Source organism: Bacillus fungorum, assembly GCF_002746455.1.
In the GTDB taxonomy this organism is placed as follows: Bacteria; Bacillota; Bacilli; order Bacillales; family Bacillaceae_G; genus Bacillus_A; species Bacillus_A fungorum.
In genome coordinates this window covers 1-115,343 of sequence record NZ_NWUW01000002.1, presented here as the reverse complement: position 1 = coordinate 115,343, position 115,343 = coordinate 1, and the positions used below count along the sequence as shown (strand labels likewise).

The following is a 115,343-nucleotide window of genomic DNA, read 5'->3' as shown; positions in this document are numbered from 1 at the left end:
CACGAGCGTTACGATCTTTCATACGCATTAATTCAGATCCGTAAGAATACCAACGACCTGACTCTTGCCATAACTCTGCAGCTTGCATCGCTGGCATTAATAATTCTACAGCTCCCGCGCGCTCCATTTCTTCTCGAACAATTCGTTCTACTTTGTGTAGTACTTTTAAACCAAATGGTAAAAAACTATAAATACCAGAAGCATTTTGACGCATAAAACCTGCACGAAGTAATAACTGATGACTCTTAATCTCCGCATCAGCTGGAACTTCACGTAATGTAGGACTGAATACCATACTTTGTTTCATTTATTCGCACCTCTTCATTTTACTCTTACACGCAGTAAAACCCCTCACCTCGAGTTAGGTGAGGGATTTTATTCTACGAGCTCTATTTCATTATAAGTTTCACTTTATTTTACAAGAAAAACTTACGAATGTCATTCCAAGTTACAACTAACATAAGTAACATTAATAATGCAAAACCAATAAAGTGAACCATTCCTTCTTTTTGGCGATCAATTGGCTTCCCGCGTAACGCTTCAATTAAGAAGAAGAACAAACGTCCACCGTCTAAAGCAGGAACTGGTAGTAAATTAAATAAACCAAGGTTAATACTTAAAACTGCCGCTAAACTTAATACACGCGTAAATCCATAATCTACAACTTGATCTGTTAGATTATAAATCCCTACTGGACCTGATAATTCATTAATAGAGAATTGACCAGTTACTAATTTTACAAGAGACTCAAAAATTAGTTTCGTCCATTGATATGTTTGTTCAAAACCTGATTTAATAGAACCCATTACTGTTTTCTCTACAGGAGAGTAAACACCAATTCTACCAACTTCTTCTTTACCTTCTTTATCAAGCGTTGGCGTTACTTTTACATTAAACTGTTCATTATCACGCTTTACTTGTAACGTGATTTCTTTATTTGGGTTTTCACGTACAATGGTAACAACATCTTTCCATGTACTTGTGTTTTTACCATCAATTGCTTGAATTGTATCATTTTCTTTTAATCCAGCTTGCTGTGCTGCACTATTCTCCATCACTTTTCCGACCATTGGCTTGTCAACGGGAACACCTTGTACAAATCCAAGAATCACAAAAATAACAAATGCTAAAATGAAGTTCATTGCAGGACCTGCAAAGATCGTTAAAGCACGTTGACCCAATTTCTTAGAGCCAAACTGCCTATCATACGGAGCAATTTGAATTTCTTCACCAGCAGTAATAATACGAGCCTTTTCATTCACTCGGAATGTTTGAAGCTCTTCCTCGTACTCTTCATAGCCCGAAATTGTTAGATTGTGCTCTAAATCAGCTTGTTCGACTTCAATAACGCGAACATTTGGATATTTTTCATATCCATCAAAAACTAATTTTGCAACTTCGTCTTTTTCATTTAATACAAGGCCAACTTTTTTCCCAGGCTTTAACTCAACTGTATCTGCATCCTCGCCAGCCATTCTTACATAGCCACCAAGGGGCAGTAATCGAATCGTATACACCGTTTCATTCTTTTCAAAATAGAATATTTTCGGACCAAAACCAATCGCAAACTCACGGCATAAAATACCTGCTCTTTTTGCGAAATATAGATGCCCTAGCTCATGGAAAAATACGAGTGCACCGAAAATTAATATAAAGGCAATCGCTGTATTCAATTCCATAACCACCTTTGCTAAATTTGTTCCATCACAAACCGTCTTGTGGCTGCATCAATTTCCAAAATTTCCTCTAAGCTCGGACGTGCAATGACATTGTGATGGTTCATTGCTTTTTCAATGAGGTCTTCCACTGTTAAGAAACCAATTCTCTTTTGTAAAAAAGCTTCAACAGCTACTTCATTTGCTGCATTCATTACAGCTGGCATACTGCCACCTGCTTTTCCAGCTTCATACGCAAAACGCAAGCAGCGGAAACGTTCTTGGTTCATTTTCTCAAAATGCAATGTACCCATTTCCCATAAATTTAACTGCTTTGTGTCTGAAAGAGGTAATCGATCAGGATATGTAAGTGCGTATTGAATTGGTACTCGCATATCAGGTGAGCCAAGCTGTGCCATCACACTACGATCTTCAAATTCAACCATAGAATGAATAATACTTTCTTTATGTAAAACAACATCGATTTGCTCATAAGGGATACCAAAAAGCCAATGTGCTTCAATTACCTCTAGCCCCTTATTCATCATTGTAGCAGAATCAATTGTAATTTTCGAACCCATTGACCAGTTTGGATGTCGAAGCGCATCTTCTACGGTCACATGATGCAATTCATCTCTCGTTTTATCACGGAAACTTCCACCAGAAGCCGTAATAATTAATCGAGAAATTCTTTTTTCATTTTCACCATTCAAACATTGAAAAATAGCTGAATGTTCACTATCTACTGGAAGTAACGAAACATTATGTTTTCGCGCCGCTTCCATTACAAGATGCCCTGCAGTTACTAACGTTTCTTTGTTTGCAATTCCAATTGTTTTTTTCGCCTCAATTGCACGAAGTGTTGGTAACAACCCTACGCTACCTACAACAGCATTTACTACAATCTCCGCATCTGGATGTAATGCTACTTCTAAAAGCCCTTCACTACCATATACAATTTTTGTATTACCAGAAACAGCTTGTAGTTTTAAAACATCTTCCTCTCTTTGCACAGAGACGATTTGCGGAGAAAATTCTTGAATTACCTTTACTGCGTAGTCAATATTTTTCCCTACAGAAAAAGCAACGAGACGGAATTGGTCTGGGTGCGAGCGTAATACATCTAAAGTTTGTGTACCAATTGATCCGCTTGCACCTAATAAACTAATGTTTTTCATGACTCCAACCCCTCGTTCGTTCATTAATTATATTGTAATAAGAAGTAGAGAATTGGTAAAACGAATAACCAACTATCTGTTCGATCTAATATACCACCATGTCCAGGTAAAATTGTACCTGAATCTTTTACGCCATAATGACGCTTAAATGCAGACTGTACTAAATCACCAATTTGTCCAAAAACAGAAATGATAATTGTCAACACAATTAAAATTCCTACATTTGCTTCAACAGGGAAGAACATGTTGTAAACAAGCGCAACCACAACTCCACAAACGATGCCGCCTAATGAACCTTCAATCGTTTTATTTGGACTAATTTCTGGCCATAATTTTCTTTTTCCTAATGCTTTTCCTACGAAATATGCGCCTGAATCAGTAGCCCATATAACAAATAATGCGCAAAACACATATTTAATTCCTAATATTCTCGTTTCATTCAGGTATAAGAATCCCATTGCAACATATGTTGTTGCCATTAGTAAAAATGAAGCATTGTCAAATGTAAATGTATTCTTAGAAAGGACTGTATATGATAAAAGTAATAAAACAATCACAAATGTGATTTCTAATTTACCTAATCCAATCCGTGTAAACAGTTCCGATGCACTACTTGGAATTAAAATAACCCACAATAATACTATAGCTAAAACTGTTGGTACTGAAATAAGCGTAAGCTTATTCATACGAATTAATTCATATAAACCTATAGAAGCCAGTGCATACACTAAAACCGTAAAAGGCACGCCACCGTAAATTACGATGGGAATGAATAGCGCGGCAGCAACCACTCCAGTAATAATTCTCTGTTTCACTACCAAACCCTCTCTTTCTACACGCCTCCGAATCTGCGCCCTCTATGTTGAAAGTCTGTAATCGCATTTAGCAAATGTTCTTCAGTAAAGTCTGGCCAATACACATCTGTAAACCAAAATTCTGAATATGCAATTTGCCATAACATGAAATTACTAATACGTAACTCTCCACTTGTACGGATTAACAACTCAGGATCAGGTAAAGAACTCGTCATTAAGTAAGAAGAAAGCATTTCTTCACTTACATCTTCAACACGAACTTTTCCTTCCTCACTATCTTTCATCATATGTTGCACAGCAGAAACGATTTCATCTCGACTTCCATAGTTTAACGCGAAATTAAGAATTAATCCCGTATTCTCTTTCGTATCTTCCATGGCCTTCTCCATCGCTCTGCGTGTATGCGTAGGAAGACGATCTTGTTGCCCTATTACTCGGACTTGTACGTTCTCTTCAATCAATTCTGGTAAAAATGTACCTAAAAATTCTTCTGGAAGCTTCATTAAATAATCAACTTCCTTTTTCGGTCTTTTCCAGTTCTCAGTTGAAAAAGCATAGAGAGTTAACACTTTCACATTAAGTTTACTTGCAAATTTTGTAATTTTCTTTACAACTTGCATACCTTCATGATGTCCCGCAATACGAGGCATTGCTCTCCTCTTCGCCCATCTTCCATTACCATCCATAATAATAGCAATATGTTCTGGGATGTATCCTTTTTTCACTTCTTCAACGAGATGATCAAACGATGTGTCCTTTTTACCTTTAAAAAAAGGAAAGTTTTTAAACATCATTCATACCCTCCAGCAAGCAGACGTATGCCTAAAAGTGTAAAAAGACCCCCTTAAGAAGAGGGTCATATTTGCGAAAGTATCGCTATTACACTTCCATGATTTCTTTTTCTTTGTTTTTTGCGATTTCGTCAACTTTTGCAATATATTTATCTGTTTCTTTTTGGATATCTTCAGTATATCCTCTTAAATCATCTTCTGTAATCTCACCAGCTTTTTCAAGCTTCTTAAGATCATCGTTACCGTCACGACGTACGTTACGAACAGCAACTTTTGCTTCTTCAGCATATTTTTTCACAACTTTTACAAGATCACGACGACGCTCTTCTGTTAATGCAGGGAATGCAATACGAATTACAGTTCCATCATTAGAAGGGTTTAAGCCTAAATCTGCTTTTAAAATTGCTTTTTCGATATCACCGATAGAAGTTTTATCATAAGGTTGAATTACTAGTAAACGTGCTTCTGGAACTGTAATGTTCGCTAATTGCACAACAGGTGTTGGTGCACCATAGTAATCAACTTGTACTTTATCTAATACAGACGCGTTTGCACGGCCAGCACGAACTGTTGCTAATTCACGAGAATAAGCAGCAACTGCTTTTTCCATTTTTTCATTTGAAGACTTCAATACTTGTTGTCCCATATTTATTTCCCCCTTACAACTGTTCCAATATTTTCGCCTAAAACGGCACGTTTAATATTACCTTTTTCCATAACTGAGAATACAATTAATGGAATATCATTATCCATACATAAAGAAGAAGCCGTAGAATCCATTACACCTAAACCTTCTTTTAATACATCTAGGTAAGTAAGGGTTTCGTATTTCGTAGCTGTTGGGTCAATAGATGGATCTGCATTATATACGCCATCCACATTATTTTTCGCCATTAAGATAACATCAGCTTCGATTTCAGCTGCGCGTAATGCTGCCGTTGTATCTGTAGAGAAGTAAGGGTTACCTGTACCTGCTGCAAAGATAACAACACGCTTCTTCTCTAAGTGACGAACTGCTTTACGACGAATGTAAGGTTCTGCCACTTGACGCATTTCAATTGAAGTTTGTACGCGAGTTTGAATTCCAATATTCTCCAAGCTATCTTGAAGAGCTAAAGAATTCATAACTGTAGCTAACATGCCCATGTAATCTGCTCCTGCACGATCCATGCCCATTTCACTTCCAATTTTTCCACGCCAAATGTTACCGCCACCGACAACAACAGCAACCTCTACATCTAGTTCTGCAATTTCTTTCACTTGTTCCGCAACTGACTTAATAACAGCTGGGTTAATTCCAAATCCTTGCTCGCCAGCTAAAGCTTCTCCACTCAGCTTTAAAACGACACGATTATATTTCGGTTTACTCATAATGAACCTCCAATTGCTTACATCTTTATTTTAAAAAAGGGAACACAATGTGTTCCCTAATCTGTATTAGTTACTACCTTTTACTTGGTTCATTACTTCTTCAGCAAAGTTGTCTTCGCGTTTTTCGATACCTTCACCAACAGCGTAGCGAACGAATCCTTTTAATGTTCCGCCTTTAGACTCAACGAACTGACGAACTTTCATATCAGGGTTTTTAACGAATGCTTGGTCAAGTAAGCAAATTTCTTCGAAGAATTTGCCAAGACGGCCTTCAACCATTTTTGCAACGATTTTTTCAGGCTTGCCTTCGTTTAATGCTTGTTGTGTTAATACTTGACGCTCATGCTCAACTTCTTCAGCTGTTACAGCATCGCGGTCGATGTATTTAGGGTTAACTGCAGCGATGTGCATTGCAACATCTTTAGCAGCTGCTTCATCAGTAGAACCTTCAAGAACTGTTAGAACACCGATGCGTCCACCCATGTGTAGGTAAGCACCGAATGCGTCTGCATCAGTTTTTGATACGATTTCGAAACGACGAAGTGTAAGTTTTTCACCAATTTTAGCGATAGCTTCGTTGATGTGCTCTTCAACTTTTTTACCGTTTTCCATTGTTTGAGCCATAGCTTCTTCAACGTTAGCTGGTTTGTTAGTTAATAAGTGAGCAGCTAATTCTTTAATTAATGTTTGGAAACCTTCGTTTTTCGCAACGAAATCAGTTTCAGAGTTTAATTCTAAGATTAAACCGTCGTTACCGTTTGTTTCGATGAAAGTTAAACCTTCAGCAGCGATACGATCTGCTTTTTTAGCAGCTTTCGCGATACCTTTTTCACGTAAGAAGTCAATTGCCTTCTCCATGTCGCCGTTTGTTTCTGTTAAAGCTTTTTTGCAGTCCATCATACCTGCGCCAGTTTTTTCACGTAATTCTTTTACCATTTGTGCAGTGATTGCCATACTTTTCATCCTCCTAAAATATGTATTTATACCTTTTATAAAGGTGTTTATACCTTAAAAAAGGTGATAAAAGGCCGAACCCCTTATCACCTTTCCAACTTTGTTACGCAGTAACAGTTTCTTCACCTTGTTTTGCTTCAAGGATTGCGTCTGCCATTTTAGATGTAAGAAGTTTTACAGCACGAATTGCATCATCGTTTGCTGGGATAACGTGATCGATTTCGTCTGGATCACAGTTTGTATCAACGATACCGATGATTGGAATGTGTAATTTGCGTGCTTCCGCAACTGCAATACGCTCTTTACGAGGGTCTACTACGAATAATGCACTTGGAAGACCTTTCATATCTTTAATACCGCCTAAGAATTTCTCAAGACGCTCTAACTCTTTTTTAAGTTGAACAACTTCTTTCTTAGGTAGTACTTCGAAAGTACCGTCTTCTTGCATTCTTTCGATGTCTTTAAGGCGCTTGATACGCTTTTGGATTGTTTGGAAGTTTGTTAAAGTTCCACCTAACCAACGTTGGTTAACGAAGTACATACCAGCACGAGTTGCTTCTTCTTTAATAGCTTCTTGTGCTTGTTTTTTAGTACCTACGAATAAGATGTCTCCGCCTTCAGCAGCGATGTCGCGCATCGTTCTGTAAGCTTCCTCAACTTTTTTCACAGTTTTTTGTAAGTCGATGATGTAGATACCGTTACGCTCTGTGAAAATGTAACGCTTCATTTTTGGGTTCCAACGACGAGTTTGATGTCCGAAATGAACACCAGCTTCAAGCAATTGCTTCATAGAAATTACTGACATAATATAGTTCCTCCTAAATGGTTTTTGATATCCTCCGTTTACTTCATCTCTAAGCGAAACTACAAACGTAGCACCAACACTTAAATCAGTAAACGTGTGTACTTTGTACTGACACCACTGCTTACTATATCATACTGAAATATTACAAGCAAGTCGAAAATGCGAACAATGTAAAACTTTCTTTGTTCATACTCGAATTCTAGTATTACCAACCTGCATTTCTTTTAAGCAAAAAAGAGAAATTCAATTCATAGCTTTTCCAAAAACACGATTATGACGCTATTTACAAACAACATCAATCTTTTATATACAAAAAACTCTCCTCAAAAAATGAGGAGAGTTTTATAAATTAGTTTGTTTTTAATTTAGCAAGTTCATGTAAGAATTTGTCGTTTAATACTTTAATGTATGTTCCTTTCATACCTAAAGAACGCGACTCAATTACACCAGCACTCTCTAATTTACGAAGTGCATTTACGATTACAGAACGAGTGATTCCTACGCGGTCAGCGATTTTACTTGCAACAAGTAAACCTTCTGTTCCATTTAACTCTTCGAAGATGTGCTCGATTGCTTCTAACTCACTGTAAGATAATGAGCTGATTGCCATTTGAACAACAGCTTTACTACGTGCTTCTTCTTCGATTTCTTCTGCTTTTTCACGTAAAATTTCCATACCTACAACAGTCGAGCTGTACTCAGCAAGAATTAAATCATCATCTAAGAACTCTTGACCAAGACGAGCTAACACTAGTGTACCTAGACGCTCACCGCCACCAACGATCGGTACGATTGTTGTTAAACCTTGACCAAATAATTCTTTATTCTCTACTGGGAATGCTGTGTAAGCACTGTTTACATCTAAGTTTGAAGATGTTTCTGTAATGTTGAATAAGCTTTGTGTATACTCTTCTGGGAATTGACGCTCTGCAAGCATTTGTTTCATACGCTCGTTCTCAATTTGTTGGTGAATTGCATAACCTAGTAATTTACCACGACGGCTTACTACGAATACGTTCGCTTCGATTACTTCACACATTGTGTCAGACATTTCTCTAAAGTTTACAGGCTTTCCTGCTGCGCTCTGTAATAACGCATTTAATTTTCTTGTTTTTGCTAATAATTCCATTTCAAAAGTTCCTCCTACATGTTACTCACATATTTTTTCATCACTTGGAAACTAGGGCGAGTCACCTGATGACACTATTACAAAATAAACTGGCTCACATCTTTATTTTTAGCAATCGTTGCTAATTTCTCCTCAACGTATTGAGGTGTTATCGTTATTTTCTCTAACGTAATTTCAGATGCTTCAAACGATAAATCTTCAAGGAGCTTCTCCATAATCGTATGAAGTCTTCTTGCTCCAATATTATCTGTATCCTGATTAACTTGATAAGCAATCTCAGCAATCTTACGAATAGCTTCGTCTGAAAATTCAATTTCTATACCTTCAGTCGCTAATAAAGCCATATATTGTTTAATTAACGCATTGTCAGGCTCGATTAATATTTTAACAAAATCATCCGTCGATAATTTTGTTAATTCTACTCGAATTGGAAATCTCCCTTGCAATTCCGGAATTAAATCCGACGGTTTAGACATATGAAACGCTCCAGCTGCAACGAATAAAATATAATCCGTTTTTACTGATCCGTATTTTGTCGCAACATTCGATCCTTCTACAATTGGTAAAATGTCACGTTGCACACCTTCCCGTGATACATCTACGCTATTCGACTGCTTACCAGCAATTTTGTCAATTTCATCGATAAAAATAATCCCGAGCTGTTCAGCACGATAAACAGCCTCTTGTGTAACTTCATCCATATCAATTAAGCGCTGTGCTTCCTCATTTGTCAAGACTTTTCTTGCTTCTTTTACAGAAAGTTTACGTTTTTTTGTTTTTTTCGGCATAAAACTTCCTAATGCATCTTGGAAATTCATTCCCATTTGTTCCATGCCAGTTCCTTGTAACATATCGAACATGGAAGACTGTTGCTCAGTCACTTCAATCGATACAATTTCATCTTCAAGAAGTCCCGCAGCAAGCTTTCTTTCCACATCTTGGCGTTTCTTTTCAATTTCAACATCTTCCTGTGAATCAGTTGTTTGATTTGAATTTTGAGCGCCACCAAATAGCATTTCTAATGGGTTTTTAAATCCAGATTGTTTCTCTGGACTTGGTACTAAAATTTCAACAAGACGTTGATTCGCTTGTTCCTCTGCTTTGTCTTGCACTTTAACTACCATTTCTTCTTTAACGATACGAACTGACGTTTCTACAAGATCACGTACCATCGATTCTACATCTCTACCTACATATCCAACTTCTGTAAATTTGGTAGCTTCCACCTTAATAAAAGGTGCTCCAACGAGTTTCGCCATTCGTCGTGCTACCTCTGTTTTACCAACACCTGTCGGTCCAATCATTAAAATATTTTTAGGTGCAATTTCATCACGTAGATTTTCAGCTAATTTACTTCGGCGGTATCGATTTCTTAAAGCTACAGCAACCGCTTTCTTCGCATCTTTTTGACCGATAATGTATTGATCTAATTTTTCCACAATTTGACGCGGAGTAAAATGTAAATGCATATAAAATGCCTCCCTTACGATTCTACAATTCTTCCACAATTATGTTGTGGTTTGTATAAACACAAATATCGCCAGCAATTTCTAAACTCGCTTTCGCAATTTGCTTCGCCGTTAAATGTTCACTTGCATATTGTTTTAAAGCACGACCTGCTGAAAGCGCATAATTCCCGCCAGATCCAATTGCTAAAATGCCATCATCCGGTTCAATTACTTCTCCTGTACCTGAAACAAGGAGCATCGTTGTTTTATCCATGACAATGAGCATCGCTTCTAGCTGACGCAACATTTTGTCGCCACGCCATTGTTTCGCCATCTCAACAGCAGCACGTTGCAAGTTCCCATTGTACTCTTCTAATTTCCCTTCAAACATTTCAAAAAGAGTAAAAGCGTCAGCAACCGAACCTGCAAAACCAGCTAAAACTTTCCCTTGGAAAAGTCTACGAACTTTACGAGCTGTATGTTTCATTACAACAGCATTTCCCATTGTCACCTGGCCATCTCCAGCCATTGCACATTCTCCATTATGATGAACTGCAAATATCGTTGTAGCGTGGAAATTTCCCATAGAAAAAACTCCTTTATATGTTTTTATAGCTTTAAAAGCAATTTATGCCCGTGGGTGATGCTTCATGTAGACAGAACGCAATCTTTCTTTAGAAACATGCGTATAAATTTGTGTCGTCGACAAATTCTCATGACCGAGTAGCTCCTGTACAGTACGTAAATCTGCCCCTTCATCTAACATGTGTGTAGCAAATGTATGCCTTAACATATGGGGACTTATCCGCATTGTCAGTGAAGCCTTCTTAATGAGTTCATTCAATACATAACGTACTCCTCGACTTGTCAGCGGCGTGCCTTTCGCATTTAAAAATACCATATGAGAATGTTCTTCAGTTTTTTGAGCTAACTGTTTTCTCCCGTTCTCTATATAAGTAATTAAAGCATCTTGTGCATAGCTTCCGAACGGAATATACCTTTGCTTTTTTCCTTTTCCCATAACTAAAATTGTTCCCACCGCGAAGTCAATATCGGTAAGTTGTAAATTGACACATTCACTCACACGGATCCCAGTCGCATACATCAACTCTAATAAAGCTTGATTCCTTTGACCTAGCGGTGTTTCCGTGTCAGAAACTTCAAACAATTCCTCTAATTCTTCAGCATATAAAAACTTTGGGATTGACAATTCTTTTTTGGGGAGTGACGCAAGTGCAAACGGATTATCTTTCCGATAACCTTCACGCATCAAAAAACGATATAAACTTCGTAAGCTTGATACTTTTCTTGCGACAGATTTACGGGCTAACTTTTCATCGTGCAACGTAGTTAAGTACAAACGAACATCCGCGTATGTAATATCTAAAAAAGAGGATATGCCTTCTCGCTCCATAAATTGCACAAAATGTTCTAAATCATTTTGATAACTTGCAATTGTATATTTTGAATAATTTCTTTCAATTTGTAAATATCCAACGAATAATTGTAACAATTTCTTCACATTCACACAATTCACCTCAATAAAGGCTACTAAATCGTATCACAACTTAGTAGCCTTTGCAAGAAATTTAACTAAATATTTACAAAATTTTGAATCGTTTCTAAAGCGCGTGTTGCATAGGCTTCATTACGTTCTGCTTTTTTCTTAATTTTCTTCTCTAGCGGTGCAAACAATCCGAAGTTTGCATTCATTGGTTGGAAGTTCTTCGCGCTTGTCGCAGTAATATAATTCGCCATACTTCCCATTGCAGTTACAGGCGGTAATACAACCGGCTCTTCGCCTTTTACAAGTCGAGCAGCGTTAATACCTGCTAGCAATCCTGAAGCTGCCGATTCAACATATCCCTCTACTCCAGTCATTTGACCGGCAAAGAATAAATCATCACGTTGTTTATATTGATATGTTGGACGAAGTAAGTTAGGTGAATTAATAAACGTATTACGATGCATTACACCATAACGTACAATCTCTGCGTTTTCCAACCCTGGAATCAACTGTAACACTTCTTTTTGTGGTCCCCACTTTAAATGCGTTTGGAAACCTACGATATTGTATAGCGTTCCTGCTGCATCATCTTGACGTAACTGAACAACAGCATATGGCGTTTTCCCTGTTTTCGGATCTTCTAATCCAACAGGTTTCATCGGTCCAAATACTAGCGTCTGTCTTCCTCTGCTTGCCATAACTTCTACCGGCATACAACCTTCAAAGAAAATTTCTTTTTCAAATTCTTTTAAAGGTACTGTTTCAGCAGCGATTAAAGCCTCGTAAAAACGGTCAAATTCCTCTTCCGTCATTGGGCAGTTTAAATATGCCGCTTCACCTTTATCGTAACGAGATTTTAAATACACTTTATTCATATCAATGCTGTCTTTCTCAACAATCGGCGCTGCAGCATCATAGAAATAAAAATAGTCTTCACCCGTTAATTCTTTTAATTGTGCAGCAAGATCAGGAGATGTAAGTGGACCTGTCGCAATAACAGTCGGCCCTTCTGGAATTTCAGTGATTTCTTCATTCATCACAGTTACGTTCGGATGATTTTTCACATATTCCGTTACTTTTGCTGCAAATTCATGACGATCTACAGCTAAAGCCCCTCCTGCTGGTACAGAGCACTCATCAGCTGCACGAATAATAACAGAATCCATTAAGCGCATTTCTTCTTTAATAACACCAACAGCATTGGTTAATGTGTTTGCGCGAAGCGAGTTACTACATACTAACTCTGCAAATTTATCTGTGTGATGAGCTGGCGTTTGCCTTACCGGTCTCATTTCATATAATCTTACTTGGACACCACGTTTTGCAATTTGGTAAGCTGCTTCACTTCCTGCAAGACCTGCGCCAATGACGTTTACTACTTGTGTTGTCATATATATCACCTTTCCTTTTCTTCCCGAAAAAAATGTGAGCAGTTACGCTCACATTTGTTGTTCTTCTTCATAATCACACGAAATACATTGTACTTGCACGCCTTTTTTCAACTTCTTCTCTACAAGCATACCTTCGCACTTCGGACATTTACGGCCAATCGGCTTATCCCAAGATACAAAGTCACACTCTGGATACGTACCGCACCCATAGAAAAGACGTTTCTTTTTATTACTACGACGTTCAATAATTTGACCTTTATCACATTTCGGACAAGTAACACCGATTTCTTTCACAATCGGTTTTGTATTTCGACAATCTGGGAAATTTGAGCAAGCCATAAATTTCCCGTATTTACCCATTTTAAAGACCATTGGGTGATTACATAATTCACAGTCTTCCCCAGCTGGTTCATCTTTAATTTCCACTTCGCGCATTTCTTTTTCCGCTTTTTCTAAACGCGGTTCAAAGCCTACGTAGAAATCATCAACAATTTTTACCCAATTCGCATTTCCTTCTTCTACTTCATCAAGACTTTGCTCCATGTTAGCAGTAAATTCAATGTTAATAATTTCTGGGAAAAACTCTAAAATAAGTTCAATTACGATTTCACCAAGTTCAGTTGGAACGAAGCGTTTATTATCCAAACCTACGTATCCACGTTTTTGAATCGTTTCAAGTGTCGGTACGTAAGTCGACGGTCTTCCAATTCCAAGCTCTTCAAGTGTTCTTACTAGACGAGCCTCTGTATAGCGTGGCGGAGGTTGCGTAAAGTGTTGCTTCGGTTCTAAGTCCTTCGAAAATACTGTTTCCCCTACTTCTAAAGGTGGTAACATCTTATCCTTTTCTTCAGCCCCGTCATCTTTCGACTCTACATACACTTTCATAAATCCTGGGAACTTTACAACTGATCCACTTGCACGGAACTGAACATTGTTATTAATGAGTCTCGCTGTCACAGTATCCATTATAGCAGACGCCATTTGACTTGCAACAAATCGCTCCCAAATCAATTTATACAATCGAAGTTGATCACGACTTAAGAAACTCTTTAGTTCCTCTGGCTTTCTCATTACCGAAGTAGGACGAATCGCCTCATGCGCATCTTGTGCGTTTGACTTTTTCGTTTCTTTCTTCTTTTCTGTTCCTATGTATTCCGCACCAAACGCCTCAGTAATGTAAGTACGCGCTTCTGTTTGAGCTGTTTCTGAGATACGTGTTGAGTCAGTTCTCATATACGTAATAAGACCTACAGTTCCTTGTTTTCCAAGATCGATCCCTTCATACAATTGCTGCGCAAGCATCATTGTTTTCTTTGCTCGCATGTTTAACTTACGCGCTGCCTCTTGTTGCAAGGATGATGTTGTAAATGGTAATGCAGGATTACGTTTTCGCTCTTTTCGCGTTACATTTTCAACTGAAAACGCATTATCTTTCAGCTGTTCAATTATTTCATTCACTTGCGTTTCATTCGTTAATTGAACTTTTTCACCATCTACACCGTAAAAGCTTGCTTCAAATGTGTCTTTCCCTTTCACAAATTCTGTCTTAATTGTCCAGAATTCTTCAGGCTCAAAATTTTGAATTTCTCTTTCACGTTCGATAATTAAACGAACTGCTACAGATTGTACGCGTCCTGCACTTAATCCTTTTTTTACTTTCTTCCATAATAAAGGACTAATATTGTAACCAACAAGACGATCTAGTATACGTCTTGCTTGTTGTGCATCTACTAAATCCATATTAATCGCACGAGGATGTTTAAATGATTCTTTTATTGCATCTTTTGTAATCTCATTAAACACAACTCGGCAATCTGATTCAACGTCCACATTTAACGTATTTGCTAAATGCCAAGCAATTGCTTCCCCTTCGCGGTCTGGATCGGCCGCGAGATAGACTTTCTTTGCTTTTTTTGCCGCTGATTTTAAGTCTTTTAAGACGGGACCTTTACCACGAATGGTAATATACTTCGGGGTGAAGTTGTTCTTTACTTCTATCCCCATTTGGCTTTTAGGTAAATCGCGAACGTGCCCCATAGACGCGACAACTTTGTATTTTTTCCCTAAATATTTCTCAATGGTCTTCGCCTTAGAAGGCGACTCCACGATTACGAGGTAATCTGACATGCTAGTGCCTCCTTAAGAGGTGGATTCAAGTCTTCATTAATCTTATTGATTTCTCTTGTTTTTGTCAATCAAGAATGAATATACCATACAGTGCCTATCTACCATTTGTCAATAATTGTTTAATAAAAACATAAAAATATAAGGTTAATTTAAAATCTCTTCTAGGATATCTTCTGCATTTCTTACTAGTTTCGCCCCTTGTTGAATTAGATGATTTGTTCCTGATGCACTCTCTATAAATATCGGTCCAGGAAGTGCAAATACCTCTCTATTTTGCTCTAAAGCAAGGTCCGCAGTAATAAGTGTGCCACTTCTCGATTTCGCTTCTACAACTAAAACACCTTTACTTATACCACTAATAATTCGGTTCCTTTTTGGAAAATACCATTTTTTCGGTGCGTAGTGCGGAGGATACTCTGTTAATAACAATATATATTCATTCCACGCTTCGTATAAAAACCGATTCTCTTTTGGATATATATACGATAATCCATGTCCTAGTATCGCAATAGTCGGGCAATGCCGCCTTACTGTAATTTCATGAGACATCGTATCTATCCCTCTTGCAAATCCACTGACAATAAGCCATTCCTTTTCTAATAATGGATGTAAAATAAATTTTAAACTCTCCTGTCCATATAAAGTCGGTTCTCTCGTTCCAACAACCGCTAATTTGTTCGCTTTATTAAGAAAATCCTTCTCCCCTTTTCCATATAACACAAAGGGGGGATCTTGTATTTCACGTAATAATTGCGGATAATCTTCATCCCATATAGTCGTATAAAAGATTCGATTTTTCTCTAAGTAAGATATATATTGCGGGAGATTTGAATTTTGAAGAAAATTCACTAATTCTGAAGATTTCTTCGAGGATATTCCAGTGTAATATTCAATTTGTTTTGCATTAAACGTGTATATTCCCTTCAATTCCGGATCGACATATAATAGTCTTTCCATCGCCTTCCAATGATCTGCTAACAAGTAATGAAGATGTAATAATCGTTCTCTTTTCATCTCGATTCTCCTTACCCATAATTTTTATTATGTAAACAAGAAGTGTAAAAAGACACCTTCAAACAAGAAGGTGTCTTTCAAAAGATTAGTAGTTTTTACAAGTCTCAAATAGACCTTTTTCTTTTAAGACAGAGATTAGCGTTTCACCCATAACCGCTGGAGTTTCCGCTACTTTAATACCACAAGCTTCCATCGTTTTAATCTTTTCAGCAGCAGTTCCTTTGCCACCAGAAATGATTGCCCCAGCATGGCCCATACGTTTGCCAGCAGGCGCTGTTTGGCCACCAATGAAGCCTACAACAGGTTTTGTCATATTAGCTTTCACCCATTGAGCTGCCTCTTCTTCCGCTGTACCGCCGATTTCACCAATCATAATTACAGCATGTGTTTCTTCATCTTCATTAAATGCTTTTAACGCATCAATAAAGTCTGTACCATTAACAGGGTCCCCACCGATACCTACAGCAGTAGATTGGCCAATACCTTCTTGTGTTAACTGATGTACAGCCTCATACGTTAATGTACCAGAGCGAGATACAATACCTACATGCCCCTTTTTATGAATATACCCTGGCATAATACCAATTTTACATTCATCAGGCGTAATAACACCAGGACAGTTTGGTCCAAGTAAACGTGTATGTTTACCAGCCATATATCTCTTTACGTTAACCATATCTAATACAGGAATTCCTTCAGTAATACATACTACTAAATCAATTTCTGCATCCACTGCTTCCATAATTGCATCAGCCGCAAAAGCGGGTGGAACGTATACAACTGAAGCGTTTGCGCCTGTTGCCTTCACTGCATCTTCTACAGTATCAAATACTGGTACACCTTCAATATCAGTGCCACCTTTACCTGGCGTTACACCACCGACAATTTTCGTACCGTATTCAATCATTTGTTTTGTGTGGAATAATCCTTGAGAACCTGTAATACCCTGAACAATAACTTTTGTATCTTTATTAACTAATACGCTCATTTTTCTCCCCCGCTTTCTATTAGCCCACTAGTGAAACAATTTTTTGTGCACCGTCTGCCATAGATTCTGCTGCAACAATATTTAAGCCAGACTCATTTAAAATTTTCTTACCTAACTCTACGTTTGTACCTTCAAGACGTACAACTAAAGGCAATTCAAGACCTACTTGTTTCGTTGCTTCAATAACACCTTCTGCAATAACATCACACTTCATAATGCCACCAAAAATATTAACGAAGATACCTTTTACATTTTTGTCAGAAAGGATAATTTTGAATGCTTCTGTAACTTTTTCAGCTGTCGCACCGCCACCAACATCTAAGAAGTTAGCTGGATCGCCATGGTAATGTTTAATGATATCCATTGTAGCCATCGCTAAACCTGCACCATTAACCATACAACCGATATTTCCATCTAAAGGAATGTAGTTTAAGTCATATTTAGAAGCTTCAATTTCTTTTGCATCTTCTTCATCAAGGTCACGAAGTTCTAAAATGTCTTTATGGCGATATAAAGCATTAGAATCAAAGTTTAATTTCGCATCTAATGCCATAACTTTACCATCACCTGTTGTAACAAGTGGGTTAATCTCCGCGATAGAGCAATCTTTTTCAATAAATGCACGGTATAAGCCCATCATAAACTTCACAGCTTGTCCTACAAGCTCTTTTGGAATATTGATGTTAAATGCAATTCGACGCGCTTGGAATCCTTGTAAACCTACTGCTGGATCAATATATTCTTTAAAGATTTTTTCAGGTGTTTTTTCTGCTACTTCTTCAATTTCTGTTCCGCCTTCTTCAGACGCCATTAAAACAACTTGAGAAGTTGCACGATCTAAAACAAGACCTACATAATATTCTTTTTTAATATCGCAACCTTCTTCGATAAGTAAGCGTTTTACTTCCTTACCTTCAGGACCTGTTTGATGTGTCACAAGTGTAGTTCCTAAAATGCTCTCTGCATATGTACGAACTTCATCTAAATTTTTTGCAACTTTTACTCCGCCAGCTTTGCCGCGTCCACCAGCGTGAATTTGTGCTTTTACTACACATACATCCGTTCCTAATTCTTTCGCTGCTTCTACAGCTTCTTCTACTGTAAATGCAACCTTCCCGTTCGGAACGCTAACCCCATAGCTTCTAAGGACTGCCTTACCTTGGTACTCATGGATATTCATGGTCCCATCCTCCCCTGTTTTCCTGTTTTACTCGAAAAGTTTTTTAATGTTTAAAAAACATTACATTGCCATTGTATAAGATGATTGGCACGCTGTCTACAATAAAGTGTCAGAAAACTGAAATCGCTTTATTCTTTTTTGAAAATAGTAATGTTTATATGTCAAAATAAAAAATAAGCTGTGAAAACACAGCTTATTTTTGAATCATATCTTTAATTGGTGCAAACGATTTCCGATGTTCTTCTAATACTCCGTGCGCTTCAATCGCTTCTAAATGTTGTTTCGTTCCATATCCCATATGTTGTCCAAATCCATATGCAGGATACTTTTCTCCAAGCTCTTTCATCATACGATCTCTTGTTACTTTCGCAATAATGGATGCAGCTGAAATAGAAATACTTTTCGCATCACCTTTAATGATAGATGTTTGCGGAATTGGTGTAGGAAGTTTCATTGCATCAATTAATAAATATTGTGGTGTACAAGATAAATTCGCAACAGCATCTAACATCGCTTGTTTCGTCGCTTGATAAATATTTATCTCATCAATAACTTGTGGTGATACAATTCCAACTCCAATCGCAATTGCTTGTGCTTTAATTTCATCATAAAAACGCTCTCGCTTCGCCTCACTCAGCTTTTTCGAATCATTTAACCCTGGAATATAAAAATCTTCCGGAAGGACAACAGCTGCCGTCACGACAGGCCCAGCTAGCGGTCCACGACCTACTTCATCTATACCTGCAATATATGTGTGGCCTTTTTCACGTAACGCATTTTCATACTTGGACATTTCTAGAAATTTTTCTTTTTCCTTTTGTGCTAACTCTTTTTGTTTATACCACTTCAAAATGAGTTTTTGTACCCCTTTTCGCTCATCTTTCATTAATACTTGAAAGCGGTCGTCCTTTTCACTCATAATTTCTTGCAGCAAATTTTTCGCTTCTTGAATCGTCACTTTTTGCATTCACGTACACTCCCTTTATATACAAAAAAGAAAAGACGTACAAACGCACGTCTTATACTTCTTCTATTTTTTCTACATCTTCTGTCTGCTCTGCAAACTCTTCTGGTGTTTCAAACGTCATTTTCCCAAGTCTGCCACCACGAAGCTCACGAAGTACAAGCTCAGATGTTTTATCATAATCAATCATTCCGCCGCCCATTAAACAGCCTCTATTTTTTCCAATTGCATCGAATAACTCCACAATATCTTCTGGAATGTCATTTAAATTATAGCGCTCTTTCAAACGTTCTGGATAATGTTTCTCCATAAAGCGTAGTGCATAAACAGCTACATCTTGTAGATTTAAAATAGAGTCTTTAATTGCGCCAGTCGTAGCTAGACGTAAACCAACTAATTCATCTTCAAATTTAGGCCATAAAATACCAGGTGTATCTAACAGTTCCATTTCTTTCCCAACCTTAATCCACTGTTGAGCTGTTGTCACACCGGGACGATCTCCTGTTTTAGCAATATTTTTCTTCGCTAACTTATTAATTAACGTAGATTTACCAACATTCGGTATACCTACAATTAATGCACGAATCGCTCTTGGTCTAATACCTTTTGCAACCATTTTATCAAATTTTTCTTTCACCAACACTTTACAAGCCGCAGCAATTTCCTTCATACCTTGTCCAGCTTGTGCATTAATTGAAATTGCCATATGGCCTTTTTCTTTAAAATATGCGATCCATTGCTTCGTTAAACGATCATCTGCCATATCTGCTTTATTTAAAACAACAAGCCTCGGTTTATGTGTAATAATCTCATCGATCATTGGATTTCGAGAAGATAAAGGTAATCGAGCATCTACAAGCTCAATTACAACATCAATTAACTTTAATTTTTCTGTTACTTGGCGTCTAGCCTTTGCCATATGTCCCGGGAACCATTGAATTACCATGTTGCCACCTTCTTTTTCTTTTATTTCACAATACGTGCATCTTTTAACGGCCAATATAGGACATTTGCTTTTCCAATTACTTGGTCCATTGAAATTGTACCAATCGAACGACTATCTTTACTAAAACGACGATTATCGCCTAAAACAAATAATTGACCTTCTGGAACAGTTTTCTTCCCTGTCATTTCTTCAAGAGTAAAATCATATGTAAGCGGTCCGTCAGCAATTTGTTTTTTCTGCTTGTCTAAATACGGCTCCTCATAAGGCTTTCCGTTAACATATAGTTTGTCATTACGATACTCTATTTCATCGCCTGGCAGGCCGATAATACGTTTAATATAATCTTTATCTTCCGTTGCTCGAAATACAATAATATCAAATCGTTTTGGATCTCCTATGTGATAACCAATTTTATTGACAATCATTCGATCGCGATCATGTAAAGTAGACGCCATCGATACTCCATCTACGAGAATTGGCGCAAAGAAAAACTGTCTAATAACACCCGCTAATACAACAGCAATCAAAATTGCCTTGATCCATTCCCAAAGTGAACTCTTTTCTTTCTTCATGCATTTCCCCTCCACGATTATGTAAGCTGCTCGTATTATATCAAAATTTTATATAGATTGGAAAAAGGGAGCTTGTGCATTTACAAGCTCCCATACATGTCTTATCGAATTTCTTTAATACGTGCTTTTTTACCGCGAAGGTTACGTAAGTAGTATAACTTAGCACGACGTACTTTACCACGGCGAAGTACTTCGATTTTCGCGATTCTTGGCGTGTGAACTGGGAATGTACGCTCAACACCTACACCGTAAGAAATCTTACGAACTGTGAATGTTTCACTGATTCCGCCACCACGACGTTTGATTACAACACCTTCGAAAAGCTGAATTCTTTCACGAGTTCCCTCAACTACTTTTACGTGTACACGTAAAGTGTCTCCAGGACGGAATGAAGGAAGGTCAGTTTTTAATTGGCCTTTTGTAATTTCTGCGATTAATTGTTGCATATTAAATTCTCTCCTTTAAACAGATGCTCTTATAAAGTCTAAATAAATTACAGCGGAACATCGTTAATACGGCCACTGATTTCAGCAGCACAAGTGTTATAATAGCATATTGCTAGGCCTGTTGCAATAGAAAATATATCAAGCCCTTATTTGCCTTCTTTAATCTGTTCTAGCCATTTCTTTTCTTGCTTAGACAATTCTCGTTCTTCCAATAAATCAGGTCTACGCGTGTACGTACGACGTAGTGATTCTTTATGTCGCCATTCATCAATATTTTTATGATTTCCTGACATTAATACATCCGGCACTTTCATACCACGAAAATCAGCTGGACGTGTATAATGAGGATGCTCTAATAAACCTGTACTAAACGAATCCTCGACTTGTGAAGCATGATTTCCTAGTACTCCTGGCAAGAGACGTACGACACTATCAGTGATAACCATAGAGGCTAACTCTCCACCCGTTAATACGTAGTCACCAATAGAAATCTCATCTGTTACGAGATGTTCACGAATTCGTTCATCGTAACCTTCATAATGACCACACACAAAAATAACATGCTCTTCTTTTGCAAGCTCTTCTGCCTTCTTCTGCGTAAAACGCTCTCCTTGTGGACACATTAAGACAACTCTCGGTTTACGCTCTGTCTCTTTCGTTAAATCTTCTACAGCATCAAAAATAGGCTGAGGGGTTAATACCATCCCAGCGCCACCACCATACGGATAATCATCTACGCTATTATGCTTACTCGTTGTATAATCGCGGAAATTGACAACACGAAGCTCTACCGCTTCTTTTTCTTGTGCCTTCTTTAAAATTGAAGATCCAAACACACCCGTAAACATATCTGGAAACAATGTTAAAATGTCAATTTTCATTATAGCAACCCTTCCATTACATGAATGGTTACTAATTTATTCTCAATGTTAACTTGAAGTACAACATCATCAATATAAGGAATTAACAGATCTTGACCTTTTGGACGTTTAATTACCCAAACATCATTTGCACCAGGAGATAAAATTTCTTTTATTGTTCCTAACGCTTCTCCTTCCACCGTTACAACACTGCAACCAATAATTTCATGGTAGTAGTATTCACCTTCAGCTAGTTCTCCTAACTGCTCTTCTGGTACTTTTATTAAAGAACCTTTGAACTTCTCTACTTCATCTACATTGTTGTATCCTTCAAATGTTAATAAATCAAATGTCTTATGTTGACGATGAGAAGTTATCTTCACCGGAAGATAGTCTGTACTTTTCTCATTCGATATGTATAAAGTGTTTCCTACTTTATATCGCTCTTCTGGAAAATCAGTACGAGAAATAACACGAATTTCTCCTCTTACGCCATGAGTATTTACAATTTTCCCTACATTAAACCACTTTGTCATAAACAGTATGTCACCCCTGGTTTCTATATAATTTAAGCATCTCCATTTCACATATGGAACATGCAATTTCTCTTTAAATGTTAAAAAAGGGAGAGGAATTAACTCCTCGCCCTTTTTACGTTTATTGAATTTCCAGTGTTACTTTCTCATCATTATGATGTCCCACTGAATACAAGAGCATTCGAATTGCTTTCGCAACTTTCCCTTGCTTTCCAATGACTTTTCCAACATCCTCAGGATGTACAGTTAATCGATACTTTATCTCTCCGTTGTAAAGTTCCTGTGTAACTTTTACATCTTCAGGATGATCGACAAGAGGCTTGACAATCGTCTCGACTAACTTCTTCATAGTCATTGCCTCAATTACTTACCTTGTTTAGATAAGTGGAATTTCTCCATGATACCTTGGTTAGAGAATAAGTTACGAACTGTATCAGATGGTTTAGCACCATTTCCTAACCATTTTAATGCTGCTTCTTCGTTGATCTTAACTTCAGCTGGTTGAGCAACCGGATTGTAAGTACCGATTTCCTCAATGAAACGTCCGTCACGAGGAGAACGAGAATCTGCAACAACTACACGATAGAAAGGAGTTTTTTTAGCTCCCATACGTTTTAAACGAATTTTAACTGCCATTTATAAAGCACCTCCGAATTTATTTCACACAGATAATTATATTAGCAAAAAGACTATTGCTTTGTAAAGTATTTTTTCTTAACAGAGCCATCTTTTTTTCCTTACATGAATGGAAACTTCAATCCACCTAGTCCTTTTTTCTTACCTTTTTGCATTCCCGTCATCGTCTTCATCATCTTTTTCATATCATCAAATTGCTTGATTAGACGATTGATTTCTTGTACCGTTGTACCGCTACCTTTGGCAATGCGCTTTTTGCGACTAGCATTGATTATTTCCGGTTGTTCTCGCTCTAATTTAGTCATAGAACGAATAATTGCCTCAATATGCCCAATTTGTTTTTCATCAACTTGTGCATTTTTCAGCCCTTTAATTTTATTTGCACCAGGAAGCATTCCTAACAATTCGTCAAGCGGTCCAAGTTGACGCACTTGTCCAAGTTGTTCTAGGAAATCATCAAGCGTAAACGAAAGCGTACGCATTTTTTGCTCAAGTTCTTTTGCTTTCTCTTCATCGACTGTAGCTTGCGCTTTTTCAATTAATGTTAAGACGTCTCCCATCCCTAAAATACGGGATGCCATACGCTCTGGATGGAACGCTTCAATTGCATCTAGTTTTTCACCCATACCAGCAAATTTAATCGGTGTATTTGTTACCGCCTTAATAGATAATGCCGCACCACCGCGCGTATCACCATCTAATTTCGTTAATACAACACCTGTTAAACCTAACTGTTCATGGAAACTTTGTGCAACATTTACCGCGTCTTGTCCCGTCATCGCATCGACAACAAGGAAAATTTCATCCGGTTTCGCAACTTCTTTCACTTTCGCTAATTCATCCATTAGCTCTTCATCAATATGCAGGCGACCTGCTGTATCGATTAAAACATAATCGTGATGATCTTCTTTTGCTTTTGCAATCGCTTGTTTCGCAATTTCAACAGGACTTACTTGATCTCCTAAAGAGAATACAGGCATGTCCAATTGCTTCCCTAATGTTTCAAGCTGTTTAATAGCTGCTGGACGGTAAATATCCGCTGCAACAAGCATTGGTTTACGATTATGCTTTTTACGCAGTAAATTCGCAAGTTTACCTGTTGTCGTCGTTTTACCCGCACCTTGCAGACCAACCATCATTATAACAGTCGGTGGCTTATTAGCAACAGCAATTTTGCTTTGCTCTCCGCCCATAAGTTCTGTAAGTTCTTCCTGTACGACTTTAATTACTTGTTGTCCAGGTGTCAAACTTTTCATTACATCTTGTCCGACAGCACGTTCAGACACACGCTTTACAAAATCTTTTACTACTTTAAAGTTAACGTCCGCTTCTAAAAGAGCTAGACGAACTTCTCTCATCATTTCTTTCACATCGGCTTCAGAAACTTTTCCTTTGCCGCGGATTTTTTGCATTGTCTGTTGAAGTCGGTCGGCTAATCCTTCAAATGCCATATTGCCGCCCTCCTAATCTAATTTTTCGATAGCTTCAACAACTTGTTTCATTTCTTCATTCACATGCTCTTCTTCGCTGATTAGCTGTTTTAGCTTTGCAACAAGTCGCTGTCGCTCTTGAAACTTTTGAAGTAATACTAATTTATCTTCATATTCTTCAAGCATCGCTTCAGTCCGTTTAATGTTATCATACACGGCTTGGCGACTTACATCAAATTCTTCCGCAATTTCACCAAGAGATAAATCATCTAGATAATAAAGCGACATATAACTTCTCTGTTTTTGCGTTAACAACGATTGATAAAAATCAAATAAATAGTTCATTCTCGTTGTTTTTTCGAGCATGTTGGATCATCCTTTGTTAAGTGATTTCCCTTTACATGAATTAGTTTACATGGAGTACAAAAGAGTGTCAAGTTTTTTTCTTAACATCACATATTTTTATAGAAAAAGAAGCGGAAAATACCGCTTCTTTCACTTATACTTCTTCTGTTTCTACTAAGTTCGCGAATAAACCATACACATATTGTTCTGGATCAAACTGTTGCAGATCATCCATTTGCTCCCCTAATCCAACGAATTTCACCGGTACATCCATTTCGTTTCGAATCGCTAATACAATACCACCTTTAGCAGTACCATCTAACTTCGTTAAAACAATACCAGTAACATTCGTTGCTTCACGGAATGTTTTCGCTTGACTTAAACCGTTTTGTCCTGTTGTAGCATCAATTACAAGTAATACTTCATGAGGAGCTCCTGGTACTTCGCGCTCAATTACACGCTTTACTTTCTCTAACTCTTTCATTAAGTTCACTTTATTTTGTAAACGTCCTGCTGTATCACATAGTAATACGTCTACTTTACGTGCTTTTGCAGCTTGTACAGCGTCATACATAACCGCTGCTGGATCAGACCCTGATCCTTGTTTAATCACTTCTACACCAACACGATCGCCCCATACTTCTAATTGTTCAATCGCTCCAGCACGGAATGTATCTCCTGCCGCCAATAAGACAGACTTACCTTCTGATTTAAACTTATGAGCCATCTTACCAATTGTTGTCGTTTTACCTACACCATTAACACCAACAAATAAAACAACTGTCAAGCCATCCTTTTGCATATTAATTTCATTAGTAAAATCGCTGTCACCTTTATAAATTTCTATTAATTTTTCCGAAATAACAGCTTGTACTTCTCTTGGGTCTTGAATGTTACGACGTTGCACTTCTTCTTTCAATTGATCAATTAATTCCATTACTGTCGAAACACCAACATCTGCACCGATTAAAATTTCTTCTAATTCTTCGAAAAAATCTTCATCTACTTTACGGTAACGAAAGACCAAATCATTTACTTTATCTGCAAACGAATTTCTCGTTTTTTCTAATCCTTGTTTAAATTTCTCTGTTACCGTATCTGTTTGTTTTGAAATTTTTTCTTTTAATTTTTTAAAAAAGCTCATACTGTCCCATCCTTCCTATTTGCTTGCAACTAGTTCTTCTCCATCATCTAAACGAACCGAAACAAGTTTAGATACCCCTGACTCTTGCATTGTTACACCGTACAATACGTCAGACTCTTCCATTGTACCTTTTCTATGTGTAATTACAATAAACTGTGTCTCATCACTAAATTTCTTTAAATACTGGGCAAAACGGGCAACATTCGCCTCATCAAGAGCCGCCTCTACCTCATCTAGTACACAGAATGGGACTGGGCGCACTTTTAAAATACCAAACAACAGCGCAATTGCTGTTAAAGCACGCTCTCCACCTGACAGTAAACCTAAGTTTTGCAGTTTCTTCCCTGGTGGTTGCGCTACAATATCAATACCCGTATTTAATAAGTCTTCTGGATTCGTCATGACTAAATCCGCTCTACCGCCTCCAAATAATTCAGAGAATACCGATTGAAACTCCATTCGAATTCCTTCAAACGTAGTAGAAAAGCGTTTTTTCATTTCTTCATCCATTTCAGTAATTAGTTGGTGCAATGTCGTTTTCGCTTCTTCTAGGTCATCTTTTTGCTCTAGTAAGAATGTATGGCGCTCTGCTACACGCTCATACTCATCAATTGCTCCTAAGTTTACTGTTCCTAGCTCTTCGATGGATAGTTTAATTAGTTTCACCTTTTTACGTGCATCCTCGGCAGGCATCGTCATTGTATACTTCAGTTTTGCTGCTTCAAATGAAATCGTATATGTTTCACGTAAATGTTGTAATCTATTTTCTAACTCTACATCAAGTCGGTTTATTTTTACTTCTTGATCTTTCAACATCTCAAGAATGTATTTATGTTTACCTGTTGTTTCTTTCAGATTACGCTCTAAATGTTCTACTCTCTCTTGTAAAGATACACGTTGTTCACGACGAGAGCGAATTAACTCTGAAGTTTGATTACGATCATATGCTTTCTTCTCAATCATATTCGTAATTTGTTCTTCACCACTTGAATTCGATGTCATTTCTTGTTTTAAGAATGCTAAATCCTCTTTCGTTTTGACAAGCGTTGCATCCGTTTCTTCTTTTTCCTTTGTCAATCGTTCAACTTTTTCTTTCTGATTAGATAAGCGTTGTTGCTTTTCAGCCGCTAACACTTTTAATTCAGTCATTTCTTTTTGAACTTTTTCTTTCGAAGAATGCTGCTCACTTTTTTGTTTTGTTAAAGCTGCGATTTTGCTATCTAATTCTGTAATCTCTGCTTGAAGAGTCGCTAAAATCTTTTCTAGCTCTTCTGTACGCCCTTGTATTTTCACTTGATCTTGTAAGAAGCCTTCAATCTCTAAATCGTAAATAGATAAGCGATCATTAATACGGTGTTCTTCTAATTCTAGACGATTAATTTCTTCTCTTAATTTCTGTTCATCTACACGCTCTGCTTCTGCAGCTTGCCTTAGTTCGCGTATTTGTACTTCTTTTTCTTGAATCTCTTGTTTTACGGCTTTAACAAAGTTCTCTAACTTCGTTGTTTTTTCTTCCATATCAGTTAACTTGTTCGTCCACTCTTCTAATTCACGTTGACGTCCTAATAAAGAAGATTTCGCCTGTTTTACCGCTCCACCTGTCATAGAACCACCAGGGTTCACTACATCACCTTCGATTGTTACAATGCGATAACGATATTGCAGTTGTTTCGCCAACTCATTCGCTCCGCGTAAATCTTTTGCAACAATAACAGTACCTAATAAATTTGAAACTACATTTTCATATTTATTGTTATATTGCACAAGTTCTGCCGCCACACCTACAAACGATGGGTGTTGATTTACAATACGTAATTGCTCAAATGATAACGATCTACCTTTAATAACAGCTTGCGGTAAAAACGTTGCTCGTCCATGTTTATTTTGTTTTAAAAACGCAATTGCATCACGAGCATGTTCTTCTTTTTGTACGACAATATGCTGCATCGCTGCACCTAGAGCAATTTCTATTGCAATTTCATATTCTTTCGGTACCGTTAGCAGTTCTGCAACAGCACCCTCGATACCTTGCAACCTATTTTCTCTAGCTTTTAATACTTCACGTACCCCTTGATAGAAACCAGAGTAGTCTTCTTGCATCTCTTCTAGCATTTCTTTTCGAGAACGTGCCTGTTGTACAAATTGATACGCTTGATACAGTTTTGTTTCATTTTCACTATACTGCGCCTTGCATTTCCCAAGTGCCGCTTCTGTCTTTTGTATATTCGAAAGGATACCAGCTACTTTTTCTTTCACTTGTTCATAACTTTCCACAAGTTTCGTCTTTTTCGCTGTGATTTCCATACGCATTTCTACATATTTCGCATTTTCTTCATCAAGGCGTTCATTTTTAGAGTTTTGTTGTTTAGATTGTTCTTCAATCATAGATAACTCATTGCGATGACTAGCTTGTTGATTTAAAAGTTCAATATAGTCACCTTTTAAATTCTCAATTTGTTCCTCTAAATTGTCAGCAAAAGTTGCAAGCAATCGCTCATTATCATGCAATTTTGTCTCCAACTCTTTCACTTGATTTACAAATTGCATCAGCACTTCTGTACTTGATTCAATTTCACCATCATAACTTGTAGCTTTCTCTGTTAATTCAACAATTAACTGTTCGAGTTGCGCACAATGCGTCGTTGCATTTTGCTTTCTCTCTTTTAATAGCTCACGCTGTCCTTCTAGTTTTTCTAGTTCTTTACTAGAAAGAAGAAGTACTTCTTGTAAGGAATCTACAGACTCATCTACCGCTTGTAATTGTCCTCGTAATTCCTCAAGCTCTTCTTCACCTTTTTGTAAATTCGTTGACATTTTAGCTTCTTCGTTTTTATTATGCCCAAACTGATTTCGAAGCGCTTCCCATTTCTCATGTAATTCTTCAATTTCATGTACAATAAGTGCCGCTTCTACTTTCTCTAATTCTTCTTTTTTCTCGAGATAATCTTTCGCAATAGAAGCTTGTCTTTCTAAAGGTTCTACTTGACTACTTAATTCGTGAATTATATCTTGTACACGATTTAAGTTTTCTTGTGTGTCTGCTAGTTTCCCTTCAGCTTTCTTTTTACGAAGTTTGTATTTCAGTACTCCCGCAGCTTCTTCAAATACACCACGACGTTCTTCTGATTTACTACTTAAAATCTCTTCAACTTTCCCCTGGCTAATAATCGAAAAAGCTTCTCTTCCCATACCAGAGTCCATAAATAAATCAATAATATCTTTCAATCTACATGATTGTTTATTAATATAAAAATCACTATCACCAGAACGAGATACACGACGTGTTACACACACCTCATTATATTCAATCGGTAAACGTTGATCTTCATTATTTAAAGTTATTGTTACTTCAGCAACATTAACTGCTCTTCTCGTATCACTGCCTGCAAAAATAATATCTTCCATCTTTGCACCACGTAATGATTTTGCAGATTGTTCACCAAGTACCCAGCGAATGGCATCAGTAATATTACTTTTCCCGCTTCCATTAGGTCCTACTACAGACGTTACACCTGGGACAAAATCAACAGATACACGCTCAGCAAAAGACTTAAATCCTGCTATTTCTAATCTTTTTAAAAACACGAAAGGCCTTCCTCCTATTCTCCGTTGCTATAAATGTTGTTTATACAAAAATAAGCTATTATACGGATTCACCTTCCTTTTATTCACAATTAAAAGGAAAGTTTCATTCTATGCACAAGGAATCCCCCTCATTCAAAGGGGGATTCCTTATCGTTGCTCTTTTAACTTTTTCAAAGCTTCTGCAGCAGCTTGTTGCTCTGCTTCTTTTTTCGACTTGCCACTACCAAGACCTAAAGCCACGTTATTTAACGTAACACGTGACACAAATTCTCGATTGTGAGCCGGGCCTTTTTCTTGCAAAATTTGATACTCAACACTGCCACTACCATCACGCTGAATCAACTCTTGTAATTGACTCTTATAATCCATCACATGAGAAAAAGCACCTTCATTAATTTTAGGGTATACAATTTCTTTTAAGAATCCCCATACTGTTTCTAGCCCTTGATCAAGATAAAGAGCACCAATAAACGCTTCAAAGACATCCGCTAATAAAGCTGGTCGTTCACGTCCACCTGTCATTTCCTCACCTTTTCCTAATAAAACAAGGCTACCAAATGACAACTCGTTTGCAAAACGAACAAGAGATGGTTCACATACAATAGCTGCACGTAGTTTTGTTAACTCTCCTTCGCTCATTGTCGGATATTTTTGAAACAGATACTGCGATACAGTAAGTTCCAATACTGCATCTCCAAGAAACTCGAGACGCTCATTGTCTTCATGCGGTTTTTTTCGATGCTCATTCACATACGATGAATGCGTAAATGCTTGAATCAATAATTTTTCATCTGTAAACGTAATACCTATCTTTTCTTGAAATACTTTAAACGCTTCACGATATTTTGTTTCGTATTTTTTTTCTCTATATTTTCGGTACGGCATAGGTCCCTCCAGATATAAGCCGAGAAGCCCCGCTAAAAAACGGGACTTCATTCAAGCATTATAGATGACTCTCTATGTAAGTCACAGCATCGCCAACAGTAGCAATCTTTTCAGCATCTTCATCAGAAATTTCCATTTCGAATTCGTCTTCTAATTGCATTACAAGTTCTACTACATCTAGGGAGTCTGCTCCTAAATCTTCCTTGAAGCTTGCAGCTGGTACTACTTCAGTTTCTTCTACTCCTAAACGATCAACGATGATTTTTGTTACACGCTCTAAAACATCTGCCATTCCATTCACCTCCCCTCAAATATTATATTAAATATTATCCAAAAAAACTAGCTGAAATCGATTCTTTTATTACATTACCATACCGCCATCAACATTTAACGTTTGACCTGTAATATATTTGCTTTGATCAGAAGCAAAAAATGTTACAGCATTTGCGATATCTTGTGCTTCACCAAACTTAGCTGCAGGAATTAATTTTAACATTTCAGCTTTTATATTTTCATCTAATACATCTGTCATATCTGTCGCAATAAATCCAGGAGCAATTGCATTTACAGTAATATTGCGGCTCGCTAACTCTTTTGCCGATGTTTTTGTTAATCCAATTACACCCGCTTTAGCAGCAACATAGTTTGCTTGTCCTGGATTACCTGTTACACCAACAACGGAAGCGATATTAATAATACGTCCATTACGTTGACGCATCATATATCGAGATACTGCCTTCGTACATAAGAATACACCTTTTAGGTTTGTATTAATAACTGTATCCCATTCTTCTTCTTTCATACGCATTAATAAATTATCTTTTGTTACACCTGCATTATTTACAAGAATATCAACTTGTCCAAATGTGTCTACAGTTTGTTTCACCATATTTGTAACGTCTTCAGCATTTGCAACATCTGCTCTTACTGCAATTGCATTCGAACCTAATTTCTTTATTTCATCAACTACTTCATTTGCCTTTTGCTCATTACCAGCATAATTTACTACAACATTTGCTCCTTGTTTCGCTAAATCAATCGCAATCGCACAACCAATTCCACGTGAAGCACCAGTTACTAATGCTACTTTCCCTTTTAACATCAGTTTTCTCCTCTCAAATTTGAAATGGTATCTTTTAATGTCTCTTCATCGTATATCGCATATGCTTTCACTGATGAATCAATCGACTTCATAAGTCCAGCAAGTACTTTCCCAGGTCCAATCTCAATAAATGTATCTACTCCTTGATCCACCATGTATTCAATGGACGGGTACCATAAGACAGGCGAGTAGAGCTGTTCGATTAGCTTTTCTTGAATATCTGCACCACTTGTAATAATGTCTGCTGTTACATTTGCGATAACTGGAATATTCGTATCTTGAATTGTAATTTCATTTAAGACACTTTGGAATTTCTCCGCTGCTGGCTTCATAAGCGAAGAGTGGAATGGCCCACTTACCTTAAGTGGAATTGCTCTCTTTGCGCCATTTTCTTTCGCTCTTTGAGAAGCAATCTCTACTCCTTGTTTTGTTCCAGAAATCACAATTTGCTTCGTGCTATTCATATTAGCGATTTGCACTGCATATCCTTCACTTGTTACTTCTTCTGTAACTTGTTTCAGCATATGTGGATCAGCACCTAAAATAGCCGCCATTGCACCTCCTCCGCCAGGAACAGCTTCTTCCATATATTCCCCGCGCTTCCTTACAGCATATACAGCATCCTCAAAAGTTAATGCACCCGCTGCTACAAGAGCGCTATATTCACCTAAACTATGACCTGCGACAAAGTCTGGTGTAATATCATACTCTTTTAAAGCTGTCAAAATAGCAAAACTCGTTGTTAATAAAGCAGGCTGTGCATTTGTCGTTAACGTAAGCTTTTCCTGCGGCCCTTCAAAAATCACTTCTGAAAGTGAATCTTGCAACACCTCATCTGCTTTTGCAAACACATCTGCAACCTCTTTATTATTCTCTGCTAACTGTTTACCCATTCCAACTGCCTGTGAACCTTGGCCCGGAAAAAGAAATGCTAGTTTTCCCATCTCAAATCCTCCTCTTATTGGAGTGGCTCTTTCTCCATTACGCTTGAAATAGTAGAAATAACTTCTTTCGCTACCATTTCTCTCGTTTGACGAATCGCACTAAATATTGATTGATCATTTGAAGAACCGTGAGCCTTAATGACAGGAGCTTTCAATCCAAATAATGCCGCTCCTCCATACTCCGAATAATCCATTTTATCTTTTAATACCATAAGTTTTGGCTTTAATACCGCTGCTGCTAATTTGCTCGTAAATGAACTCATTAACTGCTCTTTTAACATAGAGAATAATGCAAGTGCTGTTCCTTCTAGTGATTTCAGCGCTACATTACCTGTAAAACCATCACATACAACAACATCTGCTACACCTTGCAATAAATCTCTTGATTCAACGTTCCCAACGAAATTAATTGGGGCATCCTTAAGCATTGTAAAGACTTGTTTTGAAAGCTCGTTCCCTTTGCCATCCTCTGTTCCAACGTTTAAAAGTCCAACGCGAGGATTTTTAATTCCTCTTACTTTCTCAGCGTATACAGATCCCATTACTGCATATTGATATAAATGAATTGGTTTCGCATCAACGTTCGCTCCAACATCTAACATAACAAAACCTTCTCCATCAACAGTTGGCATTGTAGGGGATAAAGCTGGTCGCTCAATTCCTTCCATACGACCTACAACAAACAACCCAGCTGCCATTAAAGCTCCTGTATTACCAGCTGATATACAAGCATCTGCTACGCCGTCTTTCACTTGCTGCGCTGCTAGTACCATTGAAGCTTGTTTTTTTCGACGAACCGCTCTTACTGGTTCATCTGTCGATTCGATTTTTTCATCTGTATGAAGTATAGTAATTCGTTCTTCACTCGTTAAGTATTGACGAATTTCCTCTTCTTTCCCTACTAACGTAATATGTAAATCAGAATATTCCTTAATAGCTTTCATTGCTCCTAATACGACAGCCTTTGGAGCATGATCGCCGCCCATTGCATCTATTGCGATTTTCATAAGTTGTTACCTTCCTCACTATAATTACTAGATCGATACATTTCAAAAGTGCCTGCGAAAACAAGTTCTTCCCCAACAAAGCTACGCACTTTGACAACCGTCCGTCCTTTATCATTCTCTACATCTTCAACGCGCGCTTTTGCAACAACACGCTCCCCTAATTTTACAGGTCGAATATATCGAATGGTAGACTTTGCAGTTAAAGCTAATTCTTCATCAATAACCGCAACAGCTAGTGAGTTTGCTTGTGCAAACAAATGATGCCCACGGGCAATTTGATTTCTTTTAAATACATGTTCTACCTTCACTTCAAAGATAGAAATCGCATGTCTATCTAATTCTATATCGATAATTTCTCCGACAACCTCTTCTAACGGTAAAGATTTCACATCTTCTTCATGTTGCTTTGTAGCTACATGTTTTATTCTTTCTCTTAATTCAGGAATAGATAATTCCATACGATCAAGACGTACGGTTTGTATACTCACTTGAAATTTTTCTGCTAAATCTTCATCCGTAATAAAAGGATTCGTTTCTATAGTTTGTTGTAATAATTTTTGTCTTTCTTTTTTACTTCTTCTTTTTTTCATACCGCACCATCCATTTTTATGACTAGGTACTAACAGTAGTATATAATCATTAAAAGTAGAATGCAACAAAAACTTTTGTTGCCCCCCTTTAATCGAGCTTCTCTCCCTGGAACACACCCGTCCCATCAAGATACGTACGCAGCGATGCATATTGATCATTGTGCCAAAATGCTTCTGAATCTACTAGTAACGCCGCATCTTGTCTAGCTGTTTCTAACGCTCGATAATCATGTACCATATCAGCAACCTTGAATTCTGGTAAACCACTTTGCTTACTTCCAAAGAAATCTCCAGGACCTCTTAACTCTAAATCTTTTTCTGACAATACAAATCCATCATTCGTTTCGGTCATAATACGCATTCGCTCTTTTCCCGTTTCCGATTTTGGATCCGCGATTAATAAACAATATGATTGTTCACTACCACGTCCAACACGCCCTCTGAGCTGATGGAGCTGTGATAAACCGAAACGCTCCGCGTCATAAATAACCATTACAGTCGCATTCGGTACGTTCACACCTACTTCAACAACTGTTGTCGACACAAGAATTTGCACTTTATTTTCACTAAATTGTCCCATTATCTCTTCTTTTTCTTGAGATGATAATCTTCCATGCATTAATCCGACTTGACATTTCCCTTGATAATGATGCGTCAGCATACTATGCAAGTCGATTGCATTTTGGACATCAAGTTTCTCAGATTCTTCAATAAGGGGACAAATTACATATGCTTGTCTTCCTTTTTTTATCTCTTTCTCTACAAAACCAAGAACACGGTCTAACATATCATGTTTTGCCCAGTATGTTTCAATTACCTTTCTACCAGCTGGCATCTCATCGATTATAGAAACATCCATCTCTCCAAATGCAGTAATTGCTAACGTACGCGGAATTGGGGTCGCCGTCATAAATAATACGTCTGGACTTTCACCTTTCTCCCTTAAAACTCGTCGCTGCGCTACACCAAATCGATGTTGTTCATCAGTAATAACGAGACCTAACCTATGAAAGATAACTTCATCTTGAATTAAAGCATGTGTTCCGACAAGGATATCTATTTCTCCTTGTTCTAATTTCGCCAAAATCTCTCGACGCCTTACACCCTTAACAGAACTTGTTAACAATTCAACCTTCATACCAAAGTACGAGAACGTCTCTGCGAGCGATTGATAATGTTGCTCTGCTAAAATTTCTGTAGGAACCATTAAAGCACCTTGATAATGTGCTAATTTCGCTGCATAAAGGCCAATTGCTGCAACAACTGTTTTCCCAGAACCTACATCACCTTGCAACAGACGATTCATCCGATAAGGAGATGTCATATCTTTCATAATTTCATCTACAACCCGGCGTTGCGCACCAGTTAATGGAAACGGAAGTGCATCGATAAACTCTTGCAATTCGGCTAAAGGAATTTCTTTTTTCGTCCCTTTCGAATTTTCCCTCTCCATTTTCCGTAATGTTTGCATTTTCAGCTGAAATAAGAAAAATTCCTCATATACAAAACGGCGACGTGCTTGTTTTAAATCTTCCTGCCCTGTTGGAAAATGCAACGCCCGAAGCGCTTCATAACGCGGCAATAATTTATACCGACTTAGCAATCCATCAGGTAACACTTCGACTATAGAGTCTCCATACTCCTTTAACGCTTGTGCAATAAAACGGCGCATCTGTTTTACTGTAAGTTTCCCTTTCACTGAGTATACAGGCTCTACTTCTTGTTGACGTACAACTGGTCCAAAATGAAGCTCTGATACCGCAATCGTTTGACGGTGCTGATCCCATTTACCAGTAATCGTTACCGTTTCATCTAAATTTAACTTCTGCTTATAGTACGGCCTATTAAAACATACCGCTGTAATTAAATAACGACCGACGAGGACACGAACCGTAAGACGCGACTTCTTCTTCCCATAATATTGCAGCAAAGGAGCACTATGAACTTTCCCCTCAACTGTTACACGTTCATCATGCTTTACTTCAGCAAGATCTTTCATCGCATAATCTTCATAACGGTACGGAAAATGTTCTAATAGATGAGAAACTGTATAAATTCCCATCTCGTGTAGTAATTCAGATGTTTCTCCTCCGATTCCCTTTACATCCGTAACAGGAACTTGTACAACTTCATTCAAGATTCTCACGCTCCGTCACATTATTTTTTTGATTCATTCTATTCATTACCCACTAACATGATTGACATCTGTAATCGCTCTCTTTCACCCTATATATTCTATCATAGGCATTCTAAGAGAAACTACTCAAACCCCTCATAAGCAACACGAAAGAAAAGAGCCTCACTTTTAGCAGCAAGGCTCTTTTCTTTCTTCAATATGCTAGCCTTTTGAATAAAAACTAGTAATAAACTTCATATTACTACTTCTTATCCATTAGCAAGTGAGTAATCCATTCATTTCCAAAATGAATTTTTTCTTATTCTACAGAGAAGATGAAAGAATACACTGGTTGGTTTCCAGCATGTACTTCTACTTCTGCATCTTCAAAATTCTCTTCTACAAATTCAACTAGCGCAGCTACTTCTTCGTCAGTTGCATCTTCACCTTGTAGAATCGTTACGATTTCAGAATCTTCATCAATAAGTGCTTCTAGTAATTGCTTCGCAGCTCCTACTTTTTCAGCATTTGTTGATACGATTTTCCCATCTGCGATACACATGAAATCATCTTTTTGAATTGCTACACCATCAATTTCCGTATCACGTACAGCATACGTAATTTGACCAGTTTTCACATGAGATAAAGCTTCTTTCATGTTTTCTTCATTCTCTTCTAACGTTCCAACTGGATTAAACGCTAACATTGCAGCCATACCTTGAGGAACTGTTTTTGAACGAACTACAATTACTTCTTGATCCACAACTGATGCTGCTTGTTCTGCTGCCATCACAATATTCCCGTTGTTCGGTAAAATAATGATTTTTTCGGCATTCGCTTCTTCAATCGCCTTCACAATATCCTCCGTACTTGGATTCATCGTTTGGCCACCTTCGATAACTTTCGTCGCGCCAATGCTCTCAAATAAAGTTTTGATACCAGATCCCATAGCTACAGTTACGATACCATACGGTTGTTTCTCTTTAGACTGGCTAGTTGGCTCAGGCATCATAGCAGGCTCATCTAATAAAGCAGTATGCTGTTCACGCATATTCTCTACTTTAATTTTGATTAGACTACCGTAACGCTGTCCATAGTTCATAGCGTCTCCAGGATGCTCTGCATGGATATGAACTTTTACAATTTCATCATCAGATACAACTAGTAGAGAATCACCATATACACTAATATCTTCACGGAATTTTTGTTCAGAGAAATTATGTTCTTTCACTTTTTCATCCTCTAATTTCACCATGAACTCCGTACAATATCCATACTTAATATCTTCTGTACTCAATTGGCTTTGTACACTACGGTGATGTTCTGCGCGCACCATTTCATTCATAGATGGTTGCATCGGCGCATCAGAAGAAATTGTTTCTCCTTTTAAGTCAGCTAAAAATCCTTCGTATACAACAACAAGACCTTTACCACCGCTATCTACAACGCCAACTTGTTTTAATACAGGTAATAAATCTGGCGTACGATTTAACGATGCATTTGCTTCTTTCACAACGTCTTCCATAAACAAAACAAAGTCGCGCTGTTTTTTCGCAACTGTTACTGCATATTTCCCCGTTTCTCTAGCAACCGTTAAAATCGTTCCTTCAATCGGTTTCATAACCGCTTTGTAAGCCGCCTCTACTCCAGCCTCTAAAGCTGCAGCAAAATCAACTGTTGTTAATTCTTCTTTTTGTTCAATGGATTTCGAGAAACCACGGAACAACTGAGATAAAATAACTCCAGAGTTACCACGAGCTCCCATTAATAATCCTTTGGCTAAACTTACGCCGACTTTACCAGCATGTTGTGAAGGATTTGCTTTCACTTCACGTGCGCCTGAAGTCATGGATAAGTTCATGTTTGTACCGGTATCGCCATCTGGAACTGGAAATACGTTTAATGCATCAACAAGCTGAACATTATTTGTTAAATTATTCGCTCCTTGAATGATCATTTGTGATAAACGTTTTCCATCAATTTTTTGAATTGACACAGATTTTCCTCCTTAATGCACATTACAAGTTTATTACTTTAACTCCTTGTACGTAGATGTTTACAGAATCTACTGCTAGTCCTACAGTTTGATCTAATGTATATTTCACTTTCGTCTGCACGTTATGTGCTACTTCTGAAATTTTCGTACCATAGCTCACAATAATATACATATCAATATGTACTTCATCTTCATCTTTACGAACAATAACACCTCTAGTGAAGTTTTCTTTTCGTAAAATGTCTGTTAATCCATCTTTTAACTGATTTTTTGATGCCATACCTACGATACCGTAGCAATCTACCGCGGCACCTCCAGCAATTGTTGCAATTACATCTGTACTAATATCAATTTGACCGTACTTCGTTTTAATTTCAATTGACATCTCGTTTTCCCCCTTCATAAATGGTGAAAGTGAGTTAGACTACTTTAGTTACTATCATATAATCTTTTTAAAGAAAATTCCATCGTTCTTTCTTTTCACTCTCATATTTTATGTTTTAAATCACATTTTTTATGATGAGCAAAATAGTCCATTGTTATTATACAACATGTACCACTATAATATGTCAAGCAATTTTTCTTGATTTCAACTTTTCTTCATTGGCATATAGTGTCAAGTAATTTTTCTTGATTTCTTTTTTCTACAGTGTTGCATTCTCTTTTTAGTTGTGTTAAATTATAGTAGTGTTTTTAGCATCGCATAAAAGACTAACATTGAAAAATTACGTATGGTAAGGTATCAAGGGAGGGAAATATAAATGGCTCGTGTTTGTGCTATTACTGGAAGAAAAGCTCGTTCTGGTAACTCTCGTTCTCACGCAATGAACGCTACAAAACGTAAGTGGGGCGCTAACCTTCAAAAAGTTCGCGTACGCATTGACGGAAAAGTTCAACGTGTTTACGTTTCTGCTAGAGCATTAAAATCTGGCAAAATCGAACGTGTTTAATAATAAAAAAAAGAGCCGCTAGGCTCTTTTTTTACTATACTAATGAAAAAAGCACCGGTAATAGGTGCTTTTTTTAATCTTTTTTGAAGGTATTTAACATGGCACGAACAATTCCACCAAGAAATTTAGGTAACTTAATTGTATAAAATCTCATGGTTTCCCTCCTAATCCCCATTACTCCACTTGTTCACTATATGATGTAAGGAGCAAAATTGTTTCTTCAATCAGTGCTTCTTATCACCATTAATATGCCAGAAGTAAATGAAAAAGTACCTTTTTCCTCAACGAGTTCATTACTAATACAAAGTGTTGATCCCCATTCTATTGTTTTATTAGTTAGAGGATACTTAAAACCAAGTAATGTAATCCCTTCCACTATTTCAGTAACCGGTACAAAAGATACATAAGGGAAATTTTTATTTTCTTCAATTATATGTGTACCCACTTTTTTCACGCTTATTTCATTTTTATTGTCTACAATACACATTTCTATTCCTACTTCTAACCCTTTTAAAAGCATCTGTATATTCGCTAAACCGTGATCCAACCTTCCGCCGGTAGCACCAAAAATACGAATTAATTTCGGATTTTGTTCTAACGCCCAGTTAATCGCAATTTCTAAATCTGTTTGATCTTTTTCACGAGGAACAATATGTAACTCATTTGTTTGTTGTCCCATCCATACTAATTCCTCTTCAGTAACCGAATCGTAATCTCCAAACGCAACAGCTGGAGTAATTCCTCTTTTTAATAAACGATATACTCCTCTATCAACTGCCGCCCACACTACGTTCTCATTTTCATATCGAGAAAAATCTACTAAATATTCCGCAGGTCCTCCCGCTAAAATATGAATAATCATGTTTTCTTCCCCTTCTATTGTAAAAAGGCAATCTGCCATTCGGTAGATTGCCTTTTTACATATTTTTTCTCTATCCTTTATACATAGTGAAAACTTACTACACTAGAAAATTCACTGGGATAAAGACTCGTTCATTCATTATCCACGAATGATACGAATTGCTTCACCGCGGTCTTTTTGATTGTATACTGCTGATCCAGCTACAAGTACATTTGCTCCTGCTTCTACACAAAGTCGTGCTGTTTCAGCGTTTACACCACCATCAACTTCAATTTCTACTTCTAGATTGCGCTCTTTAACCATTTCTGCAACTTGTTTAATTTTCGGTAATACAGAATGGATAAATTTCTGTCCACCAAATCCAGGATTTACTGTCATAAGTAATACCATATCGATATCTTCTAATACATGTTCAATCACTGAAACTGGCGTATGCGGATTTAATACAACTCCCGCTTTAATACCATGAGATTTAATTAACTGAATTGTACGATGTAAATGAGGGCACGCCTCTACATGAACAGTAATAATATCCGCTCCCGCTTTTGCGAAAGTTGGGATATAGTTATCAGGATTTTCAATCATTAAATGTACATCTAATGGTAACGATGTAATCGGACGGATCGCTTCTACAATTAATGGTCCAATCGTAATATTTGGCACGAAATGTCCATCCATTACATCGACGTGAATGTAATCCGCTCCGCCTTTTTCTACATCTTTAATTTCTTCCCCTAGTTTTGAAAAATCTGCTGATAAGATCGATGGTGCAATTTTAATCATAACTAATACCTCGGCTTTCTCTCTCTAATTTCTTCTACGAATTGTTTGTAATTCTTATAACGATATTCTGTAATCTTCCCCTCTTCAACCGCTGCCTTCACAGCACATTTCGGTTCAGAAAGATGTGTACACCCTCTAAATTTACAGTATTGGCTCGCTTCTTTCAACTCTGGAAAACAATATGTAAGATCTTCTACTTCTATATCTATGAAATCAAGTGAACTAAAACCAGGTGTATCTGCAACTAGTCCGCTTCCAATCGCAATTAATTCTACGTGTCTTGTCGTATGTTTCCCGCGCCCTAAATGCGAGGAAATATCATTCGTTTTCAGTTCTAACTCTGGACGTAAAACGTTAAGCATGGAAGATTTCCCAACACCAGATTGCCCTGCAACGACAGAAACACAACCTTCTAAGAATGGTTTTAAAATATCAATACTTTCCGATGTATTTATAGAAGTAAATAATACATCATATCCCATCTCACGATAGTCATTTGCATAAGATTCAACAGTCACTTTCATTTTTTCATCCACTAAATCCATCTTACTAATGCAAATAATCGGCTTAATGTTATGATATTCAATCAGCACTAAAAATCGATCTAACAGTCCTGGATTAAAATCTGGTTCTACTGCAGAGAAAACAAGAATTGCTTGATCAACATTAGCAATAGGAGGCCTAACAAGTTCATTTTTCCGATCAAATACTTCAAGCACATATCCTTCACTTGGATTATCAGCTTGAAAGACAACCTGATCTCCTACCAGTGGTGTAATTTTATTTTTTCTAAACACACCACGCCCACGACATTGTGTAATCCCTTCTTCATGCTGCACATAATAAAACCCACTTAGAGCTTTTACAATTTTTCCTTCTGGCATATAATTCTCCTTTATTTTGTATAAAGTGAAGCTGTAATTAATATTGAATTTTAAATAATGATTTCAAAACCCGTCATATATACAATTTAATATATTTAATCTACCATCAAATTTAAAATATTATTTATAACAGTATCACTTTTATAGCTTTTTGAATCATATATTTTTGCCTGTTATACAATCCACTATATGTAGACAGCATAACAGGCAAGAGTAATACATTCCATCCTCTCTGGAAGAAGATGGAATTCATTATTATTGAGTTGGATATGGTACTTCTTTATCGATAATCGTTACACCATCTCGTACAATTTTATAGTGTCCTTTTGTACCTTCTTGAATTACAAATTCTAATGAAATAGTTGCCGACTCTGAAATTGTTCTAGTTTCAATTGGTCTATCCATTTTTTGTTGCATATCTTCTTTATAAATTTCTATCGTTTGCGGTTTTTTCTCACCTATTATAGAAGATTCATACGGAATGGAAATATTATCCACTTTCACTGTTTTCGTTACTTTCGGCTTAGGACCCTCTGAGATGATAATCGTCACCTTATCACCTTCTTTTAACGGCGTTCCTGGTTTTGGAGATTGAGACATTACAAGTCCTTTATCAACAGTATCGGAATACTCTCTTTTTATATCTGGAGTTAGTTTTCTCTCATTCAAATAACCATTTACGCTATTTTCAGTCCATCCTGAAAAATCACCAGATCTAATTTGATAAGGACCTTTACTTACCCAAATTTTCAGTTCTTGTTCCGCCTCTACTACCATTTGATCAGGCGTCGGGATTTGCTCTACGATTTCACCTTTTGGTCTATCATTTTCAATATAATTTATTGTAACTTGTTTATATTTTTCTTCTAATTCAGTCCTTACACTCTCAAAATCTTTTCCTGTAAGATCACTCATCTTACTTTTCTTTTTTCCACCTGATTGATAGATAGTAATTTTAGAATTTTCTTTCACGACTCTTCCTGCCACAGGGTCTGTTTTTATCACATCACCGACTTCAACATCATCTGTATATACAATGTTAGGTTCCGTAATCTCAAAACCCTTTTCAACTAATGTATTTACTGCTGTCGTATACTTCATACCAGCCACATCAGGGACTTTTACATCTTTTGGAATAAAGAATCCCGGAATAACAGTAAGCGCTAACGTTATTCCAATCGCTAAAAGTAAAAATGTTGTAATTAAAATTTTGAGCCATTTATTACTTCGTTTTTTCTTCTTATTTAAATCCGTTTCTTCTTTTCTTGTCTGTTCATCCACTTTACTTCCTTTTAAAACAATTGTTTCATCAGTTACATTTTCGAATAATTGTTCTTGTTGAATAATCGGAATCGCTTTTGTCGCTTCCATATCTTCCGGTATGTAAAATGGCTGCTCATTTATCCTCTCTGGATATAGTGCAGTTTCAATATCGCGTTTCATCGCATTGGCAGATTGATACCGATGAAACGGATCTTTTGCAGTTGCCTTTAATATAATATTTTCGACACTTTGCGGAATATTTTCATTCCATCTTTTTGGAGACGGAATTTCACTTTGTAAATGTTTTAAAGCTATAGCAACAGCAGATTCGCCAGAAAACGGTTGTCTTCCTGTTAACAACTCAAACATAACAATCCCTAGGGAATAAATATCTGATTGTTTATTTGCTATCCCACCGCGCGCTTGTTCTGGTGATAAGTAATGCACCGAACCGAGTACTGAATTTGTATGTGTAATTGTTGTTGCACTTGTAGCTGTCGCAATTCCAAAATCTGTTACTTTTATTATTCCATCAGCTCGAATTAAAATATTGTGCGGTTTAATATCACGGTGCACAATTTCAAAATGATGGGCGTGTGCCATGGCGGATGTTAACTGCTCCATAATATCAAGAGCTTCTCCTATCGGTAACATCCCTCGCTCAATTATGTATTGCTTCAATGTTTGTCCTGGTACATACTCCATTACAAGATAATATATACCATCTTCTTCTCCGACATCATACATATTCACAATATTTGGATGCGACAACGTTGTAACAGACTGCGCTTCTCGATGGAAACGTTTAATAAACTCTTCGTTATTTGAATAGTCGAGTCTTAATATTTTTACCGCTACATCCCGGCCTAGTATATCATCATGAGCTAAATACACATTGGCCATTCCACCGCCACCAATCATTTTCAGTAGCTTATAACGGTCATTTAAGCGTTTTCCAATCAGCACGTTGCACTTCACCTACTTTCGTTTGTCGAACCCGCATAATCAATAAGAACAAGGGTGATATTATCTTCCCCACCACGATCATTCGCCAATTGAATGAGACGTTGCCCCTTAGTTTCTAGCTGTTCATTTACCTGTAAAATTTGTTGCATATCAGCAATAGAAACTTTGTTAGATAATCCATCAGAGCAAAGAAGTAACTGATCATCTTCCTCTAGCACCAATGTTTTAACATCCAATCCAACTTTTTCTTCTGTTCCTAACGCCCTTAACAAAACATTCTTTTTCGGGTGATACTCTGCGTCTTCTTTTGAAATTTCACCATGTCTCACAAGTTCATTTACAAGTGAGTGATCTTCCGTTACAAGCGAGATTGTCCCCTCTGATAGCATATAACAACGACTATCTCCTATATGACCTATTGTCACAAAGTTTGGCGTACAAATCGCTATTATAAGTGTTGTTCCCATGCCATTACATTCTACATGTTGCTTAGAGTACTCAAATAAACGCTCATTAATAATCCCAACACTAGTATGTAACCACTCTTCCACTTTTTTTGGCTCATTCATATTATGCGTTTGCTTCCAATAATCATGGAATAATTGAATGGTCATCGAGCTAGCTACATCACCAGCTCGATGACCTCCCATTCCATCTGCTACTACCGCTAAAATATTTCCATCTAAATTGTGAAAAACTCCTGCACTATCTTCATTATGTTGACGAACTTTTCCTTTATCTGATAGAAACACGGCTTTCATCTCGTCACCTCGTCTCTTCTTTGCGCTCCTTCGCACGCAACTGACCGCAGGCTGCATCAATATCATGACCTTGTTCACGGCGAATCGTTACATTTACTCCACGATCTTTTAACGTTTTTTCAAATAAGAAAATTTGTTCACGTGGCGTACGTACATAATCACGTTCAGGTACGTAGTTTACCGGAATTAAGTTCACATGACATTTTACACCTTTTAAGAGCGCAGCAAGCTCTTCAGCGTGCTCAACTTGGTCATTTTCTCCTCCAAATAGTCCATATTCAAAAGTAATACGACGCCCTGTTCTATTTACGTAGTATTTAATAGCTTCCATTAAATCAGGCAACTTATAAGCACGGTTAATCGGCATTAATTTTGAACGTAATTCTGAGTTTGGAGCATGCAATGAAATCGCAAAATTAATTTGTAAGTCTTCTTCAGCGAACTTATAAATTTTCGGGATAATTCCACTAGTCGAAACTGTCATATGTCTCGCCCCAATATGAAGTCCTTTTTCATGGTTAATGATGCGTAAGAATCCCATTAAATTATCGTAGTTATCAAATGGTTCTCCAATTCCCATAACAACAAGAGAACTTACACGTTCTTCTGATTCATCAAGTGCACGCTGCACTTCTACTACTTGCGCTACAATTTCTCCAGCTTCTAGGTTTCGCTTTAAACCACCAAGCGTCGAAGCACAGAACGTACAACCGATACGACAACCTACTTGTGTTGTTACACAAATGGAATTTCCATATTCATGTCGCATTAATACTGTTTCAATAGAATACCCATCATATAATTGGAATAAGAATTTAATTGTTCCATCCGAAGACGTTTGTTTTACTAACGTGTTTAAAGTAGTAATATCAAAGGAATTCGACAATTTATCACGCAATCCTTTAGAAAGGTTTGACATATCCTCATAATTTTTTACACGTTTTTTATATAACCAGTCAAAAATTTGTCCAGCACGGAACTTTGGTTCTCCTTGTTCCTTTAACCAATCTTGCATTTCATGAAGTTGTAAAGAGTAAATTGATGGTTTTTTCGTTTCTAAATTTTTCTTTTGTTTTCTCACAGTCGTTTCCACGATGCTACACCTTCTTCCTTAAACAAGCAATATAAAAGCCATCTGTTGCAAAATAATGCGGTAAAATTTGTACTTGACCTTCATCAATATACGTACTTAGCTTTTCTGGCATACGCTCTTTTATCGTAGTATCCCACTCAAACTCAGGATGCTCTTGTAAAAATCGCTCTATTACTTGTTCATTTTCTATTTTCTCAATTGTGCACGTACTATAAACAAGTCGACCACCTTGTTTCAATAACGGTGCGATTTTTTCTAGTATTGCAAATTGAATCGTTGACAATCTTTCACTATCGCCTTTATCTTTACCTAACTTAATATCAGGTTTACGTCTAATTACACCAAATCCAGAACATGGTGCATCCACTAATATTTTATCAAACGTTTCATCCGCAAAGTGTTCTTGCACTTTTCTAGCATCTAGTGCTTTTGTTTCGACATTTTCTAGCCCAAGTCGCTCTGCTTGTTGTTTAATTAAACGTACTTTGTGTGCATGTAAATCAAGGGACATGACTTGACCAGTTCCTTTTAATCGCTCTGCAATGTGCGTTGTTTTTCCGCCCGGAGCAGCACAACTATCAAGAACTACATCTCCCTCATTCGGCTCTAAAGCGCGTGCTACCAGCATAGAACTTTCATCTTGAATAGAAAGAAAACCTTTTTTGAACGCATCTGTATGCGCGACATTCCCTCTTTCGATTTGAATTGCATCATCTGACAAATCGCCACGCTTCGCTTCTATACCCTCACTAGCCAACAACTCAATTGCTTCTTCTACTGTTATTTTATCAACATTTACACGCGCTGTTGGTACAGGTGGTAACATGTTCACTTCACACATTTTCTCTGCAGTCTCTAAACCATATTCTGAAGTCCACTCTTGGACAAGCCAAACTGGATGACTTGTTGCAATTGCCAGACGTTCTACTGGATCCTTGATTTCATCTACAGAAGGTACACCTTCTCTTTGAATCGAACGTAATACACCGTTCACCATACCAGCAATTCCTTTATGCCCGCGACGTTTTGCAATCTCAACCGCTTCGTGAATTGCCGCTCTTTCGGGCACTCGGTCTAAATAAATCATTTGATATAAAGATAAGCGAAGCAATACTCTTACCCACGCCTCAACCTTCTTTTTTAAAAAAGGTTGTAAATAATAATCTAATGTGTCACGACGTTGAATCGTTCCATATACAATTTCAGTTAATAAGCCAATATCTTTTCTATCAATTGTACTTTTTTCAATTAGATTATTTAAAAGTAAATTACTGTATGCACCACTTTTTTCTACTTGAATTAAACCATCAAGAGCTAATTCACGAACATTTTGTCTCATGCATTTTCTCCTAACTTCGTTCCAATTTCAGGTTTTGTGCCACGTAAAAATTGCGAACAACTCATACGCTTTTTACCAGACGGTTGCAATTCAGTAATTTTAACACCCGTTTCATTACCAGTTGCTACAACAAAGCCATCTTCTTCAACCGCAACAATCGTACCTGCTTCAGCCGCTTCGGTTACAGGTACTTTTTCTCCCCACCATACTTTAACAACTTGTCCTGCTAATGTTGTATAAGCAACTGGCCATGGATTCAATCCGCGAATGTGATTGTATACTTCTTCACCTGTTTTTGTCCAATCAATTTTCTCTTGCTCACGTTTTATATTATATGCAAACGTTACTTCTTCTTCGTTTTGTTTAATTGGCTCTAACTTACCCTGAATTAATAAAGGTACTGTTTTAGATAGAAGGTGTGCCCCTGCTTCACTTAGCTTATCGAATAACGAGCCTGTCGTTTCACGCTCTTCAATCTCCACTTCTACTTGCGTTAAGATATCACCAGCATCCAATTTCTCTACCATATACATAATTGTAATACCTGTTTTTTCTTTACCTTCCATAATTGCATAATGTATTGGTGCACCACCACGAAGTTCAGGAAGTAAAGAAGCGTGGACGTTAATACATCCGTACTTCGGTGCTTCTAAAATTTCATTTGGTACAATCTGACCGAACGCAGCTGTTACAATTAAATCTGGCTCTAATGCCAATACTTTTTCATATTCGTCTTTTTCACGAATTCTTAACGGTTGTAACACCGGAATACCATGTTTTTCTGCTTCAACTTTAACAGGTGTAGGTGTTAATACTTTTTTTCTCCCTACCGGACGATCTGGTTGTGTCACAACCCCTATTACATCATAGCCATCTTCAATAAGACGACGAAGCACCGGCACTGAAAAGTCCGGTGTTCCCATAAATACTACTTTTATCATTTAAAAACCGCTCCTTTTCTTACCTATTCTAATTCGTTTTCCTCATAATATCTTGTCACTTTCGATGTAAATAACACACCGTGTAAATGATCGATTTCATGTTGAATTGCACGCGCTAAAAATCCTTCTGCTTCTAGTAAAAACACTTTACCTCGGCGATTTTGCGCACGTACTTTAATATAATCCGCACGTTCCACTTCACCATAAAGTCCCGGGAAGCTTAAGCAGCCTTCGGGACCTACTTGTTCACCACGTTTTTCTAGTATCGATGGATTGATCAACTCGATTTTCCCAGTATCATCACCGATATCAACTACCGCCACTTGCAAGCTTACACCTACTTGAGGCGCAGCTAAACCGACTCCGTCCGCAATTAACATTGTTTCATGCATATCTTTCAACAATTTCACTAACTTTTTATCAAAGTTAATTACTCTTTCACACGGTGTTTCTAACACTTCATTTGGATGCTTTACTATTTCTAAAACTGCCATATTTCCCTCCGCTACATTAACATTGTTGGATTAAAATCAATTGAGATTTGTAGCTCTTTTTGCATTTCTGCTTGATAATGTTCATTTACCATTTTGAGCACGTTCTTTAAGTTTGGTTCCCGTTTGTATTTTATCATGCATTGATAACGATATCTATCTTTTATCCTTGGAATTGCTGAAGCAACCGGTCCTAAAACCATTGTTTGCTCTGTGCAGTGTGACCGTAAATACAAGGCAATTTTTTCCGTCACTTGTACTGCCTTTAATAATTCCGGGTGAGATACCGTCACAAGTACAACATAGTAATAAGGTGGATATTGTCTCGTTCGTCTCATCTGCATTTCTTGGTCAAAAAACACATCATATTGTTGATTCTTTGCTAACTCTATACTGTAATGTTCTGGCGTATACGTTTGAATTATAACTTCCCCTGGCAATTCATGTCTGCCTGCTCGTCCACTTACTTGCGTCAATAACTGATAAGTCTTTTCACTCGCCCGAAAATCAGGTAAATGAAGCATCGTATCAGCAGTTAAAACCCCGACAAGCGTTACTTTCGGAAAATCTAATCCTTTCGCAATCATTTGTGTTCCAAGTAATATATCTGCTTTTTCTTCCCCGAACGCCTTTAATAATTTTTCATGCATTCCTTTGCGACTTGTCGTATCTACATCCATTCGAATGACTCGCGCCTCTGGAAATAGTTTTGTAATTTCCTCTTCTACCTTTTGTGTACCTGTACCAAAGAAACGAATATATGTACTTTGACAAGCAGGACACGCAGTCGGCATATTCTCTTCGTAACTGCAATAATGACATTTTAAACGATGGTTCATTTTATGATATGTCAGCGAGATATCACAATGCGGACATTGTACAACATACCCGCAATCCCGGCACATAACAAATGTAGAATGACCTCTTCTATTTAAAAAGAGCACCATTTGTTCTTTCTTTTCTAAGCGATCTCCTATTTTTTCATGTAGTGCCTTCGAAAACATGGAACGATTCCCATCACGAAGTTCTTCACGCATATCAACAATCTTTACTGTCGGTAAGGCTTGTTCGTTCATACGTTTTTCCATCGTTAGTAATTCATAAACACCTTTTTTCGCTCTTGCAAACGATTCAAGTGTCGGTGTTGCACTACCAAGAACGATAGGACATTTGTGATATTGTCCCCTCCACACAGCTACATCCCTTGCATGATACCTCGGATTATCTTCTTGCTTATAGCTCGATTCATGTTCCTCATCAATAATAATAATCCCTAAATTTTCAAAAGGAGCAAATACAGCTGAACGTGCACCAACTACGACTTTCACTTCTTTTCTTAAAATCTTTCGCCATTCATCATATTTTTCTCCAACAGACAGTGCACTATGAAGAACCGCAACTTGCGAGCCAAATCTACCTTTAAAACGATCTACCATCTGAGGCGTTAGTGCAATTTCAGGAACAAGCACAATAGCTTCTTTTCCTTTCTCGAGCACCGCTGCTATAGATTGTAAATATACTTCTGTTTTTCCGCTTCCTGTAACACCATATAGTAAAAATGGATTGTAAGTTTTATTTGTAATTGATGATAAAATCGGTGCAATAACTTGCTTTTGTTCCTCCGTCAGTGGGAATGGTTTCGTTTGTTCAAAATCATCATCGTCATACGGATTTCGATACACTTCCACATACTTTTCTGAGATTAGCCCCTTTTTAACAAGTGCTTTAATTGGAGCATCTGTTATTTGCAACTCCTCTGTTATTACTTTCAACGGCACACTTTTATAATTTTCCACAAAATAATAGAGTACATCTTGTTGTTTTTTACTTTTCAGTTCAAATGCTGCTAATTCTAATTTATCTTCTGGCAACTCCGGTTGAACGACTCTTTGTTTCTTCTTTTGCACTTTATCTTTTACCTGATAAACAACTTCAATCGTGCCATTTTTAATTTCTTGTTGAATCGTGCGGTATAGATGTGGCTGCGTCTCAATCGCTTCCCAATCTATCACTTCTTTGTCCTGAAATAAAACCAGCAGTTCAGGTGCTACTTCTTCTTGTTTACGAAGTTGTAGTCGCTTTTTATACGTTGCTTTAATCGCCGTTGGAAGCATAACTTGAAAAGCTGAAATCATATAACATAACGTTTCACTTGTAAGCCAATGTCCAAGTTTTAATAATTCCTCGTTTAAAACCGGTGTTACATCTAATATTTCATGGATCGCCTTTAACTTCTTACTTTCTACTTCAACCGAATCTTTGATCCCAATAATAAAACCTTGTAATTTCCTTGGGCCAAATGGAACTACTACACGCATGCCCGTCTGGACAATATCTTCCCATTTTTTAGGGATAATATAATCAAATGGTCGATCTGTCTGACGTGCAGGTACATCAACAATTACACTTGCAAATTTCATAGACAATCATCTTCTAACATCATTTCAATTTGCTTTAATATTTCACGAGCAACCTCTTTCTTCGTTAAAAGTGGCAACTCTATAACTTCTCCATCTTTTCTATACATTGTTACAATGTTCGTATCTGTACCAAATCCAGCTCCTTGCGCCTTTACATCATTCGCAACAATCATATTCGCATTTTTTTCACGTAATTTTTTCGTTGCGTATTCCTCTACGTTTGTCGTTTCAGCCGCAAAACCGATAAGTAACTGTTTGTCCTTCATCTCACCTAACGTTTTTAAAATATCTACTGTTCTCTCGAGTTCAATTACAGCATCGCCATTTTTCTTTTTCATTTTATTATCATGAACATATTTCGGACGATAATCTGCAACTGCTGCTGTTTTAATGACAGCATCTACGTTTTGATAATATTGAAGAACTGCCTCTAACATATCTTGTGCAGATTCCACTTGCACTGTATTTACATGTAATGGTGGATTTAATGCTGTCGGTCCCGAAACAAGTATGACATCAGCACCTAAGTTCGCTGCCACTTCCGCAATCGCATATCCCATTTTTCCAGAAGAAAAATTGGTCATAAAACGAACTGGATCAACCTTTTCACGAGTTGGACCAGCAGTTATTAATATTCTTTTTCCTTGCAATGGTTTTTGTTCTGAAAAAGCCTCTTCTAACCGTGCAATAATTGCTTCAGGTTCTTCTAATCTTCCCTTCGCTACATAACCACACGCTAAAAAACCTTCTCCAGGCTCAATAAATGTATATCCTAACGTTTTTAACGTGATCATATTTTTTTGAACAATTTTATTTTCATACATATGCACATTCATAGCAGGTGCAATCCACACTGGGGCTGTAGTAGCTAACAAAGTAGTTGTAATCATATCATCTGCAATACCGTTAGCTAACTTTCCAATACAATTGGCTGTAGCAGGTGCAACAAGTACAACATCTGCCCAATCTGCTAAATCGATATGAGCAATAACAGCTGAGTCTTTCTCATCGAATGTATCCGTATATACATCATGGCGAGAAAGTGCTTGGAATGTAAGAGGTGTAACAAACTTCATTGCCGACTCACTCATCATTACTTTTACAATAGCACCAGCTTGTGTCAATTTACTCGTTAACGCAGCCGCCTTAAAGACCGCAATGCCTCCTGTTACACATAAAAGTATCTTTTTCCCTTTTAGCATATGGCTCGTCCTCTTTCTTTTTCAAACTTATAATACTGAAACAAAATTCTCAGCTCATCAGTACCAATATTTCTTCCCTACCGTAAAAAAATAACAACCTACTTGTAAATAGGTTGTTACCGTTACATAGAAAATTATAAAGTCTATGTTTTATTTTGTCGAAGACAAAGTCTTATTCAATTCCTTTATCTTCGCTTGGTACGTAGCTTAACACTTCTACATCGATTTCTTCTAATGCTTTACCCACACATTTATGAGAAACAGGTTGTTCGATAACACAGTTATTAGCAAGTTGCATTTCACGCGCACGTTTTGCAGCTACTGTTACAAGTGTATATTTAGAATCGATTTTTGTTAATAATGAATCAATTGATGGATTTAACATAATTATAGACCCTCCGTCATTTCTTTATAATATTTTGCTACTCTTTCGCGGCGGCAATGTTCGCCAACCACAATTGCTTTAATTCTTTCACAAGCTAATTCAACTTGATCATTTTCTACAACATAGTCGTAAGCGTCCATCATTTCGATTTCTTCTTTCGCTACCGTTAAACGATTTTCAATAACATCTTCAGTTTCTGTACCACGGCCGACAATACGGTTCTTTAGTTCAGATAAACTTGGAGGTGCTAAGAAAATAAATACACCTTCTGGGAAAGCTTTCTTAACTTGAATTGCTCCTTGCACTTCAATTTCTAAGAATACATCTTTTCCTTCTTGTAATGTTTTTTCAACATAGTCAATCGGTGTTCCGTAATAATTACCTACAAACTCAGCCCACTCAAGTAATTTTTCATTACGAATCATTTCCTCAAATTCTTCTCTCTCTTTAAAGAAATAATCCACACCATCTACTTCACCTTCACGTGGCTTACGTGTCGTTACTGAAATAGAGTATTGAAAACGTGTATCCTCCTGGCTAAACAGCTCTTTTCGAACCGTTCCTTTACCAACCCCAGAAGGTCCTGAAAGAACGATGAGCAATCCTCTTCTACTTCTCATAAATATGTAAAACCTACCCTTCCTCACTTAAATCTTCTTTATTATTCAAACGATGTGCAATCGTCTCTGGCTGAATTGGACTTAATACAACATGCCCATCATCCATAACAATAACCGCCCTTGTTTTTCTCCCATACGTAGCATCAAGCAAAGCATTATGTTCCCGTGCTTCCTGTACTGTTCGTTTAATAGGAGCTGACTCCGGACTTACAATAGCAATAATTCGATGAGCAGATACAATATTTCCGTATCCAATATTTAAAAACCGCATGGCCATAGTTTGCGCCTCCTAGTAAGTCTATCCGATTTCTCCACCACGTATAACTTTATATATTTTTTTGAAAGCTACTCAATATTTTGTACTTGTTCACGAATTTTTTCAAGGTTATTTTTCATTTCTACAACATATTTTGAAATTGTTAAGTCATTTGCCTTAGAACCAATCGTATTAATTTCTCTATGCATCTCTTGCACGATGAAATCCATTTTCCGTCCAACAGGCTCTTCAATTTGCAGCGTTTCACGAAATTGCTCTAAATGACTTTGCAAACGAACTAACTCTTCGTGAATATCACAACGCTCAGCAAAGATTGCGACTTCTGTTAACAATCTTTGTTCATCTAGATCTTGATTATGTAATTCTTTTAAGCGATTTTCTAATCGTTCACGATATTTGTGTGTAACAATCGGTGCATGCGGAATAATTGCATTTACACAATTGTGAATCTCTTGTAAACGATACGCTATATCTTTATGTAATCGTTCTCCTTCGCCATCTCTCATCATTTTTAACATATGAGCAGCTTGGCGAACAGCCTCATATAAACTGTTCTCAAATTGTTCATTTACATTTTCTACTTCTTCAATCGCTGTTACTTCTGGCATTGCCATTAATTGCCCGAGTGTAATAGAATCTTGTAATTGAAATTTTCCTTTTATATCTTCCATAATCGATTGGTACTGCTCAAGAAGCGACCAATTCACACTTAATTTTCTTTCAACAAGCCCTTCACCTGTTATACTTATAGAGACTTCAATACGTCCACGTCGAACTTGCTGTGCAATTATTTTACGAATTTTGTCTTCAAATACCATCATTTGCTTCGGAAGTCGAATACTCATCTCTAGAAAACGGTGGTTCACCGATTTCATTTCTACTGTAATTTGAAAAGCATCATTTTCTACTTTCGACCTTCCAAATCCTGTCATACTACAAATCATTTTTTATCACATCCAAGCCATGAAATAACTCAATGAAAAAGGTAATAGAGACAAGGCTCTACTACCTTCTGTAAATTATATCACATTTTCATATCATTGACTATTTCAAGTTTAATCCCTTCTTATATAATATTGGCTTTTCCTTCTTCCCCTTTTTTCCTGTTAATAAAGAACCTACTAGTAAGAAGGTCGGAATTGATGACAAACCTCCAATTAACAACCAATCTCTTGCTTGTATTGGCATTGTACTAAAAATCGGTTGTAACGGTGGGTAATATATAACGACGAGCATTAGTAGTAATGAAATGATAACCGCTCCTACTAAATACACATTTCCAAACGGATTACGGTGGAAAACAGAATGCTCACTTCGGCAATCAAATACATGAATAAGCTGAGCAAGTACCAACGTCGCGAATGCTACAGTTTGTGCATATTTCAGTTCATTTGGATGTTGATTATATGCAATAATAAACGCCACTAACGTCACTGCCCCAATTAGAAAGCCACGGCTTATAATTTTCCACGCAAGCCCTCTAGCAAATACCCCTTCTTTCGGATGACGCGGCGTTCTCTTCATCACGTCTCCTTCAGCCTTATCCAAACCTAGTGCCATCGCCGGTAAACCGTCAGTAACTAAGTTCACCCATAAAATTTGAATCGGAACCATCGGCAGCGGTAATGCAAGTAACATCGCAAATAACATGACTAAAATTTCTCCTACGTTCGATGCTAATAAATAACGAATAAACTTACGTATATTCTCGTATATATTTCTACCTTCTTTAATTGCCGATTTAATCGTAGCAAAATTATCGTCTAGCAAGACAAGAGAAGAAGCTTCTTTCGCAACGTCTGTTCCTGTGATTCCCATCGCTATCCCAATATCCGCTGTTTTTATAGCTGGAGCATCGTTTACTCCATCACCTGTCATCGCTACTATATGTCCTTTATTTTGCAACGCCTTAACAATTTTCAATTTATGTTCTGGTGATACACGAGCAAATACATACGTATCTTCTACAACATTTTCTAATTCCTTTACATCCATACTTGCGAGTTCTACCCCTTCAACAACGCGTCCACCTGGTGGTAAAACCCCTAATTGTTCCGCAATCGCCATTGCAGTCACTTTATGGTCACCTGTAATCATCACTGTTCGAATACCAGCTTCTCTGCACTCTTTTACAGCCTGTTCCACCTCCAGCCTTGGCGGATCAATCATACCTTGTATCCCAACCAACATAAAATCTTTTTCAACGTCTCTTTCATTTTCAATTGAGTCTGTTACTTTTAAAGGCTTAAATGCAACTGCAATTGTTCGAAGCGCTTGACTACCTAAGCTATGAATAGCCGCCTGTACTTCTTTTCTATACAACTCACTTAATGGTTGCTGCTTATCCCCCCATAAAATCGTTTGACTCATTTGCAGGAGAACATCTGGCGCTCCCTTCGTAACAACAAACTTTTTCCCCTCTCGATCTCGCACAATAACACTCATCATTTTTCGGGTCGAATCAAACGGAAATTCACGAATAATTTCAAATTTCCCTTTCAGTGCCTCACGCGTTATCCCCGCTTTCATTGCTGCAGCTACAAGCGCTCCCTCAGTTGGATCTCCATCTAATACATACGCCTTTTTCTTTTGAATAATATTTGCGTTATTACATAGTGAACCAAATGTAAGTAGTTGATAAAGCGCTTTCGTCTTAGCTGGATTAATTTCTTTTTCACCTTTCATAAAAGATCCATTGGGTTCATACCCTTGACCTGTCACTTTCCACAACTCTCCACCTGACCACATATGTGTTACCATCATTTTATTTTGGGTCATCGTTCCCGTTTTATCAGAGCATATAACAGAAGCACAACCTAACGTTTCTACCGCTGGTAACTTTCTTACAATTGCTCTCTTTTTTATCATACGCTGTACACCAAGCGATAAAGCTACTGTAACAATTGCTGGCAAACCTTCTGGAATAGCAGCAACAGCTAGCGACACGCCAGCTAAAAACATATGATACACTTCATTCCCTTGATACACACCGGCTAATACGACAAGCGCAGTCAAAACAAGAGCCACAATAATTAAGATTTTCCCCAGTTGCTCTAATCTTCTTTGTAACGGCGTTTCCATTTGCTCTGCATTTTGTAACATATTTGCAATTTGACCCATCGCTGTATTCATACCAGTCGCTACAACGACTCCTGTTCCAGATCCTCGCGTAATCATCGTCCCCATAAAAGCCATATTTTTTTGATCACCAATTGAAACATCTTGCCCTTGCAATGCTTCTACCTTCTTCTGCACTGGTACTGACTCTCCTGTCAAAGCTGATTCTTCGATATATAAACTCGATGCCTCAACAAGACGTACATCAGCTCCAATACGATCGCCACTAGAAAATTTAATAACATCACCTAAAACGAGTGCTTTAGATGGTGCCTTTACCCACTTTCCATTCCGCAGTACAGTAACTTGCGGGGCGGCTAGCTCTTTTAAAGCTTCCAATGACTTTTCAGCTTTTCTTTCTTGAAAAAAGCCAAGAATACCATTGATAATAACAATTGCCACAATCGCAATAGAATCAATGTATTCCCCTAAAAAAGCTGAAACTATTGTTGCACCAAACAAAACAAGTACCATAAAATCTTTAAATTGTGCCAAAAATACCATCAGTGCAGAAGGCCTTTTCGCTTCATCTAATTCATTTGTACCAAATTTTTTTATTCGTCCTTCTGCTTCTTTCTCTGTAAGTCCAACCTTCACATTCGTATTCGTTCTTTCTTCCACTTCATGTGCGCGCATTCCATACCAGTTCATCCTGCTATCGACCTCCTGATTCCAGACATACTCTATTGAAAGCTTATTCAGCCTCGTCCAAAAAAATGCTATAATTAACTTTTAGTTAGAAAGGAGTGTTCATTTATGGCATTCGATGGATTATTTACAAGAGCGATTACACATGAAATTGCAAATTCTCTTTACACGGGAAGGGTTTCCAAAATATACCAACCTTCAAAATACGAGATTTTATTACATATTCGAGCAAACGGAAAAAACCAAAAACTGATTCTTTCCGCTCATCCGACATATGCACGTTTACACTTAACAAATCAAAATTACGATTCACCTGCACTTCCGCCAATGTTTTGTATGCTTCTCCGCAAGCATTTAGAAGGTGGATTCATTGAAAAAATTGAACAAATTGATTTAGAGCGCATTATCCAAATTACAGTTCGCAGTCGTAATGAAATCGGAGACGAATCATTAAAAACATTAGTAATTGAAATAATGGGACGACATAGTAACATTATCTTAGTAGATACGAAAACAAATATTATTTTAGATAGCTTAAAACACATATCTTTAGCGGTAAACCGCCATCGTACTGTATATGCTGGAGCTGAATATGTTGCCCCGCCAGCACAACATAAGGTTAATCCGCTTCTTATCGAAACAGAAGATGATTTTATTAGACCGCTAGACTTTCTATCTGGAAACATGGATAAACAGCTTGTCGGCACCTTTACGGGAATATCGCCGTTATTCGCAAAAGAAGTAGTGAAAAAGGCCGGTATGGTAAATGAAAAAGCATTAGCTGACGCATTTTTCTCCATACAAAAACCATTATTAACTCATACATATTTACCAACAATGATTACTTCAAACGGGAAAGAATTCTTTTATCTTTTCCCTCTTGCACACTTGCAAGGAGAAAACAAGACCTTCTCATCTGTTAGTGAATTACTAGACCGTTTCTTTTTCGGAAAAGCAGAGCGTGACCGCGTAAAACAACAAGCTCATGATTTAGAGCGCTTTATGCAAAACGAAAAAAATAAAAATGAGAAAAAACTCATTAAACTAGAAAAAACATTACAAGATGCCGGAAAAGCAGATAAATATCAACTATTTGGAGAGCTACTTACAGCCAATATGTACGCTTTGAAAAAAGGTGATAAAGATATTGAAGTCGTTAACTATTACGATGAAAATGGCGGAACTGTCAAAATTACATTAGATCCTTTAAAAACACCATCTGACAATGCACAACGCTATTTCCAAAAGTACCAAAAAGCGAAAAATTCAGTTGTTATTGTAGAAGAACAAATCGAAAAAACAAATGAAGAAATTCTTTATTTTGATAGCTTACTTCAACAAATGGAAGCTGCCTCTTCAAAAGATATTGAAGAAATTCGCGAGGAATTAGCTGAAGAGGGCTATATGCGCAACCGGAAGACGAAAAACGCAAAGAAAAAGCCTACTAAACCAGTATTAGATAAATATGTAGCTAGTGATGGCACAGAAATTTTCGTTGGTAAAAACAATAAACAAAATGATTATTTAACAACGAAATTCGCCCGTCGTGATGAAATTTGGTTACATACGAAAGACATCCCTGGTTCACACGTTGTCATTCGCTCTTTAGAACCGGCTGAAGAAACTTTACTAGAAGCTGCTAAAATTGCTGCTTATTACAGTAAAGCAAAAGAATCTAGCTCTGTACCTGTTGATTTCACAAAAATACGCCATGTGAAAAAACCGAGTGGTGCAAAACTTGGTTTTGTTACGTACGACAATCAGCAAACGATATATGTAACACCTGATGCTGATATCGTAATGAAATTAAAAGCGTAAATATAAAAAATGCGTTGCTTATAAGCAACGCATTTTTTATTCTTCCCCATTAATTCATACCATCTTTCTTTTTTCATTTTATATATTGTCAAAAAGATTTACAGTGTTATTCCATATGTGTATAAAAATTTTTACATCCTGTATATAAAGTGCAACTCAAATGAATGTTTTTATCCCCCACTGATGATTTATAAAATTAAAATTTTATAAATTGCCGGTTCCCTACAAGTAGCTAACTATTTTTTCACTTTATCTATACTATCCTTTCTTCAAATATACATTTTGGCACGCTATTTGCTTTATTCAATACTGTGAATAGGGGGAATTAACATGACTTTAAAAATTAATAAAATCCAAAATCAACTACAAAACTATGAAATTGACGGGTTACTCATTACAAAAAAAGAAAATCGCCAATATGCAACTGGCTTTACAGGTAGCGCTGGCGTCGTCTTAGTCTCTGCGGATACAGCTGTTTTTATAACTGATTTTCGCTATGTAGATCAAGCGAAATCACAAATAAAAGATGCTGAAATTATTATGCATAAAGGAAATTTAGAAGAAGCAGTTGCAAATCAAGTATCAAAGTTAAACATTCAAAAACTTGGAATAGAAGACAATCATATGACTCTGCAACAATTTAAGAAACTACAACAATATATGCAGTCAGAAATGGTCCCAGTGTGCGAAATCATTGAAAATATTCGCCTTATTAAAGACACGCCTGAAATAGAAACAATGAAAATCGCTGCTAATATCGCTGACGAAGCATTTCACCACATCATTACGTTTCTAAAACCGGGAATAAGTGAAAATGATGTTCGAGATGAGTTAGAATTTTTCATGCGAAAAAAAGGAGCTACCTCCTCATCATTTCAAATTATTGTAGCTTCTGGGGTTCGTTCTTCACTTCCTCATGGAGTTGCATCAAATAAAATAATCGAACGAGGCGACATCGTTACATTAGATTTCGGTGCACTTTACGACGGATATTGTTCCGATATAACACGTACTGTAGCAATCGGGGAACCATCAGAAGAATTCAAAAAAATATACAACGTTGTACGAGAAGCATTAAAACGCGGGACTGAAGCAATTAAGCCTGGAGAAACCGCGAAAAGTATCGATGATATAACGAGAGAGTACATTACAAAGCATGGATATGGTCAATATTTTGGACACTCCACTGGTCATGGTCTTGGGTTAGAAATACATGAACCACTTCGCCTATCCCAAGAAAGTAAGGCTACTTTAGAAGAAGGTATGGTTGTTACCGTTGAACCTGGTATTTACATTCCGAACTGGGGGGGGTGTAGAATTGAAGACGATATCGTCATTACAAAAGACGGATATGAAGTTATTACAAAATCAAATCGGGAACTAATTGTTATTCCTTGTTAAAATCATAGAAGAAACTGCCACCGAATAAGGTGGCAGTTTCTTTTATTCATTAACGAATAACTTTTCGTTTACTTTTTTAGCGACTACCGCTACCGATATTAAAATGCATATTAAATATAGCAATTTTGCCGTAAATAACAACCCTTGAAACATTACAATCCCATCTATTATCTCATTTCCTTTCAATAACAAAAACGGAATCATACTAATTATAATGCCAAACTCAATGCTGAAAACAATTTTCTTTTTTCGGCTATATCCTTTCCATTCATCCCAGCGATACATGGGAGCAAAAATCAATATTCCTATACATAATATAACTGGTACCCATTCACTTTTAAGAAATTGCCCTGCAATAACTGATAATAATAAACAAACGAGCACACCATAATACCCTATTTTCTCTCTCATTCTACTTCTCCTTTAATATGTAACTTGCTATGCTTATAACAATTCTTAAAAAAATAACAACTACAATTACAATATAAAGACCTTTTGCGGAAGACATCCACTCTTGAAAAATAGACATTTTCTCCATTTGTTTCTGACCCTCTATTAAAATAAACCCTACGAAAAATGAGCAAACAACGATGATACCTATCACAATTCCAATACTTTTCTTACTATATTCTTTCATATCATCCCAGTTATATAACAGTACAAAAACAAACCCGAAAACAGGTATGATACTTATCCATTCATTGTTTGTAAGCAAATTTAAAATGATTAATAGGCTACAAGATATGATGAATCCCCAAAATCCAATTTTCTTGCACATAAGCCCTCCTTCGATTCCATTTTTAAGATTAATTGTATTGTAACACCAATTTCCATTACTTACTATAAACAGCTACATTAACAGCACTCGGGCAAATATGGACCGGGGGCGGGACGTTAATTCCTTGGGCGCTTATTCCTGCCGCTGCCATTTGCAAGGTAGATCCATTTGAACTTGCACGCCGAAACCTTTTTACCAGTTGTGATTTGCTTACTTGTCACCACGATCGTTGCGATGTTTATTTTATAACGTAAGCAAGCGTACTCTTGCTTACCTTTTTTATTGTGAAGTCAATCATTTATTACTGACTTTCAAAAGGGATTATGTATATGTTAGCGAAATTATATTAGGAGAGTATTTATTTCAAAACGTTTACGAGAAACAGATTACTGCAATTAGAAAAGGGGACATAACTATGAATGAATTGATTTTCGTCTTATTAATTTGTCCATTACTTATCTTTATCGTTTCTGTTATTGGAACACGTAGAACGAAAACGTATTACGTAATGCCGATTGTAACGTTTGCTAGTTTTTTAATAATAGGTGTTATCGCCTTTACTCCAAAATTTTTCTTTTGGGTGGGCATGTATAGCATTTTCTCATTTATTGTTTCTTATATGACTTTATTGTTTGTAAGAGGATATGAAGTTGCGGAAAACGCTAAATAGTTATTAGCGAGGAGATTGTAATATGATTTTCTTTGATATTGATGGAACTTTACTTGATTACGACACTGCTGAAAAAAATGGTATTATAGATTTTTTTCAAAAATATAATACTATTTTTTCAGGCAATGAATTAGAAGCAACAGAAGTCTGGCATGAATTATCAGAAGTATATTTCAACAAATTTTTATCCAAGGAATTATCTTTCCCAGAACAACAAAAGATGCGAATGTATCATTTATTTAAAACATATGGCGTAAACTTATCACCCGAGGAATCTCAGCACAGATTCAATCAATATATAGAACTATATAAGAACAACTGGGCCGCGTTTGAAGATGTACACCATACATTACAGACCTTAAAGCAAGAAGGGCACTCATTAGGTATCATTAGTAATGGTGACTATGAACAACAAGTCGAAAAATTAACTGCTCTAAACATTCTACAATATTTCAAATACATATTTACTTCTAGTGAAATTGGTATATCGAAACCAGACCCTGAAATGTTTCAAAGAACTGCATTACAATCGAATCTTGAAATGAAAGATTGCTATTATATTGGCGATCGATTAGAAACAGATGCAATTAGTAGTACAGCAGCTGGAATGCACGGAATATGGTTAAACAGGAACAACTCATTGCAAAAATACGATGTATCCACGATACGTTCTTTATACGAAGTTTTAGAAATCATATAAAAAGACGACCGCGTTCCCCCGCGGTCGTCTTTTTTCTTGTTACGCTGTAATCCAAGCTTCATTTGCTGGATTTTTACGCCACTCTTGTAATTTTTTCGTTTCAGCTTGTCCGATCATACCTTTTTCTGCTGCAACTTCAGTTAATACACTGTAATCACTTAAAGAATATGATGCTACGTTAGCTGCTTCAAGCTTTTCTTTTCCTGCTTCAAGCTCGTATGTGAAGATTGATACGATTCCTAGTACTTCACATCCTGCTTCGCGAAGTGCTTCTACACATGTAATTGCACTACCGCCAGTTGAAATTAAGTCTTCTACCACTACTACTTTTTGACCTTTTTCAGCTTTTCCTTCGATTTGATTCCCTTTACCGTGACCTTTTGCTTTACTACGTACGTAGCACATTGGTAAATCCATACGATCGCTTACCCATGCAGCGTGCGCAATACCAGCAGTTGCTGTTCCTGCAATAACTTCTACAGTTGGGAAGTGCTCTTTAATTAACTCTTCTAATCCAGCTGCAATCGCTTGACGTACTTTTGGATAAGATAAAGTTAAACGGTTATCACAATAAATTGGTGATTTCATACCAGAAGACCATGTGAATGGGTCATTCGGTTGTAAAAATACTGCTCCAATTTCTAATAAATGCGATGCGATTTCTTTTTTCATACTGTTACACCTTCCCACTGTTGTTTTACTGTTTTATACGCTTCAAGCGGATTTTCTGCTTTTGTAATACTACGTCCAACTACGATGTAGCTTGAGCCAAGTTCCCTCGCACGTTTCGGTGTTGCTACGCGCACCTGGTCATTTACATCATCGCTTGCAAGACGAATCCCCGGTGTTACTGTTACAAATTCATTTCCGCATACTTCACGTAATTTTGGAACTTCAAGTGTTGAACAAACAACGCCATCAAGTCCACTTTCTTTCGTTAGTTTGGCATAATGAGCAACCGCTTCTTCTAACGTTTTCTCAATGCCGATCTCTTTTTTCATCATAGCTTCCGAAGTGCTTGTTAGTTGTGTAACTGCGATACAAATCGGTCTCTCTTTTCCTTCTTGCTTACCTTCCTCTAATCCCTCAATCGCAGCTTTCATCATACTGCTTCCCCCAGCAGCATGAACATTTACCATATCAACATCTAGACTAGCTAGGCTACGCATAGCGCTTTTTACTGTATTCGGAATATCATGAAGTTTTAAATCTAGAAAGATTTTATGTCCCTTTTCTTTTAAGTACGTAATAATCGCAGGGCCTTCTTTGTAAAATAACTCCATACCAACTTTGACAAATAACTCTTCCCCTTCAAAGTGGCGCAAGAATTGTTCTACATCTTGTTTCCCTGGAAAATCTAGTGCAACGATTAAAGACTGTGACATGTTTGCTTCCAGCTCCTTCCTTGACATTCCGAAATGTGATCAAATCCTAATTCATCTAGTAATGCTGGTAACTCTTCAATAATTGTCGGACATACGAACGGATCAATAAAGTTCGCTGTACCAACTGCAACTGCGCTTGCGCCAGCGTAGAAGAATTCAATTACATCTTCCGCTGTTTCAATACCACCCATTCCGATAATTGGAATGTTAACCGCTTGGCTTACTTCATGTACCATACGAATTGCTACTGGCTTAATCGCAGGACCTGATAATCCACCTGTACGGTTTGCTAAAATTGGTTTAGCTGTTTTTAAATCTAGACGCATACCAAGCAATGTATTAATCATCGTTAAACCGTCTGCACCTGCATTTTCAATCGCTTTTGCAATTTCCACAATGTTTGCCACGTTCGGTGACAACTTTACGTATACAGGTACTTCAGAAACCTCTTTTACTCGCTTCGTTAAATCAGCAGCAATTTCAGGATTTGTACCAAAGGCGATACCACCTGTTTTTACGTTCGGACAAGAAATATTTAATTCTAGCGCATGGACATTAGGCGCTTTAGAAATTTCCTTTGCAACCGCTACGTAATCTTCAGCTTGTGAGCCTGCAACGTTCGCAATGATTGGAAGGTCAAATTGTTCTAGCCATGGTAATTCAGAATTCATTACTTTTTCTAATCCTGGGTTTTGAAGTCCGATTGCATTTAACATACCACCCGGTGTTTCAGCAACACGAGGCGTTGGATTTCCATAACGTGGTTGTTCTGTCGTCGCTTTAATCATGATTGATCCTAGTACACTTAAATCGTAAAACTGTGCATATTCACGACCAAATCCAAAACATCCAGATGCCGGTATAATTGGATTTTTTAATGATAATCCTGGTAATTCAACTTGCAATCTGTTCATAGTACAACCTCCCCGATTGGAAATACTGGTCCGTCGCTACACACCTTCTTGTAAGAATGTCCACTTGGATCTTCTTGTAAGTGGCATACACATGCGAAACAAGCTCCAATACCACAACCCATACGTTCTTCTAATGAAATATAGGCTTTTTTCTCTTTGTAACGTCCTTCTAATGCACGAAGCATCGCTAACGGACCACATGAATAAAGAATATCAAAGTCAATTCCGTAATTATCAATTACATCTGTGACAAATCCTTTTGTACCGTGTGTACCGTCTACTGTAGCAACGTACGTATCACCAAGTTCTGCAAATTTTTCTTCATAGAAAACTACATCTTTCGTTTGAAAGCCTAAGATGTGAATAACACGTACACCTTTTGCAACGAGGCGCTGTGATAATTCATAAAGTGGTGGTACACCAATTCCCCCGCCTACTAGTAAAGCTGTTTGACCGGCTTCCGCTTCTTCTACAGGAAAACCATGTCCTAGTGGTCCTAGTACGTCTACCATTTCACCTTGTTTTCTAGTTGCTAATGTTTTTGTCCCTTGTCCTTCTGCACGATATAGCATTGTAAATTCGTTCTTCTCTTGATCTACATTACAAATACTAATCGGGCGGCGCAGAAGGGGCACAATGCCCTCTGCTACCTTAATGTGTACAAACTGCCCTGGTTCGTTCATTTGCTGTACTAACGTTCCTTGAAGCACTAATTCGTAAATATTTTTTGCGATTTCTTTTTGATTAACGACGATCATATTTTGCTTTTGCATCATGCATGTACCACCTCGTGACGCTTTGTTTGCGTAATTTCTTTCATTGAATGAGCTGAGAATGTCATAGATTCTAATACTCGTAAGATTGCTCTCGTTGTATCAAGTGATGTTAAGCAAGCTACACCATTTTCTACTGATTCACGGCGAATGCGGAAACCATCACGCGCTGGTTGTTTGCCTTTTGTTAATGTATTGATTACAAACTGTGCTTTTCCTTGACGGATAATATCTAGTAAGTTGTAATCTTCAGAATCAATTTTGTTTACAACTTGTACTGGGATATTTTGCTCTGTTAACGATTGCGCTGTTCCAGCTGTTGCTAATAAGTTATAGCCGATTTCGTGGAAACGTTTTGCAATTTCCATCGCCTCTTCTTTATCTTTATCCGCTACAGTAATGATTACTGATCCGTGCGTTGGGATGTTAATTCCAGAAGCAACTAATCCTTTGTATAATGCTTTTTCAAGCGTTAAGTCTTTACCCATTACTTCCCCTGTTGATTTCATTTCAGGTCCTAATGTTGTATCAACTGAGCGTAGTTTCGCAAATGAGAATACCGGAGCTTTTACATATACTTCTTTCTCTTCTGGGTGATAACCAGTTCCATATCCTTGTTCTATTAAGTTTTGCCCTAAAATAACTTTCGTTGCAACATTCGCCATCGGTACGCCTGTAATTTTACTTAAGAATGGTACTGTACGGCTCGCACGTGGGTTTACTTCAATTACGTACACTTGATCTTTGAATACTACAAACTGGATATTTAGTAATCCAACAATGTTTAATCCTTTTCCAAGTGCAATTGTATGTTCAATGATTTGTTCTTTTAATTTTTCAGATAAACTTTGTGGTGGATATACTCCAATTGAGTCACCAGAGTGAACTCCAGCGCGTTCAATATGTTCCATAATACCTGGAATGAATACATTCTCACCATCTGAAATTGCATCTACTTCAATTTCTTTACCAACCATGTAACGGTCGATTAATACCGGATGATCTGCATGAACTTTAACTGCATTTTTCATGTAGTGCAGCAGTTCTTCTTGACGATATACGATTTCCATCGCACGTCCACCTAGTACGTAAGATGGTCTTACTAATACTGGGTAACCAATTTCTTCAGCGATTGCAACCGCTTGTTCTACAGTCGTTGCTGTTTTACCAACTGGTTGCGGGATACCAAGTTTTGTTAGAGCTGCTTCAAACTTATCACGATCTTCCGCACGGTCTAAATCTTCAAGTGATGTTCCTAAGATTTTCACACCATGAGCCTCTAATTTAGCAGCTAAGTTAATTGCCGTTTGTCCACCGAACTGAACGATAACACCTTCTGGTTTTTCTAAATCGATGATGTGCATTACATCTTCAATCGTTAATGGTTCAAAGTATAATTTGTCAGAAATACTGAAGTCTGTTGAAACCGTTTCTGGGTTATTGTTAATGATAATTGCTTCATATCCAGCTTCTTTAATTGCCCATACTGAGTGAACTGTTGCATAGTCAAACTCAACACCTTGACCGATACGAATTGGACCAGATCCTAGTACTACTACACTCTTACGATCTGTTACAATTGATTCGTTCTCATCAGCGTATGTGCTGTAGTAATACGGTGTTGCAGATTCAAACTCTGCTGCGCAAGTATCTACCATTTTGAATACTGGCGTCATATTATTTTCTTTACGCATATCGTAAATTTCGCGCTCCGTTTTGTTCCAAGCAGCTGCAATGTAGTGATCGCTGAAGCCCATTTCTTTCGCAGTTTGTAATACTTCCATATTGCCTACATTCGCTTTTACTTCGCGTTCCATATTTACGATGTTTTCAACTTTTTGTAGGAAGAAGAAGTCCATTTCACACCATTCGTTAATTTCTTCTTTCGTTACACCTTGACGAATCGCTTCTGCTACGATAAACAGTCTCTCATCATCTGCCTTGATAATGCGTTTTTTCATTGTTTCTTTATCAAGTTCTTTTAAGTGGGCTAATTCTAAGTGATAAATGCCAAGCTCTAAAGAACGAACCGCTTTTAATAATGATTCTTCTAAGTTACGTCCGATTGACATAACTTCACCAGTTGCTTTCATTTGCGTTCCAAGTGTTCTGTTCGCTGATTCAAACTTATCAAATGGCCAACGTGGAATTTTTGAAACAACATAGTCTAATGCTGGCTCGAAGCAAGCATACGTTTTTTGTGTTACTGGGTTTACGATTTCATCTAATGTTAAGCCGACTGCAATTTTCGCTGCTAATTTCGCAATTGGATATCCAGTTGCTTTAGATGCTAGTGCAGATGAACGACTTACACGTGGGTTTACTTCGATTACATAGTATTGGAAGCTATATGGATCTAGTGCAAGCTGAACGTTACATCCACCTTCAATTCCTAGTGCTCGAATAATTCGTAATGAAGTGTTACGTAACATTTGGTATTCACGGTCGCTTAGCGTTTGGCTCGGTGCTACAACGATAGAATCACCTGTATGAACACCAACTGGATCGATGTTTTCCATGTTACATACTACAATCGCGTTATCATTTGAATCACGCATTACTTCGTATTCAATTTCTTTACAGCCAGCAATACTTTTCTCTAATAAACATTGTGTTACTGGACTATGTTTTAAACCACTTTTTACGATTTCAATTAACTCTTCTTCGTTATGGCAAATTCCGCCGCCCGTTCCGCCTAATGTGAATGCTGGACGAACGATTACTGGATAACCAATTTCGTTTACAAAGCCATATGCTTCATCAAGGTTATGAATAATTTCACTTGGTGGTGTTGGTTCATTTAAATCTTGCATTAACGTACGGAATAAATCACGATCTTCCGCTTGCTCGATTGCTGATAATTTTGTTCCTAAAATTTCAACTCCGCACTCATCAAGTACGCCTGATTTTGCAAGTTCAACAGCCATGTTTAAACCTGTTTGACCACCTAATGTTGGTAAGATTGCATCTGGACGTTCTTTACGAATGATTCGGCTTACGAATTCTAATGTTAAAGGCTCAATGTATACTTTATCTGCTGTTGCAGTATCAGTCATAATTGTTGCTGGGTTAGAGTTAACAAGGATTACTTTGTAACCTTCCTCTTTAAGAGATTGACAAGCTTGTGTACCAGAGTAGTCAAACTCCGCTGCTTGCCCAATTACAATTGGTCCCGATCCGATTACTAAAATTGTGTTAATGTCTAGGCGTTTTGGCATAACTCTTCCCCTTCTTTCTTGAAGTTTTCAATCATTGTTAAGAAATCTTCGAATAAATCATTTGCATCTTCTGGTCCTGCTGAAGCTTCTGGATGATATTGTACTGTAAATGCTGGGAACTTCTTATGACGAAGACCTTCTACTGTTCCATCATTTAAAGCAACATGTGTAATTTCAAGTTCTGTATTTTCAACTGATTCTTCTTCTACTGCGTAACCATGGTTTTGAGATGTAATTGCTACTTTTCCAGTTGTAAGATTTTTTACTGGATGATTTAAACCACGGTGACCGAATTTTAACTTACTTGTATTCGCACCAGATGCTAGAGCGAACAATTGATGTCCTAGGCAAATTCCGAATAAAGGAACTTTACCAATAATGTCTTGTAACATTTCAATTGCTTCTGGTACATCTTTTGGATCCCCAGGTCCGTTACTTAACATAATTCCATCTGGGCTAAGGCGTAAAATTTCTTCGGCTGTTGTGTTGTAAGGTACAACAATTACATCACAGTCACGCTTATTTAACTCTCGTAAAATACCATGTTTCATACCGAAGTCTACAAGTACAACGCGATGTCCGCGGCCTGGGCTTGGGTATGGATCTTTCGTTGATACGCGTTTTACGTGATCTGTAAATACTGTCGCTTTTAATTGGCTTACAATGTACTCTACATCTGCATCCATGTTACAAAGGCGTCCGCGTAATGTACCGTATTGACGAATTTTTCTCGTTAATTTTCTCGTATCAATTCCCGCTAATCCTGGGATATTTCTTTCTTTTAAGTAGTCATTTAACGAAATTTCATTACGGAAGTTTGATGGGTGATCACAAATTTCGTTTACGATTAAACCATTTACAGATGGGTGAATCGATTCAAAATCGTCACGGTTGATGCCGTAGTTTCCGATTAATGGGTACGTAAATGTTACGATTTGACCGCAATATGATGGATCAGATAATGTTTCTTGATATCCAGTCATTCCTGTTGTAAATACAACCTCACCTGACTTTTCGATTTCTCCTCCGAAACCTTTTCCAATTAATACTGTTCCATCTTCTAAGATAAGTTGTCTTTTCATACTAATGCACTCTCCTTTTGCCATGCGATCTTACCACCAACGATTGTCATTACCGGCCATCCTTGGCATTTCCAACCTGCGAATGGTGTATTTTTTCCTTTTGATAAGAATGTTGTTGGGTCAATCTCTTCTTCTTGTTCTAAATCAATGATTGTAATATCAGCTGTTCTACCTTCTTTCAGGCGACCTGCTTCTAAGCCGAATGTATCAGCTGGCTTTTCTGTTAAGAACTGAATTAACTGTTCTAGTGTAATAACTCCCTTTTTCACAAGGTTTGTGTATAGAAGTGGGAATGCTGTTTCAAAACCAGTAATTCCGAATGGTGCTCTTTCAATTCCTTGTGCTTTCTCTTCTGCTGTATGCGGTGCATGATCAGTTGCAATCATATCGATCGTTCCATCTAATAAACCTTCAATTAGTGCTGCATGGTCTTCTTTTCCACGAAGCGGCGGGTTCATTTTAAAGTTAGGATCAGCTGATGGGATATCATCTTCACATAACACTAAGTGATGAGGTGTTACCTCTGCCGTTACTTTAATTCCAGCGCGTTTCGCATCACGAATTACGCGTACAGATCCTTTCGTACTTACATGACATACGTGATAGTGACAATCTGCTGCTTCAGCAAGCAGTATATCCCTTGCAATATGTACAGATTCACATACTGATGGGATACCGTTTAATCCGTGTTTCTCAGAAAACTTCCCTTCATGTACACAACCTTTATTAATAAGAGTATTCTCTTCACAGTGCGCAACTACTGCCATATTTAACTTCGCTGCACGCTTCATAGCAGCTAACATCATGCTAGCATCTTGTACCCCTACACCGTCATCAGTGAAAGCAAATGCTCCAAGTTCTTTTAACGTTTCGAAATCTGTCATTTCAGAACCCGCTTGGCGTACTGTAATGGCTCCGTATGGTAGTACGTTAACATGCGCTTTTTCTTTAATACGTTTTTGTAAGTCTTCCATATGTTCTCTGCAATCTGGTACTGGACGTGTATTTGGCATTGCACAAATTGTAGTAAATCCACCTTTTGCCGCTGCTAGTGTACCTGTTTCAATTGTTTCTTTATGTTCACCACCTGGTTCACGAAGATGTACGTGTACATCTACTAATCCAGGTGCGATTAACTTTCCGTTCACATCGATTACTTCAGCATTATCTGCCGTAATATTTTCTGCTACCTTAGCGATTTTACCGTCTTGTACGAGAAGATCTGTTGCTACGATTTTTCCTTCTTCATTCATATAACGACCATTTTTAAACAAGTAATTCATGTTTCATTCCTCCTAATACATTTGGTAAGGCGCGTTTTAGTACAGCCATTCTTACGTAAACTCCATTTTCCATTTGTTTAAATATGCGTGAACGCTCACACTCAACAAGTTCACTTGCAATTTCAACATCACGGTTTACAGGAGCTGGATGCATAATAATGCTTCCTTCTTTCATACGCTTTTCTCTTTCCACTGTTAATCCGTGTTTCTCATGATACTCTTTCATAATGTCTGCTTCATAATGATCATGACGCTCATGTTGTACACGAAGTAACATCATTACATCCACTTCTGGAACTAGTTCATCTAATGGTTTGTATGTTCCGAATGTGTTGTCTTCATCTTTCCATTCTTCTGGACTTGCAAAGTAAATTGTTGCACCCAGTTTCGTTAATGCTTCTGCATTAGAACGTGCTACTCGGCTATGACGAACATCTCCTACTATCGCAATCTTCAAACCTTCAAATCTTCCAAACTCTTGTTTAATTGTAAGAAGATCGAGTAGGCATTGTGTTGGATGGTTTCCACATCCATCTCCAGCGTTTAAGATTGGAATATTCACCTGATCTTTTAGTTCATCAAAGTAGCGATCTTGCTCGTGGCGGATGACCACTGCTTTTGTTCCGATTGATTCTAGTGTTCTTATCGTATCGTATAAAGTTTCTCCTTTTTGTACGCTAGATGCATCAGCTGAAAAGTTTAAAACATCAAGTCCTAATCTCTTCTCAGCAACTTCAAAGCTAAATCTCGTTCTCGTACTATTCTCAAAGAACAAGTTCGCAACAAAAGTTTGCTCTGTCGTTTTGCTCTCTTTCCCATTCGCGAAATCTTCTGCGTCTTTTAGGATTTCTGAAATTTCTACTTCCGATAACTCACTCATCGTTAACAAATGGCTCATCGTCATCCCTCATCTTTCTGATTTTTATGTTACCACTTTTGTATTTTTATAACAACATTTGTATAAAAATACCCTAGTCATGTGAGACTAGGGTGCAAAAAAGAAGCCACCCTTTCCGGTCTCACAGGACTGAATTAAAAGGTTATTATTATGAAGCAATCTGCTTAGATTGTTTTATTTGTTTCGTTTCTGGCAGTAGTAGATTTAACAGTACTCCTACAATTGCTGCTAGTGCCATTCCTTCTACTTGGAATGATTCTCCTACGTGAAGTACCGCTCCACCAATACCGATTACTAGTATTATTGATGCAATCATTAAGTTTCGTTTGTCACTTAAATCTGTTTCATCGTCTACCATCATGCGTAATCCGCTTGATGCGATTACACCGAATAGTAAGATTGATACACCACCCATAACTGGTGTTGGGATCGAATGAATCAGTGCAGAAATCTTACCGATAAACCCGAACATGATTGCAAATACTGCTGAACCGATGAATAAGTATACACTGTACGCTCTTGTAATTGCTAGCACACCGATGTTTTCACCATACGTTGTATTCGGTGGCCCACCGATTAGTGATGCAATTAATGTGGCTACTCCATCACCAAAGATTGAACGGTGTAAACCTGGTTTTTCAATTAAATCTCTTTTAATAACATTTCCTAATACAATTTGATGTCCGATATGTTCTGAAATTGTTACTAGTGCAACTGGTACCATCAAGAGTACAATCTTCCATGAAAACTCTGGTGTGTATGTTACAAATGGTACTGTGAAATCCGGTACAACAAACCATTTTGCCTCAGCTACCGGCTTTAAGTCTACTAGCCCTTGGAAGTAAGCAAAGATATAACCTCCGATGATTCCAAGTAAAACTGGTATGATACTGAAGAACCCTCTCCCGAATATGGAGCAAATGATTGTAATTGCTAATGTTACTAATGCTACTGAAAAGTGTGTAAAGCTATATTTTCCATCCGCACCATTCATCGCCATGTTAACTGCTGTATGTGCTAACGCTAAACCAATTACCATTACTACCGGTCCAACTACAATTGGCGGAAGTAAATTCATAATCCACTTTGATCCTGATTTCTTAATTCCAATTGAGATTAAGATGTACACAATCCCTGCTAGCAAACCACCGAGCATCGCTGCTCCCGGTCCCCCTGCTGTTTTTGCTGTTATAATCGGTGCAATAAAGGCGAATGATGATCCTAGATAAGCAGGTACTTGACCTTTCGTTATAAGAAGAAACGCTAACGTTCCTAATCCACTTGATATTAATGCTACTGACGGATTCAATCCTGTTAAAAACGGAACAAGCACTGTTGATCCAAACATCGCGAACAAATGTTGTATACTTAAAAATAACCATTTTCCCGGTTTCGGTACTTCATTAACGTCTAACACTGGCTTTTGTTCCATTGTTACATCCTCCTTCAGTTTAAATCTTTGCAATAAAAAAACTCTTTGTGCCTGTGCACAAAGAGTCCTACACTTTCGTATGCCAAATTTGACATATGAAAGCCAAGACCCTTTGGCAGCCTCACAGGACTACATTTAAAAGGGCTTTACTTATCGTATATGCTTACTCGATCTTGTTGATCTGTCTCTTGCAAATCAACTTCGATACGCTCTTCACTTGATGTTGGAATGTTCTTACCTACATAATCAGCGCGAATCGGTAGTTCACGATGACCTCTGTCAACAAGAACCGCTAATTGGATTTGTGATGGTCTACCTAAATCCATAAGAGCATCCATTGCTGCTCGAACTGTTCTGCCTGTATATAATACATCATCCACAAGGATAACTTTTTTCTTCGTAATATCTACAGGGATATCAGAACCTTTTACAAGTGGTTCTTTATTTTTCGATTGTAGTGTTAAATCATCACGATATAACGTAATGTCTAACTCTCCAACTTCTATTTCTTTTCCTTCAATTTGACCAATTCGTTCTGCCAAACGTTGTGCAATAAAAATCCCACGAGTTTTAATTCCGACAAGAACACAATTATCCACACCTTTATTTCGTTCCACGATTTCATGACTAATTCGTGTTAAAGCGCGGCGAATCATTTGGTCATCTAAAACGACAGCTTTCTCTTGCATGCTCTACACCTCCAAGCTTTTTTCTTGCGTGAGAGTAATGGTATAAAAAAAGTCCTCTCGGCGTGTGCGAGAGGACTTTTGAAAAAAGGGTACAACATACCCTAAGTATTTCAAACCGTTACCTTCTCAACCTCACGGGGCTGTGTTAAAGGATCATTATTTAACTGTTGTCAGTATCTCAGTTTTCTTATGATTTGTCAATACTATCTTCGCAAAATATTTAATGCGTCTTCAAACACTTCTGGAATCGGTGCCTCAAATTGAATATATTCACCAGTACGAGGGTGGTCAAATCCTAAAATACCCGCATGAAGTGCTTGTCCATTCATGTCTAATGTTTTCTTTGGTCCATATTTTGGATCTCCTGCAAGTGGATAGCCAATATATTTCATATGAACACGAATTTGGTGTGTACGCCCTGTTTCTAAGCGACATTCTACAAGTGTGAAATCTTTGAAACGCTCTAACACTTGGAAATGCGTAACAGCATGCTTACCATTTTCATCAACCGTCATACTTTGACGTTCTTTCTTATCACGAGCAATCGGAGCATCAATCGTTCCCTTATCATGCGGAATAACACCGTGTACAATCGCTTTGTAACGTCTTGTTACTGTTTTTGCTACAAGTTGATTTACAAGTGATTCGTGCGCCATATCATTTTTAGCAACCATTAATAGCCCAGATGTATCTTTATCAATACGATGCACGATACCAGGTCGCATTACACCGTTAATGCCTGATAAATCTGTACAGTGGTGCATAAGACCGTTCACAAGTGTACCACTTGTATGACCTGGCGCTGGATGTACAACCATACCACGTGGCTTATTTACAACAAGTACATCTGCATCTTCATAATAAATTTCTAAGTTCATATCTTCTGCTTGAATATCTAACGCTTCTGGCTCAGGAATCGTTACTGTAATTTCATCATTTTCTTTAACTTTATAATTTACTTTTACCGATTTCCCATTAACTGTTACAACATCATCTTTAATCCATTGCTGTACTTGTGAACGTGACCATTCACTGTTTATTTCTGCAACGAATTTATCAATTCGCTCGTTTTTTTGCTCTTCTGCAACTGTTACTTGTACTACTTCACTCATTCAATTACTCCTTCGCTTTCTTGCCTTCTAATAATGTTTGAATAATAATTAATACAACACCAATACATAATGCTGAATCTGCTATATTGAATACTGGGTAGTTGTACGAGAAAATATACACGTGAATGAAATCCACTACTTCTTGTCTAAATACACGATCAATAAAATTACCAATTGCTCCGCCTAAAATTAGACCTAATGAAATTCCTAGAAGTTTGTCTGTTTTCGCATATTTTTTCATATAAAATACGATAAATGCTACAAAAACGACTGTAATAATGTAGAAGAACCACATTTTATTTTCTAAAATCCCCCAGGCAGCTCCTCTATTTCGATGTGATGTTATGTATAATACATTATCGATAATCGGAATGCTTGTACCCAATTCCATGTTCTTTACAATTAGCCATTTCGATATTTGATCGATGGCAATGACAAATAACGCTATTACATAATATATCATTTTCATTTCCCCCACAAAGACAGTGTACCTCAAAATTTTAGCATAGCTGCAACCTTTTCACAATGAACCTTTATAGAAGAATAAAATAAATTAAAAAAAGGTAATATAATATCGTTGTGCACATTCATACATTTACTTTTTCATAGAAAAATTCATGGATGGTACGGGCAGTCGGCATCGTTTTCATTTGTTTTACCGAAATTACTCTCCCTGTTTCTTCACAAATACCATACATATCTATTTCCATTTTAAATAATGCACGTTCTACATCTTTTAAATCCTCTTTTATATCATGTAATAACAGTTTTTTCTTAATCTCTTCCTTAATTTCATATCCAAGCTCTCCACTAAACTCTGTGTCGTATTTGTGCATGACCTCTTTGGCTAGCCTCTCTTGTAACTCTTTTCGCATCAATTGTAATTCTTCTTTTATTTCCATATACATTTCATTCACGTGTACATTCCTCCCAGCTGCAATGTACGATTAGTGTGTCCGAAATTTCCATGCTTACCTCACACACATTTTTCCTTCATAAGAAAGAGAGTAAAAGTTATTTCCATATACCGTTAACAAAAAATGACTGCACTTTACGTGCAGTCATTCCTTATTATTTTACATAATTTTCTTTAACAACTATTGCACAACGCTCACATAACGTTTCATGTTCAGCATCTTTACCAATTGTTTCTGAAACTACCCAACAACGTTCACATGTTTCACCAGTTGCTTGAGCAACAACAACCGCTGTATGTTCATACTTCGGTGCATCTGCTGGCGCTTCTTCCATCAGACCACCAAGCTTATACTCAGAAACGATGAATAATTGCTTCAAGTCTTCGCTAATAGACTCTAACATAGCTTTCATTTCTGCAGTTGGATATAGTGTAATGCTTGCATTTAATGACTTACCGATTACTTTTTCATTACGCGCTACTTCTAACGCTTTTAATACATCATCACGTAATGTCATAAATGCATCCCATTTTGTTTTTAATGCTTCCGCACCATCTAATTGTACAGCTTCTGGCATATCAGTTAATTGTACGCTTTCTTCTGTTACACCCGGAACATATGGCCATACTTCATCAGCCGTATGCGGTAAGATTGGTGTTACAAGTTTTGTCAATGCTACCAGAACATCATATAATACAGTTTGAATTGCACGACGATCTTCGTGGTTTGCACCTTCAATGTATAAAATGTCTTTTGCAAAGTCTAAGTAGAATGAACTCAAATCAATTGTACAGAAGTTATGAATTGCATGATATACAGCAGCAAAGTCGTATGTCTCATATGCTTCTTTTACTTTTGTAATTAAGTCGTTTAATTTCACTAACATGTAACGATCTACTTCACGAAGTTCAGCTACAGCTACTGTATTTTCACTTGGCTTAAAGTCGTCTAAGTTTCCTAATAAGAAGCGGAATGTGTTACGGATTTTACGATACACTTCTGCTACTTGTTTTAAAATATCATCTGAAATACGTACGTCAGATTGATAGTCAACAGAAGATACCCATAAGCGTAAAATGTCTCCGCCTAATTGATCCATAATTTTCTTCGGTACGACGATGTTTCCAATCGACTTACTCATTTTACGTCCTTCACCATCTAATACGAAACCATGGCTTAGTACGCCTTTATATGGAGCTTTACCTGTTACAGCAACTGCTGTTGATAATGAAGAGTTAAACCAACCACGATATTGGTCAGATCCTTCTAAATATAAATCAGCTGGACGTTGTAAGTCTTCGCGCTCTTCTAATACCGCTTGGTGAGAAGAACCAGAATCGAACCACACATCCATAATGTCTGTTTCTTTACGGAATTCTCCATTTGGGCTACCTGGATGTGTAAATCCTTCTGGTAATAGATCTTTCGCTTCACGCTCGAACCATACGTTAGAACCGTGTTCACGGAATAAACCTGCTACGTGGTTAATTGTTTCATCCGTAATAATTGGATCGCCATTCTCAGCATAGAATACAGGAATTGGCACACCCCATGCACGCTGACGAGAAATACACCAGTCACCACGGTCACGAACCATATTATGAAGACGAGTTTCTCCCCATGCTGGTACCCATTTTGTTTCCGCAACAGCTTCTAATAACTCTTTACGGAATGCTTCAATAGATGCAAACCACTGTGCTGTCGCTCGGAAAATAATTGGTTTTTTCGTTCTCCAATCATGTGGGTATGAATGCGTAATGAATGTTAGTTTCAGTAACGCGCCTACTTCTTCTAATTTTTCTGTAATTGGCTTGTTAGCTTTATCATAGAATAAGCCTTCAAATCCAGGTGCTTCCTCTGTTAATACACCCTTATCATCTACCGGGCAAAGTACTTCTAATCCATACTTTTTACCAACAACGAAGTCATCTTCCCCGTGTCCTGGTGCTGTATGAACACAACCTGTACCTGCATCTGTTGTTACGTGATCTCCTAGCATAACTAATGAATCACGATCGTAGAATGGATGTTTTGCAACTGTATACTCAAGTTCGCTACCTTTTACCGTTTTCACAACTTCAGCATTTTCCCACTCTAACGTTTTTGCAACTGTCTCAAATAGTTCAGAAGCAATAATATATTTTTCATCATTTACTTTTACACTGCTGTATTCAAGTTCTGGGTGAACAGAAATACCTAAGTTTGCAGGTAACGTCCAAGGTGTTGTTGTCCAGATAATGAATTTCTCATCACCTTCTAATACGTTCTTTCCATCTTTAACAGGGAATGCTACGTAAATAGATGCTGATTTTTTATCTTGGTATTCAATTTCAGCTTCCGCTAAAGCTGATTCACTCGTTGGAGACCAGTAAACTGGTTTTTGCCCTTTATAGATATAACCTTTTTTCGCCATATCACCAAACACTTTAATTTGTTGTGCTTCATAAGCTGGCTCTAAAGTAATATATGGGTTATCCCAATCAGCACGTACACCTAAACGCTTAAATTGTTCACGTTGACGTTCTACTTGTTCATATGCATACTCTGCACATAACTTACGGAACTCAGCAACTGTCATTTCTTTACGCTTTACACCTTTATTCGTTAAAGCTTGCTCAATTGGTAAACCGTGCGTATCCCAACCTGGAACATATGGTGCACAGTAACCAGTCATTGATTTATAACGAACAATAAAGTCTTTTAATACTTTATTTAATGCATGTCCCATATGAATGTCACCATTCGCATATGGAGGTCCATCATGCAGTACAAATAAAGGACGACCTTTTGTATGTTCTTGTACCTTTTCATAAATATTCATTTCAGCCCACTGTTCTTGCATTGCAGGCTCACGTTTTGGTAAATTCCCACGCATTGGGAACTCTGTTTTTGGCATTAGTAATGTATTTTTGTACTCCATGCTCAATTCCTCCTTACATGTATAAAAGAAACACTTAAAAAACGGAATAAAAAAGAGACCTTCTCATCCCAAAAAGGGACGAGAAAGTCTCCCGCGGTACCACCCTAGTAGATCCTATACGTATGTATACAATCCTCTTTATATTCTTAACGCGAATATACGCCTACGCTTACTCTATTTGTTCAGCGCGGAACTCCAGGGTGATATTCCCATTATCTCCTTATCCTGAGCTTACACCATCCTCAGTTCGCTATATAAGGTATGAAAAAGGTACTTATCCCTATCTTCGTTTTTCTTAATAAATATGTTGTTTAAAATTATATGTAATAATGAGAAAAACGTCAAGCTTACACCGTTTCTTCTTTTTTCAACAGTTCATCTACTTCGTCTTCTAACTCGATTAGTTTATCCCAATCATCGTTGTTTAACATTTCAAGCTGTGTTTCTAATAACATACGGAAACGAGTGCGGAATACTTTCGCTTGTTTCTTTAGCTCTTCAATATCAAAAGCAACTTTTCTTGATTTTACTAATGCTTCGTTAATAATACGGTCTGCATTCTTTTCAGCTTCACGTACGATTAATTTTGCTTCTTTTTGCGCATTACGCTTTACTTCTTCTGCTGCTTCTTGTGCAACAACGATAGATTTGTTTAACGTATCTTCAATATTAGAGAAATGATCTAACTTTCCTTCTAATTGCGCAACTTTTTCTTCTAAAGCTTTTTTCTCACGAATGACTAATTCATAATCTTTGATAATTTGATCAAGAAACTCATTTACTTGATCCTCATCATAGCCACGGAATCCACGACCAAATTCTTTGTTATGAATATCTAATGGTGTTAACGGCACAACGCCACCTCCAAGTAGTTATCTAAATTTCCTCTTTCAATTATATCTTTTCTTCGACAAAATAGGAGGATTTCCTTCTAAAAAACCAATCATTTTAGTATACCATACAAAATTCTCCATTTGTCGCGCTTTGTTCTACCTTCTACAGAAAACAATTTACTTCGTCCATATCCTCTCACTGAAAAAACATCTCCTGGATAACATTCATAAGAGGTTTGCTCCACTGTTTTCCAATTCACTTTTACTAAACCATTTTTTATAAAAGGTTGTACTTTTTGTCTGGATATATGTAACATTTCAGCTAACATAACATCTAAACGAAGTGAAGAAACCGTTCCAGATTTCTCTCCCCACGTTTCTTGCATCTGTAGAATTTTTTCTCCTTGCACTGGTGATAAGGAGACTTTCACTTTCCCTATCAATTGTAAGTTCATCTCAATATAAGATACAACTTCTTTCGCAACTACAATTTGGGCACGATCTTCTTGAAGCAAAATATCACCACATTTTTCTCTCGTTAAACCAAGAGACATAAATGTACCTAATATTTGCCTATGCTCTAGCGTATAAAACTTGGAAGGATAGTCAATTTCCAATACTTCTACTTGAAATTCCTCTTCATTTACTACTAGATAGTCCGGATAAATGAGTGCTCTTTTACGCTCTGCATGCGGCGTTGCACCATCAAATTGCACAGCAACATCCCCTTGCCCTATTACCATAGTGACAATTTGTTGTTGCCTCGGATCAAGGAAATCTGTTAATTTCACTTGATGGTACTCTGCTGCTCGCTTCCACTCTAACACTTTATCCACAAAGACCTCTTCATCAGGTCTGAAATGTTCATAGATGCTCATGTATTTAACCTCTTACTATAAGAAATAGCCAAATAAAGTTACTAAACCACTTGTAGCAAGTCTCAACGCAAAAATCGCAATGAGTGGTGAGATATCAATCATACCAAGCGGCGGAATAAACCTGCGAAATGGTTCTAAATACGGTTCACAAATACGCGCAAGAAAATCTCCGAAAGTTGATTCCTTTGCACCTGGGAACCATGATAGGAGAATGTAAATAATAAGTGCCCACGAGTAAATCTCGATAGCAGTAACTAAAATCCTTAAAACTGTATCCATGGCGTATTACCACCTCTTTATATTTGTGTCTTCTTCTTCACCGAATAACTCTGAAATTGCACCAACAATATCTACATTTTCAGGCGTACACATAAATGTTTTCGGTCCTATTTTTTGAATGTCCCCGCCTATAGCGTATACAGTACCACTTAAAAAGTCAACGATACGTACAGCTTGATCAGTAGACATTCGTTGTAAATTAATCACAACAGCTCGTCTACCTTTTAAATGGTCCGCAATCCCCTGCGCTTCCGAATATGTGCGTGGTTCTAATAAAACAACTTTTGAAGATTGCTTTGCTGTTTCAATGCTCACAACATTTTGTTTCGGTTGCGCTTTTGGAAACGTAACATCTTGTTGTTCTGGCGGATCTTGCTGCTTCTTCATGTCTGTTTGCTCCTTTTCATAACTATATTGAGCTGCTTCTTTTTCTTCCGGTGTATCAAAAAAGAAGTATTTTACTTTTGACCAACTCATAATAAGATTCTCCTTCCTTTTACGCTTTTCCTACTAAAATCGTCCCCAAACGAATATATGTAGCACCTTCTTCAATTGCAATCGTGTAATCATTAGACATTCCCATTGATAATTCTTTACATGGCGCATGTAATAATTCTAGCTCCTGCACCTCTGTTTGTAGCATACGTAACTCCTTAAAACAGCGTCTGATTTCTTCCTCTTCTTCTGTAAACGGAGCCATTGTCATTAGTCCAACCACTTCAATCTTATCCAATTCTTGCAAACTTTGAATAAAAGGAACGGTTTCTTCTATTGCCAATCCTTGCTTTGATTCTTCAGATGATGTTTTCACTTGAATAAAACATTTCACTTTCTTATCCGCACGTTTTTGAATTTCTTTTGCAAGTGAAAGACGATCTAACGAATGTAAATAATCGATTTCATTAATGATTTCTTTTACTTTTCTCGTTTGTAATGATCCAATAAAATGCCAATTCACTTTTGAACCGAAATGTTCGTACTTCTGTAAGAAACCTTCATTTCTATTTTCACCTAAATCAATAATTCCAGCTTCAATTACTTCGTTTGTTTTTTCAATTCCTACCGTTTTTGTAACCGCAACGAGTTTAATATCTTGCAACGAACGTCCCGCTCGTGCGCAAGATTGTTTAATTGCTTCATTAACAGTTATTAAATTTTTTTGTACTGTCACTTGATTTCTTCCTCCTTAAAACCTATGAAACTCAACATTCTCCCTGTCTTACCTTGATCACGACGATGAGAGAAAAATAGTTGTTCTTCACAGCTTGTACAAAGAGATGACATTACAATATTCTCTTCTTTTATGCCTGCTTGTACACATAATATACGATTAATTTCTTTTAAATTAATTGCGTACTGCCCATCAGAAATTTTTTTATAAGGGACAGAACCATTTACTACTTGCTCTGCTGCTGTTAACACTCGATCATCAACAACATAACAACAAGATCCAATTGCTGGTCCAATTGCAACATGAATTTCATCACTTGAAATCCCTTCAGCATTCCATTTTTGAATCATTTCCTTTGCAATTTCTTTTACAGTCCCTTTCCATCCAGCATGCGCAAGTCCTATCATACCATGTGATGGCGCATAAAAATAGAGTGGAACACAATCCGCGTAACAAGATGTTAGAAGAACATCATTATTAGTCGTATAAATGCCATCTGTTTTTGAAATGCCGTCTTCATATGAATAGACGCCACTTCCTTTTTCCTGTTGTCCTACTTTTTCAACCTGATGATCATGAACTTGTTCAGAGCAAATCCAGTTTTCTAATGGTTTTTGTAGCTTATTTGCTAAAATGCGTCTGTTTTCATGAACGTTCTCCACGATATCATTCACATGTAATCCTAAATTCATCGCATGAAAGGAGCCCGTACTTACCCCACCATCTTTTGTCGTAAATCCAGCAGTAATGTTTCCAAGTTCTTTCCACGCTTGTAAATACAGTATACCGTCCACATATTTAAATGGTTCTCTCATAAAGCGGCTCCTTTTAATTAAAATAACATAAAAAAGCATGGTACTTCCTGTCTATTTTACCATACTTTTATTTTTTCATAATGCCAACAGAAAAAAAAGAGGAATTTGTAATATTCTTTATGAAATTGTCGGTGTTTGTATTGATTCTGTTACAGAATTAACGGGATTTACTCTAACAAGTATGACATCTTCCCCAATTTTCACAATTTCTTTCCAAGGAATTACAATTTCTACATCTTTCCCAAAAATCCCTAACATACGTGCCTGTTTGGAAATAATAATAGACCCGATCTTCCCTGTGTTCATATCGATTTCGATATCTCCAATATTCCCAAGTCTTTTTCCGTCTGAAACATTGATTATATCTTTCATCTGCAACCCCGAAATTCGTATCACTTTCATCCTCTCCTTTATATATGACGAATTTAAAAAACATTGTTTCTTACATTAACAGGAAGCACCCTCTACTAACCCCATATTATTTTCATTATATGAACACAGCTACCCTACTATGAGCGCAAACAAACTATATGACATATAAAAAGGTTTCACCATAAATGGTGAAACCTTATCCTTGAATCGTCTTATTCATTTGTTTAATAGCTGATTTCTCTAAACGAGACACTTGCGCTTGAGAAATCCCAATTTCTTCCGCAACTTCCATTTGTGTTTTTCCTTGAAAGAAACGTTTTCGAATGATCATTTTCTCACGATCATTTAAACGCTTCATCCCTTCTTTCAGCGCTAACTCTTCAACCCACTGCTCGTCCTTTTGTTTTTCATCACTTAACTGATCCATAACAAAGATAGGATCTCCCCCATCATTATAAATCGGCTCAAATAATGAAACTGGATCTTGAATTGCATCTAAAGCAAAAACAATTTCTTCATGAGTTACTTCAAGCACTTTTGCAATATCCATTGCTGTTGGTTCTTTTGAATTTTCTGCAATCAACTTTTCTCTTACTTGTAACGCTTTATACGCAATATCTCGTAATGAGCGAGATACGCGAATCGGATTGTTATCACGCAAATATCTGCGTATTTCCCCAATAATCATCGGCACAGCATACGTTGAAAATTTTACATTTTGGCCTAAATCAAAGTTATCAATGGATTTCATAAGTCCGATACAACCAACTTGAAATAAATCGTCAACATATTCTCCTCTGTTATTAAATCTTTGGATGACGCTCAGTACAAGACGTAAGTTTCCATTCACTAATTTCTCTCTTGCGCTTATCTCTCCACTTTGCATTTCACGAAATAATTTACGCATTTCATCATTTTTTAGTACGGGAAGTTTAGCTGTATCAACACCGCAAATTTCTACTTTGTTTCTCGTCAAAGTGTTCCCTCCTATCGGGAGTTGCTGTACAGTGTAAAGTATTTCCTTTGAAGGGGATTTTATGCACGCGGTTTTCTCTTCATTATTCATTTTATTTGTCTCTCCTCATACAACTAAAGAGAATAAGACCAGCCTAGATAACGGCTGGTCTTATTCTTTACACCATTTTATTAAATTCTTTTCGTAATCTTTTTATGATTCTTTTTTCTAAACGCGAAATGTATGACTGTGAAATCCCAAGCATATCCGCTACATCTTTTTGCGTCTTTTCCTCTCCTCCAGCAAGCCCAAACCGAAGTTCCATAATTTGTTTTTCACGATCATTTAATTGATGTAATGCTTTCATTAGAAGATGACGATCAACAGTAGCTTCTAAATCTTTTGTAATAATATCATCGTCTGTCCCTAATACATCTGATAATAAAAGTTCATTCCCGTCCCAATCAATGTTAAGCGGTTCATCAAAAGAAACTTCTGAACGATTTTTATTATTCCGGCGCAAATGCATTAAGATTTCATTTTCGATACAACGTGAGGCATATGTTGCTAATTTTATTTTCTTTTCTGGATTAAATGTATTTACCGCTTTAATAAGCCCGATTGTTCCAATGCTAATCAAATCTTCAATATTTATCCCTGTATTTTCAAACTTTCTTGCTATATATACGACTAGCCGTAAATTGCGTTCAATCAGTAACGACCTTGCCGCCTGATCTCCTTTTGGCAATTTATTCAAAAGAACTTCCTCTTCTTCTTTCGTTAACGGCGGTGGTAACGCTTCACTTCCACCAATGTAATAAATTTCATCGGTCTTAATTCCTAATTTCAACAATACTTTATACCAAAGGTATACTAAATAAAATTTTAATTTCATCATATTATCCCGCCTCCCATTATTAAGCAATTACCATTTTTTGAGAAACCAACATTTTCGGATGCACAATACATTGATACTCTCCATTGGTTGACAACTGTTGTGTATTTAATCCAATCAATACTTTGTTCACGGCAATAGAACTACCTTCATGATCAATTTGTACACTGTCAGGCTTAATTGCCCATAAAAATTGACTCTCTACTCCTACTGCTCGGAAAGGAATTAAACGTAACTTCGTCGCCCACCCAGAATCATTTTCTGGTATTTGAGGAATCTCTGTTTTGGAATAAATTTGTTCTGTTAACCATGCTGGCAAGCAATGTTCTAATGATGAAATATGCATAATCATAACGGGTGTTTTCGTTAACGGGTCGTAAAGTTGGTTCCCACTATCAATTAAACCTGCGAGTTCTAGCTCCTCTTCAGCTAATCGAATTTTCAATTTTACAATTTGATCATAGTGTATTTTTGTAACCTCTACGCTTTCAATACGCTTTTTAGAAAAATAATAAATTACTGGAAAACCAAAAACAACAAACAACCAGCTAATTGGGTCACCGTAAGAAATTGATTGAGATTGAACCAATCCATTTACCATTTCATTCGTTTGCAAAAAGAAATGAGTGCCCATTAGTCCTCCGCCAACCATAAAGGTTACAAAATAAAAAGTAAAAACAGCTTGTGCATAATTTCTAAACGTTGTAAACCCAAATGCTGTATACACAATAAGTAACGAGTACAGTAGTTTCATAGTTGGATGTGTCATCATAGAAGCAAAAGGAGTAAAGGCAAAAATAACAATGGTTGAACCTATAAATGCCCCTAACACAAGCCTCCATCTTTTGATCTTCTTTTTTAACACGGTGGCTGTTAATAAAAGTAAAAGAAAATCAATGCAGGCGTTTAACAACCAAACAACGTCGGCGTAAACAACCAAACAATTCACCTCTTTTTTTAAGTTGAGACTAGTATAATGCATATCCAATAGGAAAGTGTGTCAATTTACGGAGGTGTTTTTTTGTTATTTTGTGCTTTCTAGACATAATCTGTCGGTAAAAAATAAAAGTATATGTTTCATAGAATACTATACTTTTTTACTCATATATAAAGTGAACTATATAAAGTGAAACTTTGAGTAGTGGGGCTTTTAGGAGCAACCCGCCCCCACCTAACTTCTTTACTTTCGCTGAATTTTGAGGCGGGGTCTTACTGCCCCGCAAATAACGGGATAAAATAAAAAAAGACCTGCTTAGCAGATCTTTTCCTTGTATAAAACAAAAAAGGAGCATGAAAGCTCCTTTTCTTTTATCGTCTACGACGATTACGTAAGAATGCTGGAATATCGATATCATCTGAATCTGAATGACGCTCATGTACAACCGGCTCTTCACGCTTCATTTCACGTTTTACTTCACGTTGTTTTGAAGGCTGAGCTACTGGCTGTTGCTGTTGTTGCGTGTGATTCACATTCGGACGGATAATTGGTTTTGGTGGTTGAGTTGCAATGCTATCATCAAAACCAGTTGCAATTACAGTTACAACGATATCATCTTTTAATCCTTCATTAATAACCGAACCGAAGATCATATTTACTTCTGGATCTGAAGCTGAAGCTACAATGTCTGCCGCTTCTTGTACTTCATATAAGCTTAAGTTAGCTCCACCCGTAATATTCATGATAACACCTTGAGCTCCATCAATAGATGTTTCTAACAATGGACTAGAAATCGCTTTTTTCGCAGCTTCAGCAGCACGATTTTCTCCATTACCAGAACCAATACCCATTAAAGCAGAACCTCTATTAGACATAATTGTCTTTACGTCTGCGAAGTCTAAGTTAATTAAACCTGGTGTTGCAATTAAATCAGAAATACCTTGAACACCTTGACGTAATACGTTATCCGCTTCACGGAATGCTTCTAACATCGGCGTATTTTTATCAACAATCTCTAATAAGCGATCGTTTGGAATTACAATAAGTGTGTCTACATTTTCTTTAAATGCCGCAATACCAGATGCTGCTTGTGTTGCACGCTTGCGTCCTTCAAATGTAAATGGTCGTGTTACAACACCAACTGTTAATGCACCTAATTCTTTTGCAACTTGAGCAACAACTGGCGCTGCACCAGTTCCAGTTCCGCCGCCCATACCAGCAGTTACGAAGACCATATCTGCACCACGAAGTGCTTCTTGGATCTGTTCTTTACTTTCTTCTGCAGCTTTTTTCCCTACTTCAGGGTTTGCACCTGCACCAAGTCCACGTGTTAATTTTCCACCAATTTGCATTTTTGTTTCAGCTTTTGATAGATTTAATGCTTGTGCATCAGTATTCACAGCGATAAAGTCTACACCTTGTACACCGTGTTCAATCATACGGTTTACAGCATTGTTTCCGCCACCGCCGACACCGATAACTTTTATATTCGCTAATTGATCTTGAGTAGTATCAAACTCTAACATGTCGAAATCCCCCTAGAACCTCATTTTTCGTGTCCAATTTTAATCCCATAAATAACGGAATACACGTTTTACTTTTGACATCATACGGTCATCATTTTGATTATTATTGTTTTGATTACGAGTTTTTTGTTTCGCAGGTTGTTGTTGTACCGGCGTTGGTGCTGGTACTGGTTCAAAATGCTCTTGCTTTTCCTGCACATTTTTCCCACGTAATTTAGCTTTTTGATAAGAATGTTTAATTAATCCCACTCCACTTGTATATTGTGGCTCACGCACACCAATATAATCAGGAGTTGCTATACGAACATTTTCATGTAAAATATCATATGCAAGATCAAGAACACCTGGCATAGAAGCAATTCCACCAGTTAGTACATAACCAGAAGCTACTTGCTTTACTCCTAACTTACGCACTTCATCTTGAACAAACATTAAAATTTCCTCTACACGAGCCTCTATTATATCCGATAATTCCAACTGAGAATATTGTTCTGTTTGATCGCTTCCCATAATAGGAACCGTAAACATCTCTTCTTCAGATGCTGTATCATAAAAAGCATGTCCATATTTCAATTTAATTTGATCTGCATTTTCTGTTGAAGTTTTCAACCCAATCGCAATATCCTTCGTTATATGGTCTCCACCTAATGGTAATACACTCGTCGCTTGTAACTCTCCATCTTTAAAAATAGATAAAGTTGTAGATCCTCCCCCCATATCAACAAGGGCTACTCCTCTATTTTTTTCATCTGAAGATATAGCAACTGTTGCAGCCGCTAAAGGTTGAAGACAAATATCAACAATTTCAAGACCTGCTTTTTCTACACAACGAAGTAGGTTATGTAGTAAAGTTCTCGATCCTGTAATAAGTGTACCTTCCATTTCTAATCTTACACCGATCATCCCGCGTGGATCGTTAATCTCGTCAAGACCGTCTACAATGAACTGTCGAGGTACCACATCAATAAACTCACGTTCTGGAGCAATTGACACAACTTGTGCTGCATCTAGAACGCGTAAGACATCTTCATTCCCGATTTCACGATCTTCATTTGAAACAGCGACTACTCCGTGACAAGGAAGTAGCTGTACCTGGTTTGCATTGACACCTACTACAACTTGCTCAATGTGGATTCCCACCATGCGCTCAGCTTGTTCAATTGCTTTTTTAATTGATCGGACAGTCTCGTCTATATCAACTATCGATCCCTTCTTTAAACCATTTGATTTTACATTTCCAACACCAATAATGTTTAAGCTGTCATTAACCATTTCACCAATGATGACTTTAACATTGGATGTACCGATGTCAAGACTAACATATATTTCATTGCTGTTCATTCTTTGGCACCTCCTTCTTTATTTATACCATACAACTCAATATATGGAACAACAATCGCAACTTTACTATTTATAAGAAAAATATTCAACGTCTTTATACGTTTCCCTTTTTTAACCCTATATTTTTCTTATTTTTATTTAACATTCATTTAAGAATATCGCAGTAAACTGTGAATAACTGCTTATCTTGAAATAATTCTATTTCAAGTGTAAAGATTACCGCCAAGTATAAGTCTACACTAAGATGTACTCATAGAAAAGTGAAACTTGTACCAATCCTAGTATGAATCTAAGAATTTTTACATCTTTTTCATCAAATGAACCATTCTTGTAAATTCAGATGTATTAAGCAGAACATTCGTTTTGTTTTTTTCTACGATAACGTAGTGAAAACTATCGTTCTATTCTTTTTTTTCTTCCGCTCCTAATTCTTTCGTATATGCCCCTACTTCTAAGTCAATTAATACCTTTTTACCCGGCTCAATTGTTTTTAAAATAAGTGGATAAGCTTCCATACGCTTTGCGAAATTTTGAATCGTAGTGCTCACTTCATACCCTTCATTCATATATAAAGTAAGATGGTCTTCATTCGCATTCGTCGGTGAATAACGAATTTCAGAAATAGACCTTAAAATAGTTGGTGTTAATTTTTCAAGCTCAGCAATTAACTCCTTCATTTTCTCTTCTTTAAAAGGTTCAAAAATTGGCGCTGCAACAGGGAGTTTCCCATTCGGGAGTACATCAAGTGTTTTCCCGTTCTCTAATAACGGTTGTAATTTCCCATCTTTGTTTATATAACCAATCGTTAAATATTCTTCAATATGAACATCAATTTTATTTGGAAAACGTTTTTTTACATTTACTGCTTTAATTTCTTTTCGTTTCGTTAAGTTTTCTTCTGCTTTATGTGCCGTCACTCGGAAATAACTTGTATCATATGTCACACCTGATTCCTTCATCACTTGTTCATCTGTCATATAATGATTTCCAAACACACTTATCTTTTTTATATTGCTAAGCGGAGACCGAAAATAAATTAAAAAGAGCACTAGTAAAAATAAAATTGATATGTATAAAATCAACCGATGATTAACATTTTTCTTGTTTTTTTTCTGTTGATTTTTTAACTTTGGTACACGATCCTGTAGTTTAATCACTTTACTATTTTTCATGTACGATCCCCCTACGTAACATAAAGAACGGCATGTTCCTCATGCCGTTCTTATCTTCTTATTATAACATAAATGATAATGAGCGGAACGAATAACCGTTATCTTCCAATTATTTCCACTTCTGTATGCATTTCTACGCCAAATCTATCCTTAATTCTTTGTTTTATTAATGCAATTAAAGATAAGACATCTTGCGCGCTGGCTCCCCCAGTATTAATAATAAAATTCCCATGCATTTCAGAAATTTGAGCTCTACCTATTTGATAACCACGAAGCCCCGCCTTTTCTATTAAATCTCCTGCAAAGTATGGAATTGGATTCCGAAATATACTTCCTGCACAAGGATGATTCCATGGCTGTGTTTCACGGCGGTAATCTTTATTCTTTTGCATGACGTTTACAATTCCCTCACGCTCTCCTATCTGTAATTGAAACTCTGCTTCCAAAACAATGCCAGAACGTTTCGTTTGCAATACAGATGTCCGATAGGAAAACTCCATTTCTCCATGCGTTAACCAGTCAATTGTTCCGTCTTCAAACAAAATAAGAGCTTTTGATAATATGTTTGATATATCCGACTTATGTGCTCCTGCATTCATATACACTGCACCACCAACACTTCCTGGAATACCACTTGCAAATTCCAGACCGGCTAACCCTTGACGACTAAGTAAAGTTGATAATTTAATAAGGGGATACCCACCACCAACTCTTACTCTATGTTTTTCGACTTCTAAGTGGTCTAATCCTTCTCCTAAACGAATAACGACACCTTCTATACCTAGATCAGATACAAGAAGGTTCGAACCGCGACCAATTACAGTCCACTTTGTTTTATATTTTTTTACTAACTGCAACGTTTTTACAATACCGGTAACATGCTTTGGCACAATTAAAATATCAGCTGGTCCACCTATTTTCATAGTGGTATAACGCGCTAACGGTTCATTCACTAACACGCAACCAACATTTGCTTCTATAAGCTCATTTACTAATTGCTCCATAAACAATCTCCCCCATACTAAGTATCCTTAGTACAGTAGTATGCAGGGCGTTCACCTAACGTTATTTTTTACAAGCTTATTCATTACTTCATACAGCTTATTTGCTGCATCTGGAATACCTAATTTCCCAGCAGCTAGCTTCATATTTTGTAATGTTTGTGCATCTAATAAAATTTCATCAATATCACGAATAAGCGTTTCAGCTGTTAAATCTTTTTCAAGCAACATTTTTGCTGCTCCTTTATCGACAACAGAACGTGCATTCTTTTCCTGATGGTTATTTGTTACGTAAGGACTCGGAATTAACACACTTGGCTTACCTAACGCTGTTAATTCTGCAAGTGTTGTTGCCCCCGCTCTTGAAACAACAAGATCTACCCCTGTAAGTACCTCTGGCATATTATGAATGAAAGGTTTAATAATAACATTATTCGGATTCCCTTTTTGCTTCACTGCTTCCATCACTTTGTCATAATGAACTTCACCTGTTACATACAATATTTCGTAACTCTTATTTCCAAACTGTTCAATTGCCTCTACGAAAGCATCGTTAATCGGTCTAGCCCCACGACTTCCACCAAAAATAAGTACAGATTTTTTAGGAAGAGATAAACCTACTGAACGTTTTCCTTTCATTCCATTCTGATCCATTACTTCTGACGCTCGTGGATTTCCTGTCATTACCACTTTTGACTGTGGAAAATGTTCTGCAGCCGCTTCAAAACAAACCGCAACTTTATCAACATAGCGGCTTAAAAATTTATTCGTTACACCAGGTACACTATTTTGTTCATGTACAATAGTTGGAATACCTAATTTTGCCGCAGCATATACAACGGGTCCACATACGTATCCACCCGTTCCAATCACGATATCCGGATTAAAACGACGAATATATCGTTTACTATCTTGTACACCTTTTAGGAAACGCATCACCGTTTTCACGTTATCTAACGATATTTTACGTTTAAATCCACTTATAACAATAGATTGAAACGGTATACCTGCTTTTGGAACGATTGTGCTCTCTAATCCATTCTCGGTACCAATATATAAAAACCTTGCTTCCGGATTTAATTTTTTTATTTCTCTTATTAAAGCAAGAGCCGGATAAATATGACCTCCAGTGCCCCCACCACTTACTAATACACGCACTACTAACTCCTCCGCTTCTCTTTTCTTATCTCAGTCGTATTTATTTCTATATACATAATGTTTTTTCGCGCACATACGAAAAACCCTGTCTTATAAAACAGGGTTTAGTAGCGAGAATGGCGACTTATATTTAATAATACACCTACTGCCATTAACATTAATGTCAAACTTGATCCACCATAACTTAAAAACGGCAAAGTAATACCCGTAACAGGCATCAATCCTGTTACAACACCAACATTAATCATTACTTGAATCGCAATCATCGCCACAATACCTACTGCTAAAAACGTACCATATAAATCTGGCGCTCCTAAAGCTATACGAATCCCACGCCATAATAATAGACTAAATAATAATAACACAAATGAACCACCAATAAAACCTAATTCCTCGGATAAGATTGCAAATATAAAGTCTGTTTGCGGTTCAGGTAAATAAAGAAACTTTTGTCTACTTTGTCCAAGTCCAAGCCCGAATAATCCACCAGGTCCAATTGCAAGTAACGATTGAATAATTTGAAATCCACTTCCAAGCGGATCTGACCACGGATCTAAATATGATGTAATACGTTTCATTCGATACGGTGCTGATGCAATTAGCCCTACAAATCCTGCTACACCAAGCAAACCAAACATTGCAAAGTGAAAGACCCTTGCTCCCGAGATAAATATCATAATGATACATGTCCCAACCATTACCGTTCCTGTACCAAGATCTGGCTGTAACATAATCATTCCAAAAGCAAGAAATACAAAACTTAGAGCTGGTAGTAAACCACGTTTAAAAGAGGTAATTACTTTTTGTCGTTCTGCTAAAAATTTCGCTAAGAAAATAATCATCGCAAACTTCATAAATTCTGACGGTTGAATGGAAAATGCCCCAATTCCAATCCAACTTCGCGCTCCTCCTCGAACAAGTCCTACTCCAGGAATAAGAACGAGAATAAGTAGAATGAAGCAAACTAGCAAAATTACTTTTGAATACGTACGCCACACCCAATAATCAATTTTCATAATAAAAAACATAGCCGCTACACCAAGACCTGCAAATAGCAATTGCCTTTTTGCAAAAAAGAATGAGTCCCCCATTTTATACGAGGCCCAAACCGCACTCGCACTATAAACCATAATCATTCCGATTGTTAACAACGACAGTGTAACGATGATGAGAATCAAATCAGGCGTTTTCTTCATTACCCATAAACACCACCTCTTTAGGCAGAAACTTTTGCCCTATGTAACAAAACATCAGTAGGTGTTAGCCTACTGATGTTTTGATATACTTTATATAAGTTTATGCACAGCTTGTATAAAAATGTCTCCTCTTTCTTCAAATGTTTTAAATTGATCCCAGCTTGCACATGCTGGAGAAAGAAGAACTACATCGCCATCTGTAGAATGAGCATAAGCTTTCACTACCGCTTCATCTAAAGTATCGACACTTTCAATTGTATCTAATCCCGCTTTTTCTGCCGCTCTTACTAATTTTGAAGCTGTTTGTCCAAATGTTACAATCGCTTTAACATTTTTGAAATACGGAATTAAATCATCGAATTCATTTCCACGATCAAGCCCACCTGCTAATAACACAATCGGTTGTGTGAACGCAGATAAAGCTTTCTCAGTCGCTAACATATTTGTTGCTTTTGAGTCATTATAAAACTTACGGTTATTAATAGTTGTTACATATTCTAAACGATGTTTTACACCTGTAAAACGTTTTAACACCGTCGTAATCGCTTCATTAGAAACGCCTAATAATTTCGCAATACTCATCGCTGCTAAAATATTTTCTAAATTATGTTGACCAGGTAAAACGATATCGCCTACTTCAACAACTTTTTCACCTTTAAAATAAAGAGCATTATCTTTTATACACGCACCATCTTCAATTTCTTTCGTTGTTGAGAATAGTACTTTTTGCCCTTTACTATAAGCAGATAAAGCCATCACATCTGCATCATCTGCATTTATTACACTATAATCATTTTCTGTTTGGTTTTTAAAAATATTTGCTTTTGCTAAACCATATTCCTTCTTCGTCCCATGATAATCTAAGTGGGCCTCAAATAAATTTAAAAACGCAGCAATTTTAGGTTGGAACAATTCTACTCCCATCAGTTGGAACGATGAAAGCTCTGTAACTACAACTTCATTTTCTTTTGCATCCTGTGCTACTTCACACGCTACAGTTCCAATGTTCCCTGCAATTACAGGATGCTTTTGTCCTTCTTTTAGCATTTCAAATGTAAGCATTGTCGTCGTCGTTTTACCGTTAGACCCCGTAATCCCAACAAATGGCGCTTCTGAAATACGATATGCTAATTCAACTTCCGTAACAATCGGAATTTGCTTTTCTTTCGCAGCAACTAATATTGGATTAGAATACGGGATTCCTGGATTTTTTACTACAAGCGAAATATTTCTCTCTAACAATTCTAAAGGATGGCCACCGCATACAACGTCCATTCCTTTTGCTTGTAATTCTGCAGCAAGCACATTTTCTGCTAAAGGCTTTCCGTCATTTACAATAACATTTGCCCCTAATTTTTGTAATAACGTAGCTGCTGCATAACCACTTTTTGCAATGCCTAATACAAGAATATTTTTATTTTGAAATTCAGTTACAGTTTTCAATTACATCCACACCCCGATATAAATTCCTAACACAGCTAATAAAAATCCTACAGACCAAAACGTCACAACAACACGCCACTCTGACCAACCACATAATTCATAATGATGGTGTAATGGACTCATTTTAAAGACACGTTTTCCTGTTGTTTTAAAAGAAATGACCTGAATAATAACAGATAAAGTTTCCATTACGAATACTCCACCAATGATTACAAGTAGTAATTCTTGTTTTAATAAAATCGCTACAGCTGCAATGGCTCCACCTAAAGCTAAAGAACCTGTATCTCCCATAAACACTTTCGCTGGATTTGCATTGAATACTAAAAATCCAAGTACAGCTCCTACAACTGCCATACAGAATATCGCTACTCCAAATTGCTCTTGTGCGACTGCAATAATACTAAACGCTCCAAATGCAATAGCAGCTGTTCCTGATAATAAACCATCTAAACCGTCAGTTAAGTTAACTGCATTTGAGCCACCAATAAGCATAAATAATACAAGTACAAAATACGCCCAACCTAATTCAAACTTAACATCTGTTCCCGGAATCATGATGTACGTGTGGAACGCTTGCCCTTTTCCAATTAAAAAGAACGCAATAGCAATAACAAGCTGACCTACTAATTTTTGTTTTGATGTTAAACCAAGATTTCTCTTCTTAACTACCTTTATGTAGTCATCTAAAAATCCAATTAATCCGTAGCCAAATGTCACTAATAATAATAACGAGACCTCTGCACCTAAATGATTAAATTTAATTGCCATAATAAGTGAAGTTACCATCATAGATACATATATGACAATACCACCCATTGTCGGTGTCCCTGATTTTTTTTGATGTGACTTTGGTCCCTCATCACGAATACTCTGTCCGAACTTTAATTTCCTTAAAAATGGAATAAACAATGGCGAAAGGGCAACAGAAATTAAGAATGCTACCCCAGCCGTTACTAATAAACCTTGCTCAAGCACATGTAGTCCTCCTCTCACGTTGTTACTCTTCGTTGTTTAAACGCTTTGTAATTGCTTCTTTAGCGACTTCACGATCATCAAAATGATGAACGTCTTTACCAATAATTTGATATGTTTCATGTCCCTTACCAGCAATAATGATGATATCTTCAGCTTTCGCGTTAGCAATTGCATGGTATATCGCTTCTTTTCTATCAATAATCACTTCATAATTATTCCCATTTGCACCCTGCACCATATCATCTAAAATAGCCCCTGGCTCTTCACTTCTTGGGTTATCTGAAGTGTAAATTGCGTGAGTTGCATATTTTGTTGCAACACTTGCCATGATTGGTCTCTTTGTTCGATCTCTATCTCCGCCACAACCGACGATACAATATACATCGCCTTTTGCAAACTGTTTTGCTGTTTTTAATACATTCTCTAAGCTATCTGGTGTATGTGCATAATCAACAATAACTGTATAATTTTGTCCACCATCAACTACTTCAAAACGTCCTGGAACTCCAGCTAGTTGCTTTATTACATCAATAACCGTTTCTAAACTTACACCAGAAACAAGCCCTGCCGCTGTTGCCGCTAGTACGTTATATACATTAAATTTCCCAATCAATTTCATCGTAACATTTACACTTTCATACGGTGTTACAAGCGTAAATGTAGTTCCACCACTCGTCATAACGATATCTTTGGCCATAATATCACTGGTTGTATCAATTCCATACGTTACAACAGTCGCCGCAGTACTTCTCATATATTCCGGAGTTACAGCATCATCGTTATTCAGTACCGCGTACTTTTCACGATTATGATTATAACTATTGCCCAGTTGTGCAAATAGCAACCCTTTTGCATGTTTATATTCTTCCATCGTTTTATGATAGTCTAAATGATCTTGTGTTAAATTTGTAAACACTGCTACATCGTAATCACATCCGTGTACACGACCAAGATCTAAAGCATGTGACGAAACTTCCATTACTGTACTATCTACACCGTGCTCAACCATTTTTGAAAATGTGTGTTGAAGTGTTAGTGCATCTGGTGTTGTATTTTTCACCTCAAATGTTTCATCGCCGATTTTCATATTAATCGTTCCAATTAGCCCCGTTTTATGACCATGTGCGCGCATAATCTCATCCATAATATGCGATGTTGTTGTCTTTCCATTTGTACCTGTAATTCCGATTAAATGTAACTTGTGTGTTGGTTGACCATAAAAATAATCAGCTAAAACCGCTAACGAACGAAAAGTGTTTTTCACAAGTACAACTGGAACGTCAACATCAATTGGTCTTTCCGCAACAATAGCAGCCGCTCCTTGTGCCGCTGCTTGCTTAGCAAAATCATGGCTATCAACCGTATATCCTTTCATACATACAAATAAGCTTCCCTCTTTCACTTTACGTGAATCAGCTTCTATAGATGTGATTTCTGGATTTTCTTTTGGAACAACTGGAAAATCATGCAAACATGATAAAAGTGTATGCAACTTCATTTCACTAAACCCTCTCTACATTGTGTATTTATCTCTTTTTTAATAAGCAACACGTTACCCCCTAATTATGTAAAATAGGAGGTAAGTGCTACAGTGTCTAATAAATAGACCTATTTATAATTGAGGCTCTTACAGCCTCAAATTAAGTAACTCTTCTATAAAGAACTCACTTCCACCAATTGTACCATAAAACGTACTAGGTTACCTTTAATTCCCGAAGTAAATTCTAATTTTTGAGCCTTCTTTCACTTTAGCTCCTGCTTCTGGGGATTGTTTAATTACTTTCTCTCCGTCTCCACTTATATCAAGCTTCAAATCGACGAGCTGTGTCTGTAAGTCTTTCTTTTTCATACCAATTAAATTCGGAACTTCTACAGTTGGTGTATCGCCCCATTTATATTCTCTCTCAACTTGTTCTGTTCTCGGTTTCACTCCCATAACTGGAAGTGCATCCCGAAGAATATTCCCAACAATTGGAGCTGCTACTACTCCACCAAATTGAGTTACACCTTTCGGATTATCAACAGCAACATAGACAACAATTTCCGGATCGTCCGCTGGAGCAAAACCGATAAAAGATACGATATAATTATTCTCTAAATATTTACCATCTTTCACCTTTTGAGCCGTACCTGTTTTTCCACCTACACGATACCCATCAATGAAAGCACCTTTACCAGATCCCTTTGCTACAACATTCTCTAATGCATACCGAACTTTTTCTGAAGTTTCCTTGGAAATAACTTTTCTTTTTTCCACAGGTGTCTTTTTACTTACAACTTGATTGTTCTTCGGATCAATAAATTCCTTAGCTATATACGGTTGATACAATGTTCCACCATTTACAGCCGCTGCTACTGCTGCTACTTGTTGAATTGGTGTTACAGAAACACCTTGACCGAATGAAGTGGTTGCTTGCTCGACTGGACCGACTTTATCTAAATTAAATAAAATCCCACTACCTTCACCTTGCAAATCGATTCCGGTTTTCTGTCCAAAACCGAAATTCCGAATGTATTTAAATAATCGGTCTTTACCAAGACGATCACCCAGTTCAATAAATCCTGGGTTACAAGAGTTTTGAACTACTTCTAAAAACGTTTGGCTACCATGGCCTCCTGCTTTCCAGCATTTCAATCTAGCTCCACCAACTTCAGCTGCTCCATCATCATAAAACGTATCTTTTTCTAAGTCTACTAAATTCTCGTTCAAGGCTGCGGCTAACGTAATGATCTTAAATGTTGAACCAGGCTCATACGTACTCCATACTGGTAAATTTCTATTATACACTTCTGGAGAAACACTTTGAAAATCTGCCGGATCAAAACTCGGCCGACTCGACATACCTAAAATTTCACCATTTTTCGGATTCATTGCAATCGCAATCATACCATCTGGATTATATGTCGACTCTGCAATATTCATTTCTCTTTCCATAATTCTATTAATACGCGCATCAATTGTTAAGCCTAAATTCAAACCAGCTTCTGGTTTTTTGAAATCATCGCCAACATTAGGCATCCTTTGTCCTTTTGCATCTGCAAAAAAACGCACATGACCTTCATCACCATTTAGCTCTTTATCATAATATTTTTCTAGTCCCATAAGACCTTGGTTATCACTACCTGCAAACCCTAATACGTGTGATAAAAAGTTGCCAAATGGATAGTACCGGATAGAGTCCTCTGCGATATAAACACCTTTCAAACTTAATCCTCTTACCTCTTTCGCTTTATCATGTGATATTTTCCTTCCGCCTTTATCTAACCTTACAATCGATTCTTTTTTTGTAATCCTCTTATAAATCTCATCTTTTTCCACACCTAATACTGCAGCTAACTTCTCTGCAGTCTCTGCTGGTTTTTCAATTTGCCTCGGTACAACAAAGACAGTTGGAGCACTTTTATTTGTGGCAAGTTCCACACCATTTCGGTCTAAAATTTTCCCACGTTCAGGTTCAAAAGTAATATTACGACTCCATGAATCTTTCGCACGATCCGTTAACATATTCCCAAGAAAAAATTGCACATATCCAAGACGAATATCGATGATAGTGAAAATAAGTATACCTGATATGAGTATAAAGATAAGTCGTTTTCTAACTGTTACATTTGATACACGCATATTGGAACAAGCCTCCCTTACGCCTAGCTTGTTCCAATATATGCTTGTACTTATTTAATTAGAACTTCTTCTCTTTTACCATTACGGTTTTTCTGCTTCTTGTTGTGGTTCAAGTGGCGGTACCAGTGTTACACCTAACTCTGTACCAGGTTGCAACAATGTTCCTTCTGCCACACTTTGCTCGGTTACGTATCCGGTACCAGTAGGTTTTAGGTTAAGCTTTAATGTTTTTGCTAAATTCATAACATCACGCAGTGCCCAACCTTGTATATTTGGCATTGTAGGCTTATCTCCCACTAAGAAGACTCGATCACCCTTCAATGTTTGCTCAGTTGCTTTTGGCACTTGTTGCTGTACTTTCCCTTCACCTAATACAATTGGACGAAGTTTTGCTTTATCAATCGCTTTTTTCGCTTCTTCCATCGTTTTTCCGGTTACATCTGGAACAGCAGTTTGCTGCTCTTTCACATATTTCTTCGGATCTTTCACTTCATTAGGCTTAATCTTTAAATACTCTAAACTATTTTTTGTTACATATTTAAAAATATCAGCTAAAGGTTGTGCACCACTCTCATCATCTTTCAATTTCGGCTGTTTAACAGCTACATATACAACAAGTTGCGGATCGTCCATAGGTGCCATACCTAAGAATGAGAATATATAATTCTCTCTTCCCGTCATATATCCACCTTTTCCATCCGGAATTTGCGCTGTTCCTGTTTTACCACCAACTGAATAGCCATCGACTTTATAAGCAGTTCCTGTTCCTTTCGGGGATGTAACAACACGTTCTAATAACTGTCTTACTTGCGCTGCTGTTTCTTTTGTAACAGGTTTTCCTACTTCTTCTGGCTTATCTTCTAATTTTACTTCCCCTGTTATTGGATCTACAATTTTATCAATTGTATAAGGCTTCATCATTTTTCCATCATTTGCAATAGCTGTTGCAGCTTGCACAAGCTGAATTGGCGTTACAGTAGAACCTTGTCCAAAAGCTGTTGTTACTTGCTGTATTTGCTGATTGAATAAAATCGTATTTGAGCCTTCACCAGGTAAATCAATGTTCGTTTTTTCATCTAATCCAAAGCTATGAATATATTTTCGGAAACGTTCTGGGCCAAGTTTTTGATCTCCTAAAATTGCAAACGCTACGTTGGAAGAGCGCTCTACCCCTTCATCAAATGTGATAGATCCCCATCCAGCGCCGCCGTTATGATCTTTTATTTTGCGGTTTCCGACTTGATATGTACCAGACTGATAATAATCTTGTCCCTTATACACACCTTCATTAATAGCTGCTGCTAGCGTGAAAATTTTCATTGTTGAACCCGGTTCAAATGCATTTGCAATTGCGTCATTATAAAAATACTTATTATTCTCTCGGTTCGGATCATAACTAGGCTTACTAGACATCGCTAATATTTTCCCTGTTTTTGGATCCGCAACAATTCCTATTAAGCTTTCTGGTTCATAATGTTTACTTGCTTCTTTCATTGCGTCTTCTAAATAACTTTGAATACGCTGGTCTAGTGTTAAATATACATTATCTCCATTTTTAGGTGCCTTTACGTTCACTTTTCCACCGTCAAGAGATACTCCTTTACGATCGCCTGTATAAGCAACTTTTCCATTAGACGCACCTAAATACTTATTCAAACTCTTTTCTAAACCAAATTGACCTCCAGCAATTCCCTTTTCATCAGGTCTCGCATGACCTATGACATAAGATGCAAAATCACCGTTTGGATACACTCTTGCATTTTCAGTAATAAAAGATATACCTGGCAATTTCAATGCTTCCATTTGTTCTTTCTGTTCTTTCGTCAAGCCCTTACCTAATTTCCCAAACTCCACTTGACTTCTACCTTCTTTATTTAAAGTAGCTAAAATCGTCTCTTCATCTGTTCCGAGTACTCCCGCAATCTTCTTTGCAGTATCCTCTTTATTCTCAACATGATTCGCACCTTTTAATTCCGCTACAAGTTTATAAGAGTTTGCATCTTGCGCTAACACATGACCGTTTTGATCATAAATCGTCCCGCGATTTGCTTCGAGAACTCCTGTTTTGCTATGTTTTTGCTTAGCAAGTTCATCCAAATCATGATTATGAACAGATCCTGTTGCTTGTATGTAAAAAAATCGGGCTAATAATAGCAAAAAGAGCAGGAGGAATAAAATCATAAAATACCCTGCTCCCTTATTGGTATGAAATTTAGTCATATTTCTCTTCATTTTCCCTTCACACCTATTGCCTTATTTGAGGCCTTTCACATTATTCGCATTAATTTCTAACCCGTGTTTTTTCGCAACTTCAGCGATTCGTTCATAGCGACTTAACTTCTCTACTTCAGCCTGTAATTCTTGATTTTCTTTTTGCTGCTGTACAATTTTTTGTTCTATCGTCGCTGCTTCTACATTGACTTGATAAAGGCCTGCTTTATTTCCAATAAACGCTACACAGGCATACAATAAAAAGCCAATAAATGCTACATACAACAGTTTTTCGATTCTTGTAATCTTCGCTTTAGCTTTTGGCTGAACCATCTGCTGTGGGGGCGTTTGAATCTGTACCTCTTCTTGCGCTTGTTGTTTGTACTTTACAGCTAAGTTACTCATACCTCTCTCCCCTTTTTATCGTTTTTCAGCGATTCTCAATTTCGCAGAACGCGCTCGATTATTTTCTTCTAACTCTATATCAGAAGGTAAAATCGGTTTTCTTGTAATAAGCTTTAATTTCGGCTTAAATTCATCAGGAATAATTGGTAATCCTGGCGGCAATTGTGGCGTTGTACTATTTCGCTTAAACGTGGTTTTACAAATACGGTCTTCTAAAGAATGGAATGTTATAACACTAACTCTTCCGCCTGGCTTGACCATCTCAATTGCAGATTCCAACGCTTCTTCAAATACTTTCAATTCATCATTTACGGCAATACGGATTGCTTGGAACACTCGCTTCGCAGGATGTCCACCCGTTCTACGAGCAGGAGCTGGAATACCCTCTTTAATTAGTTCTACTAATTCTGCTGTCGTTTCAATAGCTTTATTCTCACGATACGCTTCAATTTTCCTAGCTATTTGTTTTGAAAATTTCTCTTCACCATACTGGAAGAAAATTCTTACAAGTTGCTCATATGACCAGCTATTTACAACATCATATGCTGTTAAGGGAGCATCTTGATCCATTCGCATATCTAACGGTGCATCATGATGATAACTAAAGCCACGCTCTGGTGTATCTAATTGCGGGGATGAAACACCTAAATCAAATAAAATACCGTCTACTTCTGTTATACCTAATTCCTGTAGTTTTTCAGATAAATAACGGAAATTACTTTTTACTGTTATGAACTGCTCACCGTATGAAGAGAACTTTTCTTTCGCATTTTGAATTGCTATCTCATCTTGATCAAACGCGATTAACTTTCCGCCTTCAGTTAATTGGGATAACAAATAAGAACTATGTCCTCCTCCCCCCAGTGTACAATCTACATATGTACCACCTGGCTTTATATCTAAGCCGTCTACTGTTTCCTTTAAAAGCACTGTTACGTGTTTAAACATTGTTGCACCTACTCTTTTTCCAATTAATTATGTTGAATGCATCTCCTCCCCTAAACGCACATTTCACGATTAGAGAACGAAATACTATGAAAGAACGACTCATTTAACTTGCCTACAAAGGCAGCATACTATACAAATCGCTATTTTCTTTTATTATATACTAAATTTTATCATCTTTTGCGGGAATTTAAATAAAAAACTGTCGAAAAAGATAATAATACGTTTACATTTTGTGCTATTTTGTCATATATTTAAGTATCCTGCATAATTACGATATTCACTATTTTCAGATTGATAATTCAGAAAAATTTCACTTCACAGTAAATTCAACGAGACAAAAATAAAATCCTGCTCCTAAGAGCAAGATTCTATAGTTTTATAACATGATGTTTTCCATCCCAAGAAAACGGGTTTTCCATTACACGATCAATGAAATCCAAACCGAACTGATTTAAATAATAACATACATTCCACACACGCTCTTGCGGCGCTCCTAATGGACGAAGTGCAAATTGTATGCGACGGAATTTATTTAACTGCACTTCATGCTTTTTCTCAACATTTCTTTTCAACATTCTTTCCAACAGTTCAATTTGTTCATTAATTTTGGATTCATTTTTCCCTGCAAACGCACTTAATCCAGGATCTATTTTCTTCACAAACTGTTGTAATGACGTATGAATATCAATTATTTCTTTTTTCGCCTCTACAAATCGATCATCTATCGGTTCCTCTATTTGATTAGATAACCAGTTTTCACGCAACTTATCTATGTTATTTAAAAACGGATCACTCTCTTGCAATTGCAAATCGTATAAATCTGTCGCTATATCCCTCTCTATATAAGTGATTGTAATACGCGGAACGACAGGTGGCATTCGGAAACCGATAGTATGGAAGACTTGTTGTAATTCACTCCAGTAGGCTAATTCCCCTGGTCCTCCAATAAACGCGAGCGTAGGAAATACATACTCTTGCATAAGAGGGCGCGTTACAACATTATTACTAAAGCGTTCCGGACTTCTCTCCATCTCTTCCATCAATTCCTCATACGAAAAGGAATACGCTCCATCCTTCCCAACAAACTTCCCTTGATCGTCTTCAAGTAATACTCGCTCATTATCAATTTCCATGAAAATATGTACTGCATTATACTTTGTTTCAATAATCGGTTTATATCCTAATTCTTTAATTACTTCCTGTTGGTTATGAAGCCCCTCTTGCACTTCTTTATACTTACCTATAATTTGCTTGAAAAACGGCACTTCTAATTTTCTTAATTCAGGATGATGCGAATCAACAAGAATTAAACCAGAATTCACGAACATTTTCATAATAAGATGGCCAAAGAAATCTACATACGTATTCGATTTCCCCAAAGAATCATCAATAAATTGCAGTACATCCTTTGTAAAATTCGTTTCAGGGTATGTTTTGAAAATTTCTTCAATCCACTTTCTACAGTCTTCCAAAGAAAGCTCAGACTCTGAAGCACTCGCCTTTTTCGGATTACGATCATGAAAAATAGTCTTTTTTATTTTTTTATTCTTCGTTACAAAAGTATGATTAATTTCATCCATATCATGGTCTTCACCAGCAATCCAGAAAACAGGAACAACTTTAACACCTAAACTTTCTTCCTTTTCCCTCGCAAGCTGTAAAACTGAAATAATTTTATGAATTGTATAAAGTGGCCCAGTTAATAACCCAGCTTGTTGTCCAGCTATAACAACATATGTACTTTCATCTCCAAGCGCTTTTACATTTTGAATTGTAGCTTCTCCCGCTTGTAATTTTGTATTATATTCTAATAAATGCGCTACTAAATCTTGGCGGAAAAACTCCCTCTCACGCAAATCTTGTACACGCTGTTTAAAAGCATCTTCTGTTAACATATAATCGAAACACGACTGTATCTCTTTTTTTCCGTTCATATAGTCCGCTACAACACCTTGTTGCGGAACAGAGATTTCTTTTATCTCCATATAATTCTTCCTTTCGTATCCTGTTCTCTCACCAATCCACATTGTAGTCAATGTTTCACGTAAAAGCAAAGAATTACACTTATACTTTTACTTCTAATCCTTTTATTGCATCGAACAAAAATTGAAGTGTCGGAACGGATTGTTGCTGTTTCTTAGCTTCTTCTAATACATATCCAACAATCGCACCAATTTCCGTTTGTCTATTCGCTCTTACATCTGCCAGCATAGACGATGTATTATGAGATGTTCTTTCACATACGTGACGTACCATTTCCCATACCATTTTTTTTTCTTCTTTAACAAGAAAAACGACTTCCTGGAATACTTGCTCCATCATCTGATAAAAAAACGGATTCGAAATCAGCTCGCCGTTCTGGACTTGTAATAATGCTGTCAGTGGATTGATACATACATTAACTACTAATTTTTTGTGCATAACATCCATCCAGTCATCTTCTATTTGAATCGGAAAATGAGGAAAAGGAAAGCAATTAAATATTTCTTCAAAATGTATAGACCGGCCGTGCACGATTCCAAACTTCGTTACACCTATCCCTGTATGATAAACGGTATGTCTTTCTTCTTTTTTTGCGCCATGCTCTACAATTCCAACTGCAATATTTTTATTCCCTATTTTCTGCATAGCATGAAGGTGCGACATCCCGTTTTGCAAAAAGATTAATGAGGATTTCCCTCGCACAAAAGGTAGTATGTCAGTTATATGATATTGCTTAACAGCAATAAATATATAGTCTAGCTGCTGGTCTAGCATGCTTTCTATTGGTAAAACAGGCGGGAATACCGTTTCACGTTTCCCCTCCCTGATACAAGTTACACCCGTTGTATTTAATTCCTCAGCCTGTTTAGTTGTCCTTGTAAACAACGTAACATCTTGATTACTTTTTTGTAAATAAAATGCATACAATAGACCGATAGCTCCTGGTCCCACCACTCCGATTTTCATTCTCGCACAAGGAACTTATATGAACACGATACATAAGTCCCTTTTCCCCCTCCCTCTTTTTAATCCAGCAAATGCCCACTTAGTGCAGAATAATAATTAATTAAGGATGAACAAATCCCACCGATTAAAGTTTTACTTTATCTCCCTCAATTACATTAACATAGTTTACAATTTCATTGCTCTTTAATAAGCAAATGCAACCTCTTCCTTCAATATGTATATACTACTTATTAATAGGCTTCTATTCTTAGTTTAGCAAATCCTCAAAAAAAATAATAAAAGAAATATACTATCATCTTCATAAAAATAAAAAAATGAGTTATAATATTATTATAAATATTTTCACTTTTCTGCATTCAACGAGACAAGAAAAGGATGTGATGTTATGGGATTCCCAAAAGTTGAGCGCTTGCTCATCAATTATAAAACATTAGACGAATTTAAAAAATTTAAAGGTTGCGGAGCTCAAGAACTATCCATGTTAGAAGAATTACAAGCAAACATTATTGAAAACGATAGTGAATCTCCATTTTACGGTATTTATTACGGCGGATCACTAATTGCACGTATGAGTCTATACATGAAAAGAAATGGCGGAGAACCATTCGAAATTACAGGTACTTACCTAGAACTCTATAAACTTGAAGTGCTACCAACTTTCCAAAAACAAGGATTCGGAGAAATGCTTGTAAATTATGCAAAGGGGCTACAGTTCCCAATTAAAACGATTGCACGTATCCATTCAGCTGGTTTTTGGGATAAATTAAATTTCCGACCTGTATCAGTACCTGATGGTGATTTTTATGTTTGGCATCCAGAAACAAATTTGAATGCGGTTACAGATGAAGAATCTGCATAAGAAATAAAAAAACAGCTACATAGCAGCTGTTTTTTTATTTCTTTAACTTCTCTAATTTCCCATTCGACCAAGCGCTATTTCTTTCTGCTACTATTACACTTCTTTTTTGATCAATATAATCAAGCAATGTTCTATATTCTTCCTCATATACTGATAATCGCTCCAAAAGACGCTCTTTCTCTGTTTGTAACGATTCAATTTGCTGTTGCAACACCATTAAAGAGTCTTCATCTTTATAATTTTGCAAGAAATCAATAACATCATTCAATGTAATTGACGTAGGCTCCAATACCTTCGTCTCTTTCACTTCATAATTTTCTACTTTACGCAGTTGCTTCGCTTCTTCAATACGTTCTTTGTATTGCTTTCTAACGTAAGAATTCCATCTAAAGCCACATGCTGCTGGTGTACGAGATAAATGTCTTCCCACTTCTTTAAAGGCAGATAATTGCGTTCCACCTTCTCGAATATGCCGGAGTACTACTTCTGCCAGAAGCAAATCTTCATCATCAGTCCAAGCATCTTGTCTTGTTGTCGCCATCTCTCTAGTCCTCCCTATGCATTTTTTATTAAGCATATGCAGTTACTAGAAAAGATAGAATACAACAAATAAAGAATAAGACAAAAAAAATAAACGTAGAAGATATCTTCTACGTTTATTTTTCCGCAATTACTTGCTGATTACTTCTTTACCTTTGTAAGTACCGCATGCTTTACATACACGGTGAGCTAATTTCGCTTCACCACAGCTTGGGCACTCTACCATACCAGGTACTGATAATTTGAAATGCGTACGACGCTTTCTTTTTACTGTTTTAGAAGTTCTTCTAAAAGGTACAGCCATTCTTCCCACCTCCTTAAAAGAAATAGTTATTTTCATATGAAGGCCTGAACCAGTCTTCCGATTATTTGTCAAAAAACTTTGCAAGTCCTGCCAACCTTGGATCAACAGGCTTTTCTTTGTCTTCTTCCGAAATCACTTGCCAGTCTTGACCTTGCGTCGGTGCTCCACCAGAAACATCATCACTGAAAATTTGCATTGGAATCTCCAAAAGTATATTTTCCTTGATTACGGGCAGTAAGTCAAGTACTTCTCCTTCTAAACAATGAATTTCAGCTTCAGTTTCAAATTCTTCTTGTGAAGTTTGGAACACCTCAGTTGTTTTAATGTCAAATGGTAATGTCACATCTACTAAAGAGCGAGAACATGGTAAAACCATGCTTCCAGTTATATGTAGATGGAACGTAAACTTACCGGAGCCAAAATCAACTCTTCCTGTTACGTGAACAGGATTAATTTCACGAATATCTTTCTCGACCTCTTTTAGCTCACTTACATCTACCATCTCATCCAATGTCAATCCTTTATTTCTCAATTTATTCAATTGATGGATGGACCATTTCATATCATATCACCTCAAGGCAACAAACAAAATTATAGCTAGCCATTTTATATTTGTCAATGTTTTTTCTTTACACCTCTAAAGATGCATTGTGTCCATTATGTGATAAAACGTGTATTCTTGTCCAGCTATATTTTCTATTTTAGACAAAATGGACATAAAGTAAATAATAAATGTGGTACAAGTTGTGGTCAATGTGGTCTGCGTGGTCAAAAGAGAGTGGTCGTTTACGATCACTCTCTTCTTATATATATTCCCATTTACTATCCCTGTTAACTCCTACAGAATTAAATTTCTTGAATTACATATACTTTTACAAACACATCATATTTCGCTGCCAGTTGTTCTAATTTCTTTTCTCTATATTTGGTTATGGTAAAGAAATGAATAACTGGCACTTTTCCGTTATATTTTTGTTTATATATTTTAGTAAGCTCCTCGTAACATTTTAATTTCTCATCATTGACCACCATCTTTTGGGTACGATCTATTTCTACAGCATGAAGTATTCTGTCCTCGTCACGAAATTTCACATCAGGAATTATCTTCTTCTTTTTATTCTCTTTTATATATCTAATTTCTGTTTCTACTTGCCAATCATCTGGGCAAAATAAATGTAGCCAAGCTTCATTTCGTAATATAGCATGTGACATTTTACTATGATGAACTACTTTACCTTCACCAAATAACTTATGTCCTGATTGATTTAAATAATAAACATACTCTTTGTTGTGAATCACTTTACTTGTGTAAATAGATAAATCATTCATTATCCTATTTGCATTCCTTATCCCTCCCATTTCGTGAACACACATTAAATGCCTTCTTGTTGCAAATTGTAACTTTCTAATCGTCGCAAGTATCGCCATTTGACGGTTGATTTTCAGGTGTGTTTGCATCCTCATGTTTTTCCACCTCATATTGTTTTAAATGGTTCCACATTATTTCATTACTAATGTAAGGAACTTGAATTTCAGTTAACCTGTCTGTTTTAAAAATTGCACGTCCAGGAATACTTTTTATCGATTCTAATCCTGATTCATCTATCACAACACCAGAAGCTGTTTGAGTTGGTAATCTGAACCCTAATTTCGCATCACTATTCTGTTTTACTTGTCGTGGCAATGTATCTCCTGTTGGATACTGTGTACAGAAAATTAATCTAAACCCTAACGCTCCACCTATACGAGCAATATGAGAGAGCATTTGCTGACACGCTCCTAATAGTTTTTGCTGTTCTTTTTTCATACTTTTATCAGGACAAAGTTCCGCCCCTTCGTCTACTATGATGAAATATCGTTCTTTCATATCCGTTTCTACAACATTTGTGTAATGCCTGGCTTTCATATATTGCATCTTCTCTTCCATCTTCCTAAGAATATCGCTTAATACCATAAAAGCTTCTATAGGCTTCTCTGCAACGGAATCCACTTGTTTTAAATGCTTATATGAACCGAACTCTAAGCCACCTTTTAAATCAATAATGTATAAGTGAATATGCTCTGGTTGCGCTAGGGTAAGCGAAGTAAATACATTCTTTAAAAATACTGTCTTACCCATTCGCGTAAGTCCACCTAATGCCATATGTGGTGTTTTATCAAAGTCATGATATATTAATCTTTCTAAACTTTGCCCCATGGGAACCTGCCATTTTCCTTTCTTTATCAAACCAACTTCCCAGTCCCATTTATCCGGAACATCTTTATAAAACACACGAATATTCAATTTGTAATTATCATATTGGATTCGTACAGGCTTACTTAATCCTTCACTTACAACATCCTCTACCTTTTGAATGATTTTTGACGGCATCCCTACTGGCAATCGATACACATAAGTCGTACTACGATCATCATCTTTTTGCTCAATAAAAACTGGATACTGTAATTTTTCATTACTCCTAATTGCAATTCCACTTACTTCAAAAAATACTTGTATCTTTTTCCGGTCATCCTCTTTATTTTTGAACTTATCACCGAATATAGCGAAAAGTATTGCTGCCAGCGGTACCGATAATAATTCCAACATAAAATCACTCCCTATATCCCTCTTATAGAGGGTATATATCCCTGTTTCAAGGAATACAAACGTACAAGCTAAAAACCTTATGTTCTGCACGATGATTAAATTCCACTTGGCATTCTCTCATAGAAACAAAGTGAGAACATAACGTAGAAGATATAAGAACGAGCCTGTGAGCGTCGTGTACAAGGTGATATGCGGAAGCCAATGTGGAACACTCTTCCCCATTTTCTCTGCTACCTTTATCGCTATTACTGACAAGCCTGTCGCTGTCCAAATTATTATCGTTTCCCCTGCTAATGTCATGGATTATTCCTCCTCTTCCTTTTCACGAAATGCAATACCTCTTCTCGTAAGAATGACATCATAACAATCCATTAAAATTTCCCAGTCTAAAATATCTTCTTCCTCTCCATATAAATCTTCTTCTAATACCTGTGACAAACTGAAATACCCCTTATATTCTTTTCGATCATAAACCTCATGATTTTTCATGTGATTTAGAATAGATTCTGTTTCTGCTCTTGATCTTGATTCATTGTACAGATCTCTTAGTTCTTTTGAAGGATGTAAATATTGAGTTGTGTTCAAGTGATTATACTGCCAACGCATGTAACCATCTCCCCTCGTGATGTCCTTAGTTCCACTTGGTGTTCCTTGTGGTCTTGATATAGGTATATGACTTAGAAGTAGTTATATTGCCTGTCCATTTAAACTTTTCTAAATGTTCGTTGATTAAATTAAAGGAGGACACATTTCCATATGCGAATTGTATATAATTAAAGAGGTGATATTGTGCGATTAAAATGTAAACTTCGTGTTATTTTTGCTGAAAGAGAAATACGTCAAAAGGAATTTTCAAATCTTATTGGAATTAGTCAAACTACAATGAGCTCACTTGTTAATAACACGACACTCCCTAGTTTTCTTACAGCTTACAAAATTGCAAAAGAATTAAAATTGCACATGGAAGAAATTTGGATAGAGGAGGATAATGAAAATGTATAAAAAACTTATAAGTCTTTGTGTCGGAAGTACCCTATTTTTAAGTCTAACAGCTTGTGATTCTTCCAAAGAAAATGAATCAAGTGAAAAAACAAACGTCAAATCTCAACAAGAAACTAAAAAAGATTTAACATCTCAGGATGAATTAAATAAGAAGATAAAGCAAGATGCTGAAGAAGTTAGTTTTGTTAAAGCAAATGGAGATCAATATGAAAAAGGAAAAAGGCTTAAAGCTACGGGAACGGTAGATTTATTACTTAAATCTTCAGTGCTACCTTCTTTTGTCATAAGTACAAATGAAAATGACGGAAAAGGTATGTACACTATTCAAATTGCACAAAGTGGTGTGCAATCAAATGAAAATGAAATAACACTCAAAAGTGGATTAAAAATATCTAAAGGTGCAACAGTAACGATTTATGGTGCCTACGATGAAAAAGATAAAACAGGAATACCTAAAATTAGCGCAACAGTGATTGAACAATAAAAAAAGCCGTCATTTGACGGCTCTTTTTTGTTAATCAAACTATTCTTTTGTTTTATTTAACTTCATACCACCAGCCTTTACGGTCAAGGTAACCTTTCATCCCATTAAGTTGCGCATCTGAAGTTGGCTCGGAAATGAAATATGTTAATCCATCCGATTGCAAGATAAACTTAGCTGTCATTTTAACAGACGTTAATGCTCCCATAACATCAGGAGTTTCATAAGGTGAAAAAGCACCAGATTGGATGACATTTTGTTTTGTTGAAGTGGTTGCTACATTCCCACTCTTAACCTTCTGAATGAATGCCCCCCATCTCCCTTCAGCTAGCATTCTATGTGGACAGTATTTTCCAGACCACGATTGGTGAGTTCGGACATTTTCAATTGGAATATTATACATAGACATGAGTTGTCGCACAACATCGACAGCGTTATCTTCTGCTTTATAGTATCTATCTCCTCCGGATTTTGAATAACAGATTTCTACGGAAATGGACTCTCGATTCCCTGAACCATTACCGTCTCCACAAGCCCACGCATTACGTTCCCACGGAATACCTTGAATTGCTTGCTTGTCATCTACTGCTACATGAAACGATACTTCATTATTGTTATTAATCATGTAATTCACTTCATTTTCAGCGGGAGCGTCATTATATGTGTTATGAACAGTGATATATTTAGGTTTCATTGTATATGGACACTTTGTACCATATTTACTTGGGGCAACTAATTTTTTGGTGATTTCCATTATTCAACATCTCCTTTTTTAATTTCTTGTTTTTGTTTACCACCTAAAATTTCAACTGCATTTGTTAAAGCCTGTGGGAGTGGAATACCCATTCGCCCGGCATTTTCTAAGAGCGACAGTAATTCATTACCCATGAAGAAGAAAATTGTTGCTTCACGGATTGCACTGTTGCTTCCAAGTGCCGAGTCTAGTTGAGCGGCCGCTCCGACCAAAAGAAAAAGCACCACCTTTTTGGCGATGCCTTTGAAACCAACTTTACTTTTTAATTGTCCGTTGTATCCTGCTGCAATCATGCCAGTTAAATAATCAATAACTGCCATTATGACTAATATTTTCAATGTCGCATCCCATCCTCCCAAGAAATACCCACAGAAGCCACCGAAAGTGGCAATAAAAGCTTTTAATAATACATCAATACGATCCATCTTTTCACTCCTTTTTATGCTGCAAAACAACTTGGATCCATTCCAAAGATGTCTGCAATATCTTCTTCACTTCTATCCTTTAAATAAGATTGTGTTGTTGATATATCCGAATGATTCGCAAGCGATTTTAATTTTTCTAGTGGTACACCTTGCACTTTTAAATTATCTAATCTGCTATGACGGAAACAGTGAGGATTGATTTTAAATTCTTTACCTTCTTTTTCGTACAGCATCTTAGCGAATATCTTGCACCAGTAATTAAATACGCTTTTATTTAAAAGTTTTCGGCCACCATTCTTATAAACCCGCACAAACAAATCTGGAATAGTATCTTTACCTCGTTGATTTATATATAAACGAATGCATTTCTGCACTCGGGGATTGTAATATAATCTAAACTTCTTACCGCGTTTCCCTCGAACCACATTTGTATAATATTTTTCTGTCAGTCCTTCTTTTTGAACTTGGTAAACTTCATTTTTCCTAGCGGCACTGTAATAAGAAAGTGCTAAATATGTAGCTAACATATATTTTTCTTGTGCTATTAGCTCATCGATTAACCACTCAATTTGTTCTTCTGTTATAAAAGTAATTTCTCTAACTGGATTCTTAGGTAAACCACGGACCCGTGAACCGACATTAAATTCATATTCATAGTCGTCATCATCCGCACAAAATTCTAATGCGGACCTTAATGCACTCATTAATCCGTTGACACGAGCATTAGACATTTCCATCTCTTGAAAGATAATAGATAAATTTCGAATGTCTTTACGTGTTAGTTCAATAAGATTTTTATTTTCGAAGTGTTCATGTATTAGAAACAAAATAATTCGTAAATCCCAATGATATTGCTGTAAAGTGCTTGCCGCTTTTCCTTGTGCTTTCTTTTCGATTAGAAAATCTTTGACTAGGTTTTTATTTTCTTGGCTAACATGCTTTTCATAAATTACTTGGTCTACTATTCGTTTCACACTGATCATCTCCTCAAAATAAAAAGAGAAGCGAAATCACTCCTCTTGATCTATGAATTGAATTTACTAAAAGCCATATTTTGTACAAAATAAAAAACAGCTTACGGCTGCTCTGGTTTCTTATCAAATAATTGTTGTAGTAATAATTCTTCTAATCGAGCTATCCGATCTTCTTGACTAGCTATTTGTGATTTTAGATTTGCTATTTCTACCTCCTGTTCCTGTACTGTTGCATCAACTTCCTGTAAAGCCTTAATTGCAATGGATGCGTATGAATACAAGTGAATTCCTTTCCCACTTTCATCCACAAACGCTTCATCGCTTTCATCCACAATTAAACCGTAGTATGTTTTAATAGCTTCTGTTGTCAAAGGTGGATCGTCATGAGCTTTCTCTTCTCTCATCCGATAAAGTTCGTTTACAGCATTCTTATAATTAAATTGTCTAATTTTAAGATTTCTAATTTTTTCTAAAGCGGAAAAAGAAATATCACGGATATTAGATTTATACTCCCGCAATGAAGGAGTCATAAAATTCCCTTGAATAGCACCCCAGCCATTTTGAGTAACAGAAGATTTTAGTTGGATAAGTCCTGTATATCCTGCTGTACGGCTATTACGCAATGTGATATTAGGTAATCTTAAATCTGCATCTGTGCCATTATCTTCAAGGACTAACGATGTTTGATATAACCCAGCCTTTCCTCGTCTAAAATACCAATTCCCATTCCCAGCATAAAAAACATGGTAATCATTAGCATTTAGAACACTTAGTCCGTTTCTTTGCAACTCCCAATACACAGATTTTTTGATTTCATTATTTTCCATGCCATCGCTAATACCAATGTTCGCATAAGCTCCAGGCCATCCTGCACCTGCTTGAGACA

General features: G+C 37.0%; 116 protein-coding genes, 1 pseudogene and 1 other annotated feature (1 of these 118 running past the window's edge). Of the genes and pseudogenes, 9 read left to right on the top strand and 108 right to left on the bottom strand.

Annotated elements, in window-relative coordinates:
• The 39 genes from CO726_RS03365 to CO726_RS03175 all read right to left on the bottom strand — a co-directional run.
• On the bottom strand, positions 1-307 hold the start of the coding sequence (locus CO726_RS03365; protein ID WP_098758284.1) for a proline--tRNA ligase. 1,394 nt of this gene lie to the left of the window's left edge; 307 of the gene's 1,701 nt are visible here — the first part of the coding sequence; it begins with the start codon at positions 305-307; its stop codon lies off the left edge, out of view.
• A 109-nt stretch (positions 308-416) separates the two neighbouring features.
• Entirely contained in the window at positions 417-1,673 is a 1,257-nt protein-coding gene (gene rseP / locus CO726_RS03360) for an RIP metalloprotease RseP (RefSeq protein WP_136699343.1), read from the bottom strand.
• Between the two features lie 17 nt (positions 1,674-1,690).
• A complete protein-coding gene (gene dxr, locus CO726_RS03355; protein WP_016086609.1) occupies positions 1,691-2,833 on the bottom strand; it encodes a 1-deoxy-D-xylulose-5-phosphate reductoisomerase in 1,143 nt (380 codons plus the stop codon).
• Between the two features lie 23 nt (positions 2,834-2,856).
• On the bottom strand, positions 2,857-3,648 hold the full coding sequence (gene cdsA, locus CO726_RS03350; protein ID WP_098758282.1) for a phosphatidate cytidylyltransferase: 792 nt from the start codon (positions 3,646-3,648) through the stop codon (positions 2,857-2,859).
• A gap of 17 nt (positions 3,649-3,665) precedes the next feature.
• Positions 3,666-4,442 carry an undecaprenyl pyrophosphate synthase gene (gene uppS / locus CO726_RS03345; RefSeq protein ID WP_000971299.1) on the bottom strand — a complete coding sequence of 259 codons (777 nt, stop codon included), beginning with the start codon at positions 4,440-4,442 and terminating at the stop codon, positions 3,666-3,668.
• Between the two features lie 85 nt (positions 4,443-4,527).
• Complete coding sequence (gene frr / locus CO726_RS03340; protein ID WP_000531501.1) at positions 4,528-5,085, bottom strand: ribosome recycling factor; 558 nt, start codon at positions 5,083-5,085, stop codon at positions 4,528-4,530.
• Positions 5,086-5,087: 2 nt separating this feature from the next.
• On the bottom strand, positions 5,088-5,810 hold the full coding sequence (gene pyrH, locus CO726_RS03335) for a UMP kinase (RefSeq protein ID WP_000042663.1): 723 nt from the start codon (positions 5,808-5,810) through the stop codon (positions 5,088-5,090).
• Between the two features lie 66 nt (positions 5,811-5,876).
• A complete protein-coding gene (gene tsf, locus CO726_RS03330; RefSeq protein WP_060631984.1) occupies positions 5,877-6,764 on the bottom strand; it encodes a translation elongation factor Ts in 888 nt (295 codons plus the stop codon).
• A gap of 103 nt (positions 6,765-6,867) precedes the next feature.
• On the bottom strand, positions 6,868-7,569 hold the full coding sequence (gene rpsB / locus CO726_RS03325) for a 30S ribosomal protein S2 (RefSeq protein ID WP_000111485.1): 702 nt from the start codon (positions 7,567-7,569) through the stop codon (positions 6,868-6,870).
• 349 nt (positions 7,570-7,918) lie between these two features.
• Entirely contained in the window at positions 7,919-8,698 is a 780-nt protein-coding gene (gene codY, locus CO726_RS03320; protein ID WP_000421288.1) for a GTP-sensing pleiotropic transcriptional regulator CodY, read from the bottom strand.
• Between the two features lie 77 nt (positions 8,699-8,775).
• The gene (gene hslU, locus CO726_RS03315; RefSeq protein WP_000550082.1) at positions 8,776-10,167 is read right to left on the bottom strand and encodes an ATP-dependent protease ATPase subunit HslU; all 1,392 of its coding nucleotides are present in this window, start codon (positions 10,165-10,167) and stop codon (positions 8,776-8,778) included.
• A 22-nt stretch (positions 10,168-10,189) separates the two neighbouring features.
• Positions 10,190-10,732: an ATP-dependent protease proteolytic subunit HslV gene (gene hslV, locus CO726_RS03310; protein ID WP_000526274.1), complete on the bottom strand. Its 543-nt coding sequence runs from the start codon at positions 10,730-10,732 to the stop codon at positions 10,190-10,192.
• Between the two features lie 42 nt (positions 10,733-10,774).
• Positions 10,775-11,674, bottom strand: a complete 900-nt coding sequence (xerC, locus tag CO726_RS03305) for a tyrosine recombinase XerC (RefSeq protein ID WP_060631986.1) — start codon at positions 11,672-11,674, stop codon at positions 10,775-10,777.
• A 65-nt stretch (positions 11,675-11,739) separates the two neighbouring features.
• Positions 11,740-13,044 carry an FADH(2)-oxidizing methylenetetrahydrofolate--tRNA-(uracil(54)-C(5))-methyltransferase TrmFO gene (gene trmFO, locus CO726_RS03300; RefSeq protein ID WP_098758281.1) on the bottom strand — a complete coding sequence of 435 codons (1,305 nt, stop codon included), beginning with the start codon at positions 13,042-13,044 and terminating at the stop codon, positions 11,740-11,742.
• A gap of 48 nt (positions 13,045-13,092) precedes the next feature.
• Entirely contained in the window at positions 13,093-15,171 is a 2,079-nt protein-coding gene (topA, locus tag CO726_RS03295; protein WP_099683293.1) for a type I DNA topoisomerase, read from the bottom strand.
• Positions 15,172-15,315: 144 nt separating this feature from the next.
• Positions 15,316-16,185, bottom strand: coding sequence for a DNA-processing protein DprA (gene dprA / locus CO726_RS03290; protein ID WP_098758279.1), 870 nt, complete (start codon positions 16,183-16,185; stop codon positions 15,316-15,318).
• Between the two features lie 85 nt (positions 16,186-16,270).
• Entirely contained in the window at positions 16,271-17,173 is a 903-nt protein-coding gene (gene sucD, locus CO726_RS03285) for a succinate--CoA ligase subunit alpha (RefSeq protein WP_099683292.1), read from the bottom strand.
• Positions 17,174-17,192: 19 nt separating this feature from the next.
• Complete coding sequence (gene sucC / locus CO726_RS03280) at positions 17,193-18,353, bottom strand: ADP-forming succinate--CoA ligase subunit beta (RefSeq protein ID WP_001020785.1); 1,161 nt, start codon at positions 18,351-18,353, stop codon at positions 17,193-17,195.
• 193 nt (positions 18,354-18,546) lie between these two features.
• Complete coding sequence (locus tag CO726_RS03275; RefSeq protein WP_099683291.1) at positions 18,547-19,320, bottom strand: ribonuclease HII; 774 nt, start codon at positions 19,318-19,320, stop codon at positions 18,547-18,549.
• A gap of 52 nt (positions 19,321-19,372) precedes the next feature.
• Positions 19,373-20,263: a ribosome biogenesis GTPase YlqF gene (gene ylqF, locus CO726_RS03270; protein WP_099683290.1), complete on the bottom strand. Its 891-nt coding sequence runs from the start codon at positions 20,261-20,263 to the stop codon at positions 19,373-19,375.
• A 20-nt stretch (positions 20,264-20,283) separates the two neighbouring features.
• Positions 20,284-20,835 carry a signal peptidase I gene (gene lepB, locus CO726_RS03265; RefSeq protein WP_098758275.1) on the bottom strand — a complete coding sequence of 184 codons (552 nt, stop codon included), beginning with the start codon at positions 20,833-20,835 and terminating at the stop codon, positions 20,284-20,286.
• A gap of 101 nt (positions 20,836-20,936) precedes the next feature.
• Positions 20,937-21,281, bottom strand: a complete 345-nt coding sequence (rplS, locus tag CO726_RS03260; protein WP_001186516.1) for a 50S ribosomal protein L19 — start codon at positions 21,279-21,281, stop codon at positions 20,937-20,939.
• Between the two features lie 146 nt (positions 21,282-21,427).
• Positions 21,428-22,162 carry a tRNA (guanosine(37)-N1)-methyltransferase TrmD gene (gene trmD / locus CO726_RS03255; protein WP_098758274.1) on the bottom strand — a complete coding sequence of 245 codons (735 nt, stop codon included), beginning with the start codon at positions 22,160-22,162 and terminating at the stop codon, positions 21,428-21,430.
• Entirely contained in the window at positions 22,162-22,677 is a 516-nt protein-coding gene (gene rimM / locus CO726_RS03250) for a ribosome maturation factor RimM (RefSeq protein WP_099683289.1), read from the bottom strand. Before rimM ends, trmD begins: the two co-directional genes overlap by 1 nt.
• Before the next feature lie 121 nt (positions 22,678-22,798).
• Positions 22,799-23,026 (bottom strand): KH domain-containing protein, encoded by a 228-nt coding sequence (locus CO726_RS03245; protein ID WP_000737397.1) that lies wholly within the window; start codon positions 23,024-23,026, stop codon positions 22,799-22,801.
• Positions 23,027-23,040: 14 nt separating this feature from the next.
• Positions 23,041-23,313: a 30S ribosomal protein S16 gene (gene rpsP / locus CO726_RS03240; RefSeq protein ID WP_000268750.1), complete on the bottom strand. Its 273-nt coding sequence runs from the start codon at positions 23,311-23,313 to the stop codon at positions 23,041-23,043.
• A 101-nt stretch (positions 23,314-23,414) separates the two neighbouring features.
• Positions 23,415-24,764, bottom strand: coding sequence for a signal recognition particle protein (ffh, locus tag CO726_RS03235; protein WP_000863460.1), 1,350 nt, complete (start codon positions 24,762-24,764; stop codon positions 23,415-23,417).
• Positions 24,765-24,776: 12 nt separating this feature from the next.
• Complete coding sequence (locus CO726_RS03230) at positions 24,777-25,109, bottom strand: putative DNA-binding protein (protein WP_000891061.1); 333 nt, start codon at positions 25,107-25,109, stop codon at positions 24,777-24,779.
• Between the two features lie 133 nt (positions 25,110-25,242).
• Positions 25,243-26,232: a signal recognition particle-docking protein FtsY gene (ftsY, locus tag CO726_RS03225; protein WP_000007648.1), complete on the bottom strand. Its 990-nt coding sequence runs from the start codon at positions 26,230-26,232 to the stop codon at positions 25,243-25,245.
• Positions 26,233-26,247: 15 nt separating this feature from the next.
• Positions 26,248-29,817: a chromosome segregation protein SMC gene (gene smc, locus CO726_RS03220; protein ID WP_099683288.1), complete on the bottom strand. Its 3,570-nt coding sequence runs from the start codon at positions 29,815-29,817 to the stop codon at positions 26,248-26,250.
• A gap of 147 nt (positions 29,818-29,964) precedes the next feature.
• A complete protein-coding gene (gene rncS, locus CO726_RS03215; RefSeq protein WP_098758272.1) occupies positions 29,965-30,702 on the bottom strand; it encodes a ribonuclease III in 738 nt (245 codons plus the stop codon).
• 58 nt (positions 30,703-30,760) lie between these two features.
• Complete coding sequence (gene acpP, locus CO726_RS03210) at positions 30,761-30,994, bottom strand: acyl carrier protein (RefSeq protein ID WP_000786062.1); 234 nt, start codon at positions 30,992-30,994, stop codon at positions 30,761-30,763.
• 69 nt (positions 30,995-31,063) lie between these two features.
• Positions 31,064-31,804, bottom strand: a complete 741-nt coding sequence (fabG, locus tag CO726_RS03205; protein WP_099683287.1) for a 3-oxoacyl-[acyl-carrier-protein] reductase — start codon at positions 31,802-31,804, stop codon at positions 31,064-31,066.
• The gene (gene fabD, locus CO726_RS03200) at positions 31,804-32,748 is read right to left on the bottom strand and encodes an ACP S-malonyltransferase (RefSeq protein WP_099683286.1); all 945 of its coding nucleotides are present in this window, start codon (positions 32,746-32,748) and stop codon (positions 31,804-31,806) included. Before fabD ends, fabG begins: the two co-directional genes overlap by 1 nt.
• Positions 32,749-32,762: 14 nt before the next feature.
• Positions 32,763-33,755 (bottom strand): phosphate acyltransferase PlsX, encoded by a 993-nt coding sequence (gene plsX, locus CO726_RS03195; RefSeq protein ID WP_099683285.1) that lies wholly within the window; start codon positions 33,753-33,755, stop codon positions 32,763-32,765.
• Positions 33,752-34,345, bottom strand: coding sequence for a transcription factor FapR (fapR, locus tag CO726_RS03190; RefSeq protein ID WP_099683443.1), 594 nt, complete (start codon positions 34,343-34,345; stop codon positions 33,752-33,754). The genes plsX and fapR overlap by 4 nt, the downstream gene beginning before the upstream one ends.
• Before the next feature lie 88 nt (positions 34,346-34,433).
• A complete protein-coding gene (gene recG, locus CO726_RS03185) occupies positions 34,434-36,482 on the bottom strand; it encodes an ATP-dependent DNA helicase RecG (RefSeq protein WP_099683284.1) in 2,049 nt (682 codons plus the stop codon).
• Between the two features lie 298 nt (positions 36,483-36,780).
• A complete protein-coding gene (locus CO726_RS03180) occupies positions 36,781-38,457 on the bottom strand; it encodes a DAK2 domain-containing protein (protein ID WP_098758266.1) in 1,677 nt (558 codons plus the stop codon).
• A gap of 22 nt (positions 38,458-38,479) precedes the next feature.
• Entirely contained in the window at positions 38,480-38,842 is a 363-nt protein-coding gene (locus CO726_RS03175) for an Asp23/Gls24 family envelope stress response protein (protein ID WP_000021109.1), read from the bottom strand.
• A 376-nt stretch (positions 38,843-39,218) separates the two neighbouring features.
• Between CO726_RS03175 and rpmB the strand changes: the two genes are divergently transcribed.
• Positions 39,219-39,407, top strand: coding sequence for a 50S ribosomal protein L28 (rpmB, locus tag CO726_RS03170; protein ID WP_000124776.1), 189 nt, complete (start codon positions 39,219-39,221; stop codon positions 39,405-39,407).
• 73 nt (positions 39,408-39,480) lie between these two features.
• Here the strand turns inward: rpmB and spoVM are convergent, their stop codons facing one another.
• The 17 genes from spoVM to CO726_RS03085 form a co-directional block, all read right to left on the bottom strand.
• Positions 39,481-39,561 (bottom strand): stage V sporulation protein SpoVM, encoded by an 81-nt coding sequence (spoVM, locus tag CO726_RS03165; RefSeq protein ID WP_001213599.1) that lies wholly within the window; start codon positions 39,559-39,561, stop codon positions 39,481-39,483.
• A gap of 66 nt (positions 39,562-39,627) precedes the next feature.
• The gene (locus CO726_RS03160) at positions 39,628-40,308 is read right to left on the bottom strand and encodes a thiamine diphosphokinase (protein ID WP_136699341.1); all 681 of its coding nucleotides are present in this window, start codon (positions 40,306-40,308) and stop codon (positions 39,628-39,630) included.
• A 99-nt stretch (positions 40,309-40,407) separates the two neighbouring features.
• On the bottom strand, positions 40,408-41,052 hold the full coding sequence (rpe, locus tag CO726_RS03155) for a ribulose-phosphate 3-epimerase (protein WP_000589965.1): 645 nt from the start codon (positions 41,050-41,052) through the stop codon (positions 40,408-40,410).
• 2 nt (positions 41,053-41,054) lie between these two features.
• Positions 41,055-41,936, bottom strand: coding sequence for a ribosome small subunit-dependent GTPase A (gene rsgA, locus CO726_RS03150; protein ID WP_098758264.1), 882 nt, complete (start codon positions 41,934-41,936; stop codon positions 41,055-41,057).
• 255 nt (positions 41,937-42,191) lie between these two features.
• On the bottom strand, positions 42,192-44,165 hold the full coding sequence (gene prkC, locus CO726_RS03145; protein ID WP_099683282.1) for a serine/threonine protein kinase PrkC: 1,974 nt from the start codon (positions 44,163-44,165) through the stop codon (positions 42,192-42,194).
• A gap of 8 nt (positions 44,166-44,173) precedes the next feature.
• A complete protein-coding gene (locus CO726_RS03140; protein ID WP_099683281.1) occupies positions 44,174-44,926 on the bottom strand; it encodes a Stp1/IreP family PP2C-type Ser/Thr phosphatase in 753 nt (250 codons plus the stop codon).
• Between the two features lie 4 nt (positions 44,927-44,930).
• Entirely contained in the window at positions 44,931-46,019 is a 1,089-nt protein-coding gene (gene rlmN / locus CO726_RS03135) for a dual-specificity RNA methyltransferase RlmN (RefSeq protein WP_001978968.1), read from the bottom strand.
• A gap of 4 nt (positions 46,020-46,023) precedes the next feature.
• A complete protein-coding gene (rsmB, locus tag CO726_RS03130) occupies positions 46,024-47,358 on the bottom strand; it encodes a 16S rRNA (cytosine(967)-C(5))-methyltransferase RsmB (protein ID WP_099683280.1) in 1,335 nt (444 codons plus the stop codon).
• Positions 47,355-48,299 carry a methionyl-tRNA formyltransferase gene (fmt, locus tag CO726_RS03125; protein WP_099683279.1) on the bottom strand — a complete coding sequence of 315 codons (945 nt, stop codon included), beginning with the start codon at positions 48,297-48,299 and terminating at the stop codon, positions 47,355-47,357. The genes rsmB and fmt overlap by 4 nt, the downstream gene beginning before the upstream one ends.
• A 23-nt stretch (positions 48,300-48,322) precedes the next feature.
• The gene (gene def / locus CO726_RS03120; protein WP_000279468.1) at positions 48,323-48,793 is read right to left on the bottom strand and encodes a peptide deformylase; all 471 of its coding nucleotides are present in this window, start codon (positions 48,791-48,793) and stop codon (positions 48,323-48,325) included.
• A gap of 11 nt (positions 48,794-48,804) precedes the next feature.
• Entirely contained in the window at positions 48,805-51,210 is a 2,406-nt protein-coding gene (gene priA / locus CO726_RS03115; protein ID WP_099683278.1) for a primosomal protein N', read from the bottom strand.
• The gene (coaBC, locus tag CO726_RS03110) at positions 51,207-52,412 is read right to left on the bottom strand and encodes a bifunctional phosphopantothenoylcysteine decarboxylase/phosphopantothenate--cysteine ligase CoaBC (RefSeq protein WP_098758258.1); all 1,206 of its coding nucleotides are present in this window, start codon (positions 52,410-52,412) and stop codon (positions 51,207-51,209) included. Before coaBC ends, priA begins: the two co-directional genes overlap by 4 nt.
• A gap of 172 nt (positions 52,413-52,584) precedes the next feature.
• The gene (gene rpoZ / locus CO726_RS03105; protein WP_098758257.1) at positions 52,585-52,797 is read right to left on the bottom strand and encodes a DNA-directed RNA polymerase subunit omega; all 213 of its coding nucleotides are present in this window, start codon (positions 52,795-52,797) and stop codon (positions 52,585-52,587) included.
• 2 nt (positions 52,798-52,799) lie between these two features.
• Positions 52,800-53,417 carry a guanylate kinase gene (gmk, locus tag CO726_RS03100; protein WP_099683277.1) on the bottom strand — a complete coding sequence of 206 codons (618 nt, stop codon included), beginning with the start codon at positions 53,415-53,417 and terminating at the stop codon, positions 52,800-52,802.
• A 13-nt stretch (positions 53,418-53,430) separates the two neighbouring features.
• The gene (gene remA, locus CO726_RS03095; RefSeq protein WP_001251456.1) at positions 53,431-53,694 is read right to left on the bottom strand and encodes an extracellular matrix/biofilm regulator RemA; all 264 of its coding nucleotides are present in this window, start codon (positions 53,692-53,694) and stop codon (positions 53,431-53,433) included.
• A gap of 68 nt (positions 53,695-53,762) precedes the next feature.
• Positions 53,763-54,638, bottom strand: a complete 876-nt coding sequence (locus tag CO726_RS03090) for a YicC/YloC family endoribonuclease (RefSeq protein ID WP_098758256.1) — start codon at positions 54,636-54,638, stop codon at positions 53,763-53,765.
• Between the two features lie 100 nt (positions 54,639-54,738).
• Complete coding sequence (locus CO726_RS03085; RefSeq protein WP_098758255.1) at positions 54,739-57,462, bottom strand: calcium-translocating P-type ATPase, SERCA-type; 2,724 nt, start codon at positions 57,460-57,462, stop codon at positions 54,739-54,741.
• 105 nt (positions 57,463-57,567) lie between these two features.
• On the opposite strand from CO726_RS03085, the gene CO726_RS03080 reads away from it, so the two are divergent.
• Both CO726_RS03080 and CO726_RS03075 read left to right on the top strand, forming a co-directional pair.
• Positions 57,568-59,277, top strand: coding sequence for an Rqc2 family fibronectin-binding protein (locus tag CO726_RS03080; RefSeq protein WP_099683276.1), 1,710 nt, complete (start codon positions 57,568-57,570; stop codon positions 59,275-59,277).
• Positions 59,278-59,607: 330 nt separating this feature from the next.
• A complete protein-coding gene (locus CO726_RS03075) occupies positions 59,608-60,678 on the top strand; it encodes a M24 family metallopeptidase (protein WP_098758253.1) in 1,071 nt (356 codons plus the stop codon).
• A gap of 42 nt (positions 60,679-60,720) precedes the next feature.
• Here the strand turns inward: CO726_RS03075 and CO726_RS03070 are convergent, their stop codons facing one another.
• Positions 60,721-61,089 (bottom strand): YoqO family protein, encoded by a 369-nt coding sequence (locus CO726_RS03070; RefSeq protein WP_099683275.1) that lies wholly within the window; start codon positions 61,087-61,089, stop codon positions 60,721-60,723.
• A 1-nt stretch (position 61,090) separates the two neighbouring features.
• Positions 61,091-61,522 carry a YoqO family protein gene (locus CO726_RS03065; RefSeq protein ID WP_245916553.1) on the bottom strand — a complete coding sequence of 144 codons (432 nt, stop codon included), beginning with the start codon at positions 61,520-61,522 and terminating at the stop codon, positions 61,091-61,093.
• Positions 61,523-61,527: 5 nt separating this feature from the next.
• On the opposite strand from CO726_RS03065, the pseudogene CO726_RS32300 reads away from it, so the two are divergent.
• From CO726_RS32300 to CO726_RS03050, 3 genes and pseudogenes are all read left to right on the top strand, one after another.
• Positions 61,528-61,705, top strand: a pseudogene (locus CO726_RS32300) (hypothetical protein); the annotation flags it as partial.
• Positions 61,706-61,871: 166 nt separating this feature from the next.
• Positions 61,872-62,126: a YbeF family protein gene (locus tag CO726_RS03055; protein WP_001003944.1), complete on the top strand. Its 255-nt coding sequence runs from the start codon at positions 61,872-61,874 to the stop codon at positions 62,124-62,126.
• A 22-nt stretch (positions 62,127-62,148) separates the two neighbouring features.
• On the top strand, positions 62,149-62,826 hold the full coding sequence (locus CO726_RS03050; RefSeq protein WP_099683273.1) for an HAD family hydrolase: 678 nt from the start codon (positions 62,149-62,151) through the stop codon (positions 62,824-62,826).
• 39 nt (positions 62,827-62,865) lie between these two features.
• Here CO726_RS03050 and pyrE read toward each other — a convergent pair whose 3' ends face one another.
• The 39 genes from pyrE to panE form a co-directional block, all read right to left on the bottom strand.
• Complete coding sequence (gene pyrE / locus CO726_RS03045; RefSeq protein WP_098364874.1) at positions 62,866-63,498, bottom strand: orotate phosphoribosyltransferase; 633 nt, start codon at positions 63,496-63,498, stop codon at positions 62,866-62,868.
• Complete coding sequence (gene pyrF / locus CO726_RS03040) at positions 63,495-64,211, bottom strand: orotidine-5'-phosphate decarboxylase (protein WP_000083496.1); 717 nt, start codon at positions 64,209-64,211, stop codon at positions 63,495-63,497. Before pyrF ends, pyrE begins: the two co-directional genes overlap by 4 nt.
• Complete coding sequence (pyrD, locus tag CO726_RS03035; RefSeq protein ID WP_099683272.1) at positions 64,196-65,125, bottom strand: dihydroorotate oxidase B catalytic subunit; 930 nt, start codon at positions 65,123-65,125, stop codon at positions 64,196-64,198. The genes pyrF and pyrD overlap by 16 nt, the downstream gene beginning before the upstream one ends.
• The gene (gene pyrK / locus CO726_RS03030; protein ID WP_099683271.1) at positions 65,122-65,901 is read right to left on the bottom strand and encodes a dihydroorotate oxidase B electron transfer subunit; all 780 of its coding nucleotides are present in this window, start codon (positions 65,899-65,901) and stop codon (positions 65,122-65,124) included. The genes pyrD and pyrK overlap by 4 nt, the downstream gene beginning before the upstream one ends.
• Positions 65,898-69,116, bottom strand: a complete 3,219-nt coding sequence (gene carB, locus CO726_RS03025) for a carbamoyl-phosphate synthase large subunit (RefSeq protein ID WP_099683270.1) — start codon at positions 69,114-69,116, stop codon at positions 65,898-65,900. The genes pyrK and carB overlap by 4 nt, the downstream gene beginning before the upstream one ends.
• Positions 69,101-70,198 carry a carbamoyl phosphate synthase small subunit gene (locus tag CO726_RS03020; protein WP_099683269.1) on the bottom strand — a complete coding sequence of 366 codons (1,098 nt, stop codon included), beginning with the start codon at positions 70,196-70,198 and terminating at the stop codon, positions 69,101-69,103. Before CO726_RS03020 ends, carB begins: the two co-directional genes overlap by 16 nt.
• A complete protein-coding gene (pyrC, locus tag CO726_RS03015; RefSeq protein WP_099683268.1) occupies positions 70,195-71,481 on the bottom strand; it encodes a dihydroorotase in 1,287 nt (428 codons plus the stop codon). The genes CO726_RS03020 and pyrC overlap by 4 nt, the downstream gene beginning before the upstream one ends.
• The gene (gene pyrB, locus CO726_RS03010) at positions 71,465-72,379 is read right to left on the bottom strand and encodes an aspartate carbamoyltransferase (protein ID WP_099683267.1); all 915 of its coding nucleotides are present in this window, start codon (positions 72,377-72,379) and stop codon (positions 71,465-71,467) included. The genes pyrC and pyrB overlap by 17 nt, the downstream gene beginning before the upstream one ends.
• A 148-nt stretch (positions 72,380-72,527) precedes the next feature.
• Positions 72,528-73,811, bottom strand: a complete 1,284-nt coding sequence (uraA, locus tag CO726_RS03005; protein ID WP_136699339.1) for a uracil permease — start codon at positions 73,809-73,811, stop codon at positions 72,528-72,530.
• Between the two features lie 146 nt (positions 73,812-73,957).
• Positions 73,958-74,500 carry a bifunctional pyrimidine operon transcriptional regulator/uracil phosphoribosyltransferase gene (pyrR, locus tag CO726_RS03000; protein ID WP_001156487.1) on the bottom strand — a complete coding sequence of 181 codons (543 nt, stop codon included), beginning with the start codon at positions 74,498-74,500 and terminating at the stop codon, positions 73,958-73,960.
• A 203-nt stretch (positions 74,501-74,703) separates the two neighbouring features.
• Complete coding sequence (locus CO726_RS02995; RefSeq protein WP_099683265.1) at positions 74,704-75,612, bottom strand: RluA family pseudouridine synthase; 909 nt, start codon at positions 75,610-75,612, stop codon at positions 74,704-74,706.
• A 4-nt stretch (positions 75,613-75,616) separates the two neighbouring features.
• The gene (gene lspA, locus CO726_RS02990) at positions 75,617-76,075 is read right to left on the bottom strand and encodes a lipoprotein signal peptidase LspA (protein ID WP_098614510.1); all 459 of its coding nucleotides are present in this window, start codon (positions 76,073-76,075) and stop codon (positions 75,617-75,619) included.
• A 124-nt stretch (positions 76,076-76,199) separates the two neighbouring features.
• Complete coding sequence (locus CO726_RS02985; RefSeq protein WP_099683264.1) at positions 76,200-76,529, bottom strand: TraR/DksA C4-type zinc finger protein; 330 nt, start codon at positions 76,527-76,529, stop codon at positions 76,200-76,202.
• Positions 76,530-76,683: 154 nt separating this feature from the next.
• Positions 76,684-79,449 carry an isoleucine--tRNA ligase gene (gene ileS2, locus CO726_RS02980; RefSeq protein WP_099683263.1) on the bottom strand — a complete coding sequence of 922 codons (2,766 nt, stop codon included), beginning with the start codon at positions 79,447-79,449 and terminating at the stop codon, positions 76,684-76,686.
• A gap of 71 nt (positions 79,450-79,520) precedes the next feature.
• Positions 79,521-79,745 (bottom strand) — a binding site (T-box leader).
• 51 nt (positions 79,746-79,796) lie between these two features.
• A complete protein-coding gene (gene divIVA / locus CO726_RS02975) occupies positions 79,797-80,303 on the bottom strand; it encodes a septum site-determining protein DivIVA (RefSeq protein WP_001131611.1) in 507 nt (168 codons plus the stop codon).
• Positions 80,304-80,392: 89 nt separating this feature from the next.
• Complete coding sequence (locus tag CO726_RS02970; RefSeq protein WP_099683262.1) at positions 80,393-81,160, bottom strand: YlmH family RNA-binding protein; 768 nt, start codon at positions 81,158-81,160, stop codon at positions 80,393-80,395.
• Positions 81,161-81,175: 15 nt separating this feature from the next.
• A complete protein-coding gene (locus tag CO726_RS02965) occupies positions 81,176-81,439 on the bottom strand; it encodes a YggT family protein (protein WP_098758238.1) in 264 nt (87 codons plus the stop codon).
• A 6-nt stretch (positions 81,440-81,445) separates the two neighbouring features.
• The gene (locus tag CO726_RS02960) at positions 81,446-81,916 is read right to left on the bottom strand and encodes a cell division protein SepF (RefSeq protein WP_000119136.1); all 471 of its coding nucleotides are present in this window, start codon (positions 81,914-81,916) and stop codon (positions 81,446-81,448) included.
• Positions 81,917-81,935: 19 nt separating this feature from the next.
• Complete coding sequence (locus tag CO726_RS02955) at positions 81,936-82,610, bottom strand: YggS family pyridoxal phosphate-dependent enzyme (RefSeq protein WP_099683261.1); 675 nt, start codon at positions 82,608-82,610, stop codon at positions 81,936-81,938.
• A complete protein-coding gene (pgeF, locus tag CO726_RS02950) occupies positions 82,607-83,425 on the bottom strand; it encodes a peptidoglycan editing factor PgeF (RefSeq protein WP_099683260.1) in 819 nt (272 codons plus the stop codon). Before pgeF ends, CO726_RS02955 begins: the two co-directional genes overlap by 4 nt.
• 117 nt (positions 83,426-83,542) lie before the next feature.
• Complete coding sequence (locus CO726_RS02945; RefSeq protein WP_099683259.1) at positions 83,543-83,827, bottom strand: YlmC/YmxH family sporulation protein; 285 nt, start codon at positions 83,825-83,827, stop codon at positions 83,543-83,545.
• Between the two features lie 166 nt (positions 83,828-83,993).
• Positions 83,994-84,773: an RNA polymerase sporulation sigma factor SigG gene (sigG, locus tag CO726_RS02940; protein WP_000197753.1), complete on the bottom strand. Its 780-nt coding sequence runs from the start codon at positions 84,771-84,773 to the stop codon at positions 83,994-83,996.
• Between the two features lie 157 nt (positions 84,774-84,930).
• Entirely contained in the window at positions 84,931-85,650 is a 720-nt protein-coding gene (gene sigE, locus CO726_RS02935) for an RNA polymerase sporulation sigma factor SigE (RefSeq protein WP_000976948.1), read from the bottom strand.
• A 19-nt stretch (positions 85,651-85,669) separates the two neighbouring features.
• Positions 85,670-86,587, bottom strand: a complete 918-nt coding sequence (gene spoIIGA, locus CO726_RS02930) for a sigma-E processing peptidase SpoIIGA (RefSeq protein WP_136699337.1) — start codon at positions 86,585-86,587, stop codon at positions 85,670-85,672.
• A 368-nt stretch (positions 86,588-86,955) separates the two neighbouring features.
• Positions 86,956-88,110 (bottom strand): cell division protein FtsZ, encoded by a 1,155-nt coding sequence (ftsZ, locus tag CO726_RS02920; protein ID WP_047956547.1) that lies wholly within the window; start codon positions 88,108-88,110, stop codon positions 86,956-86,958.
• Positions 88,111-88,149: 39 nt separating this feature from the next.
• On the bottom strand, positions 88,150-89,451 hold the full coding sequence (ftsA, locus tag CO726_RS02915; protein WP_098758232.1) for a cell division protein FtsA: 1,302 nt from the start codon (positions 89,449-89,451) through the stop codon (positions 88,150-88,152).
• Between the two features lie 401 nt (positions 89,452-89,852).
• On the bottom strand, positions 89,853-90,623 hold the full coding sequence (gene divIB / locus CO726_RS02910; RefSeq protein WP_000798232.1) for a cell division protein DivIB: 771 nt from the start codon (positions 90,621-90,623) through the stop codon (positions 89,853-89,855).
• A 98-nt stretch (positions 90,624-90,721) separates the two neighbouring features.
• Positions 90,722-91,627: a UDP-N-acetylmuramate dehydrogenase gene (gene murB / locus CO726_RS02905; protein ID WP_099683257.1), complete on the bottom strand. Its 906-nt coding sequence runs from the start codon at positions 91,625-91,627 to the stop codon at positions 90,722-90,724.
• A 51-nt stretch (positions 91,628-91,678) separates the two neighbouring features.
• Positions 91,679-92,782, bottom strand: coding sequence for an undecaprenyldiphospho-muramoylpentapeptide beta-N-acetylglucosaminyltransferase (gene murG, locus CO726_RS02900; RefSeq protein ID WP_099683256.1), 1,104 nt, complete (start codon positions 92,780-92,782; stop codon positions 91,679-91,681).
• A 104-nt stretch (positions 92,783-92,886) separates the two neighbouring features.
• Entirely contained in the window at positions 92,887-93,978 is a 1,092-nt protein-coding gene (gene spoVE / locus CO726_RS02895) for a stage V sporulation protein E (RefSeq protein WP_099683255.1), read from the bottom strand.
• A 90-nt stretch (positions 93,979-94,068) separates the two neighbouring features.
• Positions 94,069-95,421: a UDP-N-acetylmuramoyl-L-alanine--D-glutamate ligase gene (gene murD / locus CO726_RS02890; protein ID WP_099683254.1), complete on the bottom strand. Its 1,353-nt coding sequence runs from the start codon at positions 95,419-95,421 to the stop codon at positions 94,069-94,071.
• Positions 95,422-96,396: a phospho-N-acetylmuramoyl-pentapeptide-transferase gene (gene mraY / locus CO726_RS02885; protein WP_000893058.1), complete on the bottom strand. Its 975-nt coding sequence runs from the start codon at positions 96,394-96,396 to the stop codon at positions 95,422-95,424.
• A 22-nt stretch (positions 96,397-96,418) separates the two neighbouring features.
• Entirely contained in the window at positions 96,419-97,894 is a 1,476-nt protein-coding gene (murE, locus tag CO726_RS02880) for a UDP-N-acetylmuramoyl-L-alanyl-D-glutamate--2,6-diaminopimelate ligase (protein ID WP_099683253.1), read from the bottom strand.
• Positions 97,895-98,101: 207 nt separating this feature from the next.
• Positions 98,102-100,018: a stage V sporulation protein D gene (locus CO726_RS02875; RefSeq protein ID WP_099683252.1), complete on the bottom strand. Its 1,917-nt coding sequence runs from the start codon at positions 100,016-100,018 to the stop codon at positions 98,102-98,104.
• A gap of 81 nt (positions 100,019-100,099) precedes the next feature.
• Positions 100,100-102,250, bottom strand: a complete 2,151-nt coding sequence (locus CO726_RS02870) for a penicillin-binding protein (RefSeq protein ID WP_099683251.1) — start codon at positions 102,248-102,250, stop codon at positions 100,100-100,102.
• 21 nt (positions 102,251-102,271) lie between these two features.
• Positions 102,272-102,634 carry a cell division protein FtsL gene (gene ftsL / locus CO726_RS02865; protein WP_000067081.1) on the bottom strand — a complete coding sequence of 121 codons (363 nt, stop codon included), beginning with the start codon at positions 102,632-102,634 and terminating at the stop codon, positions 102,272-102,274.
• 15 nt (positions 102,635-102,649) lie between these two features.
• Positions 102,650-103,582 carry a 16S rRNA (cytosine(1402)-N(4))-methyltransferase RsmH gene (gene rsmH / locus CO726_RS02860; protein WP_061678251.1) on the bottom strand — a complete coding sequence of 311 codons (933 nt, stop codon included), beginning with the start codon at positions 103,580-103,582 and terminating at the stop codon, positions 102,650-102,652.
• A 368-nt stretch (positions 103,583-103,950) separates the two neighbouring features.
• On the bottom strand, positions 103,951-105,567 hold the full coding sequence (bshC, locus tag CO726_RS02855; protein ID WP_099683250.1) for a bacillithiol biosynthesis cysteine-adding enzyme BshC: 1,617 nt from the start codon (positions 105,565-105,567) through the stop codon (positions 103,951-103,953).
• Between the two features lie 79 nt (positions 105,568-105,646).
• Complete coding sequence (gene panE / locus CO726_RS02850) at positions 105,647-106,531, bottom strand: 2-dehydropantoate 2-reductase (protein WP_099683249.1); 885 nt, start codon at positions 106,529-106,531, stop codon at positions 105,647-105,649.
• Positions 106,532-106,916: 385 nt separating this feature from the next.
• Here panE and CO726_RS02845 point away from each other — a divergent pair, with 385 nt between their 5' ends.
• Positions 106,917-107,390, top strand: coding sequence for an N-acetyltransferase (locus CO726_RS02845; RefSeq protein WP_099683248.1), 474 nt, complete (start codon positions 106,917-106,919; stop codon positions 107,388-107,390).
• A 34-nt stretch (positions 107,391-107,424) separates the two neighbouring features.
• Here the strand turns inward: CO726_RS02845 and CO726_RS02840 are convergent, their stop codons facing one another.
• The 7 genes from CO726_RS02840 to CO726_RS02810 form a co-directional block, all read right to left on the bottom strand.
• Positions 107,425-107,931: an RsfA family transcriptional regulator gene (locus tag CO726_RS02840; protein ID WP_099683247.1), complete on the bottom strand. Its 507-nt coding sequence runs from the start codon at positions 107,929-107,931 to the stop codon at positions 107,425-107,427.
• A 129-nt stretch (positions 107,932-108,060) separates the two neighbouring features.
• Positions 108,061-108,234, bottom strand: a complete 174-nt coding sequence (rpmF, locus tag CO726_RS02835) for a 50S ribosomal protein L32 (RefSeq protein ID WP_001984764.1) — start codon at positions 108,232-108,234, stop codon at positions 108,061-108,063.
• A 61-nt stretch (positions 108,235-108,295) separates the two neighbouring features.
• Complete coding sequence (locus CO726_RS02830) at positions 108,296-108,796, bottom strand: YceD family protein (RefSeq protein WP_000872145.1); 501 nt, start codon at positions 108,794-108,796, stop codon at positions 108,296-108,298.
• A 284-nt stretch (positions 108,797-109,080) separates the two neighbouring features.
• Positions 109,081-109,698, bottom strand: a complete 618-nt coding sequence (locus CO726_RS02825) for a replication-relaxation family protein (protein ID WP_099683246.1) — start codon at positions 109,696-109,698, stop codon at positions 109,081-109,083.
• Positions 109,640-110,821 carry an FtsK/SpoIIIE domain-containing protein gene (locus CO726_RS02820; RefSeq protein WP_099683245.1) on the bottom strand — a complete coding sequence of 394 codons (1,182 nt, stop codon included), beginning with the start codon at positions 110,819-110,821 and terminating at the stop codon, positions 109,640-109,642. Before CO726_RS02820 ends, CO726_RS02825 begins: the two co-directional genes overlap by 59 nt.
• Before the next feature lie 117 nt (positions 110,822-110,938).
• Positions 110,939-111,121 carry a hypothetical protein gene (locus CO726_RS02815; RefSeq protein ID WP_099683244.1) on the bottom strand — a complete coding sequence of 61 codons (183 nt, stop codon included), beginning with the start codon at positions 111,119-111,121 and terminating at the stop codon, positions 110,939-110,941.
• A gap of 3 nt (positions 111,122-111,124) precedes the next feature.
• Positions 111,125-111,427 carry a hypothetical protein gene (locus CO726_RS02810; RefSeq protein WP_099683243.1) on the bottom strand — a complete coding sequence of 101 codons (303 nt, stop codon included), beginning with the start codon at positions 111,425-111,427 and terminating at the stop codon, positions 111,125-111,127.
• 183 nt (positions 111,428-111,610) lie between these two features.
• Here CO726_RS02810 and CO726_RS02805 point away from each other — a divergent pair, with 183 nt between their 5' ends.
• On the top strand, positions 111,611-111,823 hold the full coding sequence (locus CO726_RS02805) for a helix-turn-helix transcriptional regulator (RefSeq protein WP_001237240.1): 213 nt from the start codon (positions 111,611-111,613) through the stop codon (positions 111,821-111,823).
• The gene (locus tag CO726_RS02800; protein ID WP_099683242.1) at positions 111,816-112,307 is read left to right on the top strand and encodes a hypothetical protein; all 492 of its coding nucleotides are present in this window, start codon (positions 111,816-111,818) and stop codon (positions 112,305-112,307) included. The genes CO726_RS02805 and CO726_RS02800 overlap by 8 nt, the downstream gene beginning before the upstream one ends.
• A gap of 52 nt (positions 112,308-112,359) precedes the next feature.
• On the opposite strand, the gene CO726_RS02795 is transcribed toward CO726_RS02800, so the two are convergent.
• From CO726_RS02795 to CO726_RS02780, 4 genes are all read right to left on the bottom strand, one after another.
• Positions 112,360-113,058 (bottom strand): N-acetylmuramoyl-L-alanine amidase C-terminal domain-containing protein, encoded by a 699-nt coding sequence (locus tag CO726_RS02795; RefSeq protein ID WP_099683241.1) that lies wholly within the window; start codon positions 113,056-113,058, stop codon positions 112,360-112,362.
• Positions 113,058-113,483, bottom strand: a complete 426-nt coding sequence (locus CO726_RS02790; protein ID WP_099683240.1) for a phage holin family protein — start codon at positions 113,481-113,483, stop codon at positions 113,058-113,060. Before CO726_RS02790 ends, CO726_RS02795 begins: the two co-directional genes overlap by 1 nt.
• A 14-nt stretch (positions 113,484-113,497) precedes the next feature.
• Complete coding sequence (locus CO726_RS02785) at positions 113,498-114,457, bottom strand: tyrosine-type recombinase/integrase (RefSeq protein WP_136699335.1); 960 nt, start codon at positions 114,455-114,457, stop codon at positions 113,498-113,500.
• 101 nt (positions 114,458-114,558) lie between these two features.
• Positions 114,559-115,343, bottom strand: a 785-nt coding sequence (locus CO726_RS02780) for a tail fiber domain-containing protein (RefSeq protein ID WP_169513011.1), incomplete at its 5' end; no start/stop codon positions are given.

What these genes read in the sequence shown, in the direction of transcription:
- CO726_RS02840 (WP_099683247.1), bottom strand. Translation starts at nt 107,931, where the DNA reads ATGGCGACAACAAGACAAGATGCTTGGACTGATGATGAAGATTTGCTT.
- CO726_RS02970 (WP_099683262.1), bottom strand. Translation starts at nt 81,160, where the DNA reads ATGAGCATCTATGAACATTTCAGACCTGATGAAGAGGTCTTTGTGGAT.
- bshC (WP_099683250.1), bottom strand. Translation starts at nt 105,567, where the DNA reads ATGGAGATAAAAGAAATCTCTGTTCCGCAACAAGGTGTTGTAGCGGAC.
- CO726_RS02795 (WP_099683241.1), bottom strand. Translation starts at nt 113,058, where the DNA reads ATGGAAATCACCAAAAAATTAGTTGCCCCAAGTAAATATGGTACAAAG.
- CO726_RS02820 (WP_099683245.1), bottom strand. Translation starts at nt 110,821, where the DNA reads ATGTTGGAATTATTATCGGTACCGCTGGCAGCAATACTTTTCGCTATA.
- panE (WP_099683249.1), bottom strand. Translation starts at nt 106,531, where the DNA reads ATGAAAATCGGAGTGGTGGGACCAGGAGCTATCGGTCTATTGTATGCA.
- rpsP (WP_000268750.1), bottom strand. Translation starts at nt 23,313, where the DNA reads ATGGCAGTTAAAATTCGTTTAAAACGTATGGGAGCTAAAAAAACTCCT.
- CO726_RS03085 (WP_098758255.1), bottom strand. Translation starts at nt 57,462, where the DNA reads ATGAACTGGTATGGAATGCGCGCACATGAAGTGGAAGAAAGAACGAAT.
- CO726_RS03050 (WP_099683273.1), top strand. Translation starts at nt 62,149, where the DNA reads ATGATTTTCTTTGATATTGATGGAACTTTACTTGATTACGACACTGCT.
- CO726_RS03070 (WP_099683275.1), bottom strand. Translation starts at nt 61,089, where the DNA reads ATGAGAGAGAAAATAGGGTATTATGGTGTGCTCGTTTGTTTATTATTA.
- acpP (WP_000786062.1), bottom strand. Translation starts at nt 30,994, where the DNA reads ATGGCAGATGTTTTAGAGCGTGTAACAAAAATCATCGTTGATCGTTTA.
- CO726_RS03080 (WP_099683276.1), top strand. Translation starts at nt 57,568, where the DNA reads ATGGCATTCGATGGATTATTTACAAGAGCGATTACACATGAAATTGCA.
- uppS (WP_000971299.1), bottom strand. Translation starts at nt 4,442, where the DNA reads ATGATGTTTAAAAACTTTCCTTTTTTTAAAGGTAAAAAGGACACATCG.
- ftsL (WP_000067081.1), bottom strand. Translation starts at nt 102,634, where the DNA reads ATGAGTAACTTAGCTGTAAAGTACAAACAACAAGCGCAAGAAGAGGTA.
- rpmB (WP_000124776.1), top strand. Translation starts at nt 39,219, where the DNA reads ATGGCTCGTGTTTGTGCTATTACTGGAAGAAAAGCTCGTTCTGGTAAC.
- CO726_RS02810 (WP_099683243.1), bottom strand. Translation starts at nt 111,427, where the DNA reads ATGCGTTGGCAGTATAATCACTTGAACACAACTCAATATTTACATCCT.
- pyrR (WP_001156487.1), bottom strand. Translation starts at nt 74,500, where the DNA reads ATGCAAGAGAAAGCTGTCGTTTTAGATGACCAAATGATTCGCCGCGCT.
- rplS (WP_001186516.1), bottom strand. Translation starts at nt 21,281, where the DNA reads ATGCAACAATTAATCGCAGAAATTACAAAAGGCCAATTAAAAACTGAC.
- tsf (WP_060631984.1), bottom strand. Translation starts at nt 6,764, where the DNA reads ATGGCAATCACTGCACAAATGGTAAAAGAATTACGTGAAAAAACTGGC.
- sucD (WP_099683292.1), bottom strand. Translation starts at nt 17,173, where the DNA reads ATGAGCGTATTAGTTAATAAAGATACAAAAGTTATTGTTCAGGGTATT.
- CO726_RS03140 (WP_099683281.1), bottom strand. Translation starts at nt 44,926, where the DNA reads ATGAAAGCCGTGTTTCTATCAGATAAAGGAAAAGTTCGTCAACATAAT.
- rsmH (WP_061678251.1), bottom strand. Translation starts at nt 103,582, where the DNA reads ATGTTTAAACACGTAACAGTGCTTTTAAAGGAAACAGTAGACGGCTTA.
- pyrH (WP_000042663.1), bottom strand. Translation starts at nt 5,810, where the DNA reads ATGAGTAAACCGAAATATAATCGTGTCGTTTTAAAGCTGAGTGGAGAA.
- CO726_RS03275 (WP_099683291.1), bottom strand. Translation starts at nt 19,320, where the DNA reads ATGCAAAAAGTGACGATTCAAGAAGCGAAAAATTTGCTGCAAGAAATT.
- trmD (WP_098758274.1), bottom strand. Translation starts at nt 22,162, where the DNA reads ATGAAAATTGACATTTTAACATTGTTTCCAGATATGTTTACGGGTGTG.
- rpmF (WP_001984764.1), bottom strand. Translation starts at nt 108,234, where the DNA reads ATGGCTGTACCTTTTAGAAGAACTTCTAAAACAGTAAAAAGAAAGCGT.
- CO726_RS02945 (WP_099683259.1), bottom strand. Translation starts at nt 83,827, where the DNA reads ATGAAAGTGATACGAATTTCGGGGTTGCAGATGAAAGATATAATCAAT.
- rsmB (WP_099683280.1), bottom strand. Translation starts at nt 47,358, where the DNA reads ATGAGACAAAATGTTCGTGAATTAGCTCTTGATGGTTTAATTCAAGTA.
- trmFO (WP_098758281.1), bottom strand. Translation starts at nt 13,044, where the DNA reads ATGACAACACAAGTAGTAAACGTCATTGGCGCAGGTCTTGCAGGAAGT.
- uraA (WP_136699339.1), bottom strand. Translation starts at nt 73,811, where the DNA reads ATGGAACAAAAGCCAGTGTTAGACGTTAATGAAGTACCGAAACCGGGA.
- CO726_RS02845 (WP_099683248.1), top strand. Translation starts at nt 106,917, where the DNA reads ATGGGATTCCCAAAAGTTGAGCGCTTGCTCATCAATTATAAAACATTA.
- rimM (WP_099683289.1), bottom strand. Translation starts at nt 22,677, where the DNA reads ATGACAAAGTGGTTTAATGTAGGGAAAATTGTAAATACTCATGGCGTA.
- CO726_RS03175 (WP_000021109.1), bottom strand. Translation starts at nt 38,842, where the DNA reads ATGTCAATTGAAATTAAAACGAAGTACGGTCAAATTGATATTAGTACA.
- CO726_RS02965 (WP_098758238.1), bottom strand. Translation starts at nt 81,439, where the DNA reads ATGGATACAGTTTTAAGGATTTTAGTTACTGCTATCGAGATTTACTCG.
- CO726_RS02960 (WP_000119136.1), bottom strand. Translation starts at nt 81,916, where the DNA reads ATGAGTTGGTCAAAAGTAAAATACTTCTTTTTTGATACACCGGAAGAA.
- pyrF (WP_000083496.1), bottom strand. Translation starts at nt 64,211, where the DNA reads ATGTCACAGTCTTTAATCGTTGCACTAGATTTTCCAGGGAAACAAGAT.
- CO726_RS03055 (WP_001003944.1), top strand. Translation starts at nt 61,872, where the DNA reads ATGAATGAATTGATTTTCGTCTTATTAATTTGTCCATTACTTATCTTT.
- ileS2 (WP_099683263.1), bottom strand. Translation starts at nt 79,449, where the DNA reads ATGGAGTACAAAAATACATTACTAATGCCAAAAACAGAGTTCCCAATG.
- ftsA (WP_098758232.1), bottom strand. Translation starts at nt 89,451, where the DNA reads ATGAACAGCAATGAAATATATGTTAGTCTTGACATCGGTACATCCAAT.
- CO726_RS02790 (WP_099683240.1), bottom strand. Translation starts at nt 113,483, where the DNA reads ATGGATCGTATTGATGTATTATTAAAAGCTTTTATTGCCACTTTCGGT.
- CO726_RS02995 (WP_099683265.1), bottom strand. Translation starts at nt 75,612, where the DNA reads ATGAGTGAAGTAGTACAAGTAACAGTTGCAGAAGAGCAAAAAAACGAG.
- carB (WP_099683270.1), bottom strand. Translation starts at nt 69,116, where the DNA reads ATGCCAAAACGCCTAGACATTAACACAATTTTAGTAATCGGATCGGGA.
- CO726_RS03230 (WP_000891061.1), bottom strand. Translation starts at nt 25,109, where the DNA reads ATGCTCGAAAAAACAACGAGAATGAACTATTTATTTGATTTTTATCAA.
- rncS (WP_098758272.1), bottom strand. Translation starts at nt 30,702, where the DNA reads ATGCCGTACCGAAAATATAGAGAAAAAAAATACGAAACAAAATATCGT.
- sigE (WP_000976948.1), bottom strand. Translation starts at nt 85,650, where the DNA reads ATGATGAAATTAAAATTTTATTTAGTATACCTTTGGTATAAAGTATTG.
- fabD (WP_099683286.1), bottom strand. Translation starts at nt 32,748, where the DNA reads ATGGGAAAACTAGCATTTCTTTTTCCGGGCCAAGGTTCACAGGCAGTT.
- priA (WP_099683278.1), bottom strand. Translation starts at nt 51,210, where the DNA reads ATGAAATTTGCAAGTGTAATTGTTGATGTACCTGCACGTCAGACAGAT.
- pyrC (WP_099683268.1), bottom strand. Translation starts at nt 71,481, where the DNA reads ATGAATTACTTGTTTAAAAATGGTCGTTATATGAATGAAGAAGGAAAA.
- pyrD (WP_099683272.1), bottom strand. Translation starts at nt 65,125, where the DNA reads ATGAACAGATTGCAAGTTGAATTACCAGGATTATCATTAAAAAATCCA.
- CO726_RS03020 (WP_099683269.1), bottom strand. Translation starts at nt 70,198, where the DNA reads ATGAAAAGACAACTTATCTTAGAAGATGGAACAGTATTAATTGGAAAA.
- pgeF (WP_099683260.1), bottom strand. Translation starts at nt 83,425, where the DNA reads ATGAGAGAACCATTTAAATATGTGGACGGTATACTGTATTTACAAGCG.
- rsgA (WP_098758264.1), bottom strand. Translation starts at nt 41,936, where the DNA reads ATGCCAGAAGGAAAAATTGTAAAAGCTCTAAGTGGGTTTTATTATGTG.
- spoVE (WP_099683255.1), bottom strand. Translation starts at nt 93,978, where the DNA reads ATGAAGAAAACGCCTGATTTGATTCTCATCATCGTTACACTGTCGTTG.
- remA (WP_001251456.1), bottom strand. Translation starts at nt 53,694, where the DNA reads ATGGCCATGCGGTTTTTAAATATTGGATACGGAAATATTGTATCTGCT.
- CO726_RS02815 (WP_099683244.1), bottom strand. Translation starts at nt 111,121, where the DNA reads ATGACATTAGCAGGGGAAACGATAATAATTTGGACAGCGACAGGCTTG.
- rpe (WP_000589965.1), bottom strand. Translation starts at nt 41,052, where the DNA reads ATGATTAAAATTGCACCATCGATCTTATCAGCAGATTTTTCAAAACTA.
- ftsZ (WP_047956547.1), bottom strand. Translation starts at nt 88,110, where the DNA reads ATGTTAGAGTTTGATACTACTCAAGATCAATTAGCGAATATAAAAGTT.
- CO726_RS03090 (WP_098758256.1), bottom strand. Translation starts at nt 54,638, where the DNA reads ATGATTTGTAGTATGACAGGATTTGGAAGGTCGAAAGTAGAAAATGAT.
- fmt (WP_099683279.1), bottom strand. Translation starts at nt 48,299, where the DNA reads ATGATAAAAGTAGTATTTATGGGAACACCGGACTTTTCAGTGCCGGTG.
- fabG (WP_099683287.1), bottom strand. Translation starts at nt 31,804, where the DNA reads ATGTTAAAAGGGAAAGTAGCATTAGTAACTGGTGCTTCACGTGGAATT.
- dprA (WP_098758279.1), bottom strand. Translation starts at nt 16,185, where the DNA reads ATGAAAAGAGAACGATTATTACATCTTCATTACTTGTTAGCAGATCAT.
- pyrK (WP_099683271.1), bottom strand. Translation starts at nt 65,901, where the DNA reads ATGATGCAAAAGCAAAATATGATCGTCGTTAATCAAAAAGAAATCGCA.
- CO726_RS02875 (WP_099683252.1), bottom strand. Translation starts at nt 100,018, where the DNA reads ATGCGTGTATCAAATGTAACAGTTAGAAAACGACTTATCTTTATACTC.
- divIB (WP_000798232.1), bottom strand. Translation starts at nt 90,623, where the DNA reads ATGAAAAATAGTAAAGTGATTAAACTACAGGATCGTGTACCAAAGTTA.
- murB (WP_099683257.1), bottom strand. Translation starts at nt 91,627, where the DNA reads ATGGAGCAATTAGTAAATGAGCTTATAGAAGCAAATGTTGGTTGCGTG.
- rpoZ (WP_098758257.1), bottom strand. Translation starts at nt 52,797, where the DNA reads ATGTTAAATCCATCAATTGATTCATTATTAACAAAAATCGATTCTAAA.
- murE (WP_099683253.1), bottom strand. Translation starts at nt 97,894, where the DNA reads ATGAAGTTGCATACACTTTTATCATGTTTGCATGATTTTCCAGTTGTT.
- CO726_RS02870 (WP_099683251.1), bottom strand. Translation starts at nt 102,250, where the DNA reads ATGAAGAGAAATATGACTAAATTTCATACCAATAAGGGAGCAGGGTAT.
- spoVM (WP_001213599.1), bottom strand. Translation starts at nt 39,561, where the DNA reads ATGAGATTTTATACAATTAAGTTACCTAAATTTCTTGGTGGAATTGTT.
- codY (WP_000421288.1), bottom strand. Translation starts at nt 8,698, where the DNA reads ATGGAATTATTAGCAAAAACAAGAAAATTAAATGCGTTATTACAGAGC.
- hslU (WP_000550082.1), bottom strand. Translation starts at nt 10,167, where the DNA reads ATGCATTTACATTTTACTCCGCGTCAAATTGTGGAAAAATTAGATCAA.
- CO726_RS02830 (WP_000872145.1), bottom strand. Translation starts at nt 108,796, where the DNA reads ATGAAATGGTCCATCCATCAATTGAATAAATTGAGAAATAAAGGATTG.
- def (WP_000279468.1), bottom strand. Translation starts at nt 48,793, where the DNA reads ATGGCAGTTTTAGAAATAGTAAAGCATCCAAATGAAGTGTTAGAAACA.
- CO726_RS02800 (WP_099683242.1), top strand. Translation starts at nt 111,816, where the DNA reads ATGTATAAAAAACTTATAAGTCTTTGTGTCGGAAGTACCCTATTTTTA.
- pyrB (WP_099683267.1), bottom strand. Translation starts at nt 72,379, where the DNA reads ATGAGCCATTTGTTAACGATGAGTGAGTTATCGGAAGTAGAAATTTCA.
- coaBC (WP_098758258.1), bottom strand. Translation starts at nt 52,412, where the DNA reads ATGCTAAAAGGGAAAAAGATACTTTTATGTGTAACAGGAGGCATTGCG.
- lepB (WP_098758275.1), bottom strand. Translation starts at nt 20,835, where the DNA reads ATGAAGAAAGAAAAGAGTTCACTTTGGGAATGGATCAAGGCAATTTTG.
- CO726_RS03245 (WP_000737397.1), bottom strand. Translation starts at nt 23,026, where the DNA reads ATGAAGAAGTTAGTCGAGACGATTGTCAAGCCTCTTGTCGATCATCCT.
- frr (WP_000531501.1), bottom strand. Translation starts at nt 5,085, where the DNA reads ATGGGACAACAAGTATTGAAGTCTTCAAATGAAAAAATGGAAAAAGCA.
- ftsY (WP_000007648.1), bottom strand. Translation starts at nt 26,232, where the DNA reads ATGAGCTTTTTTAAAAAATTAAAAGAAAAAATTTCAAAACAAACAGAT.
- CO726_RS03075 (WP_098758253.1), top strand. Translation starts at nt 59,608, where the DNA reads ATGACTTTAAAAATTAATAAAATCCAAAATCAACTACAAAACTATGAA.
- hslV (WP_000526274.1), bottom strand. Translation starts at nt 10,732, where the DNA reads ATGGGAAATTTCCACGCTACAACGATATTTGCAGTTCATCATAATGGA.
- lspA (WP_098614510.1), bottom strand. Translation starts at nt 76,075, where the DNA reads ATGATATATTATGTAATAGCGTTATTTGTCATTGCCATCGATCAAATA.
- sucC (WP_001020785.1), bottom strand. Translation starts at nt 18,353, where the DNA reads ATGAATATCCATGAGTACCAAGGTAAGGCAGTCCTTAGAAGCTATGGG.
- gmk (WP_099683277.1), bottom strand. Translation starts at nt 53,417, where the DNA reads ATGAGAAGTAGAAGAGGATTGCTCATCGTTCTTTCAGGACCTTCTGGG.
- pyrE (WP_098364874.1), bottom strand. Translation starts at nt 63,498, where the DNA reads ATGAAAAAAGAAATCGCATCGCATTTATTAGAAATTGGAGCAGTATTT.
- plsX (WP_099683285.1), bottom strand. Translation starts at nt 33,755, where the DNA reads ATGAAAATCGCAATAGATGCAATGGGCGGCGATCATGCTCCAAAGGCT.
- CO726_RS02825 (WP_099683246.1), bottom strand. Translation starts at nt 109,698, where the DNA reads ATGAGGATGCAAACACACCTGAAAATCAACCGTCAAATGGCGATACTT.
- topA (WP_099683293.1), bottom strand. Translation starts at nt 15,171, where the DNA reads ATGTCAGATTACCTCGTAATCGTGGAGTCGCCTTCTAAGGCGAAGACC.
- fapR (WP_099683443.1), bottom strand. Translation starts at nt 34,345, where the DNA reads ATGAAAAAAAGAAGAAGTAAAAAAGAAAGACAAAAATTATTACAACAA.
- ylqF (WP_099683290.1), bottom strand. Translation starts at nt 20,263, where the DNA reads ATGGTAATTCAATGGTTCCCGGGACATATGGCAAAGGCTAGACGCCAA.
- CO726_RS03160 (WP_136699341.1), bottom strand. Translation starts at nt 40,308, where the DNA reads ATGGCAGATTGCCTTTTTACAATAGAAGGGGAAGAAAACATGATTATT.
- rpsB (WP_000111485.1), bottom strand. Translation starts at nt 7,569, where the DNA reads ATGTCAGTAATTTCTATGAAGCAATTGCTTGAAGCTGGTGTTCATTTC.
- ffh (WP_000863460.1), bottom strand. Translation starts at nt 24,764, where the DNA reads ATGGCATTTGAAGGATTAGCCGACCGACTTCAACAGACAATGCAAAAA.
- dxr (WP_016086609.1), bottom strand. Translation starts at nt 2,833, where the DNA reads ATGAAAAACATTAGTTTATTAGGTGCAAGCGGATCAATTGGTACACAA.